At 68.5% G+C, this 83,935-nt stretch carries 80 protein-coding genes and 1 tRNA gene; 41 read left to right on the forward strand and 40 right to left on the reverse strand.

All coding sequences use genetic code 11. From position 1 onward, the window contains the following. Positions 1–161 (reverse strand): helix-turn-helix domain-containing protein (locus F788_RS0100005; protein WP_196802036.1); only part of this gene is annotated, 161 nt, incomplete at its 3' end. 121 nt (positions 162–282) lie between these two features. On the opposite strand from F788_RS0100005, the gene F788_RS0100010 reads away from it, so the two are divergent. Next, positions 283–696: a (deoxy)nucleoside triphosphate pyrophosphohydrolase gene (locus F788_RS0100010; RefSeq protein WP_019591753.1), complete on the forward strand. Its 414-nt coding sequence runs from the start codon at positions 283–285 to the stop codon at positions 694–696. Next, positions 693–3,893, forward strand: coding sequence for a DEAD/DEAH box helicase (locus tag F788_RS0100015; RefSeq protein ID WP_019588853.1), 3,201 nt, complete (start codon positions 693–695; stop codon positions 3,891–3,893). The genes F788_RS0100010 and F788_RS0100015 overlap by 4 nt, the downstream gene beginning before the upstream one ends. 10 nt (positions 3,894–3,903) lie before the next feature. Here the strand turns inward: F788_RS0100015 and purU are convergent, their stop codons facing one another. From purU to F788_RS0100060, 9 genes are all read right to left on the reverse strand, one after another. After that, the gene (gene purU, locus F788_RS0100020; RefSeq protein ID WP_019588854.1) at positions 3,904–4,770 is read right to left on the reverse strand and encodes a formyltetrahydrofolate deformylase; all 867 of its coding nucleotides are present in this window, start codon (positions 4,768–4,770) and stop codon (positions 3,904–3,906) included. 179 nt (positions 4,771–4,949) lie between these two features. Then, a complete protein-coding gene (locus F788_RS0100025) occupies positions 4,950–5,315 on the reverse strand; it encodes a nucleotidyltransferase family protein (protein ID WP_019588855.1) in 366 nt (121 codons plus the stop codon). A gap of 78 nt (positions 5,316–5,393) precedes the next feature. Then, entirely contained in the window at positions 5,394–6,341 is a 948-nt protein-coding gene (ispH, locus tag F788_RS0100030) for a 4-hydroxy-3-methylbut-2-enyl diphosphate reductase (protein ID WP_019588856.1), read from the reverse strand. Between the two features lie 19 nt (positions 6,342–6,360). Further along, a complete protein-coding gene (locus tag F788_RS0100035; RefSeq protein WP_018868985.1) occupies positions 6,361–6,798 on the reverse strand; it encodes a peptidylprolyl isomerase in 438 nt (145 codons plus the stop codon). Positions 6,799–6,832: 34 nt separating this feature from the next. After that, on the reverse strand, positions 6,833–7,330 hold the full coding sequence (gene lspA / locus F788_RS0100040; protein WP_019021517.1) for a signal peptidase II: 498 nt from the start codon (positions 7,328–7,330) through the stop codon (positions 6,833–6,835). Further along, positions 7,327–10,170 carry an isoleucine--tRNA ligase gene (ileS, locus tag F788_RS0100045; protein ID WP_019588858.1) on the reverse strand — a complete coding sequence of 948 codons (2,844 nt, stop codon included), beginning with the start codon at positions 10,168–10,170 and terminating at the stop codon, positions 7,327–7,329. The genes lspA and ileS overlap by 4 nt, the downstream gene beginning before the upstream one ends. Before the next feature lie 69 nt (positions 10,171–10,239). Further along, positions 10,240–11,229: a bifunctional riboflavin kinase/FAD synthetase gene (ribF, locus tag F788_RS0100050; RefSeq protein ID WP_019588859.1), complete on the reverse strand. Its 990-nt coding sequence runs from the start codon at positions 11,227–11,229 to the stop codon at positions 10,240–10,242. 51 nt (positions 11,230–11,280) lie between these two features. After that, on the reverse strand, positions 11,281–12,840 hold the full coding sequence (murJ, locus tag F788_RS0100055; RefSeq protein WP_026332664.1) for a murein biosynthesis integral membrane protein MurJ: 1,560 nt from the start codon (positions 12,838–12,840) through the stop codon (positions 11,281–11,283). Positions 12,841–12,958: 118 nt separating this feature from the next. After that, positions 12,959–13,489 (reverse strand): DsrE family protein, encoded by a 531-nt coding sequence (locus tag F788_RS0100060; RefSeq protein WP_019570900.1) that lies wholly within the window; start codon positions 13,487–13,489, stop codon positions 12,959–12,961. Positions 13,490–13,683: 194 nt separating this feature from the next. On the opposite strand from F788_RS0100060, the gene rpsT reads away from it, so the two are divergent. Next, on the forward strand, positions 13,684–13,950 hold the full coding sequence (rpsT, locus tag F788_RS0100065) for a 30S ribosomal protein S20 (RefSeq protein WP_026279417.1): 267 nt from the start codon (positions 13,684–13,686) through the stop codon (positions 13,948–13,950). 103 nt (positions 13,951–14,053) lie between these two features. Here rpsT and proB read toward each other — a convergent pair whose 3' ends face one another. The 4 genes from proB to rplU all read right to left on the reverse strand — a co-directional run bounded on the left by proB (position 14,054) and on the right by rplU (position 16,906). Beyond that, positions 14,054–15,172, reverse strand: a complete 1,119-nt coding sequence (gene proB, locus F788_RS0100070) for a glutamate 5-kinase (RefSeq protein ID WP_019588862.1) — start codon at positions 15,170–15,172, stop codon at positions 14,054–14,056. Continuing rightward, the gene (gene cgtA / locus F788_RS0100075; protein ID WP_019588863.1) at positions 15,169–16,218 is read right to left on the reverse strand and encodes an Obg family GTPase CgtA; all 1,050 of its coding nucleotides are present in this window, start codon (positions 16,216–16,218) and stop codon (positions 15,169–15,171) included. Before cgtA ends, proB begins: the two co-directional genes overlap by 4 nt. Before the next feature lie 81 nt (positions 16,219–16,299). Next, entirely contained in the window at positions 16,300–16,560 is a 261-nt protein-coding gene (gene rpmA, locus F788_RS0100080) for a 50S ribosomal protein L27 (RefSeq protein ID WP_018868976.1), read from the reverse strand. A gap of 34 nt (positions 16,561–16,594) precedes the next feature. Then, a complete protein-coding gene (gene rplU / locus F788_RS0100085; RefSeq protein ID WP_018936343.1) occupies positions 16,595–16,906 on the reverse strand; it encodes a 50S ribosomal protein L21 in 312 nt (103 codons plus the stop codon). Positions 16,907–17,140: 234 nt separating this feature from the next. Here rplU and ispB point away from each other — a divergent pair, with 234 nt between their 5' ends. The 7 genes from ispB to recG all read left to right on the forward strand — a co-directional run bounded on the left by ispB (position 17,141) and on the right by recG (position 24,009). Further along, on the forward strand, positions 17,141–18,109 hold the full coding sequence (ispB, locus tag F788_RS0100090) for an octaprenyl diphosphate synthase (protein WP_026332665.1): 969 nt from the start codon (positions 17,141–17,143) through the stop codon (positions 18,107–18,109). Positions 18,110–18,172: 63 nt separating this feature from the next. After that, positions 18,173–18,249, forward strand: a tRNA-Pro gene (locus F788_RS0100095). Positions 18,250–18,315: 66 nt separating this feature from the next. Beyond that, positions 18,316–18,966 carry a guanylate kinase gene (gene gmk, locus F788_RS0100100; protein ID WP_026331283.1) on the forward strand — a complete coding sequence of 217 codons (651 nt, stop codon included), beginning with the start codon at positions 18,316–18,318 and terminating at the stop codon, positions 18,964–18,966. A 40-nt stretch (positions 18,967–19,006) separates the two neighbouring features. Continuing rightward, positions 19,007–19,282, forward strand: coding sequence for a DNA-directed RNA polymerase subunit omega (rpoZ, locus tag F788_RS0100105; RefSeq protein WP_019569277.1), 276 nt, complete (start codon positions 19,007–19,009; stop codon positions 19,280–19,282). 9 nt (positions 19,283–19,291) lie between these two features. Further along, positions 19,292–21,478 (forward strand): bifunctional GTP diphosphokinase/guanosine-3',5'-bis pyrophosphate 3'-pyrophosphohydrolase, encoded by a 2,187-nt coding sequence (gene spoT, locus F788_RS0100110; RefSeq protein ID WP_019021512.1) that lies wholly within the window; start codon positions 19,292–19,294, stop codon positions 21,476–21,478. 52 nt (positions 21,479–21,530) lie between these two features. Further along, entirely contained in the window at positions 21,531–21,920 is a 390-nt protein-coding gene (locus F788_RS0100115) for a RidA family protein (RefSeq protein ID WP_019588866.1), read from the forward strand. Positions 21,921–21,945: 25 nt separating this feature from the next. Next, entirely contained in the window at positions 21,946–24,009 is a 2,064-nt protein-coding gene (gene recG, locus F788_RS0100120) for an ATP-dependent DNA helicase RecG (RefSeq protein ID WP_019588867.1), read from the forward strand. 6 nt (positions 24,010–24,015) lie between these two features. Here recG and F788_RS0100125 read toward each other — a convergent pair whose 3' ends face one another. The 4 genes from F788_RS0100125 to F788_RS0100140 form a co-directional block, all read right to left on the reverse strand. Further along, positions 24,016–25,722 carry an alpha/beta-hydrolase family protein gene (locus F788_RS0100125; protein ID WP_019588868.1) on the reverse strand — a complete coding sequence of 569 codons (1,707 nt, stop codon included), beginning with the start codon at positions 25,720–25,722 and terminating at the stop codon, positions 24,016–24,018. A 6-nt stretch (positions 25,723–25,728) separates the two neighbouring features. Next, entirely contained in the window at positions 25,729–26,631 is a 903-nt protein-coding gene (locus F788_RS0100130) for a lysophospholipid acyltransferase family protein (protein ID WP_018868968.1), read from the reverse strand. Beyond that, complete coding sequence (locus tag F788_RS0100135) at positions 26,624–27,436, reverse strand: tRNA 2-thiocytidine(32) synthetase TtcA (protein WP_018868967.1); 813 nt, start codon at positions 27,434–27,436, stop codon at positions 26,624–26,626. The genes F788_RS0100130 and F788_RS0100135 overlap by 8 nt, the downstream gene beginning before the upstream one ends. Before the next feature lie 115 nt (positions 27,437–27,551). Continuing rightward, a complete protein-coding gene (locus F788_RS0100140) occupies positions 27,552–27,815 on the reverse strand; it encodes a HigA family addiction module antitoxin (protein ID WP_018868966.1) in 264 nt (87 codons plus the stop codon). A gap of 351 nt (positions 27,816–28,166) precedes the next feature. On the opposite strand from F788_RS0100140, the gene F788_RS0100145 reads away from it, so the two are divergent. The 3 genes from F788_RS0100145 to dtd are packed head-to-tail and all read left to right on the forward strand — an operon-like array spanning position 28,167 to position 30,008. After that, positions 28,167–28,526, forward strand: coding sequence for a hypothetical protein (locus F788_RS0100145; protein WP_026279414.1), 360 nt, complete (start codon positions 28,167–28,169; stop codon positions 28,524–28,526). 52 nt (positions 28,527–28,578) lie between these two features. Further along, positions 28,579–29,562 carry a prolyl aminopeptidase gene (gene pip, locus F788_RS0100150; RefSeq protein WP_019588869.1) on the forward strand — a complete coding sequence of 328 codons (984 nt, stop codon included), beginning with the start codon at positions 28,579–28,581 and terminating at the stop codon, positions 29,560–29,562. Continuing rightward, positions 29,559–30,008, forward strand: a complete 450-nt coding sequence (dtd, locus tag F788_RS0100155; RefSeq protein ID WP_019588870.1) for a D-aminoacyl-tRNA deacylase — start codon at positions 29,559–29,561, stop codon at positions 30,006–30,008. Before pip ends, dtd begins: the two co-directional genes overlap by 4 nt. A 13-nt stretch (positions 30,009–30,021) precedes the next feature. Here dtd and odhB read toward each other — a convergent pair whose 3' ends face one another. Continuing rightward, complete coding sequence (gene odhB / locus F788_RS0100160) at positions 30,022–31,362, reverse strand: 2-oxoglutarate dehydrogenase complex dihydrolipoyllysine-residue succinyltransferase (protein ID WP_019588871.1); 1,341 nt, start codon at positions 31,360–31,362, stop codon at positions 30,022–30,024. 35 nt (positions 31,363–31,397) lie between these two features. Next, a complete protein-coding gene (locus F788_RS0100165; protein WP_019588872.1) occupies positions 31,398–34,232 on the reverse strand; it encodes a 2-oxoglutarate dehydrogenase E1 component in 2,835 nt (944 codons plus the stop codon). A gap of 75 nt (positions 34,233–34,307) precedes the next feature. Between F788_RS0100165 and uvrD the strand changes: the two genes are divergently transcribed. Further along, positions 34,308–36,503, forward strand: coding sequence for a DNA helicase II (gene uvrD, locus F788_RS0100170; protein ID WP_019588873.1), 2,196 nt, complete (start codon positions 34,308–34,310; stop codon positions 36,501–36,503). Between the two features lie 6 nt (positions 36,504–36,509). Here uvrD and pyrE read toward each other — a convergent pair whose 3' ends face one another. Then, entirely contained in the window at positions 36,510–37,145 is a 636-nt protein-coding gene (gene pyrE, locus F788_RS0100175) for an orotate phosphoribosyltransferase (protein ID WP_019588874.1), read from the reverse strand. Between the two features lie 101 nt (positions 37,146–37,246). Here pyrE and F788_RS0100180 point away from each other — a divergent pair, with 101 nt between their 5' ends. The 3 genes from F788_RS0100180 to F788_RS0100190 all read left to right on the forward strand — a co-directional run bounded on the left by F788_RS0100180 (position 37,247) and on the right by F788_RS0100190 (position 41,592). Next, entirely contained in the window at positions 37,247–38,020 is a 774-nt protein-coding gene (locus F788_RS0100180; protein WP_255349428.1) for an exodeoxyribonuclease III, read from the forward strand. 39 nt (positions 38,021–38,059) lie between these two features. After that, entirely contained in the window at positions 38,060–39,466 is a 1,407-nt protein-coding gene (locus tag F788_RS0100185) for an AmpG family muropeptide MFS transporter (protein ID WP_019588876.1), read from the forward strand. Between the two features lie 155 nt (positions 39,467–39,621). After that, positions 39,622–41,592 (forward strand): M48 family metalloprotease, encoded by a 1,971-nt coding sequence (locus tag F788_RS0100190; protein WP_019588877.1) that lies wholly within the window; start codon positions 39,622–39,624, stop codon positions 41,590–41,592. 113 nt (positions 41,593–41,705) lie between these two features. Here the strand turns inward: F788_RS0100190 and F788_RS0100195 are convergent, their stop codons facing one another. Further along, positions 41,706–42,725: a porin gene (locus F788_RS0100195; protein ID WP_019588878.1), complete on the reverse strand. Its 1,020-nt coding sequence runs from the start codon at positions 42,723–42,725 to the stop codon at positions 41,706–41,708. 370 nt (positions 42,726–43,095) lie between these two features. Here F788_RS0100195 and F788_RS0100205 point away from each other — a divergent pair, with 370 nt between their 5' ends. The 9 genes from F788_RS0100205 to F788_RS0100245 all read left to right on the forward strand — a co-directional run bounded on the left by F788_RS0100205 (position 43,096) and on the right by F788_RS0100245 (position 53,045). After that, the gene (locus tag F788_RS0100205) at positions 43,096–43,611 is read left to right on the forward strand and encodes a MarR family winged helix-turn-helix transcriptional regulator (RefSeq protein WP_019588879.1); all 516 of its coding nucleotides are present in this window, start codon (positions 43,096–43,098) and stop codon (positions 43,609–43,611) included. Between the two features lie 5 nt (positions 43,612–43,616). Further along, positions 43,617–44,045, forward strand: coding sequence for a fibronectin type III domain-containing protein (locus F788_RS0100210; RefSeq protein ID WP_019588880.1), 429 nt, complete (start codon positions 43,617–43,619; stop codon positions 44,043–44,045). A 43-nt stretch (positions 44,046–44,088) separates the two neighbouring features. After that, positions 44,089–45,330, forward strand: coding sequence for a Zn-dependent hydrolase (locus F788_RS0100215; RefSeq protein ID WP_019588881.1), 1,242 nt, complete (start codon positions 44,089–44,091; stop codon positions 45,328–45,330). 31 nt (positions 45,331–45,361) lie between these two features. After that, entirely contained in the window at positions 45,362–46,102 is a 741-nt protein-coding gene (locus F788_RS0100220; RefSeq protein WP_019588882.1) for a cysteine hydrolase family protein, read from the forward strand. After that, entirely contained in the window at positions 46,099–47,583 is a 1,485-nt protein-coding gene (locus tag F788_RS0100225; RefSeq protein ID WP_019588883.1) for a sodium:solute symporter family protein, read from the forward strand. The genes F788_RS0100220 and F788_RS0100225 overlap by 4 nt, the downstream gene beginning before the upstream one ends. Continuing rightward, a complete protein-coding gene (locus tag F788_RS14230; protein ID WP_018868948.1) occupies positions 47,580–47,702 on the forward strand; it encodes a hypothetical protein in 123 nt (40 codons plus the stop codon). The genes F788_RS0100225 and F788_RS14230 overlap by 4 nt, the downstream gene beginning before the upstream one ends. Beyond that, entirely contained in the window at positions 47,690–48,769 is a 1,080-nt protein-coding gene (locus F788_RS0100235) for an aspartate carbamoyltransferase (protein ID WP_019588884.1), read from the forward strand. The genes F788_RS14230 and F788_RS0100235 overlap by 13 nt, the downstream gene beginning before the upstream one ends. Before the next feature lie 91 nt (positions 48,770–48,860). Beyond that, positions 48,861–50,882 carry an asparagine synthase (glutamine-hydrolyzing) gene (gene asnB / locus F788_RS0100240; RefSeq protein WP_019588885.1) on the forward strand — a complete coding sequence of 674 codons (2,022 nt, stop codon included), beginning with the start codon at positions 48,861–48,863 and terminating at the stop codon, positions 50,880–50,882. Positions 50,883–50,918: 36 nt separating this feature from the next. Then, entirely contained in the window at positions 50,919–53,045 is a 2,127-nt protein-coding gene (locus tag F788_RS0100245; RefSeq protein ID WP_019588886.1) for a bifunctional diguanylate cyclase/phosphodiesterase, read from the forward strand. A 78-nt stretch (positions 53,046–53,123) separates the two neighbouring features. On the opposite strand, the gene F788_RS0100250 is transcribed toward F788_RS0100245, so the two are convergent. Continuing rightward, complete coding sequence (locus F788_RS0100250; protein ID WP_019588887.1) at positions 53,124–54,050, reverse strand: AraC family transcriptional regulator; 927 nt, start codon at positions 54,048–54,050, stop codon at positions 53,124–53,126. Between the two features lie 185 nt (positions 54,051–54,235). Here F788_RS0100250 and F788_RS0100255 point away from each other — a divergent pair, with 185 nt between their 5' ends. The 4 genes from F788_RS0100255 (at position 54,236) to F788_RS0100270 (ending at position 56,858) form a co-directional block, all read left to right on the forward strand. Further along, positions 54,236–54,856 carry a DoxX family protein gene (locus F788_RS0100255; protein WP_019569301.1) on the forward strand — a complete coding sequence of 207 codons (621 nt, stop codon included), beginning with the start codon at positions 54,236–54,238 and terminating at the stop codon, positions 54,854–54,856. A 68-nt stretch (positions 54,857–54,924) separates the two neighbouring features. Continuing rightward, positions 54,925–55,224: a hypothetical protein gene (locus F788_RS0100260; protein WP_018868942.1), complete on the forward strand. Its 300-nt coding sequence runs from the start codon at positions 54,925–54,927 to the stop codon at positions 55,222–55,224. Then, positions 55,214–56,101, forward strand: a complete 888-nt coding sequence (locus F788_RS0100265) for a DUF692 domain-containing protein (protein WP_019588888.1) — start codon at positions 55,214–55,216, stop codon at positions 56,099–56,101. Before F788_RS0100260 ends, F788_RS0100265 begins: the two co-directional genes overlap by 11 nt. Continuing rightward, entirely contained in the window at positions 56,094–56,858 is a 765-nt protein-coding gene (locus F788_RS0100270) for a DUF2063 domain-containing protein (protein ID WP_019588889.1), read from the forward strand. Before F788_RS0100265 ends, F788_RS0100270 begins: the two co-directional genes overlap by 8 nt. On the opposite strand, the gene F788_RS0100275 is transcribed toward F788_RS0100270, so the two are convergent. The 8 genes from F788_RS0100275 to F788_RS0100310 form a co-directional block, all read right to left on the reverse strand. Continuing rightward, on the reverse strand, positions 56,855–57,733 hold the full coding sequence (locus F788_RS0100275; protein ID WP_019588890.1) for a PfkB family carbohydrate kinase: 879 nt from the start codon (positions 57,731–57,733) through the stop codon (positions 56,855–56,857). The genes F788_RS0100270 and F788_RS0100275 overlap by 4 nt on opposite strands. 15 nt (positions 57,734–57,748) lie before the next feature. Further along, on the reverse strand, positions 57,749–59,029 hold the full coding sequence (locus tag F788_RS0100280; RefSeq protein ID WP_019588891.1) for a GGDEF domain-containing protein: 1,281 nt from the start codon (positions 59,027–59,029) through the stop codon (positions 57,749–57,751). A gap of 86 nt (positions 59,030–59,115) precedes the next feature. Further along, positions 59,116–59,964: an endonuclease/exonuclease/phosphatase family protein gene (locus tag F788_RS0100285; RefSeq protein WP_019588892.1), complete on the reverse strand. Its 849-nt coding sequence runs from the start codon at positions 59,962–59,964 to the stop codon at positions 59,116–59,118. 42 nt (positions 59,965–60,006) lie between these two features. Further along, on the reverse strand, positions 60,007–61,653 hold the full coding sequence (locus F788_RS0100290; protein WP_019588893.1) for an acetolactate synthase large subunit: 1,647 nt from the start codon (positions 61,651–61,653) through the stop codon (positions 60,007–60,009). Between the two features lie 29 nt (positions 61,654–61,682). Beyond that, on the reverse strand, positions 61,683–62,312 hold the full coding sequence (locus F788_RS0100295; RefSeq protein ID WP_018868935.1) for a thiol:disulfide interchange protein DsbA/DsbL: 630 nt from the start codon (positions 62,310–62,312) through the stop codon (positions 61,683–61,685). After that, on the reverse strand, positions 62,313–63,485 hold the full coding sequence (gene ccsB, locus F788_RS0100300) for a c-type cytochrome biogenesis protein CcsB (RefSeq protein WP_018868934.1): 1,173 nt from the start codon (positions 63,483–63,485) through the stop codon (positions 62,313–62,315). Positions 63,486–63,513: 28 nt separating this feature from the next. Continuing rightward, complete coding sequence (locus F788_RS0100305; RefSeq protein WP_018868933.1) at positions 63,514–65,607, reverse strand: cytochrome c biogenesis protein ResB; 2,094 nt, start codon at positions 65,605–65,607, stop codon at positions 63,514–63,516. A 264-nt stretch (positions 65,608–65,871) separates the two neighbouring features. Continuing rightward, positions 65,872–66,495 carry a cytochrome c gene (locus F788_RS0100310; protein WP_018868932.1) on the reverse strand — a complete coding sequence of 208 codons (624 nt, stop codon included), beginning with the start codon at positions 66,493–66,495 and terminating at the stop codon, positions 65,872–65,874. A gap of 160 nt (positions 66,496–66,655) precedes the next feature. Between F788_RS0100310 and yihA the strand changes: the two genes are divergently transcribed. Continuing rightward, entirely contained in the window at positions 66,656–67,312 is a 657-nt protein-coding gene (gene yihA / locus F788_RS0100315) for a ribosome biogenesis GTP-binding protein YihA/YsxC (protein ID WP_019588894.1), read from the forward strand. 208 nt (positions 67,313–67,520) lie between these two features. On the opposite strand, the gene F788_RS0100320 is transcribed toward yihA, so the two are convergent. The 3 genes from F788_RS0100320 to polA are packed head-to-tail and all read right to left on the reverse strand — an operon-like array spanning position 67,521 to position 71,432. Further along, a complete protein-coding gene (locus F788_RS0100320) occupies positions 67,521–68,156 on the reverse strand; it encodes an SCO family protein (RefSeq protein ID WP_019588895.1) in 636 nt (211 codons plus the stop codon). 30 nt (positions 68,157–68,186) lie between these two features. Beyond that, on the reverse strand, positions 68,187–68,693 hold the full coding sequence (locus F788_RS0100325) for a hypothetical protein (protein ID WP_019588896.1): 507 nt from the start codon (positions 68,691–68,693) through the stop codon (positions 68,187–68,189). Between the two features lie 27 nt (positions 68,694–68,720). Then, entirely contained in the window at positions 68,721–71,432 is a 2,712-nt protein-coding gene (polA, locus tag F788_RS0100330) for a DNA polymerase I (RefSeq protein WP_019588897.1), read from the reverse strand. Positions 71,433–71,570: 138 nt separating this feature from the next. On the opposite strand from polA, the gene F788_RS0100335 reads away from it, so the two are divergent. The 6 genes from F788_RS0100335 (at position 71,571) to ntrC (ending at position 76,548) form a co-directional block, all read left to right on the forward strand. Next, positions 71,571–72,296, forward strand: a complete 726-nt coding sequence (locus tag F788_RS0100335) for a TIGR00730 family Rossman fold protein (protein ID WP_018868927.1) — start codon at positions 71,571–71,573, stop codon at positions 72,294–72,296. Beyond that, a complete protein-coding gene (locus F788_RS0100340) occupies positions 72,296–72,691 on the forward strand; it encodes a DUF2782 domain-containing protein (RefSeq protein WP_018868926.1) in 396 nt (131 codons plus the stop codon). Before F788_RS0100335 ends, F788_RS0100340 begins: the two co-directional genes overlap by 1 nt. Further along, complete coding sequence (locus F788_RS0100345; RefSeq protein WP_019588898.1) at positions 72,685–73,473, forward strand: hypothetical protein; 789 nt, start codon at positions 72,685–72,687, stop codon at positions 73,471–73,473. The genes F788_RS0100340 and F788_RS0100345 overlap by 7 nt, the downstream gene beginning before the upstream one ends. Then, complete coding sequence (locus F788_RS0100350) at positions 73,452–73,829, forward strand: DUF4124 domain-containing protein (protein ID WP_019588899.1); 378 nt, start codon at positions 73,452–73,454, stop codon at positions 73,827–73,829. Before F788_RS0100345 ends, F788_RS0100350 begins: the two co-directional genes overlap by 22 nt. 155 nt (positions 73,830–73,984) lie before the next feature. Further along, complete coding sequence (gene glnL, locus F788_RS0100355) at positions 73,985–75,091, forward strand: nitrogen regulation protein NR(II) (RefSeq protein ID WP_019588900.1); 1,107 nt, start codon at positions 73,985–73,987, stop codon at positions 75,089–75,091. Continuing rightward, positions 75,088–76,548 carry a nitrogen regulation protein NR(I) gene (gene ntrC / locus F788_RS0100360; protein ID WP_019022527.1) on the forward strand — a complete coding sequence of 487 codons (1,461 nt, stop codon included), beginning with the start codon at positions 75,088–75,090 and terminating at the stop codon, positions 76,546–76,548. The genes glnL and ntrC overlap by 4 nt, the downstream gene beginning before the upstream one ends. Positions 76,549–76,575: 27 nt before the next feature. Here ntrC and F788_RS0100365 read toward each other — a convergent pair whose 3' ends face one another. Continuing rightward, positions 76,576–77,544, reverse strand: coding sequence for a dihydroorotate dehydrogenase (locus F788_RS0100365; RefSeq protein ID WP_019022528.1), 969 nt, complete (start codon positions 77,542–77,544; stop codon positions 76,576–76,578). On the opposite strand from F788_RS0100365, the gene F788_RS0100370 reads away from it, so the two are divergent. After that, complete coding sequence (locus F788_RS0100370; protein ID WP_019022529.1) at positions 77,543–78,007, forward strand: tRNA (cytidine(34)-2'-O)-methyltransferase; 465 nt, start codon at positions 77,543–77,545, stop codon at positions 78,005–78,007. The genes F788_RS0100365 and F788_RS0100370 overlap by 2 nt on opposite strands. Positions 78,008–78,016: 9 nt before the next feature. Here the strand turns inward: F788_RS0100370 and F788_RS0100375 are convergent, their stop codons facing one another. From F788_RS0100375 to F788_RS0100395, 5 genes are read right to left on the reverse strand one after another with little or no spacing between them, the layout of a single operon-like run. Further along, positions 78,017–79,009, reverse strand: coding sequence for an NAD(P)H-dependent glycerol-3-phosphate dehydrogenase (locus F788_RS0100375; protein WP_019022530.1), 993 nt, complete (start codon positions 79,007–79,009; stop codon positions 78,017–78,019). Between the two features lie 13 nt (positions 79,010–79,022). Next, positions 79,023–79,559, reverse strand: a complete 537-nt coding sequence (gene secB, locus F788_RS0100380) for a protein-export chaperone SecB (protein ID WP_018868918.1) — start codon at positions 79,557–79,559, stop codon at positions 79,023–79,025. A gap of 17 nt (positions 79,560–79,576) precedes the next feature. Further along, on the reverse strand, positions 79,577–79,867 hold the full coding sequence (grxC, locus tag F788_RS0100385) for a glutaredoxin 3 (RefSeq protein WP_018868917.1): 291 nt from the start codon (positions 79,865–79,867) through the stop codon (positions 79,577–79,579). 1 nt (position 79,868) lies between these two features. After that, positions 79,869–80,297 (reverse strand): rhodanese-like domain-containing protein, encoded by a 429-nt coding sequence (locus tag F788_RS0100390; protein ID WP_019022531.1) that lies wholly within the window; start codon positions 80,295–80,297, stop codon positions 79,869–79,871. A 19-nt stretch (positions 80,298–80,316) separates the two neighbouring features. Beyond that, on the reverse strand, positions 80,317–80,604 hold the full coding sequence (locus F788_RS0100395; protein ID WP_051073636.1) for a helix-turn-helix transcriptional regulator: 288 nt from the start codon (positions 80,602–80,604) through the stop codon (positions 80,317–80,319). 105 nt (positions 80,605–80,709) lie between these two features. On the opposite strand from F788_RS0100395, the gene F788_RS0100400 reads away from it, so the two are divergent. From F788_RS0100400 to F788_RS0100410, 3 genes are read left to right on the forward strand one after another with little or no spacing between them, the layout of a single operon-like run. Continuing rightward, positions 80,710–81,900 (forward strand): murein hydrolase activator EnvC, encoded by a 1,191-nt coding sequence (locus F788_RS0100400; RefSeq protein WP_019592823.1) that lies wholly within the window; start codon positions 80,710–80,712, stop codon positions 81,898–81,900. A gap of 60 nt (positions 81,901–81,960) precedes the next feature. Then, complete coding sequence (locus F788_RS0100405; protein WP_019569318.1) at positions 81,961–83,223, forward strand: S41 family peptidase; 1,263 nt, start codon at positions 81,961–81,963, stop codon at positions 83,221–83,223. Positions 83,224–83,236: 13 nt separating this feature from the next. Next, positions 83,237–83,779: a DJ-1 family glyoxalase III gene (locus F788_RS0100410; protein WP_019022534.1), complete on the forward strand. Its 543-nt coding sequence runs from the start codon at positions 83,237–83,239 to the stop codon at positions 83,777–83,779. Positions 83,780–83,935 lie beyond the last annotated feature (156 nt).

Raw genomic sequence — 83,935 nt, forward strand, 5'->3', positions numbered from 1 at the left:
TCTTCCACCTCGGTGCGCCGGCGGCGCCACTTGCGCACCGTCATGCGACTGATGCCGTAGCGCCGGGCCAGTTCCGGGTCGCTGACGCCGGCCGGCGCCTCCTGCAGTTCCTGCCGGATCCGGGGTGTGGTGCGGGCGTTGGAATGGATCGTACTCGCCATGCGGTCAGCCTCCCGTTCGCTCATCGGGCACAATACTCATCCACTCCCGGGCATGAAACAGGGGTGCCTTCTCTCGCGGTATGCACTCAGACGAGACCTGACAGTTAACGGAGAGCCGGTGTTGGAAACGCTCATAGAAGCGAATCAGGCGGTGGTGGTCTGCGGCATTCTGGAGGATGCACAGGGGCGGATCTTTCTGGCGCGGCGCGGGGCCGATCAGGCGCTGGCGGGGCATTGGGAGTTCCCCGGTGGCAAGGCGGAGCCGGGCGAGAGCCTGGAGGCTGCGTTGTGCCGTGAATTTCGGGAAGAGCTGGCGATGGAGCTCCGGGTGGGGGAGGAGATTGGGCGCACGCCGATTCCGGGTCATGGGGGCCTTGAGCTGGTGGCGCTGCGGGCGTGGACGGACGACGAGAGCCCGGTGCTGACGGTGCACGATCGCTGGTGCTGGGTGTCGCCGGCGGAGGCGCGCGGGCTCGAACTCGCGCCCGCGGACATCCCGTTGCTCGAAGCCTTTGTTGCAGGGCGTTCCGTATGAGCCGGGATAGCGCCGCCAAGTCCCTGCCCGGGGCCGAATGGGTCGGCCTGCATGAACGGCTGGATACGCCGCGGGTACGGCAAGCGCTGGAAGCCCTGGGGCTGGAGGACCATGCCCGCTGGAGCCAGGGGCTGGAAGGCGACGATCTGGCCATGACCCTGGCCGCCGAACTGGCCCAGCGGCTTGCGGGGCGGGCCGGCGAGCTGCGCGAGAAGGGGCATGAGGACTGGACCCGGGCCGTGCAGATCCTGGCGGATGCACTGGCGGCGGCCGGGCATCCGCTATCGGGCATTGAGGAGGACCTTCCGCAGCCGCCGTTTCGGCAGTTGTTGGAGGTGCGCTCTCCGACCGCCGACCAGGTGGGGCAGCAGGAGACACCGCGGCCGGATATACCGCTGGCGCTGTCCAGCCTGCTTACTGGATCCGATCGCACACCCAGCCTGGTCACGCAGATCGAGAAGGAACTGGCGAGTGCGGAGCGGGCGGACTGGCTGGTGTCGTTCATCAAATGGAGCGGGATTCGCGCCCTGCGCGAAACGCTCAAGCGCTTTACCGAGACCCCGACGGCCGATGGCTTGCCCAGGCTGCGAATCGCGACGACCTCGTACCTCGGGGCCACGGATCTCAAAGCGATCGAGTTTCTGCTGAGCCTGCCGAACACCGAGATTCGGGTCTCCTACGACACGCACCGCACGCGCCTGCACGCCAAGGCCTACCTGTTCCATCGGAGCACGGGATTTGGCAGTGCCTACATTGGCTCGGCGAATGTCTCGCGCGTGGCGATGGATGAGGGGCTGGAGTGGACGGCCAAGGTCAGCGAATACGAGCTGCCGCATATGTGGCGCCAGATCGAGGCCTCGTTCGAGGCGCACTGGGCAGACCCGGCGGAGTTTGAACCGCTCACCACGGATGACCTCCCTCGCCTGCAACAGGCGCTGGAATCGGAATCCAACGCAGGGCCAGCCGCGCAGAAAGACGCCACCACGTTCTTCGATCTGCGTCCGTATGCCTTTCAGCAGGAGATCCTGGAGGATATCCAGCGCGAGCGCCGTTCAGGGATCGACCGCCATCTGGTGATCGCCGCCACCGGGACCGGCAAGACCATGATCGCCGCCTTCGACTATCGCCGGTTTGCGCGCGAGCAGGCGGACAAGGGGCGGCCGTCGCTGCTGTTCATCGCCCACCGCGAGGAGATCCTGCGGCAGGCGATGGCCAGCTTCCGTCAGGTGTTGCAGGACAACGAGTTTGGCGACGTGCTGGTGGGCGGGGCGCGCCCGAGTCAGGACCGCCATCTGTTCTGCACAGTGCAAAGCTGGAACGCGCGGGACCTCGATCGCCTCGACCCGGCGCATTTCGATTACGTGGTACTGGATGAGGCGCACCACAGTAGCGCCGGGAGCTACCAGCGCATCCTGGACCATGTGCGACCGAAGTGCCTGCTGGGCCTCACGGCGACGCCGGAACGCACGGATGCCGACGACATCCGCCAGCACTTTGGCCAGCGTTACACCCATGAGATCCGCCTGCCGGATGCGATCGAGCGGCGCCTGCTGGTGCCGTTCCATTACTTCGGCGTGGCCGACCACGAATCCGTGGACCTGAGCCGGGTGAGCTGGCAGCGCGGGGGCTATGACGCCCAGGAACTCGAAGGCGTGTTCACCGGCAACCAGGCGCGGGCCGACTGGGTGTTGCGGCAGGCCCATGAACACGCGACCGACCTGAGCTCGGTTCGGGGCTTGGGGTTTTGCATCAGCTGCGACCATGCGCGGGTTATGGCCGAGCATTTTTCGGCCAGGCAGGTGCCCAGCGCGGTGCTGACCGGCGAGAGCCCAGACCACGAGCGCGAATCGGTACAGCGCGACCTGCGCGAGGGGCGCATCCGCTTCATCTTTACGGTGGACCTCTACAACGAGGGTGTGGATCTGCCGGAGGTGGACACCCTGTTGCTGCTGCGCCCGACCGAGAGCCTGACGGTCTATCTGCAGCAGCTCGGTCGCGGGCTGCGGCTGCATGAAGGCAAGCCGCACCTCACGGTGCTGGATTTCGTGGCGCCGCAGGATCGGCGCTTTCGCTACGCCGCGCGGTTCCGGGCGCTCAGCGCGCGGCCGGAGAAGCGTGTGGATCACCAGATCGAGGAAGGCTTCCCCTGGCTGCCCAGCGGCTGCCTGATCCACCTCGACCGGTTGGCCACCCAGAGGGTCCTCGACAACATCCGCGCGCAGATCAACCGCCAGCGTCCGCAAATCGTGCGCGAGCTGAAGGGCTGTTTCCAGGAGGACATCGACTCCGCCAGCCTGCCCAAAATGCTCGACTGCCTGCATATGGACGAGGCAGAAGACCTGCTGCGCAAGGATCTGCCCTCACGGCTGCGCGCGGACTGCGGAGGGGAATCAACCGAGGCACTGCAGCCGTATGCCAACGGCCTCAAGCGTGGGCTGCAACGCCTGGTCCGCTGTGATGACCAGCAGTTGCTGGAAACCCTGCAAAGCCATCTCGCGGAATCCGCGGCGAACGTGGATGAGCTCAGCGAGCAAGAACGGCTGCGGCTGGCCCTGATCCACAGCACGCTATGGGGCAAGACGCGCCCGGGGGATGGCGACCTCTCGTCGGTGGACCGCTTCGTCCGCGAACAACGCCCGCTTTATCGGGATCTCCAGGAGGTCGTCGCCTGGCGGTACGAGCGCATGGTGCCGGCCAGCGGTATCACCTTCCCGGAGCAGACGGGGCCGCTGGAACTGCACGCGTCCTACACCCGCGAGCAGATCCTGCTGGCGCTGGGACTTGGCAGCCTGGAGAAGCCCATCACCCAGCAGGAGGGTGTGCGGCACGTACCGGAGCGGCGGGTGGATGCGATGTTCGTCACCCTGGAGAAATCCGAGCAGGAGTTCTCGCCCACCACCATGTACGAGGACTACGCCCTCAACGAGCGGCGGTTCCACTGGCAGTCACAGTCCGGCACCTCACCCACCTCGGAGACCGGGCAGCGCTACATCCACCACGAACAACTCGGCTACACCCCAATGCTGTTCATACGCCCCGCCAAGCGCGACGCCACCGGCCTGAGCCAACCGTTCACCTTCTGCGGCCCGGTGCGCTACCAGCGCCATGAAGGCAGCAAGCCGATGAGCATCGTCTGGGAGCTGGATTACGAACTGCCCGCCCGCCTCCTGCACCTCGCCCGCCGCACGGTCCTATAGCGCTCAGCGCTCAGTCAAAGACGACGGTCTTGTTGCCGTGGGTGAGCACGCGGCCTTCGAGGTGGTAGCGCAGGCCGCGGGCGAGGACCCAGCGTTCCACGTCGCGGCCCTTGCGGATCATGTCCTGCACGCTGTCGTCGTGGCGTACGCGGGTGACGTCCTGTTCGATGATGGGGCCGGCGTCCAGTTCTTCGGTCACGTAGTGGCTGGTGGCGCCGATCAGCTTGACCCCGCGGGTGTGCGCCTGGTGGTAGGGGCGCGCGCCGGAGAACGAGGGCAGGAAGCTGTGGTGGATGTTGATGATGCGCTGCGGGTAGCGCTCGCACATCCACGGCGGGAGGATCTGCATGTAGCGGGCGAGGACCACGGTGTCGGGCTGCAGGTCGTCGAGGCGTTCCTGCAGCCGGGCGAAGGCGCTCGCGCGATCGTCGCGCGGGACGGGGATGTGCTCGAACGGGATGCCGTAGCAGCGCGCCAGGGGTTCGTGATCGGTGTGGTTGGAGAGGATGGCGGGGATGTCCATGGGCAGCTCGCCGGCGTGCCAGCGGGCGAGCAGGTCGCTGAGGCAGTGGCCTTCGCGGCTGACCATGAGCACCACGCGCTGGCGGCTGCGCGAGTCGGCCAGCACCCAGTCCATGCGCATGTCTTCGCCCAGCTGCAGCAGGCGATCGCGCAGTTCGCCTTCGCGCGCGGGGTCGAGGGCGAAGACCCAGCGCATGAAGAACCAGCCGGCCTCGGCGTCGGTGTGCTGGGCGGCTTCGGTGATCCAGCCGTCGGTGCCGGCAATGGCCTCGGCCACCCGGGCCACGATGCCGTGCTGGTCGGGGCAGACGATGCTGAGGCGGAAGTCGTGGCGCGCGGGCGTGGTTTCGGTCATGGTCGGGATGTTCCGGGGAGATTGAAGCCGTCAGGGTACACCGGGGCGCCCGGGAGACCGATACCCGGCAGTAATGACTACGGGCTCGACCGGACGCGCTCCCCGGCCCAGCTGGCAAAGGCGGAATACACCTCCAGGGCGTCGGGCACGGCATCGGTATCAGGAGGCATCCGTGCCCTCTACCGTAGTTGCTGGAAGAGTACGGAGTCGGCGTGCAGGAAGAAGGCCCGGTCCTGCTCGGCGTGGAAGCGCCCGGCCTGTGCTTCGTACAGGCAGACGCCATCCCGGAAGACCTCGAACCGGGTCAGCGGGGAAGTGCCCTGGCTCAGAACCAGCAGATCAACCGGGCAAGGCTCCAGGATCTCTTCCAGTTGCCGTTGCCAGCGACCCTGGGTCATCAGGCCCGGCATCTCCGCCGGCTGAACGGCAAGGTCGATGTCCCGGCCGGTGCCGTCCCGCGCCGTGGAGCCGAACAGGACCAGCAGCTCCCAGCCATGCTCTCTGGCGAGGCGCTCGAGCTGCGAAGTTTGTTCGGGAGAAAGCATGGGGCACCGCGGCAGCGAATCCGAAAGGGTCCAGATTAGGACAACTCCAGTTCGCGGCCAAGGCCGCTCCTACCGGGGTCAGGCGGTGTCGCGCAGGCCGGGGGGGATGGAGAAGGTGATGGTCTCTTCCTGCCCGGCGACTTCGCTGACCTCGTTCACGCCGCGCTCCCGCAGGAAGTCGATGACTTCCTGCACCAGCAGTTCGGGGGCGGAGGCGCCGGCGGTCACGGCGATGCGGTCGCGGCCTTCGAGCCACGCCGGGTCGATGTCGGCGGCGCCGTCCACCAGGTACGACGGCACGCCGGAACGCGCGCCGATCTCGGCGAGGCGGTTGGAGTTGGAGCTGTTCTTCGAGCCGACCACCAGCAGCAGGTCGCAGTCGTCGGTGAGGGTCTTCACCGCGTCCTGGCGGTTCTGCGTGGCGTAGCAGATGTCCATCTTGCGCGGCCCCTCGATGTTGGGGAAGCGCGCGGTGAGGGCATCGATGATGTCGGCGGTGTCGTCCATCGACAGCGTGGTCTGGGAGACGAACGCCAGCCGGTCGGGCTCGCTCACCTCCAGGCGTTCCACGTCTTCCACGGTTTCCACCAGCATCATGCGCCCGCCGTTCGAGGTGTCGAACTGGCCCAGGGTGCCCTCCACCTCGGGGTGGCCGGCATGCCCGATGAGGACGACTTCGCGCCCCTCGCGGGCGTGCTTCGACACCTCGAGGTGGACCTTGGTGACCAGCGGGCAGGTGGCGTCGAACACGGTCAGGCCGCGTTGCTCGGCCTCTTCCTGCACGCGGCGCGGCACGCCGTGCGCGGAGAAGATGACCACGTTGCCGTCCGGGACCTCGTCCAGTTCCTCCACGAACACCACGCCGGCGTCTTCCAGCCGCCCGACCACGTGGCGGTTGTGCACCACCTCGTGGCGGACGTACAGCGGGGCGCCGTGGATCTCCAGGGCGCGTTCCACGATCTCGATGGCGCGTTCGACGCCGGCGCAGAAGCCGCGGGGGTTGGCGAGCCGGACCTGCATGTTCATGCCCTGTTCTCCTCGCGGATCACTCGTCCGCCGGGTGCACTTCCAGGATCTCCACCTCGAAGGTGAAGTTCTTGCCTGCCAGCGGGTGGTTGAAGTCCACGGTCACGGTCTCCTCGCTCAATTCGCTGATGCGGCCGGGCACGGCCTCGGCCGACGGGCTGGTGAACTCGTAGATCTGACCCTCTGCCAGCTCCGCCTCGGGCGGGAACTGGTTGCGGGGCACCGACTGGAAGGCCTCTTTCTCGGGCCAAGGGAACATGGTCCCGGCCTCGATCGCAAATTCCCGCTGATCGCCCGGCTGCAGGCCGATCAGCAGGTCTTCCAGCCCGGGCAGGATCTCGCCGGCGCCGACCTCCAGCTCGGTCGGTTCCTCGCCGGTGGAATCCACCACCAGGCCGTTTTCCAGCACCAGCCGGTAGTGCATGCGTACGCGCTTTTCTTTTACTACGGTCGTCATCTTTGCTCCAGTTCGCTTGCAGACGCGGGGCGGGTCAGTCGCGGCGGGTGGCCTCGCCTTCGGTGAAGGCGGCCACGATCAGCAGCACCGCGCCCACGGTGATCGCCATGTCGGCGACGTTGAATGCGGGCCAGTGATGCCCGGCCCAGTGGAAGTCGAGAAAATCCACCACCTTGCCGATGCGCAGGCGGTCCACCAGGTTGCCGATGGCCCCGCCCACGATCAGCCCCAGCGAGGCGATGGTCAGCCAGGCATCGCGCGGCAGGCGAGCCAGCCACACGGTGATCAGCACCCCGGCGGCGATCGCGATCCCGGACAGCAGCCAGCGGCCCCAGTCGCCGGCGTCCGCCAGCAGGCTGAAGGCCGCCCCCGGGTTGTACAGCAGGGTGAAGTTGAAGAACGGGGCCACTTCCACCGAGGCGAACTGGGTGAGCGCGCGCTCGGCCCAGAACTTGGTGATCTGGTCGAGGACCAGCACCACCGCGGCCAGGGCGAGCCCCGGCGCCAGTCCGGAATGCCCCGGCAGCCTCACGCGAACCGCCGGGTCTCGCCCGGCCCCTCCACGTTGGTCACGCAGCGCCCGCACAGCTCGGGATGCGCCGGGTTCTCGCCCACGTCGGGACGCAGGTGCCAGCAGCGCACGCACTTGGCGTGTTCACTGCGGTGCACCACCACGCCGATCGCAGTGCCGTCCTCCAGGGTCGCGGCATGCGCCTCGGCCGGGGCGGGCTCGCTACTCAGGCGCACCTCCGAGGTAATGAACACGAAGCGCAGTTCGTCACCCAGGCGCTCCAGCGGGCCGCGCACCGGAGCATCGGCGGGTACGTGCAGGTCGATCTCGGCGGTCAGCGAGGCACCGATGCGCTGCTCGTTGCGGGCGGTTTCCAGCGCGCGCGCGGCGTGGGTGCGCATCTCCAGGATGCGGTCCCAGTCGGCGTTGCTGAACGTCGCATCCTCCGGCAGCGGGGCCAGGCCCTCGTACCAGGTGGCGAACAGCACCGAGTCGGCGCGTTCGCCCGGCAGCAGCTCCCAGATCTCCTCGGCGGTGAAGGTCAGGATCGGCGCGATCCACCGGGTCAGGGCCTCGGCCACGTGGTACAGCGCGGTCTGCGCGGAACGCCGCGCGTGCGAATCCCCCGGCGTGGTGTACTGGCGGTCCTTGATCACGTCGAGGTAGAAGCTGCCCAGCTCCACCGAGCAGAAGTTGTGCACCCGCTGGTAGATGGGGTGGAACAGGAACTCGTCGTACGAGCGGGTGACCTGCTCCTGCACCTGCAGCGCGCGCGCCACGATCCAGCGGTCCAGCGGCAGCAGTTCGTCCAGCGGCACCGCGTGCTGCTGCGGATCGAAGCCGCTGAGGTTGCCGAGCAGAAAGCGCATGGTGTTGCGGATGCGGCGATAGGCATCGGCGGTGCGGTCGAGGATGTTGTCGGAGATCGCCATCTCGCCGGCGAAGTCGGTCGCGGCCACCCACAGGCGCAGGATGTCCGCCCCCAGGGTGGAGACCACCTCCTGCGGCGCGACCACGTTGCCGCGCGACTTCGACATCTTCTCGCCGTTCTCGTCCACGGTGAAGCCGTGGGTCAGCACCCCGCGATAGGGCGCCTCGCCGCGCATGGCCACGCTGGTCAGCAGGCTGGACTGGAACCAGCCACGGTGCTGGTCGGAACCCTCGAGGAACAGATCCGCCGGCAGGCCGCCGAGCTCGGAGCGCTGCTCCACCACCGTGCTGTGCAGCACGCCGGAGTCGAACCACACGTCCAGAGTATCGGTGAGCTTGACGTAGTCGGCGGCCTCCTCGCCGAGGAATTCTTCGGGGTCCAGGCTGAACCAGGCCTCGATGCCCTGCTCCTCGATGCGCCGGGCGACCCGCTCGGTGAGCTCCGGGGTACGCGGGTGCACGCGCCCGGTTTTGCGGTTGAGGAAGAACGGGATGGGCACGCCCCAGTGGCGCTGACGCGAGATGCACCAGTCGGGCCGGTTGGCCACCATGCCGTGGATGCGCGCCTCGCCCCAGTCGGGCATCCAGCGCGTCGCGCCGATCGCACGCAGGGCATCGGCGCGCAGTTCCGCACGGTCCATGCTGATGAACCACTGCGGCGTGGCGCGGAAGATGATGGGGGTCTTGTGCCGCCAGCAGTGCGGGTAGCTGTGGTGCAGCTTGCGCGCCACGATCAGCGCGGCCTTCTCGTGCAGCACGTCGATCACGTGGCCGTTGGCCTGGTGCACGTTCTGCCCGGCGAAATACGGCGTGCCCTCCACGAACACCCCGTCGGGGCCCACCGGGTTGTCCACCGGCAGGTTGTACTGCAGGCCCACGGCGTAGTCATCCTGACCGTGGCCGGGGGCGGTATGCACGCAGCCGGTACCGGCCTCGGTGGTCACGTGGTCGCCGAGGATCAGCGGCACCTCGCGCTCCAGGAACGGGTGCTGCAGCATCAGGCCTTCCAGCGCGGCACCCTTCACGCGGGCCAGCACACGGCCTTCGCCCAGATCGTAGCGACCCAGGCAGTCCTCCAGCAGCTCTTCCGCCAGCAGCAGGCGCTCGTGTTCCAGCTCCACCAGCGCGTAATCCAGCTCCGGGTGCACGGCCACCGCCTGGTTGGCCGGCAGGGTCCACGGCGTGGTGGTCCAGATCACCACGCTCACCGGGCCGTCGGCATCCGCACCGGAGAAACGCCGCACCAGATCCACGTCGTCCACCACGCGGAAGCGCACGTCGATCGCCTGCGAGATCTTGTCCTCGTACTCCACCTCGGCCTCGGCCAGCGCGGAGCCGCAGTCCACGCACCAGTGCACCGGCTTCTCGCCCATCTGCACGTGGCCGCGCTCGTAGATGCGCGCCAGCGCGCGCACGGTGTCCGCCTCGACCTGGTAGTCCATGGTCAGGTACGGGTGGTCCCAGTCACCCAGCACGCCCAGGCGCTGGAAGTCGGCCGACTGGCCGGCCACCTGTTCCGCGGCGTAGGCACGGCAGGCCTCGCGGAACTGGGCGGCGTCCACCTCGTGGCCGGGCTTGCCGATGTTGTGCTCCACCTGCAGCTCGATCGGCAGGCCGTGGCAGTCCCAGCCGGGCACGTACGGGGCATCGAAACCCGCCAGCGTGCGGCTCTTGACGATGATGTCCTTGAGGATCTTGTTGACCGCGTGCCCCACGTGGATGGAGCCGTTGGCGTACGGCGGGCCGTCGGCCAGCACGAAACGCGGCCGTCCGGCGCAGTGCTCGCGCAGGCGGCGGTAACGATCCTCCGCGCGCCACTGCTCCAGCCATTCCGGCTCGCGCTTTGCCAGGTTCGCCCGCATGGGGAACGCGGTCTGCGGCAGGTTGAGCGTATCCTTGTAGGGATTCGGCGGTGCCTGTTTCTTGGCCATGGCTCTTCCGGATGGGCCCCGCGGGGCCGGTTGCTGTGGAGTTGGAGGATTCGGCAGTCTGGACCGGTGTCAGCAGACGGTACGGGGCACGCGGCCCGGTTCGTCGCCTGTCAGGCATTCACGCGCCGTGTCGGCGTCCCGCGCGATCTGCGCCTTGAGGGCATCCAGCCCGTCGAAGCGCTGTTCGCCGCGAACCAGCGCGCGCGGTTCGAACGCCACGCGCGCGCCGTAGAGTTCGGGGGCGGCGTCCAGCACATGGATCTCCAGGCGCTGTTCGGTGCCCTGCACCGTGGGCCGCCAGCCGATGTTCGCCACTGCGGCCAGCGGCTCGCCGCCCGCGCCGTGCAGCCAGCCGGCATACACCCCGCGCAGCGCCAGCGGCCAGCGCCCGAGGCGCACGTTGGCCGTGGGGAAGCCGATGGTGCGCCCCAGGCGGTCGCCATGCGCCACCCGCCCGTGCAGCCGGTACGGCCGTCCCAGCAGCCGCGCCACCTCGTCGAAGCCGCCCTCGCGCGCGGCGGCGCGCACCCGGGTACTGCTGATGCGCCCGTCGGCATCGCTGACCGTGGGCGTGGACTCCACGCTGAAGCCCAGCCGCTCCCCTTCGGCGCGCATCAGCGCACTGTCGCCCTCGCGCCCGCGGCCGAAGCGGAAGTCGTCGCCCACCAGCACGTGGCGCGCGCCCAGCCGCCGGTACAGGACCTCCTCTAGGAAGTCGCGCGCCGGCAACCCCGCCAGGCGGGCATCGAAGCGCAGCACCCAGGCGGCGTCCAGTCCGCGGCCGTCCAGCGCCACCAGACGGTCGCGCAGGCGCTGCAGCCGGCCGGGCGGCGTGGGCGCTCCGGCGTGCTCGGCGAAATATTCGCGCGGCAGCGGTTCGAAGGTCATCAGCACCGACGGGGCGGCGTGCTCGCGCGCGGCCGCCAGCAGGCGATCCACCACCGCCTGATGCCCGCAGTGCAGACCGTCGAAGTTGCCGATGGTCACCACGGCGCCGCGCACCGCGGCCAGTCCGGAATCCGCACCGTCGGACCTGCCCAGCCCTCGAATCAGCCGCATTGCCCCGTATCCAGGAAAAACGGCAAGTATAACCCGGCGTGCCCCGCGAGATCAGGCCTCGCGCAACAGGAAATGCCGCGGACGCAGCCCGGCCAGCCACAGGGTCACCCCGAGACTGGCCACCCCGGCGACGATCAGCCCGGTCAGCGCCGTCCCGCGCTCGGGGATCGACCAGTCCGTCCACGCGTCCAGCGCCGGCGACAGCACCACCAGGACCGCCACCATCACCGCCAGGGCCACGGGCAGCCCGTAGCGCAGGCGCCGCAGGGCCGGCCCGGGGCGATAGATGCCCTCGCGCACCAGCCCGCGATACAGCAGCCCGGCGTTGATGTAGGCCGAGGCCGAGGTCGCCAGCGCCAGCCCGGCGTGCGCCCCCGGCACCCCGGACAGATACCACGGCAGCACGAACAGGCCGTTGAGCAGCATGTTCCACAGCATGGCGATGATCGCGATGCGCACCGGGGTCTTCGTGTCCTGGCGGGCGAAGAAGCCCGGCGCGAGCACCTTGATCAGGATGAAGCCCGGAAGCCCCAGCGAATAGGCGGCCAGCGCCAGTGCGGTCATGTGGGTGTCGTGCGGGGTGAACTCCTGATACTGGATCAGCGTCGCGAGGATCGGCACCGCCAGCACCACCAGTCCGGCCATCGCCGGCAGGGCCACCAGCATCGCCGTGCGCAGGGCCCAGTCCAGGGTACGGCCGAAGGCCTCGGGCCGCTCCTCGTTGAACTGTTTCGCCAGGCGCGGGAGGATCACCGTGCCGATGGCGATGCCGAACAGCGCCAGCGGCAGCTCGACGAAGCGATCGCCGAAATACAGCCAGGAGATCGACCCGGCCACCAGGAACGACGCGATCAGGGTGTCCACCAGCAGGTTGATCTGCACCACCGAGGTCCCGAGGATCGCGGGCAGCATCAGCTTGACGATCCGGCGCACGCCCTCGTGCGCCCGGCGGAAACGCGGCCGTGGCAGCAGCCCGGCCCGCCACAGAAACGGGATCTGGAAAGCCAGCTGCAGCCCCCCGGCGATGAACACGCCCCAGGCCAGCGCGACCACCGGTTCGGCGAACATCGGCGCCAGCCACAGCGCGGCGCCGATCAGCGCCAGGTTGAGAAACACCGGAGTGAACGCCGGCACCGCGAAGCGCCCGATGCTGTTGAGGATGCCCGCCGCCATCGCGGTCAGCGAGATGAACAGCAGGTACGGGAAGGTGATCCGCAGCATGTCCGCCGCCAGGTCCTGGCGCCCTGCCTCCTGCGCCAGCCCGGGGGCGAAGATCCAGATCAGGGCCGGGGCCGCGAGGATGCCCAGCAGCGTGACGATGGCCACCGCGCCCAGCAGCGCCCCGGCGGTATGGTCCAGCAGATCGCGCAGGGCCTCGCGCCCGCGCTTCTCGCGGAATTCGGCAAACACCGGGACGAAGGCCTGGTTGAAGGCCCCCTCGGCGAACAGCCGGCGCAGAAAATTGGGGATGCGGAAGGCGACGAAGAAGGCGTCGGTGGCCGCGCTGGCCCCGAAGGTCACCGCCAGCACCATGTCGCGCAGATAGCCCATGATCCGCGAGATCATGGTCATGCCGCTGACCACAGCGGTGGATCGGAACAGTCGGTTCATGCGGAAGCCGGCACCACACAGACAATGAGCGGACCGGAGTGTAACCGACTCGCCCGTCGCCAGGCCCGGCGACGGCTGCCCCGGAGAACCGCGGGCAGCCGTCAGGAGGAAGGGAGGATTACTCGATCTTCAGGTAGGCGAAGCCTTCGTCGTTCTGCAGCTCGGTCAGGCGCACCACGCCGGAGGGCACCAGCTCGATATCCACGCCATCCATCAGATCCTCTTCCGGAAGGCCGATGTCACCGCGGGTGATGTCGCACAGCTCCAGCTGCACACCATAGGTATTGGCCAGGGTGCGCAGGCGGCTCTGCAGCCGTTCACGCTCCTCCAGCAATTCCTCGTCGGCCTCGAACGGGGTGCCTTCGAGGTCGTCATCGGCGATGAAACGGATGCCGTGGGACACGAACACGATCCGCACATCCGCCTCGATGAACTCGCGCTCGTAATGGGTGACCATGTTGTTGATGCTGGTGAGCATCGCCGAGAAGCGCCGCGGATCGGCGAAATCGGCGTGGTAGGCGACCTTGGCCTCGGGCTCGAAGGCGCGCGCCTGCTGCGGGACCAGGACCAGGCTGGCGGCGAACAGGGCCAGCAGCACCAGCACGAAGCCGGGGACCAGGGCATTGTTGCGGGCGGCGGGGTATTTCATCTCCATGCTCCTTTCTTGTGTTGTGATGCCTGCAATGTAGACGCACAGGCTCCGGGATTCCATTCCGGGGCGCCCGGGCCCGGTTCGCCTGCAAGCAGACTCCTACGGCGAAGACGAGCTTGACCCTGACCGGAGCCCCGAGTATGCTTTGTCGCCTTTCAGAGAACCCGGCGAATCACGCGAGGGATAGAGTTTTGGCGAATATTGCTTCTGCCCGTAAACGGGCCCGTCAGTCCATGAAGAACCGCGCCCACAACATGGCGCTGCGGTCGCGTTTCCGTACGTACATGAAGGCGGTCCTCAAGCCGCTGCGTCAGGGAGACGTCGAGGCTGCCCGCGAGGCGTATCGCCAGGCGGTCCCGATCATCGACAAGACCGCGAACAAGGGTCTGATCCACAAGAACAAGGCGGCCCGCCACAAGAGCCGCCTGAACCAGCGGATCCGCGCCCTGCAGGCGTAAGACCCTCGGGCCTGCGGGCCCGGCCGGCAGCCTGAAGACCGAACGGGCCCGCCCCTCTGCGAAGGGGCGGGCCCGTTTGCGTGCACATGTCGTGCGCGTGTCGCTACAGCAGGACCATGTTGTCGCGGTGCACCAGCTCCGGCTCGAACTGATAGCCCAGCTCCGCCTCGATCTGATCGGCACGCAGACCGCGGATGCGCTCCACCTCGGCCGCCGAGTAGTTGACCAGTCCACGCGCAACCCCGGAGCCATCCGGGGCCACGCAGGTCACCACCTCGCCGCGGCGGAATTCCCCCTCGACCCGCGCCACGCCCACCGCCAGCAGGCTGCGGCCGGATTCGCGCAGCACCCGCGCGGCACCCTCGTCCAGATGCAGCACACCGCGCGAGTGCAGCTGGTCGGCGATCCAGCGCTTGCGCGCGGCCAGCGGCTCGCGGTCCGGCTGCAGCCAGGTCCCCACGTCTTCGCCGGCCAGGACCCGCGCCATCACGCGCTCCTCACGCCCCGAGGCGATCACGGTATGGGTACCGGAACGCGCGGCACGCTCCGCGGCGTACAGCTTGGTGGCCATGCCGCCGCGTCCCAGCCGCCCGAACTCCGGGGCCACGAACTGCTGCAGCGTCACATCCGAGGCGCGGCCTTCGGCAATCCGCCGGGCCTGCGGGTCACGCCGCGGATCGGCGTCGAACAGGCCCTCCTGATCGGTCAGGATCAGCAACAGATCGGCCACCACCAGGTTGGCGACCAGCGCCGCCAGGGTGTCGTTGTCGCCCAGCCGGATCTCCTCGTAGGCCACGGTGTCGTTCTCGTTGACCACCGGGATGGTGCCGAGGGCCAGCAGGGCCTGCATGGTCGAACGCGCATTCAGGTAGCGCTCGCGGTCGGCCAGGTCGTCATGCGTCAGCAGGACCTGGGCGGCGTGCAGCCCGTGCGCCGCGAATTCCTGCTCGTAGGCCTGCACCAGCCCCATCTGACCGACCGCGGCCGAGGCCTGCAGCTGATGCAGCTGGTGCGGCCGCTCGCTCATGCCCAGGCGATACATGCCTTCGGCCACCGCCCCGCTGGACACCAGGATCACCTCCAGCCCCTGCTCCCGGAGTTCGGCCATCTGCCGGGCCCAGGCCTGCAGGGCCGGGCGGTCGAGGCCGGTGCCATCGGCGGTGATCAGCGCGCTGCCGATCTTCACCACCACGCGCCGCGCCTGCGGCAGGGCGCGGCTCATGCTTCGCCCTCCGGCTCGCCCTCCGCCGGGTCGAGGCGCCGGCGCTCGACTTCGCGCATCACGGCCTGCAGCAGACCGTCCACGCCGTCGCCGATGGCGGCGGAGATGCGGTACTGCGGCACGTCGCCGCCGGGCGCCGCCTGCATGCGCTCGCCCAGCGCGTCCAGCGCCTCCGCGTCCAGCAGCTCGCACTTGTTGAGCACCAGCCAGCGCGGACGCCCCGCCAGTTCCTCGCTGTGCCGCTGCAGCTCGGTGAGCGCGGTCTGCATGTCGGCAACCGGGTCCGCCTCGGGATCCGGCGGAGCCACGTCCACCAGGTGCAGCAGCAGCTCGGTGCGCCCCAGGTGCTTGAGGAAGCGGGTGCCCAGCCCGGCACCCTCGGCCGCGCCCTCGATCAGTCCCGGTATATCGGCCATCACGAAGCTCTGCTCGGGCCCCACGCTGACCACGCCCAGTTGCGGATAAAGCGTGGTGAACGGGTAGTCGGCCACCCGCGGACGCGCGGCCGACGCGCGCGACAGCAGGGTCGACTTGCCGGCATTCGGCAGCCCCAGCAGCCCCACGTCGGCCAGCACCCGCAGCTCCAGCTGCAGGCGCCGCTGCTCGCCCGGCGTGCCCGGCTTGCTCTGGCGCGGGGCCTGGTTGGTGGAGCTCTTGTAGCGGGTGTTGCCGAGGCCGTGATAGCCGCCCTGGGCGACCAGCAGACGCTGGCCGTCGGCAATAATGTCCCCCAGCAGCTCGTCGGTCTCCGCATCACGCACCACGGTGCCCACCGGCACCGCGATCTCGAGATCTTCGCCGGACGCGCCGGTGCGGTTCTGTCCCATGCCGTTTTTCCCGCGCGGGGCGTCGAAACGCTTCTGGTAGCGGAAGTCGGCCAGGGTGTTCAGGCGCTCGGTCCCGACCAGCCACACCGAACCCCCGTCCCCGCCGTCGCCGCCATCCGGCCCGCCGAAGGGGATGTACTTCTCGCGGCGGAAGCTCACGCAGCCATTACCGCCATCGCCGGCCCTGACCACGATGTTCGCCTCGTCGATGAACTGCATCCTTCGCCTCCGGAGGGGATAGAAACAAAAAAAGCCCCGCAGAACGGGGCTTTACGGCGATCCGGACTGCGGACGGCCGGATTACTGCTGCGGCTGGACCGTCACGAAACGGCGGTTGAAACGACCGCCCTTCTTGAACACGACCTCGCCATCCACCTTGGCGAACAGCGTGTAGTCCTTGCCGCAACCCACGTTCTCGCCGGGATGATACTGCGTACCGCGCTGACGGACGAGGATGTTCCCGGCGCTCACGGTCTGGCCGCCAAACCGCTTGACGCCAAGGCGTTTACTCTCGGAATCGCGCCCGTTCTTGGAACTGCCGCCTGCCTTCTTGTGTGCCATGTTCTCGTTCTCCCGAGTACTGTCGTGCCGCAGCTCAGCCGGCGATGCCGGTGATGCGCACGGTGGTGTAGTGCTGCCGGTGGCCCGCCTGCTTCATGCTGTGCTTGCGGCGCCGGAATTTGATGATGCGGACCTTGTCGCCGCGGCCGTGGTCCTCGACTTTGGCGGTGACCTTGCCGCCATCGACCACCGGGGCCCCGACGCGGACATCGTCACCCGCACCCACCATCAGCACCTGGTCGAAATCGACCTCAGAACCGACTTCGGCGTCGAGCTTTTCGATGCGGATCACGTCACCTTCGGCGACGCGGTACTGTTTACCACCTGTTGCGATGATCGCGTACATTTCCCTGGGACTCCGTTGCGATGACCTGTATGGACCAGGTGCTGATGACTGGTCTCGCGAAAGGGCGGCAATGCTAGCAGCACCCCCGCCGGGGGTCAACGTTTCCGCCACCCGTATTGCTTGACACCCCGCCACCCCCTTTCTAGCATGCCGGGCTCTTCATTTGCTGGAGGCGGCGCGCGCGTGCGGGCCTGCCGAAATCGACCCCCCACCCTCACCGGCCTGCCGAACCGCATGTCCATAGACGCCATCCGAGAGCTCGCTGCCGACGACATGCAGGCAGTCGACGCCTGTATCCGCGACCGGCTCAGCTCCCCCGTGGTGCTGATCAACCAGCTCGGACACTACATCATCCACAGTGGCGGCAAGCGACTGCGGCCGTTGCTGGCGACCCTGTCGGCCCGGGCCTGCGGTTACGAGGGCGACAAGCACGTCACCCTGGCGGCGCTGGTGGAGTTCATCCACACCGCGACCCTGCTGCACGACGACGTGGTGGATGCCTCGGAGATGCGCCGCGGCAACGAGACCGCGAACCACATCTTCGGCAACGAGGCCGCCGTGCTGGTGGGCGACTTTCTCTACACCCGCGCCTTCGAGATGATGGTCGAGATCGACTCGATGCGGGTGATGGAGATCCTGTCGCGCGCGACCAACGTCATCGCGGAAGGCGAAGTGATGCAGCTGATGAACTGCCACGACGCGGATGTCGACGAGGCGCGCTACATGGACGTAATCCAGTCGAAGACCGCCAAGCTGTTCGAGGCGGCCTGCCAGATCGGCGGGATCCTGGCGCAACGCGACGCCGCCGACGAGGCCGCGCTGGCGCGCTACGGCATGCACCTGGGCACCGCGTTCCAGCTGATCGACGACGTGCTCGACTATTCGGCCGACCCCGAGGTGACCGGCAAGCAGCTGGGCGACGATCTCGCCGAAGGCAAGCCGACCCTGCCACTGATCCACGTGCTGCGCGAGGGCAACGACGCCGAAAAGGCCGTGGTGCGCCGGGCAATCGAACAGGGCGGGCGCGAGGAAACCGACGCGGTGATCGCGGCGATGCACTCCACCGGCGCTCTGGTTTACGCCCGGGCGCGCGCGGAAGCCGAGACCGACGCGGCCATCGACGCCATCGCCGGGCTGCCGGACAACCCCCACCGCCGCGCGCTGGCGGACATCGCCCGCTTCGCCGTGGGGCGCGATCACTGACACCGCGTTCGCCCGGGGCATGGACAACCCCGGATCAACACGGCACAATACTCAGCTCAGCGTCGGAGTGTAGCTCAGCTTGGTAGAGCACTGCCTTCGGGAGGCAGGGGTCGAAGGTTCGAATCCTTTCACTCCGACCATTTCCCGATTTCTTCGGTCGGGCGGTGCATCCGGCACCGCCCGGTCCTCCTTCGGCGGACGCCAGCATGACCGTTTCTTCCCGGCCCGCACGTGGCACGCTGTACATCGTTTCCGCACCCTCCGGTGCCGGCAAGACCAGCCTGGTCGGCGCACTGCTGGACAGCGTCGAGGACGTCGAGGTCTCGGTCTCGCATACCACGCGTCAGCCGCGCCCGGGCGAGGTCGACGGCATCGACTACCACTTCGTCTCGGCGGAGACCTTCCTCGGCATGATCGAGGACGGCAAGCTGCTGGAGCACGCCAAGGTATTCGACAACTTCTACGGGACCGCGCTGGCCAGCGTGAACGAACGCCTGGACGCCGGTTTCGACGTGATCCTGGAAATCGACTGGCAGGGTGCCCGGCAGGTCCGCGCCGCGGTGCCGGACTGCCGCTCGATCTTCATCCTGCCGCCTTCGCGCACCGAACTGGAACGTCGGCTGCGCGGCCGTGGTCAGGATAGTGAGGAGGTGATCGAACGCCGCCTGCGTGATGCCGAGTCGGACTGCACGCATTACCGCGAATACGACTACACCGTGGTCAACGCGGAGTTCGATCAGGCCCTGCGGGATCTCGCCAGCATCTTCCGCTCCAACCGGCTGCGTACGGTGGAGCAGGAGATCCGCTCGGCGGAGACCCTGCACAACCTGCTGGCCAGTGCCCGTGCGCCGGCCTGAACCGTTCAACCTTTTTGCACGCAACATCCGGAGCTAGCCCATGGCCCGCATAACTGTCGAGGACTGCCTCGAAAAAGTCGACAACCGGTTCGAGCTGGTAATGATGGCCGCCCGTCGCGCCCGGCACATCGCCCACGGCAAGGAACCCCGGGTTCCCGAGAACAACGACAAGCCGACGGTCATCGCCCTGCGCGAGATCGCCGCCGGCGAGGTCGGGGCCGAGGTGTTCGACGAACACGACGAGCGGCCGCAGAACCAGATGCTGGATTTCTCCACGATCCGGCACCTGGAACAGCTCGAAGCCGACGAACGGTAGGTGGAGCCCATGGCCGCTGGGCTGTCCGCGCCCGGGGCCGTCTCCTCGGCTCCTTCGGGCTCCGCACGTTTCCTGATCAGCGACCTGTGCGCTGAGCTCGAGGCGTATCTGGAGCCGGAGCAGGTCGAGGAGGTCTATCGCGCTTACCTGTTCGGCGCCGAGGCCCACGACGGCCAGACCCGCAAGACCGGCGAGCCGTACATCTACCACCCCCTGGCCGTGGCCCGCACCATGGCCGAGATGCGCATGGACCACCGCGCGATCTGCGCGGCCATCCTCCACGACGTGATGGAGGACACCCCCACCAGCAAGGACCGCATCCACGCCGAGTTCGGCGAGGAGGTCGCGGAGCTGGTCGACGGGGTCTCCAAGCTGACCCACCTGCAGTTCCAGTCAAAGGCCGAGGCGCAGGCGGAGAACTTCCGCAAGATGATGCTGGCGATCACCCGCGACATCCGGGTGATCCTGGTCAAGCTGGCCGACCGTCTGCACAACATGCGCACCCTGGGGGTGATGCGCCCGGACAAGAAGCGCCGCATCGCCAACGAGACCCTGGAGATCTACGCCCCCATCGCCCAGCGCCTGGGGATGAACGCGATGCGCCGCGAGCTGGAGCACCTCGGGTTCACCGCCAAGCATCCGTGGCGCGCGGCAGTACTGGAGAAGGCCATGCGCGAAGCCCGCGGCAATCGCCGCGAGCCGATGCGCAACATCGAGCAGGCGATCTGCTCGCGCATGGAGGCCGCGGGCATCGAGGGCCGCATCACCGGGCGCGAGAAATCGCTCTACAGCATCTACCGCAAGATGCGGTCGAAGCGCAACACCTTCGAGGACGTCTTCGACGTCTTCGCGATCCGCATCGTGGTCGACAGCATGGACACCTGCTATCGCTCGCTGGGGGTCGTGCACAACCTGTACAAGCCGGTGCCGGGGCGCTTCAAGGACTACATCGCGATCCCCAAGTCCAACGGCTATCAGTCGCTGCACACCGTGCTGTTCGGTCCGCAGGGCATCCCCATCGAAGTGCAGATCCGCACCACCGAGATGGACCGCGTGGCGGAGAGCGGCATCGCCGCGCACTGGCAGTACAAGGCCGGCGGCGAACTGGCGCAGACCGCGCAGAGCCGCGCGCGCGAATGGCTCAAGGACGTCCTCGAGATCCAGAACAGCGTGGGCAACTCCATCGAGTTCCTGGAGAACGTCAAGGTCGACCTGTTCCCCGACGAGGTCTACACCTTCACCCCGAATGGCGACATCCTGGTACTGCCGCGCAATGCCACGCCCATCGATTTCGCCTACGCGGTGCATTCGGATGTGGGCAACCGCTGCGTAGCGGCCAAGATCGACCGTCAGCTGGCGCCGCTGTCCAGTCGCCTGCAAAGCGGCCAGACGGTGGAGATCGTCACGGCGGAGGGCGCCCGGCCCAACCCGGCCTGGCTGTCCTTCGTGGTCACCGGCAAGGCCCGCAGCGGCATCCGCCACTGCCTGAAGTCGATGCAGACCGACGAGGCCCGCGCCCTTGGGCGGCGACTGCTGGAAAAGGCCCTGTCCGCGCTGGACACTAGCCTGGCGCGGGTTTCCCCGGCGCAGCTGGACCAGCTGCTGGACGCCATGCAGCTGCCGGATCTGGACGCCCTGCTGGCCGAGATCGGCCTCGGCAACCGCATGGCCGGCCTGGTGGCCCGCCAGCTGACGGGCCTGGAGACCGCCGAAACCGCGGAAGTCGAGGGCGAGACCAGCGGCGACGAGACCCCGACCCTGGCCATCCGCGGGACCGAGGGCATGGTCCTGAATTACGGGCGCTGCTGCTATCCCATCCCGGGCGACCCGATCGTGGGCCAGCTGAGTGCCGGACGCGGGCTGGTGATCCATCGCGAGAACTGCCGCAACCTGCACGAAGGCCGCGAGCGCCCCGACCGCACCATCGACCTCCAGTGGTCGCACGAACCGGGCCTGCAGTTCACCGCCGCGATCCGCACCCGCACCGCGAACCGTCGCGGGGCGCTGGCGGAGATGGCCGCGAACATCGCCGATCAGGGCTCGAACATCGAGCACATCTCCTTCAACGAGCAGGACGGGCATTCCACCGCGATGACCTTCCTGCTCACGGTGCGCGACCGCCGGCACCTGGCGCAGATCATGCGCATGCTGCGGCGCCTGCCCGACGTCCTGAAGATCTCCCGCCCGCGAGGCTGATGCGGTAAGGTGCCGGTCGCACAGTTATGGCGCACAGCAATCAGGAGACCTCATGTCCCGCGAAGTGATCCAGACCGAAACCGCCCCGGCCGCCATCGGCCCCTACTCGCAGGCGGTGCGTACCGGCGACACCCTGTACCTGTCGGGCCAGATCCCGCTGGACCCGGCCACCATGGAACTGGTGGACGGAAGCATCGAGGCCCAGATCCGCCGGGTGTTCGACAACCTCGCCGCGGTGCTGGACGCCGCCGGCGCCGGGCTGGGCGACATCGCCAAGCTCAACATCTACCTCACCGACCTGACCCACTTCCCGCTGGTCAACGAGCTGATGACCGAGTACTTCAGCGAGCCCTACCCGGCGCGTGCCGCCATCGGTGTGGCCTCCCTGCCCAAGGGCGCGCAGGTCGAGATGGACGCCATCGCCTGGTGCCCGCGGGGCTGAGGCCCCGCACCCCGGAGCGCTGCAGATGGACCTGCAGGCCCCGCTGACCGCCCTCAACGGGGTGGGCCCGCGCCAGGCCGAGCGCCTGGCGCGGCTGGGCCTGCATGTCTGCGGCGACCTGCTGTTCCACCTGCCGCTGCGCTTCGAGGACCGCACCCGCATCACCCCGCTGGATCGCCTGCGCCCGGGCCGCGCCGCCCTGTTCGAAGGCGTGGTCGAGCGCAGCGAGGTGGTGATCCGCCGCCGGCGCATGCTGGTGGTCACCCTGGGGGACGGTCAGGGCCTCATTACCCTGCGCTTCTTTCATTTCGGCAACGCGCAGCAGAAACGCCTGGCGAGCGGTACCCGGGTCCGCGCCTTCGGTGAACCGCGCGGCGTGCCCGGGGCGCTGGAATGCGTGCACCCGGAGACCGAGATCGTCGATCCGGACGCCCCGCCGGCGCTGGAACAGCGCCTGACCCCGGTCTACCCGGTCACCGACGGCGTGTCGCAGCCGCTGCTGCGCAAGCTGGTGCGCCAGGCCCTGCCCGGCATCCGGCAGCTGCCCGATCTCCTGCCGGAACTGGAGCGTGACGGCCTGCCGCCGCTGCAGCAGGCCGTGCAGGACCTGCACCAGCCGCCCCCCGACACGCAGACCGCGGCGCTCGAGCCCGGCATCGACGGGCGCTCGGCCGCGCAGACCCGGCTCGCGCTGGAGGAACTGGTCGCGCACCAGCTCGCCCGCCTGCAGCATGCCCGGACCGAACCCGACGAACACGCCCCGGCGCTGGCCCCGCCCGGCGACCTGTGGAAGCGCCTGCATGCCGGGCTTCCGTTCCCGCTGACCGGCGCCCAGCAGCGCGTGATCGGCGAGATCCGGGCGGATCTCGCCCGCCAGCAGCCGATGAACCGCCTGCTGCAGGGCGACGTGGGCTCGGGCAAGACCCTCGTCGCGGTGGCCGCGGCGCTGGCCGCGGTGGAGGCCGGCTACCAGGTTGCGTTCATGGCCCCCACCGAGCTGCTGGCCCGCCAGCACGCACGCAACCTGGCCGCCTGGCTGGAGCCCATGGGGATCCCCGTCGCCTGGCTGGGTGGACGCCAGGGGCGCAGCGAACGCGGCCAGCTGCTGAACGAACTGGCCAGCGGGGCGCGGCCGGTGGCCGTGGGCACCCATGCGCTGTTCCAGGAGGACGTGCATTTCCATCGCCTCGGGCTGGCGGTGGTGGACGAGCAGCACCGCTTCGGCGTGCATCAGCGCATGGCGCTGCGCGAGAAGGGCAACGGCCACACCCCGCACCAGTTGATCATGACCGCCACGCCCATCCCGCGCACCCTCGCGATGACGCTGTACGCCGGGCTGGAGACCTCGATCATCGATGAACGCCCGCCGGGGCGCACGCCGGTGCGCACGGCGCTGATCAGCCACGAACGCCGCGACGAGGTGATCGAACGCATCCGCGTGGCCTGCGGCGACGGCACCCAGGCCTACTGGGTGTGTCCGCTGGTGGAAGACTCGGAGCAGCTGGAGGCCGAATCCGCCGAGGCCACCCGCGAGCGCCTGGCCGAGGCCCTGCCGGGGCTGCGCATCGGGCTGGCACACGGACGCATGAAGGGCAGCGAGCGCGACCAGGTGATGGAGGAATTCCGCCGCGGTGCGATCGACCTGCTGGTGGCGACCACGGTGATCGAGGTCGGCGTGGACGTGCCCAACGCCAGCCTGATGATCATCGAGAATGCCGAGCGCATGGGCCTGTCGCAGCTGCACCAGCTGCGCGGGCGCGTGGGGCGCGGCAATGCCGCCAGCGCCTGCGTGCTGCTGTATCGCCCGCCGCTGGGCGACACCGCGCGCGAGCGTCTGGAGGCGATGCGGCGCACCGACGACGGCTTCGAGATCGCCGAGGTCGACCTGCGCCTGCGCGGGCCGGGCGAACTGCTGGGCACCCGCCAGACCGGCGACCGCAGCTTCCGCGTGGCCGACTGGTCGCGTGACCAGGACCTGCTGCCGCGCGCTACCCGCATCGCCGAGGGGCTGCTGCAGGATCCGCCGCGCGGCGGCGCGCTGATCGAGCGCTGGCTGGGGGATGCGACCCGCTACGGCCAGGTCGGCTGACGGCCGCTACCGATCGCCGCGCAGGTGGTCCTTCAGCCGCTGCAGCTCGTCTTCCGACCAGCCTTCGGGATCCGTCACGTGGCGCCAGGCGTAGACATAGTGTTCCGGGGCATACACATGGCCGTAGCCCACCGGGGCATCATCCGCGGCGGCCACGTCGATCGCCAGCTGCAGCATGGTCACCACCGGGTACCATTGCAGCTTGTCGGTCACGTCCGGGCCGCGCGGTTCTTCCATCCATTCCGGCTGGCGGTAGAAGGCCTCGGGCTCGAAGAAGGTGACGGGGTCGCTGGCATACTGCAGGTACACGATGCGCATGGCCCCCCATTCGGCACCGGGGATCTCCAGGTGCGGATCCTGGTTGGTGAAACGCACGATGGAGCTGTCGCGAAAACGCGGCAGCCACGCGGGCGAGTCCGGCTCGCGCTGCGCGGTGATCTCGCGCCAGGCCTCGGACCGGAACGGCGGCCCGCTCCACAGCGCACCGGAGAACGGATCGCCGACGATGTCGTACAGATCCGCGGCGCGCTCGGAATTCAGCGCCCCCAGGCTCAGGCCGTGGAGATACAGCTCGGGACGCTCGTCGGGCGGCAGCTCGCGCCAGTGGCCATAGACTTCCGCAAAGACCGCCTGCGCGGTCTCCAGACCGTAGGACGACTCGGACATCAGCGACAGCCAGCTCGGCAGATAGGAGTACTGCACCGCCACCGAAGCGACATCCCCGCGATGCAGGTACTCCGCCGCCTGCATCGCGTCGCGATCCACCCAGCCGCGCCCGGTGGGCGTGACCAGCACCAGCACCGAGCGGTCGAAGGCATCGGTGCGCTTGAGCTCATCCAGCGCCAGGCGGGCCCGCTCCTCGATGGTCTCCGCCGCGTTCAGCCCGACATAGACCCGCAGCGGTGCCGGGGTCGGCCGGTCGAAGAACTCGCTCATCTCGCCGCTGGTGGGGGTGAAACCGACGTACCGCCGACCGTGCTGGCCGAGGTCCTCCCAGCCGATCAGCGATGCCTCGCTGCCCGACAGCAGCGGGTCGCCCGGGTGCTCCACGTCCGCTTCCATGCGCACGTCGAACTGCTGAAAGGTCCGGTCGGCCGTGCGCAGGCCGTATTCCAGCAGCACGCCGTCGATCACCGCCCAGAACAGCGACAGCGCGACGATGACGCCGGTCACGTTGGCCAGCCGCCGCGGAATGAAACGGCGCAGACGCACGGCCACGAAGCGGAAACTGAGCAGGAACAGCCGCCCCACCGCCAGCGCTGCCGCAAACACCGCCAGGCCGATCATCCCGGTGCGGAACGGATGCGCGCTGTCCACCGGGTCCAGCTCCATCAGCTCGCGGATGGAGTTCTGCCACTGGGCCGCCTGCATCAGGAACGCGACCGCGATGATCGCGCACAGCACGGCGGCGACGCTGACCATGATCCGGTGCACCCGCTCGCCGGCCTCCGGCAGCTCGAGGTAGGCCCACAGCCAGTGCAGGAAGACCCCGAGCAGATAGCCCGCCGACAGGGAGATCCCGGACAGGATGCCCTGCATCTCCCAGGTGCGCGGGATCAGGCTGGGCGACAGCGACGCGGCGAAGAACAGCGTGCCCAGCAACAGCCCGGGCACCGACAGCGAGGCCGCCAGACGCCGCGCCCAGCCCGGCGCCAGCCAGCGGGGCAACGGGATGCGGGCGGCCAGACGGGCCACGGAATCGGGGAACGACATCACGCGTCAGCGGCGGGCGTACACCGACGGCTGTCCCGGCGGTGGTGGGTGGAAGCGCTTGTAGGCCCAGTTGTACTGCTCCGGGCAGCGCCGCACCAGGTCCTCGACGATGCGGTTGATCGCCGCGGCCGCGCGCGCGGGATCCGGGTCCCGCACCCCGGGCCCGGCCTCGATCTCGTGGTAGCGAAAGCCGCGCCCGCGCGGCAGGCGTTCGGCGAACAGGAACACCACGTGGTCGTCGCGCCCGCGCAGCAGGCGCGGCAGCAGGGTCATGGTCAGGGCCTGGCGGCCGAAGAACGGCGCGTGCACGCCCGAGGCCCCCTTCGGGCTCTGGTCGGGCAGCACGCCGATGATCTCGCCGGCATCGCGGGCCTTCTGCAGGATGCGCAGCCCGGAGCGGTCGGCCGGCGCCAGTTTCGCCCCGGTGGCGGCGCGCGCCTCGCGCACCCAGCGGTCGATCTCGGGGGTGGCGAGCGGACTGTAGAGCGAGGCCATCGGCCCGTGCATCGCCGCGTGCAGGCCTGCGAATTCCCAGGACCCCAGATGCGGCGTGGCCAGGAACAGCGCCCGCCCGGGGGCGCGCTGCTGCAATCGTGTATAGCGCGGCGGCGCCTCCGCCAGCGCCGCCAGGCGCTCGGGCGAGGCCCGCCACAGCCAGGGCGATTCGGTCAGCGAACGCGCCATGGCCTGCAGCGAACGCCGCGCGGTGCGCCGGTGCCAGGCCGGGTCCATGTCCGGGAAACACAGCGCCAGATTGATGCGCGTGAGCCGCGCCGAACGCGTGGGCAGCAGCCAGACCAGGGTGCCGAGCAGCCCGCCCAGCGCGTGATTGACCCGCAGCGGCAGGCGCCCCAGCACCCGCAGGACCATGCCGATCAGGCGGTCGCGCAGCTGCCGCCGCTCAGCCATCGGCCGGCTCCCCGCGGGGCACCGGTTCCGCGGACCGCGGCCCGTTTGAAGCGGCGGGGGCCTCGTCCGGCCCCGGAATCCCGCCCTCGGTCATCAGCGGGCGCAGGGTGGTGCGCAGGTTGCGGAACAGTTCGCCGAACTCGCCCTCCTCGCGCGCCAGCAGCGCCTTCATGTGCTCGCGCCGGGTGGGCATGGAGAAGCAGGCCGGGCAGTTGTCGAGGATCACCGGCAATCCGGCCGCCTCGGCAAAGTCGCGGGTCTGGCGCTCGCGCACGTAGACCAGCGGTCGGATCACGCGCAGGTCGCCGGCGTCGATGCGGTAATGGGCCTTCATGGTGCGCAGCTGACCACCGTGGAAGGCACTCATCAGGAAGCTCTCGGCGAGGTCGTCCAGGTGCTGGCCCAGCGCCAGCACGTTGTAGCCGTGCTCGCGCGCGGTGCGATACATCAGGCCGCGTTTCATGCGCGAGCAGAAGGAACAGAACGAGTCGTTATCCATGTGCTCGCCGGCCAGCTCGGCGATCGGCTCGGAGACGAAGTGATACGGGATCCCGTAGCCGCCGAGGTAGTCCTGCAGGCGCTCCGGGTCGAAGCCGTCGATCTCCGGGTCGATGGTCACCGCACCCACCTCGAAATGCACCGGCGCGCGACGCGCCAGCTCGTGCAGCAGCCACAGCAGGGTCAGTGAGTCCTTGCCACCGGACAGACCGACCAGCACGCGGTCGCCGTCACGGATCATGTCGAACTCGCGAATCGCCTGACCGGCCAGACGGCGGATGGAGCGGGGTACGGACGGTGTTTCCATCCCCGCAACATAGGGACGGGGCGCGGCCCGCGCAAGCCCCGGCGCCGACCGCGAGGGGATGCACCGGCGGGGGGCATTCCTTCGATTGGGGTGGTCCCGGTCCGGCCGGCGCTGCCTACGCGGCCATGTGGCGGCGCGCCTCCTCCAGGTCATACGTATTCTGCAGTCGCAGCCAGTAGCCCTCGGTGGTGCCGAAGTAGCACGACAGGCGCAGGTCGGTCTCCGCAGTTATGCCGCGGCGCCCCAGCGTGATGTCACCGATGCGCGTGGCCGGAACGCCGATCGCGTCGGCCAGGGCCCGTTTGGTCAGGCCGGCGGGCACCATGAAGTCCTCCCACAGGATCTCCCCCGGGTGCACATTGGGCAGTTTGTCGGTCATGGTCCCGCCTCCTCGAAGCTCCTGGTTACCGACCAGTGTAACGAATACCGTTTGCCTGCCGGCAGGCTCCCGCGGGCACCGCAGGAGCGGCCTTGGCCGCGAACTCCCACCACCTTGCGGTCAGCATGCCTCTGCGGCCCCGGATGCACGCGTGGGCCCGACATGGACACCGGCGCCGACCGCGAGGGGATGCACCGGGGCGGTGCGGTTGCCCTTGAGCGCGCGGGCTCCTGCACCAGCTCGATTCACCCACGCGATCGGTCACGGACACCCGGGCGCCGTGGACGGGAGGGATCGCCGTGGCACCGGGGTTGCATGGGGACCGGGACGGACACCGCGCGGAACTTCGACATGTACGACCGCAAGACCCTGACCCTCGCCGGCGAGCTCAAGCGTGCCCTGCGCAGCGAGTTCCCGGCGGTGGGTCGCCTCTCGTTCGCCGATCCGGATTTCATGGAGGTGCTGCTGGACTATGCCGGCCGCAGCCGCTCGAGCATGGTGCAGGCGGCGGCGATGACCCTGCGGGGGCATCTGAGCGCCCCGGCGGCATCCCGATCCGAGGCCGATGCGGACGCCGACAACGCGCGGGAAGAAGGTTCGGCCGCGGAGCCGGGGGAGACACCGGACACCCCGGGTACAACCGATGCCGCCGAACCCGCGAAGAAGAAGGGTCGCCGGGTCTATCGCGGGAAGGTGATCGACGACGACTGACAGCCGCGCCGTTTTTGGCCAGACTTGGGACTCGTGTAATTCGAGGCCTGCCATGGACGCGCTCTACCCCCCGACCGAACCCCATACCACCGGCACCCTGGAGGTTGGCGACGGCCACCGCCTGTACTACGAGGAATGCGGCAACCCGGAGGGCATTCCGGCGGTGTTCCTGCACGGCGGCCCCGGCTCCGGCTGCGAACCGTGGCACCGGCGGTTCTTTGATCCGGCGCGCTATCGCATCGTGCTGTTCGACCAGCGCGGCTGCGGCCGCTCCACCCCGCACGCCAGCCTGGAGGCGAACACCACCTGGCACGCGGTGGCCGACATCGAACGGCTGCGGGAGGAACTGGGGATCGAGCGCTGGGTGGTGTTCGGCGGGTCCTGGGGCTCCACCCTGGGGCTGGCCTATGCGCAGACGCACCCCGGCCGGGTGCTGGGCCTGGTGCTGCGCGGGATCTTCCTGTGCCGGCCGCGCGACATCCAGTGGTTCTACCAGGCGGGGGCCGACCGCCTGTTCCCCGAGGCCTGGGCGGCCTATCGCGACCACATCCCTGCGGAGGAACGCGACGACCTGGTGGCGGCCTATCATCGGCGCCTGACCGACCCGGACCCGGCGGTGCGCGAGGCGGCCGCGCAGGCGTGGTCGGCCTGGGAGGGCCATGCCTCCTGCCTGATCCCCAATGACGACGTGATCGACCACTTCGAGGATCCGGAGGTGGCCCTGAGCCTGGCACGCATCGAGTGCCACTACTTCAGCCACGACACCTTCCTGGAACCCGACCAGCTGCTGCGCGATGCCGGGCGCCTGCGCGACATCCCGGGCTTCATCGTGCACGGGCGCTACGACGTGGTGTGCCCGGTGGAGCAGGCGGTGGCGCTCGCGCAGGCGTGGCCCGAGGCGGATCTGCAGATCATCCCGGATGCCGGGCACTCGGCCGCCGAACCGGGGATCGCGCGGGCGCTGGTCGCCGCCACTGATCGCCTGACCCACCTGGCGGGCGGGCTGGAGCCGGGCAGTGGCAGGGCGCGGACATGATCAGCCTGATCCAGCGGGTCAGCCGGGCGCGGGTGGAGGTCGCCGGGGAGATCACCGGCGAGATCGGCACCGGGCTGCTGGCGCTGGTGGGGGTGGAACCGGACGACGACGAATCGGCAGTCGAGCGCATGCTCGACCGACTGCTGGGCTATCGCGTGTTTCCGGACGAGGAGGGGCGCATGAACCGCTCGCTGGGGGAGACCGGCGGCGGGCTGCTGCTGGTGCCGCAGTTCACCCTGGCGGCGGATACCGGCAAGGGCATGCGCCCCAGTTTTACCACGGCCGCCCCGCCGGAACGCGGCGAGGCCCTGTTCCACCACCTGCTGCAGCGGGCGCAGCGGCGCCACACGCCGGTGGCCGCCGGGCGTTTCGGCGCCGACATGCAGGTGAGCCTGACCAACGACGGCCCGGTCACGTTCTGGCTGCAGGCCCGGCCCCGGGGCTGAACCGCGTTCGGACTCAGACGTCCAGCACCAGGCGCGCCGGGTCCTCGATGGCCTCCTTGATGGCCACCAGGAACTGCACGGCGTCGGCCCCGTCGACCAGGCGGTGGTCGTAGGACAGCGCGACGTACATCATCGGCCGGATCACCACCTCGCCGTCCACCGCCACCGGGCGTTCCTTGATCGCGTGCATGCCGAGGATGGCGCTCTGCGGCGGATTGACGATGGGCGTGGAGAACAGCGAACCGAACACCCCGCCGTTGGTGATGGTGAAGGTGCCGCCGCGCAGCTCGTCGATATCCAGCTTGCCGCTGCCGGCACGCTCGGCGAAGTCGCGGATGCGGCGTTCGATGTCGGCAATGGAGGCGTTGCCGGTATCGCGCAGCACCGGAACCACCAGTCCGCGCGGGGACGACACCGCGATGCCGATGTCGGTGTAGTGGTGGTAGACGATCTCCTCCCCGTCCAGCGCGGCGTTGATCACCGGGAAACGCTGCAGGGCTCGGGTGGCCGCAGCCACGAACAGCCCCATGAAGCCGAGCTTGATGCCGTGGGTCTGCTCGAAGGCATCCTTGTAGCGCCCGCGCAGGGCCATGGCCTGCGACATGTCGATCTCGTTGAAGGTGGTCAGCATCGCAGTGGACTGCTTCGCCTCCAGCAGGCGTTCGGCGATGCGCGCCCGCAGGCGGCTCATAGGTACCCGCTCGGTGCCGCGCTCGCCGGCCGCACGCGGCGCCTCGCCCTCCGGCTCCGCTCCGGCCGGCTCGCGCGTGGCAACGCGTCCGGAGCCACTGGCCGCCGGACGCCGGGATTCACCCCCGCCGTCACCCCGGGCCTCGGCCCCGGAGCCGCCCGCCGCCTGGCGTGCGCGCTCGACATCCTCGCGCTGGATACGGCCATCGGGCCCGGTGCCGCGCACCTGATCCTCGCGCAGGCCGGCCTCCTGCAGCAGGCGGCGTACCGCCGGGCTCGGCGGGGGCGGCGAGCTGGCATCCGCGGCCGGTTCGGACTCGGGGCCTTCGTCCGCTTCGTCGGCCTCGGCCGAGGCGGGGTCGGGTTCGGGCTCGACGTGCTCCCCGGCCGCCGGGGCCTCCTCGGCGGCCTGTGCCGGGGCCGGGCCCAGATGGCCGAGCACGTCATCGGCGTGCACGGTGTCGCCTTCGGCCACGGCCAGGTCGACCAGGGTTCCGTCGGCGGGGGCGTTGACCTCCAGCACGACCTTGTCGGTCTCCAGCTCGGCGATCAGTTCGTCGCGGCGTACGGCATCGCCCGGCTTCCGGTGCAGGGCGATCACCGTGGCGTCGGCCACGGATTCGGGGAGTTGCGGAACCTGGATCGGGGTCTGCTCGGCGGACATCGGGCTTCCTTGTTCGGCGGTTTTGCGGGTCGGACTCAGGGTGTCGGGTGCGGCAGGTCACGGCTGCCCAGCGGGCCGAAGGCGCGCTCCAGCAGCTCCTCGTGCTGCGACCGGTGGACCTCGGGATAGCCCACCGCCGGAGCCGCCGCCGGCGGGCGCGCAACCGCGTGCAGGGCATGACCGCGCTCGGCCAGCAGCGGGGCCAGGCGCGGATACACGAAGCCGAGATAGCCCTGGTTTTCCGGCTCGTCCTGAATCCAGACGAATTCCTCGGCCTGCGGATAACGCTCCAGTACCTCGCGCATGCGGTCGCAGGGGAACGGGTAGCACTGCTCCAGGCGCACCACGGCGACATCCTCGCGTTCGTCGGTCTGGCGGGTGGAGACCAGATCGTAGTGGATGCGACCGCTGGTCAGCAGTACCCGACGGACCTGCTGCGGATCGGTCACCTCCGGGTCGTCCAGCACGGTCTCGAACCGTCCTTCGGCGAGGTCCTCCAGCGAGGAAACGGCCTGACGGTGCCGCAGCAGGCTCTTGGGGGTCATGACCACCAGCGGCTTGCGGTAGGGGCGCACCATCTGCCGGCGCAGCAGATGGAAGATCTGCGCCGGCGTGGTCGGCACGCATACCTGCATGTTCTCCTGCGCCGCCAGCTGCAGGAAGCGCTCGGGGCGCGCGGAGGAATGCTCCGGTCCCTGGCCCTCGTAGCCGTGCGGAAGGAACAGGGTCAGGCCACACAGCCGCCCCCATTTCTGCTCACCGGAGGAGATGAACTGGTCGATCACCACCTGGGCGCCGTTGACGAAGTCTCCGAACTGCGCCTCCCAGATCACCAGCGCCTCGGGGGCCGCGGTGGCGTAACCGTATTCGAACGCGAGCACGGCCTCCTCGGACAGCAGCGAATCGATGACCAGGAAGCGCGGATGGTCCGGGTCCAGGCGGCGCAGCGGGACGTAGGTGTCGCCGGTGTTGCGTTCGTGCAGCACGCTGTGACGATGGAAGAAGGTCCCGCGCCCGGAGTCCTGTCCGGACAGGCGCACGCGATAGCCGTCCTGGATCAGGCTGCCGTAGGCCAGGGTCTCCGCAGCACCCCAGTCCAGCGACTGTTCACCGCGCGCCATCTGGCGCCTCGCCTCGAGGATCTTGTGCACCCGCGGGTGGGGCTCGAAGCCCTCCGGCGGGGTCGACAGGTGTTCCAGCGCGGTCGCCAGACGCTCGCGGTCGACGCCGGTATCGACCGGCTGATCCCAGGGCTGATGCAGGTACGGACCCCAGTTGGTGCCGCCGGCGCGGGTCTCGCGGGTGCGATCGCGCAGCAGCGAGTCGGCCACCGCCTCGCCGGCATCCAGCCGGTCGCGGTAGGCGTCGAGGATCTGCTCCTGCTGCTGCGCGTCGGTCAGGCCTTCCTCGATCAGCTGACGGGCATAGCGCTCGCGGGTAGTCGGCAGGTCGCGGATGCGGTGGTACATGCGCGGCTGGGTCGCGGCGGGTTCGTCGGCCTCGTTGTGCCCCTGACGGCGATAGCAGACCAGGTCGATGACCACGTCCTTGCCGAACCGCATGCGGTAATCCAGTGCGATCTGGGTCACGAACACCACCGCCTCGGGGTCGTCGCCGTTCACGTGGAGGATGGGCGCGTTCACCATCTTGGCGACATCGGTCGCGTAATGCGTCGAACGCGCATCCTTCAGCGTGCTGGTGGTGAACCCGATCTGATTGTTCACGACCACGTGCACGGTGCCCTTGGTGGAGAACCCGCGGGTCTGCGACATGTTGAGGGTTTCCATCACCACGCCCTGGCCGGCGAAGGCCGCATCGCCGTGGATCACCACCGGCATCACCCGGTTGCCCTGCCGGTCGCCCAGGCGCACCTGGCGCGCGCGCACCGAACCCTCGACCACCGGGGTCACGATCTCCAGATGCGACGGGTTGAAGGCCAGCGCCAGATGCACCGGACCGCCGGGGGTCTCCACATCGGAGGAGAACCCCATGTGGTACTTGACGTCACCGGTGCCCCGATCGTCGCGCGGACGCCCTTCGAACTCGTCGGCGAGCTCGCCCGGCGATTTGCCCAGCAGGTTCACCAGCACGTTGAGACGGCCACGATGCGCCATGCCCAGCACGAGCTCGGTCAGGCCGCGTGCGCCACCGCGCTGGACCAGGGCATTGAGCAGCGGAATCAGGCTCTCCGCGCCCTCCAGCGAGAAACGCTTCTGGCCCACGTAGCGCTTGTGCAGGTAGCGCTCCAGGCCCTCGGCGGCGGTGAGGCGCTCGAGGATCGCCAGGCGGGTATCGTCGCCGAAACCGAAGCGCCCGTGCGCCGACTCCAGGCGCTCCTGCAGCCAGCGTTTCTCGTCGGTGGCCGTGATGTGCATGTATTCCGCGCCGATGCTGGCGCAGTAGGTCTCGCGCAGGACCTGTTCGATGGTGTCCAGCGGTGCCGGACCGTCAAGGAACAGCGAGCCGGGGTCGAAGGTCATGTCCGGGCTCACGCCTTCCAGCCCGTGGTATTCGCGGCTCAGCTCGCGCGGCGCCACCGGGGCCTCGCGCTCCAGCGGGTCCAGACGCGCGCCGAAATGCCCGAGGTAACGATAGGCGTTGATGAACTGCAGCACGCGGATCTGCAGGCGCTCGTGCTCCAGGTCGGGGCGATCGGTATGCCGGCGGCGCTCCTCGCCCCGCGCCGGCGCACGCGCCTGCGGTGCCGCATCCTCCAGGGCCCGGAAATAGTCGGCCCAGGCCGCCGGGACCGAAGACGGATCCTCGCGGAAACGCTCCAGCAGCGTCTCGGCAAACGCCAGATTGTCCGGGTGGGGGTCCTGTCCGGAAACCGGTTGATCCAGCCGATGGCGGGATGACATGTCGTTCATGGTGGTCCTGTGACGTCGGGAGTGCGCGCGAAGTTCTGCAGACCTCGACTGTACCGCGTTTGCTACCATGCGCGCATGGACGTTTCTCCCCTTCTTGAAGGCCTCAATCCGGCGCAGCGCGAGGCCGTGGCCGCGCCGTCGCAACCCGTTCTGGTGCTGGCCGGTGCCGGCTCCGGCAAGACCCGCGTGCTGGTCCACCGCATCGCGTGGCTGATCGGCGTGGAGAACATCGCCCCGCACGGACTGCTGGCGGTGACCTTCACGAACAAGGCCGCCAGCGAGATGCGCGGGCGCATCGAGGAACTGCTGGACTATCCGGCCAGCGGGCTGTGGGTGGGGACCTTCCACGGTCTGGCCCACCGCCTGCTGCGTCAGCACTGGCAGGAGGCCGGACTGCCGCAGAGCTTCCAGATCCTGGATTCCGACGACCAGCTGCGCATGGTCAAGCGCGTGCTGCGCGGGCTGGAGCTGGAGGAGTCCCACTGGCCGCCGAAGCAGGCGCAGGGCTACATCAACGCGCGCAAGGACGAGGGCTCGCGCCCGGAACACCTGCCGGACACCGGCGACCCGATCGCGCGGCAGTGGGTGCGTATCTACACCGCGTACCAGCAGGCCTGCGAGCGCGCCGGGGTGGTGGACTTCGCCGAGCTGCTGCTGCGCTCGCTGGAACTGCTGCGCGACAACCCCGGGCTGCTGGAGCATTACCGCACGCGCTTTCGCCACGTGCTGGTGGACGAGTTCCAGGACACCAACGACATCCAGTACGCCTGGCTGCGGCTGATCGCCGGCGGCAGCCCGGTGTTCGCGGTGGGCGACGACGACCAGTCGATCTACGGCTGGCGCGGGGCGAAGATCGAGAACATCCAGCACTTCCAGAAAGACTACCCCGGCACCCGGGTCGTGCGGCTGGAACAGAACTACCGCTCCACCGCCAGCATCCTCAACGCCGCCAACGCGCTGATCCGCCACAACAGCGGCCGTCTGGGCAAGGAGCTGTGGACCGAGGACCTCGAGGGCGCGCCGGTGCGGCTGTACACCGCGCTGAACGAGCAGGAGGAGGCGCGCTTCATCGCCGAGACCATCGCCCGGCACATCGAGGACGGCGGCCAGCACCGCGAATGTGCGGTCCTGTACCGCTCCAACGCGCAGTCGCGCGTGCTGGAAGAGACCTTCATCGCACGGCGCCTGCCGTACCGGGTGTACGGCGGGCTGCGCTTCTTCGAGCGCCAGGAGATCCGCGACGCGCTGGCCTACCTGCGCCTGGCCGGCAACAGCGACGATGACCCGGCCTTCCTGCGCGCGGTCAACCAGCCGCCGCGCGGGATCGGCGAAAAGACCCTCGACGACCTGCGCGCGGTGGCCGCGGAACAGGACATCTCGTTGCTGCGCGCGGCGCAGCGGGCGGTGCAGGCGAACGCGCTGTCCGGACGCGCGCGCAACGCGGTGGCGGGATTCCTGCAGCTGATCGAACAGATCCGCGACGCCCTGTCCGGGCGCCCGCTGGGGGAACAGGTGGAACAGGCCATCGCCCTGTCCGGGCTGCGCGAGCACTACGCGAAGGAGAAGGGCGAACGCGGCGAGGCACGCCTGGAGAACCTCGACGAGCTGGTGGGTGCGGCAAGGGCCTTCGACATGGAGGAGATCCGCGAGGAGGAAACCACCGGTGACCGCCTGACCGACTTCCTGTCACACGCCGCGCTGGAGTCGGGCGAGGGGTCGGCGGACCCCGACGAGGACGCGATCCAGATGATGACCCTGCACTCGGCCAAGGGCCTGGAGTTCCCGCTGGTGTTCCTGACCGGGCTGGAGGACGGGCTGTTCCCCAACGCCCGCTCGGTGGACGAACCCGGGCGCCTGGAGGAAGAGCGCCGTCTGGCCTACGTGGGCATGACCCGGGCGGAGCGCCAGCTGTACCTGACCCACGCCGAGACCCGCCGGCTGTACGGCCGCGAGGCCTCCAACCCGGCCTCGCGCTTTCTCAACGAGATCCCGGAAGACATGCTCGAGGTGCTGCGCCCGCAGTCCTCGCCCTACGCCTCCGGGCGCTTCGCCGCCGCGCGCCGGCGCACGGCCGGCATGGACGCGCAGGCGGAATCGGCCCGCGAGGAGGGCCTGGCGATCGGCACCCGGGTGCACCACGCGCGCTTCGGCGAGGGGCTGGTCACGGCCTTCGAGGGCTCGGGATCCTCGGCCCGGGTACAGGTCAACTTCGCCGACGCCGGCGCCAAGTGGCTGGTGGTCGGCTTCGCCAAGCTGGACGTGCTGGCCTGACCCGGCTCAGACGCCGTATTCGGCGCGGTAGGCGCGCAGGGCGTCCAGGTGTTCCGGCGCGCGGCCGGTCTGCTCCAGCAGGGTGACCAGGTCGGTCAGCCGCGCCACGCGCACCACCTGCATGCCCAGGTCAATCTCCACTTCCTGGATGGCCGAGCGCTCGCCCGCACCGCGCTCCTCGCGGTCCAGGGCGATGGCCACGCCCACCGGCGCGGCGCCGGCGGCGCGGATGATGTCCACCGATTCGCGGATGGCGGTACCGGCGGTGATCACGTCGTCCACGATCAGCACGCGGCCCTCCAGCGGGGCGCCCACGATGTTGCCGCCTTCGCCGTGGTCCTTGGCCTCCTTGCGGTTGAAGGCCCAGGGGCGATCCATGTCGTGGTCGCGGTAAAGCGCTTCGGCCACGGCCGCCGCCAGCGGGATGCCCTTGTAGGCCGGGCCGAAGATCAGATCGAAGTCGATCCCGGAATCCACGATCGCCTGCGCATAGAACTCGCCCAGGCGGGCCAGGTCGGAACCGCGGTTGAACAGCCCGGCGTTGAAGAAATAGGGGCTGGTGCGGCCCGATTTCAGCGTGAACTCGCCGAACCGCAGGACGTCGCGCTGCAGGGCGTATTCGAGGAAGGCGTGGGCGGTCATGACGGCTCCATGGTCGTTTGCGAGGGGAAACGGCCCCTATTCTGACACAGCGTCCGGGCGGGTCTTTTCGCCGGCCGCGCGCGCGGGTATCGTTGCGCGCCATGCGCATAATGTCCATGAACGCCAACGGCATCCGTGCCGCCGCCCGCAAGGGCTTCTTCGACTGGCTGCCCGCCACCGAAGCCGACGTGGTCTGCATCCAGGAGACCAAGGCCCAGATCCACCAGATCCAGGGCGAGCCCTTCCATCCGCCCGGTTATCACAGCGCCTACGTGGACGCGGTGAAACCCGGCTACAGCGGTGTAGCCATGTACAGCCGGATGCAGCCGGACGAGGTCATCACCCGGCTGGGCTTCGAGGAGGCGGACAACGAGGGGCGCTACGTGGAGATGCGCTTCGGCAACCTGTCGGTGGTGTCGCTGTACCTGCCGTCGGGCTCATCGGGCGACCACCGTCAGGATTCGAAATGGCGCTTCCTCGATTTCTTCCGCCCGTGGCTGGCGGAGCGCATGCAGGACGGACGCGAATGGGTGATCTGCGGCGACTGGAACATCGCACACAAGGAGATCGACCTGACCAACTACCGCTCCAACCGCAAGAACTCCGGCTTTCTGCCCGAGGAACGGGCGTGGCTGGACCACCTGTTCGACGAGATCGGCATGGTGGATGTGTTCCGCCGGCTGGACGACCGCCCCGGGCAGTACACCTGGTGGTCCAACCGCGGTCAGGCCTGGGCGAAGAACGTGGGCTGGCGCATCGACTACCAGATCGCCACTCCGGGCATCGCCGCCACCGCGCGCGACCCGTTCATCTATACCGAGCAGCGCTTCTCCGATCACGCGCCGTTCTGGATCGACTATGACTACGCGCCCTGACAGCCGCACCGGGCTCGCCGCCCGGCACATGCCCCGTCGATGAGCGCCGCCGACGACGCGCAGGCCGCACCGCGCCGTGACTGGCGCGCGGCGCTGGCGGTGTACCGCCATCCGCGTGTCATCGGCATGCTGTTCCTCGGCTTTGCCGCCGGGCTGCCGCTGCTGCTCACCGGCGGCACGTTCACCGCCTGGCTGCGCGACCTCGGGGTGGAGCTGTCGTCGATCGGCTTCCTCAGCTGGGTGGGCATGGCCTACAGCATCAAGGTGCTGTGGGCGCCGATCGTGGACCGCCTTGCGCTGCCGGTGCTGACCCGGCTGTTCGGCCGGCGCCGGGCGTGGATGCTGCTGGCGCAGAGCCTGATCATCATCTCGCTCACCGGCATCGCGCTCACCGACCCCACCGAGCAGCTGTGGCTGGTCGCGGTGTGGGCGGTGATCACGGCGTTCGCGGCGGCAACCCAGGACATCGCCATCGATGCCTACCGCATCGAGGCGGTGAGCAAGGAACGCCAGGGGGCGATGGCCGCGGCCTACGTGACCGGCTACCGCGTGGCCCTGCTGACCGCCGGGGCCGGGGCACTGCACATCGCCGCGGTGGGGACCTGGGGCCTGGCCTACGGCACCATGGCCGCGCTCATGCTGGTGGGCGTGATCTGCACCCTGATCGTGCGCGAGCCCGAGGTGGCCGAGCGCGACCGCAGGACCGCGCAGATCGAGCAGCGCGTGCTCGACTACATCAACAACACCTCGGACACCGGCTACTGGCGCGCCTTCAAGGCCTGGTTCATCGGCGCCTTCGTCTGCCCGTTCGTGGAGTTCTGGAAGCGCTTCGGCAAGATCGCCCTGCTGCTCATCGCGTTCATCGCGATCTTCCGCATCAGCGACATCTTCATGGGCGTGATGGCCAACCCGTTCTACCTGGACATCGGCTTCACCAAGGATCAGATCGCCAATATCGCCGCGGCCTTCGGCCTGGCGATGACCCTGGGCGGGGCCGCCGTGGGCGGGCTGCTGGTCGCACGCTTCGGCATCATGCGCATGCTGATCGCCACCGCGCTGCTGGCGCCGATCACCAACCTGACCTTCTCCTGGCTGGCCCTGCTGGGTCCGGAGCTCTACGGGCTGGTATTCGCCATCATGGCCGACAACATTACCGGGGGCATGGCGATCTCGGTGTTCATCGCCTACCTCTCCAGCCTCACCAACAGCGCCTACACCGCCACCCAGTACGCGCTGTTCAGTTCGCTGATGACGCTGCCGGGGCAGTTCCTCGCGGGCTTCACCGGGGTGATGGCGGAGTTCATGGGCTGGTTCTGGTTCTTCGTCAGTTCGGCTGCGATCGGCATCCCCGCGGTCCTGCTGGCACTGTGGATCGCGCGCGTCGCCAACCCCGACCGCTTACCCCAGCCCGGGCGCGAAGAGGCCCCCGCCGAACGGACCGACTGACCGTGGGAGCCTGCTTGCAGGCTCCCGCTGTCCTGTGCGCATCCTCCCATCCATGGAAGCGTGCTGGCACCCGTTGCGGACAGCGGCCTTGCCCCCGCGCACCAAACCCGGTTGTATACGGGGGAGCGGGGAACACAACCGGGGACGGCGAAGGAATGCGCTTCTTTGAATACCAGGACCGGGCACGCCGGCGGCTGACGCTGCTGCTGGGCCTGTTCGTGCTGGTGGTGCTACTGATGGTGGCGCTGCTCAATATCCTGCTGCTGTACACCCTGGTCGAACCCTGGCACGAGCTCCGTCGGCTCATGCCCACCGCCGAGATGCTCGCGGAGCACCGTGGCTTTCTGCTGTGGACCACCGGCCTGGCGATCGCGGTCATCGCCGGGGCCAGCCTGTGGCGCCTGTACCAGCTGCGGCGTGCCGGCGGCGGGCGCGGCATCGCCCGCGAGATGGGCGGCGATCCGGTGGACGCCGAGCCCGAGTACCCGAAGAACCGGCGGCTGCGCAACATCGTCGAGGAGATGGCGATCGCCTCCGGGCTGCCGGTGCCGGCGATCTTCGTGCTGGAACGCGAGCTGGGCATCAACGCCTTCGCCGCCGGCTTCACACCGCATGACGCGGCCATCGCGGTGACGCGCGGGGCGATCGAGAGCCTCAACCGCCAGGAACTGAAGGCGGTGGTCGCCCACGAGTTCGGCCATATCCGTGCCGGCGACATGCGCCTGAACACGCAGCTGGTCGGCATCCTGTTCGGCATCGAGATGATCGCGCTGCTGGGCCTGGGCATGCTGCCCGGACGGCGCGCGCGCAGCGACCCGGGAGAGATGCGGGGGCCGGTGTGGTTCAACTTCGCGCTGGTGGCCGCCGGTGGGATCGGCCTGCTCGGCGGGCGCCTGATCCGCGCAGCCATCGCGCGCGAACAGGAGTACCGCGCGGATGCCCACGCGGTGCAGTTCACCCGCAATGGGGACGGCATGGCCGGCGCCCTGCGCAAGGTAGCCGCGCGCTACGCCGGGCTCAACGCCAGTCCGGCAATGGTCGGACACATGCTGTTCGCCAACGGCGCCATTGACCAGCTGCTCGATACCCATCCGCCGCTGGAGAAACGCCTGGAGCGGCTGGGCCAGCCACTGGACGAGGAAGGCCTGGAACGCCTGGGCCGCGAGGCCACCGACCGGGTGCGCCGTGCGGTGACCGAACGCGAACGCCGGCGCCGCGAGCAGGAGGCTGCCGCCGAGCAGCAGCGGGAAGAGGAGGAGAACGGGCCGCTGGGCGAGGCCTTCGGGGCCGTGCCCGGCTCGCTGGCCGCCGCCCTGCTGGCCGCACTGCCGGGCGAACTGGCCCGCTCCGCCCGCAATCCGCACTGGGTCGCGGATCTGGTGCTCTACCTGATCCTGCATCCGGATCCGGAGATCCGCGAACAGCAGCTCCACATGATCCTGGAGACCCGCGGCCCGGACAGCGAAGAACGCGTGCGCCAGCTCCGTGCGATGGTCCCCGAACCCGCGGCCGAACACCGCCTTCCGCTGACCGAGATGGCTTTCCCTGCGCTGGCTCGGCTGAGCCGCGACGAACAACGGACCCTGGCCGGACTCGTGGAACGCCTGATCCATGCCGATGGCCGTCTGTCGGCCACCGAATACGCCCTCGGCCGCATGTTGATCGAACACCTCGACCGGCGTCACGGGCACGGGGGCAAAACGACGCACGAGCGCAAGGATCCCGCCGGGAAGAACGCCCGGCACCGCGAAAACGCGGCGCGCTACCTGCTGGCGACCCTCGCGCTGCATGGCCACCCGGATGACCCCGAGGCGGCGGAGGCCGCACTGATCGCCGGCCTGGGCCGCTTCACCGGCAGCCTGCCGTTCAGCGCCCCCATTCCCGAGGAACTGCGTCAGGCCAGCCAGTCCGCAGCCTGGGCGCGCATCCTCGACCGCGCGCTGGAGCGCCTCGCCCGCATGCCGCGCAATGACCGCGAGCGGCTGCTGCAGGCCATGGACGATACCGTTCAGCAGCGCGGCGCCCCCACCGCGGAACAGCGCGAACTCGTGCGGATGATGGCCGCCTCGCTGCACCTCAACGTACCGCTGCCGGATGCCGGGGAACTGTTCGACGCCGGTCACTGACAAGTTTCGCGGCCCACAGCGCCGAGGACACCCATCCCAACGAAAGAAGGCCCGCATCTCGCGATGCGGGCCTTCCCGTTACAGCCGCTCGCTGAAACTCGCGCGGTGCGCGATCAGAAGCTGTAGTGCATGCCGGCCATAAACACATCACCAGTATCGCCGATGAAGTCCTCGTCTTCATCCATGTCCATGTCCCGCGCACGCATCTGGCCGATCGCTCCGGAAGCGATGTCGTCGCTTTCGCTCTCGCGATAGTACTCGGCGAAGAAGGTCAGGGCATCGTTGACGTGGTAGTCATAGCCCAGGTGCACGACATCGCCACCCCAGGTATCCATGGTCGCCAGCATGCCCTTGAAGGTGTGCTGATCCCAGTCGTAGGACGCAAAGACGTTGAAGGAATTGTCACCATCCACGTCATCGTCTGCGCTGTCCACGGTTTCGGCCTTAGCACCGATGTAGAGATCTCCCATAGTGTGCATCACGGAGAAGCCCCAGTTACGGTGGCGGTCATCCGTATTCGCGTCCTGCAGACCCACGGAGAAGGTGGTATCACCCAGCGAATAGGTGCCGGTCAGCTGATAGGGGTTGTCGTCGTCGGCCCCGTCGGTCACGTAGGCACCGCCGAAGGAGAACCCGTTGAAGTCGGGCGAGTAGTAGAAAAGAGTATCGCTCTCACGGAACGCCGCGTAGGTGATGAAGCCCGACTGGAACGAGTTGAACATGTCCACCGGGAACGCAATGGCGTTGTAGTATGGCAGCCAGTCGCGCCCATAGGCGAAGGTGCCCGCCACGTCGGATTCAATACCGATCTTGCCGATGCGGACATCCTCGTCCTGACCATTGAACGGATCCTGGACCCGCCCGTTCGCCAGATCCAGCGGCAGCTCCAGCTGGGCAAAGGCGCTCAGTCCTTCGTTGAATTCCATGGAGCCCATGAAACCCACCCGCGTATAGGCATCGCGGAAGCCATCATAGCTGCTGTTGTTGTCCGGATCGGCGGCTTCGTACTGGAGCCGCAGGGAGCCGTAGAAATCCCAGTCGATCGGACCGGCGCCTTCTTCCTGCGCCATGGCCATGCCGGGGGCGGCCAGGGTCGCGGCCACGGCCGCGGCAAGCATCTTCCTGTTCATCATCTTCCTGTCCTCGCGCTCAATTGAATTTTTTCGGGATGTCCGGAACCGGCTCCGCCGTCCGGTCGGTGTGCGGCTTTTGCAACAGCTGCGCGCGGAACATCGCGGACGATCCATTCCACTGCACACCAGTACGGGTATATAAACGAAGTCTAATTCGTTGTAAAGGGCCGACACGCATGTATCCGGTGTGTCTGTTGTACGCCACAGGCGGAAAGACTGCCTGCGGGTCCCGAAGTTCCGCCGAACGCACGGCGGCATGGTGCGGTCGCACGGGGTGAAGGCCACCGGGCCGTGTTTTCGTGACACGGTTTGCGCCGGAGGTATTTTTGCGCAAAAATAATATTCGTTGACCATCACTGCCGAGAACCGCATGTCATCCGCCAGCGCCGCCACGCAAACGTCCGCAGCCCCGTCCGGGGGCGAGGACCCCGCACGCTCGGTCATCCGCCAGCTGCGGGTGATCATCCGGGCGCTGCAGGGGCATTCGCGCGCGGTGGAGCGGGCCTGCGGGATCAGCGCCTCGCAGCTGTGGGCGCTGTGGGAGCTCCAGCGCACGCCGGGCCTTAACGTGAGCGACCTGTCGCGGCGGCTGTCGGTGCATGCCTCCACCACCTCCAACCTGCTGGACAAGCTCGAGCAGCAGGGCCTGGTCGAACGTCGCCGCCCGGAGCGCGACCAGCGCATCGTTCGCCTGTATGTGACCGAGACCGGACAGGAACTGCTGGAACGCGCCCCGGCCGCCCCCCAAGGCGAACTGAACCGGGCGCTGGAATCCATGCCGCCGGACGAACTGGCCGATCTGGACCAGAACCTGGCTCAGCTGGTGGAAACCATGCAGTCCACCGAGCAGCGCGCCGGGCTCAAGCCGTTCGAGGGCGGAGCCTGAGCGGCATGCTCCGCCTCGCCGCCAGCTTCGGCCACCTCCCGGTGCTGGCGCTGGCGCTCGTCCTGCTGGCCGGCCCGGCCCTGGCCGAACCCCGCTTCGACGATCCCCCCGAGCACTCCGCCGACGGCGGGTTCACCCTGCACTGGGAAGCCCCCGGGGCGGTGGTGCTGGAACGCGCCAGCGGCCCGGATTTCGACGATGCCCGCGTGATCTACGAAGGCGGCGACACCAGCCGCGTGATCAGCGGCCTGCCCGACGGTGAATACCGTTTCCGGCTGCGCGCGGCCGACGCCGGGGAGGACGCCTGGAGCGACCGCATCACGGTCGAGGTCGAGCATCACGGCCTGGCGCGCGCCTTTGGTTTCTTCGCCGTCGGCGGCGTGGTGTTCCTGGTGCTGATCGTCGTGCTGCTGCGGGGCCGCCCGCGCGGCTGACCCCCATGCCCCGGGCCGTTGGCCCGGCCAACCGGAGACCTTCATGCCCGATTTCGCCATCAACATGCAGCGCCTGCAGCAGGACATCAACGACCTCGCGCAGATCGGTCGCGATGCCGACCGCGGCCTGCACCGCCGCGCATTCTCCGACGGCGACCGCGCCGGGCGCGAGTGGTTCCGCCACCGCCTGGAGGCGGCCGGTCTGGATGTCTGGCAGGACGGGGCCGCCAATCTGCACGGTCGCCTGCAGTACGACGGCCGGCGGCCGGTGGTGGCGATGGGCTCGCATCTCGACACGGTGCCCGGCGGCGGTCCGCTGGACGGCGCGCTGGGCGTGCTGATCGGGCTCGAGGTGCTGCGCACCACGCAGGAGCAGGGGATCGAGCTGCAGTACCCGCTGGAGGTGATCGACTTCACCGACGAGGAGGGCCGCTTCGGCGGGATGTTCGGCTCCCAGGCGATGGCCGGCAAACTGACCCCGGAGAGCATCAGCCATGCGCGCGACCTGGAGGGCGTGACGCTGGTGGACGCGATGGCGGCCTGGGGCCTGAACGCCGACGACGCGCTGGCCGCGCGGCGCGACCCGAACACCCTGCACGCCTTTATCGAGACCCACATCGAACAGGGGCCGGTGCTGGACCGGCGCGGCCTGAGCGTGGGGGTGGTGGAGGCCATCACCGGGCTGTTCAAGTGGGAGGTGCGCCTGAAGGGCCAGCCCAACCACGCGGGCACCACGCCCATGGACATGCGCGCGGATGCCTTCCAGGGACTGGCCGAGTTCGGCGGCGAGATCGATCGCCTGCTGGAGGAACACGGCAGCCCCAACTCGCGCGCGACCATCGGCCGCGTGGAGCTGTCGCCGGGGGCGCCGAACACCGTGCCCGGAACGGCGACCTTTTCGTTCGAGGTGCGCGACACCGACGAGAAGGTGCTGACCGCACTGGCGCACGCGGCGCGGCGCACGCTTTCCAGCCTGGCCCGGCGGCGCGACCTGATGTTCGAGTTCGACGTGCTCTCGGAGATCGACCCGGTGCGCTGCGACACCGGGATCGTGCAGACCATCGAGGGCCAGGCCGAACGCATGGGACTGGAGTACATCACCATGCCCAGCGGCGCGGCGCACGACACCCAGAGCATGAGTGCGATCACCCGCACCGGGATGATCTTCGTGCCCAGCCTGCAGGGGCGTTCCCATTCGGCCGCGGAATGGACAAACTGGGAGGACATCGAGACCGGCGCCAACCTGGCCCTGCACAGTGCGCTGGCACTGGCGGCCCCGCAGTAGCGCCGCCCCAACCGACCAAGGAGCCCGCGGCATGGCCGACGACAACGTTTCCCGCCTGACCGACTACGACTCCCTGGATCCGCTGCGCGAGCAGTACCAGGAGAGCCTGATCAGCAAGCCGGTACTGCGGCGCGAGCTGCGCGAGCACCATGTCGCCCTGCTGTGCATCGACCTGCAGTACCTGGACGCCGCGCGCGGCCACGGGGTGTTCGCGGATTCGGCCGAATCCGGCATCCCGCTGGAGGCCCAGGAATACTACTTCCACCGCCTGGAGGAGACCGTCCTGCCCAACGTGCGCCGGCTGCAGGATGCCTTCCGCGCCGAGGAGATGGAGGTCATCCACACCCGCATCCGTTCGCTGACCCGCGACGGACGCGACCGCAGCCCGGGCCACAAGCGTCTCGGGCTGCACGCGGCCCCCGGCAGCAAGGATGCCGAATTCGTCGACCAGGTCGCGCCGCAGGGCGACGAGATCGTCCTCGACAAGACCGCGAGCGGCGTGTTCAACTCGACCAATCTGCACTACATCCTGCGGAACCTGGAGATCTCCTCCCTGTTCATCGTTGGCGTGTACAGCAACGAATGCGTCTCCACCGCGGTGCGCGACGCCTGTGACCTGGGCTTCTACGTGACGCTCATCGAGGACTGCTGTGCGACGGTGACCCCCGAGATGCAACGCGCCACCATCACCACCATCAAGGACCGCTACGCCCGCGTGATGACCACGGACGAGGCGATCCGCGAGATCACGAGGGTGCAGGAGGCGTCGTGACCGCCCTCGAGGAGCCCATCCTCCCGACTTCCGTCGCCTGGGGGCTGCTGGCGGCCTTCAGCGTCCTGTGGGTCGCGCTGGGCGCGTGGCTGGGCCGGCGCAACTACACGGCGGCCGATCACATGCTGGCCGGGCGCAACGTGGGGCTGGCGCTGGCCAGCGCCACCGCGATGGCCACCTGGGTCACCGCCAACACCACCATGACCGCCCCGCAGCTCGCACTGGAGCTGGGCGTGTGGGGCATGCTGGGCTACTCGCTGGGCGCGCTGGGGCTGATCCTGTTCGCCCCGCTGGCCCGGCGCATCCGCGAACTGATGCCGCACGGCTTTACCTCCGGGGACTTCATCCGGCTGCGCTACGGGACCTTCACCTGGCGGGTGTTCCTCGGGGTCTCCCTGATCTACGCCTTCGGCTGGCTGATCTCCATGGCGATGGCCGGCGGGGTGCTGATCAACGCCCTGGCCGGGATCGACTACCGCGTGGGCATGACCGTGATCCTGACGGTGTGCGTGATCTACACCCTGCTGGGCGGGCTGCGCGCGGTGATCGGCACCGACTTCATCCAGACCGTGATCATCATCGGCGGCGCCGCCTTCCTCGCCTGGATGACCATCGACCGGGTGGGTTTCGAGGCGATCCATTTCGACCTGATGGAAGAACGCCCGGAACTGCTGAGCCTGCTGTTCCCGGCGGCGATCATGTTCCTGTTCAACAACCTGCTGTTCGGCGTGGGCGAGATCTTCCATTCCAACGTGTGGTGGTCGCGCGCCTTCGCCTTCGGCCGCAACGTGGGCTTCCGTGCCTACCTGCTGGGCGGGCTGCTGTGGCTGCCGATCCCGATTGTGGCCGGCTTCGTGGCGCTGGCCACCCCGGCGCTGGGCATCAACGTGCCGGCGGCGGACATGGTCGGCCCGCTGGTGGCCGCCGAGGTGCTCGGCCTGACCGGGGCGATCGTGGTGTTCATCGTGGTGTTCGCCGCGCTGGCCTCCAGCCTCGACTCGCTGCTGGCCGCCACCTCGGACCTGGTCACCCGCGACATCTACCGCGGGCATATCCATCCGCAGGCCTCGCAGCAGGCGCAGCTGCGGGCGACGAAGGTGATCGTGGTGCTGCTGGGGCTGCTGACCTGGCTGGCCGCCAGCTATCGCGGGGAGGTGCCGGTGGTCGGTTCGCTCGCGGCGCTGCTGTATTTCACCGGCGCCTTCGTGGCCAGCGCGATCTGGCCCATCGTGGCCGGGCTGTACTGGCGCCGCGCCAACCCGCAGGCGGCTGCCTGGGCGATGCTGCTGGGCTCCGGGCTGGGTCTGGCCAGCTACTTCATGATCGGCTGGTACGTGGCCGCCCTGGTAGGCGCGGCGGTCTCGCTGGTGGTAATGGTCGCCGGCACCTGGCTGTTCCCGCGGCCGTTCGACTGGGACCGGCTGGCGCGCGATGACCACGACGCGCCCGCCGGCCGCGACACCCCGGAGGTGGCGACATGACGATCCCGGTAACCGCACTGGCGACCATCGTGATCATCGCGACCACGGTCGCGACCCTGACCCCGATCCTGCTGATCGCCCTGTTCATCCGTGACTGGAAGAGAGGATGCCTCTGGTGAATCCCGATGACCCGCTGAACACCCTCAAGCCGCGGGACGGTGCCGCCGGCACCGATCGCCCGCGCGCCCTGCTGGAGGCGGTGGAGGAAAACCCCGACCCGCTGCTCAAGCTGGCCGCTTCGCACGTGGTCTCCAGCCGGCAGTTCACGCGCGAGGAGCTGCTGCAGCTGTTCCGTCTGGCCGCGCAGTACGAGACCACGCCGGCGCTGGTCCATCTGCCGCTGGCCGGCAAGATCCTGATCAGCGCGTTCTACGAGCCGTCCACCCGCACGCGGCTGTCGTTCGAGAGCGCCTGGCACCGGCTCGGAGGATCGGTGATGTCGATCACCGACCCGAAGAGCACCGGCATCGCCAAGGGCGAATCGCTGGCCGACATCGCGGAGATGTTCAACAACTACGGCGACGTGCTGGTGCTGCGCTCCTCGGACGGCGAGGCCGTGCACAACATGCTCGAGAACCTGCGCATCCCGCTGGTCAACGCCGGCAACGGGATCGACGAGCACCCGACCCAGGCGCTGGCGGACGTGTACACCCTGGCCAAGTGGCGCCCGGAAGTGTTCCTGCCCGACTGCCCGCCGGAAAAGCACATCAAGGTGGGGATCGTGGGCGTACCCTCGCGCATGCGCACGGTACGCAGCCTGCTGAGCATGCTGAGCCTGTTCCCCGAGGCGATCGACGAGATCGTGGTGATCTCGCGCGAGGATGAGAACTTCGACCCCGAGCAGCGCGAGCTGCTCGAGGGCGCGGGCCTGAAGCTGCGCGTGGTGAACGACCTGGACCCGGTGCTCCCGGAACTGGACGTCGTCTACATCAACGCCATCGCCTGGGTCGGCGACACCTTCGAGTCCATGGGCGAAGGCCTGAACCTGAACCGCGAGTCGCCGCTGAAGGAAGGTGCCATCATCATGCATCCGCTGGCGCGCGGCGCGGAGCTGTCGACCGATCTCGACGACACCCCGCACAACTGGTACTTCGCCCAGGCGCGCGGGGCGGTGTTCGTGCGCATGGCCCTGCTGACCACGGTGGTGCGCCGGATCAGCGCGGTGATGGACACCCCGGAGGGCTGACCCCCCGGTTATATGATTGCCTGACTGACCGCGAGCGGCGCGGCGACCCGGCCCCGCTCGTCCCCGATGGATAACTCAAGGAGACAACCCCATGTGCGGCATTGGCGGCATCTTTCACGCCGACCCGGAACGTCCGGTCGATGCACAGACCCTGGTCAACATGGCCGCGATCCAGTACCACCGCGGCCCCGACGGCTTTGGCTACAAGACCCAGGATGATCGCGGTGTGGGCTTCAGCCACGCGCGGCTGTCGATCATCGACCTCGACGAGCACCGCGGGCGCCAGCCGTTCACCATGAGCAACGGCGAGATCATGACCGCGGTCAACGGCGAGCTGTACGACTACAAGCGCATCCGTACCGATCTGACCTCGCGCGGGGTGAAGTTCCGCACCAAGAGCGACTCCGAGATGGTGATGCACCTGTACCAGCGCGAGGGGCTGGAGGATGCGCTGAAATACTTCCGCGGGGAGTTCGCGATCTCGCTGTATGACCGCAAGCACGACCGCCTGGTGCTGGCACGCGACCGCTTCGGCATCAAGCCGCTGTACTTCACCGAGACCGCCAACGGCAGCTTCGTGTTCGGCTCCGAGCTGAAGGTGCTGTTCGCCAACCCCGACGTGCAGCGCCGCTTCTCCGACGACGGCCTGTACCACCAGCTGATGCAGACCATGGTGCCGGGCACCACCGCCTTCGAGGGCATCCACCAGGTCAAGCCCGGCCACGTGGTCATCGTCGAGCGCGCCCACGGCAAGCTGAAGATCCGTCAGGAGAAGTACTGGGACATGGACTTCCCGCTGGCCTCCGAGCGCCCGCCGGAGAGCGAGACCGACGAGGAGTACTGGATCGAGGGGGTGCGCGACAAGCTGATGGAGGCCACCCAGCTGCGCCTGGAGGCCGACGTGCCGGTCGCCTGCTACCTCTCCGGGGGGATCGACTCCTGCATCACCCTGGGCCTGGCCTCGGCCAGCCAGCAGGCGCCGGTGAAGGCCTTCACCATCGGCTTCGACAACGACGACTACGACGAGACCGCCATCGCCCGCGAGATGGCCGAGAGCGTGGGCGCCGACCAGGACATCATGTCGCTGGATGCCGACCACCTGTACGACAACTTCGAGGAGGCGCTCTGGCACGCCGAGCGCACCATCTACAACACCCTGGCGGTGGCCAAGCTGCTGATGAGCCGGCACGTGAACCACGCCGGGTACAAGGTGGTGGTGACCGGCGAGGGCTCGGACGAGCTGTTCGGCGGCTACCCGGCGTTTCGCCGCGACATGTTCCTGCACGGGCTGGACACCCTGCCGGAGGCCGACCGTGCCGCCTGGCAGCAGATGCTCAACGAATCCAACGAGCTGGTCTCCGGGGCGATGCTGGCCGAGGACGAGGTCTCCGACCCCGACTTCAACCGCATGATGGGCTTCACCCCGTCCTGCCTGCAGCCCTGGCTGGCGGCGGCCGAGCACGTGCCCGGCCTGCTGCATCCGAAGCGGCGCAAGCGCATGAAGGACTACAAGCCGGGCAAGGCCATCGCCGACGCCCTGGACGACGACATGCTGGAAGGCCGCCATCCGCTGGACAAGGCCCAGTATGTGTGGATCAAGACCATGCTGGAGGGCCAGATCCTGACCTGGGGCGGCGACCGCATGGACATGGCCAACTCCATGGAGGCGCGCCCGCCGTTCCTCGACCACCACCTGGCCGAGTTCGCCGCGCAGCTGCCGCCGACCATGCGCATCAAGGGCCGCAACGAGAAATACGTGCTGCGCGAGTCGATGAAGGGCCTGCTGCCCAAGGTGCTGTACGAGCGCGAGAAATTCCCGTTCATGGCACCGCCGGCCCACACCGACCCGACCAAATGGGCGGCGATGAAGGCGCTGGCGGATCGCTACCTGTCGGAGGACAAGGTCGCCGAGGCCGGGCTGCTGGACCCCGAAGGCGTGCGCCAGGTGTTCGAGATCCACGAGTCGGAGGAGACCCCGGCGGCGACCCAGGTGCAGCTGGACGCGGTGATCAACCACATGATCGGCATGCAGGTGCTGCACGAGCAGTTCGTGGCCACCGACATCCCGGCGCTGGCGGCGCAGAAGGCCCGCGAATTCGGCTGGAGCGCCTGAACCCACCAGGGGCCGGGAAGGCCCCGAAGGAACACCGTGGCCGAAGACACCGGGGATACCTATGCCCTGCGCCTGCAGGCGATCGCGGACACCACTCAGGAGGTGTTCGTCCTGCTCGACAGCGACGGGCGGATCGAGTACGTCAACGCCGCGCTGAAGCGTGTACTGGGTTATGAGCCCCGGGCCCTGCTGGGGCGGCCGCTGCACGAAACGCTCGCACCGGCGGAACACATGGACGCGATCCGCGCGGGTTACGAAGGGTTCCGCCGCACCGGCACCGGCCCCGTGGTGGGACGGGTGCACGAACTGGAGGCGGTGCACGCGGACGGCCATCGGGTACCCGTGGAGCTGTCGGTCTCGGCCCTGTGGCTGGACGGGGAGTGGCATGCGGTCGGCGTCATGCGCGACATTTCGGCGCGGCGGCGCGTGGAACAGGCCCTGCGTACCGAGCGCGAACGCAACGATGCCCGCGCGCGTCTGGAAGCCACCGTCTTCAATGCCACCAGCGACGGCGTCCTCATCACCGACGGGGACGAGCACATCGAGGCCGTCAACCGGGCGTTCACCCAGATCACCGGATATCCGGAGGATGAAGTCCTCGGCCGGACCCCGAGCTTCCTGAAATCCGGCCGGCAGGATGCAGCCTTCTACCGCGAAATGCGGGAGGAGCTGGAAACGGTCGGCGAGTGGAACGGGGAACTCGTCAACCGCCGCCGCGACGGCAGCGTCTACCCCCAGTGGACCCGCATCAACGTCGTTCGGGACCCGCAGGGCCGGGTCCGCCACTATGTCGCGGTCTTCTCCGACCTCACCGATCTGCGCGCCTCGCAGGAACGCATCGAACGCCTGGTCCACCGCGACCCGGTCACTGACCTGCCCAACCGCCTGCTGTTTCGCACCCGCCTGGAACAGGTGCTGGCGGCTCAGGGCCGACGAGGCGACGGAGCGGCCGTACTGCACATCGGGCTGGATGGCTTCAAGCACGTCAACGAGAGCCTCGGTCACCGGTTCGGCGACCGGCTGCTGCGGGCCATGGGCGAACGTCTGTACTCCCTGATCCGCCCCACGGAGACCCTGGCGCGACTGGGCGGGGACGAATTCGCGATCATGGTAGATGGAGAGGAACGCGCGATGCTGCTGGCCGAGGCCCTGCTGCGCCAGGTCGCGCAGACCCTTGAGCTGGACGGCGAAACCCTGTTCCTGACCACCAGCGTGGGCATCGCCTGCAGCCCGCGGGATGGCCACGATGTCGAATCGCTGATGCGCAATGCCGCCGCGGCCGTGCACGAGGCCAAGGCGGCCGGCGGCAACGCCTGGCGGGGCTATTCCCGCGAACAGACCACTCTCGCAACCGACCGCGTGCGGCTGACCGGGCGGCTGCGCGAGGCGCTCGACGCCGATGAGCTGGTCCTCCACTACCAGCCACAGGTCAGCCTTGCTGACGGCCGGATCATCGGAGTGGAAGCGCTGGTCCGCTGGCAGCATCCGGAATCCGGCCTGATCCCGCCGGATCGCTTCATTCCGGTGGCCGAACAGGGCGGGCTGATCGCCGCGCTTGGCGAACAGGTCCTGCAGAAGGCCTGTCGTCAGGCACGGGAGTGGCGGGACAATGGCGTGGACTTCGGCCACGTGGCGGTCAACATCTCCCCCGCACAGATCCGCCGCAGCACCGTCGCCGCCCAGGTGTCCGGGGCACTGGAAAAAAGCGGCCTGCCCCCGCACTGCCTGCAGGCGGAGATCACCGAGAGCATCGCCATGGACCGACGCGGCGAGGCCCCGGCGTTCCTCCAGGCCATGCAGGAGCTGGGGGTGCGCCTGGCGATGGACGATTTCGGCACCGGTTATTCCTCTCTCGGCTACCTGCGCGACCTGCCGTTCGACACCCTCAAGGTGGATCGCGTGTTCGTGAAATCGCTGCCCGATTCGGCATCGGACGCCGCGATCGCCGAGGCGATCTGCACCCTGGGGTGCCGCCTGGGCCTGGAGGTCCTGGCCGAGGGCGTGGAAACCCCGGCGCAGGCCGACACCCTGCGCGGCTTCGGCTGCACCTCGGCCCAGGGCTTCCTGTTCTCCCGGCCGGTCCCGGCCGAACAGCTGCCCGCCACCCTCCGCCAGCTGTCGGGCCCCGCGCCACAGGAGTCGCGGGGCACCCACGACGACTAGAAGTCGTAGCGGCACCCCCCGACCAGCAGGTGCTGCGCGCCGCTCTCGTCACGCGAGCCCCCCGTGCACGCAGACCCGTCAGTATCTCCCGAAACGGCGCATCCACTGGCGCAGGCGACCGGGGCCGAAGCCGTGGACCCGCTTGAACGCCTTGCGAAACGCAGGCTCGGAGGCATACCCCACCTGCTCCATGACCCCGGCGACGGATTCCCGACCATCCCGCAGCAGGCGTTCGGCGAGCACCATCCGCCACTGGGTCAGGTACTCGATGGGGGACTGGCCCACCAGCACGTGAAAGCGCTCGGCAAAACTGCTGCGTGACATCGCGGCCTCGCCGGCCAGACCCTCCAGCGTCCAGGCCGCCTCGGGGCGGGCGTGCAGCGCATCCAGCGCACGCCGGATCCGCTCGTCGGCCAGGGCCGCCATCAGGGACCCGGCCGGGGGCTCCCCGGCCCGACAGACGTGGTGCCGAACCGCCATCACGAACAGGGTGTCTGCGAGTCGGTCCAGCACGGGGCGATAGCCGGGCGGGCGCTCCATCAGTTCGATGAACATCAGCCGCGCCAGGTGCCCGAGGCGTTCCCCCGCCTCGGCGTGGCGGATAATGATGCAGCCCGGCAACCCGGACAGCACCGGGTTGCGACGCCCGGAATCGAATTCGAAATGGCCGCACAACAGCTGCGTGACCGCGGCATGCTCCGGGTCCTCGCCGGTCACCAGGTTCAGGTGGCTGGCGGGGTCCTCCCAGGAATCGCGGCTGGAGAGCAGGTGCCAGTCATCGTGGGGCAGCAACAGCAGATCCCCGGCCTCCAGACGCCGCACCGGTGCATCCAACATGTGCAGGTAACACCCGCCTTCGCCCACCAGATGAAAGCTTGCGTTCCCCGTCCCCGAGGTGCCCAGCTGCCACTCGCCGCACAGGCGGGGGTTGGTGTCGATCCGCGCCCGCAGGTTATAGGCGGCCAGCACGGTGGAAAGCACGTCGTCGACGGGCATCGGGTCCATGGCGGGTTGCTCCGGAGTCGCGGCACACGGATCCAGCCTAACCCGCCGGTCGCACAGAAACCGTCAGGGGAACCACGGATACCGGTTCCGGACGATCGAGCATAAACCCCGGCTCCGTGGATCTCCCGGTTTCCACTGCAGCGATCCAGACTGCAGGCAACGGATCAACGCAGGGAGAGAACCACATGGAAACGATACGGACCCTGGCCATCGGTGCCCAGCGGGCACTGGACACCACCCGCGGGGCCGATTTCCTGGCCCCGTTGCTTCTGCGGCTCTATCTGGCGCCCGTCTTCTGGATGGCCGGGACCAACAAGCTGGACGGCCTGCTGCCCTCGGAACAGGTGGTGATGTGGTTCGGCAACCCGGACTGGGGGCTGGGGATGCCGTTCCCGTACCTGATGGTCCTGCTGTCCGCCTACGCCGAGATCCTCGGGGCGATCGCCCTGCTGCTGGGCCTGGCCACCCGCTGGGCCACCATCCCGCTGATGATCACGATGGTGGTGGCGGCCGTCACCGCCCATCTGGAGCACGGCTGGCAGCGCATCTCCGACCCGATGATGTGCCTGTTCAACTGCGACGGGATCGCCGAGGCACAGCAGCGCCTGGACCGCGCGAAGTCGATCCTGCAGGAACACGGCAACTACGACTGGCTCACCGAGGCCGGCAACTTCGCGATCGTCAACAACGGCATCGAGATGGCCGCGACGTATTTCGTAATGCTGCTGGCGCTGTTTTTCATCGGAGCCGGCCGCTATCTGAGTCTTGATCACTACATCCGCCGGCGGTTCATGCACCGCGGATGAGAGCGAAAGCCGCCGCAAGCGGCTATAACCATCGAGGGTCCCTGACCCGCCATCGAGAGGAAACCACCATGAAAGACGAACTGTTCTCCATGAAATCCCTGGCCGGCGCGGCCGGTGCCGCCGCAGTCGGTCTGGCCATGTCCACCACGCCCGCGTTCGCCTCGGCCGATCTGGATCACGGCTATCAGCAGGCCGGCGGGTACACCCAGCTCGCCGAGGGGGCCTGCGGGGAAGGCACCTGCGGGGCCAGCGACGACGGCGACAAGGACAGCGAAGGCGCCTGCGGCGAAGGGACCTGCGGCGGTTCGGGCGAACCCGACGACAAGGATTCGGAAGGCGCCTGCGGGGAGGGGACCTGTGGCGGCTGAACGGATCGCCCCGGTCTGCCCGGCCCGCGTCAGCGGCGCCGGGCTCGGCCTGCGGCGGGGCCTCCTGGCCCCGCTGGCCGAAGCGCCGGAGGCGAGCGACTCCCCGGGATTCTTCGAGGCCGCGCCGGAAAACTGGATGCACCTGCGCGGGCGTCTGGGCCGGGTCTTCCGCGAATATACCGAAGCACACCCGTTCGCCTGTCACGGCCTGTCCCTGGACATTGGCGGACCGCGCCCCCTCGACCGGGAATTCCTGGCAGCACTGCGGCGCTTCCTCGACACCCATGGCATCGACGACTACAGCGAACACCTGTCGGCCTGCGGCGACGGCTCGGGCCATCTCTACGACCTGATGCCGCTGCCGTTCACCGAAGAGGCCGTGCACCACGTGGCGGACCGCGTGCGGACGGTTCAGGATGTGCTCGGTCGGCGTGTGGCCCTGGAGAACGTGTCCTACTACACACCCCTGTGGACCGACCTCGACGAAGCGACGTTCATCCGCGCCGTGCTGGAGGAGGCGGACTGCGATCTCCTGCTGGATGTGAACAACATCGTGGTCAACAGCGTGAACCACGGCTATGACGCCGCGACCTTCCTCGATTCGCTCCCGCTGGAGCGGGTGCGCTACATCCACATCGCCGGGCACGACGACGAAGCCCCGGACCTCAAGGTCGACACCCACGGCCAGCCGGTGGGAGACGAGGCCTGGGCCCTGCTGGCACGCGCGTTCGAGCACCTGGGAGCGGTGCCGACCCTGCTGGAGCGGGATTTCAACCTGCCGCCGCTGGAGGAACTGCTGGCGGAGGTCGAGGCCATCCGGCGGTTGCAACAAGCGGTGCCGCGGCAGGACCGACTTGCCGGGGTGGAACATGCCTGACACGGACGCCCGGGCGCTCCAGGAGGCCTTCGCCCGCCACCTGCGCGATCCGGACCGATACCCGCCGCCGGAGGGGCTGGAGGACCGCCGACTGGCGATCTACCGGCGACTGTTCATCAACAATGTCTCGGGCCTGCTGGGGCGCGGCTTTCCGGTGCTGCGCAGGACGCTGACGGAAGACCCGTGGCTGGCGCTGGTGCGCGATTTCTATCGCGACCACGGGTGCCGCACGCCGTATTTTCCGCAACTGGGCAACGAATTCGTGAGCTATCTGACCGACGGACGCCCGGCCGCCGCCGGCGACCCGCCGTTTCTCGCGGAGCTGGCGCACTACGAGCGCGTGGAGACCGAGCTGTTCTACGCCGACGAGGAGCCGGACGAAGCCTGCGACCCCGAAGGCGACGTGCTGGCCGGCATCCCGGTTTTCTCGCCCGCGGCCCGCCTGCTGGCGTACCGCTTCCCGGTCCATCGCATCGGGCCGGAGTTTCGCCCGCAGGCGCCGGGCGATTCACCCACCCTGCTGCTCGCCCGTCGCGCGCCGGATGATCGCATCCGCTTCGCCGAGCTGAACCCGCTGGGCGCGCGTCTGCTGTGGCGCATCATCGAAGAGCCGGCGGCGGGCCACGAGCAGATCCGGCGCGTGGCCGGCGACTTCGGACTCGAGCCCACCCCCGAGCTGACGGCCAGCGGTCGCGAGCTGCTGACGCATTATCGCGACCTCGGGGCCATCCCCGGCACGCGGGCAGCCATGGACTAAGTCCAGGCCGCCACCGCGCTGCGGTAGAACCCGGGGTCGCTGGTGGTGGCGCCCTGCAGGGTGCACACGCGAGCGGCGAATTCGAGGGCACGGTGCAGGGTGCCTTCCCAGCCCCAGCCGCGGCGCAGCCCCAGGATGGCGACGCTGGCGAAGGCGTCGCCGGCGCCTACCGCGTCCTGCATGGCTTCCACCACCGGGGCACGGGCGCGCACGGGCTGGCCGGCGCGCGGATGGATCTCGGCGCCGTCGGCGCCCAGGGTGACGATCAGCGCGGACTGGATGTCGCAGGCCTGCAGGCAGTGATCGGCGCGCTCCGCCCCCGGGGTGTCCGGGAACAGCGTGGCCAGCTCGTCGGCGTTCAGCTTGACCACATCGGCACCCCGGAGCAGGTCGCGCACGTCCTGCGGGTCGTACCAGGGCTCGCGCAGGTTGGCGTCGACGAAGCGGCGTTCGCAGCGCCGGCGCAGGGCCGCCAGCAGCTCGCGGTTGCCGCTGCGCAGGGCCAGCGTGCCGTGATAGAGCAGCGGGATGCGGGCTGGCACCGCGGGATCGACCGTCGCGGGCAGGTCGTCATAGGCCTGGTCGGGCAGGATGTGATAGGCGGGCTCGCCGTCCTCCACCGTCACCTGCACCGCGCCGGTGGGGGCCTGTGGGTGCGTATACAGTGCGTCTTCCGCCAGGCCGACCTCGCGCATGGCCTCGCGCACGCGTCCCCCGGCGGCGTCGTTTCCCACACCACCGACGAACAGCACGGGTTCCCCCAGCTGGTGCAGGTTCCAGGCGACGTTGAACGGGGCTCCGCCCAGGACTTCACGGCCGTCCGGAAAACGGTCGAACAGGACTTCACCAACGATCACGTCGGATACTTCCGGCATTCTCGAACCCTCCGGTCAGTCCGGCGCAACGGCGACGATACGGTCACGGCCCTGGCGTTTCGCGGCCAGCAGCGCCTTGTCGGCCAGCTCGAAGGCGGTGCCCTCGGGCGCGTCGGCACGCAGCTCCGTAAGGCCCCCGGAGATGGTGACCTTGAGGCGCTTGCTGCCGGCCCTGACCACGATGGCGGCCACTTCGCGACGCAGCTGGTCGGCCTGTTCGCGGGCGGCCTCCAGCGGCTGATGCATCACCATCACGAACTCCTCGCCGCCGTAACGGGCGACGAAGTCGGGCTCACTGACGCGTTCGGCCAGCACCTCGGCGACGGCCTTGAGGATGCGGTCGCCCGAGGTATGACCGTATTCGTCGTTGATACGCTTGAAATGATCGATGTCCCAGACGATCAGGGAGGCCGGGCCGGCATCGGCCGGGAAGGCGGCCATCCGCTGGTCTAAGGCGTGCCGGTTGAGGAGCCCCGTCAGCTTGTCGCGGGTGGCCTCGTCCCGCGCCCGGGACAGACGTTCATGCAGCCCGGCAACCTGGTTCTCCAGCTCCTGGCTGCGCGCACGCAGGGCCCGGTTGCGCTCCAGGGCTGCCAGCAGTTCGGCCTCGCGGGTATCGCGGAAATCGCGGACCCGGTCGGCGACCCGGTCGAGGCCCTCAACGACCTCGCGGCGCATGGTGTCGATGTCGGTGATGTCGACCACGCGGCCCTTGATGCTGCTGACATCCCCGGAGATGTTCTCGTGCAGCTCGCGGATGGACGTCCGCGTGCGTTCCGAGTGGTCGTGGTCGGCCGACAGGGCCGAATCCACGTCATTCAGGCGCGAACGGATCTCGCCCATCACCTCCGAGAGCTGCTCGCGCTCGGCCAGCGCCTGGCCGCAGTTCTCCTGCAACGCGGAGAACACCCGCGCGAGACTTCGCCGCGTCAGGTCCGCGTCTCCGCGTTCCGCGGCCTGATGGACCTTTGCGAGGTCTTCGGCCAGAAACGTGAAGCCCTGCAACCCGCTCTCCAGCGCGGCCAGCAAACCGGCTTCCAGGTCCTCGCGCTGGTCCTGCTGGCGGATGGTGTCCGCCAGCCGGGCACTCATGCGATCAAGGGCCCGGGTATCCTCGGGGTTGTCTTCGATGGTGCGCGTCAGGTCATGCACCGCGCCCTCGAGATCGGGCTCGCGGGCCGACAGTACGGCCAGGGCGCGCAGGGCCACGCGTCGGAGCGAACGCATGCGTTCGCGCTCGGCATTGAGCGCCGACTCCAGTTCGATGACGTTCTTGCGCAGGTCGTTGTCGGCCATGGCTCTCCCCTGTACGGGCGCCCATTACAGCTGATGGGCGACCTGAATGCCACCGCCGAATCCCGGAAATGCGGCGCGCGGACCGGTCAGGCGGGAGCGGTCCCGGCGGCCAGACGTTCGCTCGCGGGGAGCTGGATCTCCACACCCACGGGCAGATGATCGGACAGCGCAACGTTGTAGACCCGCATGTCGGACACGTGCAGGTCCGGGGTCAGCAGGATGTGATCGAACACCCGCTGCGGGTCCCAGGCGGGATAGGTGGCGGGGCAGGCCATGGGTTCCATCAGCCCGGTACGCGCGACGAGGCGGCGGATCTCGGGGCTGTCCTGCTGGCAGTTGAGATCGCCCATCACCACCGCGTGCGGCTGATCCTCGATGCGTTCGGCCACATAGTCCAGCTGCTGGCGACGTGCGCGCCGACTCAGCGCGAGGTGCAGCAGGAACAGCACCAGCTCCTCGCCATTCCCCATTGCATACCGCGCCTCCACCGCCCCGCGTCCGGGCAGCGGCCCGGGCAGGCTGTGCATCTGCACATGCACCGGCTCGATCCGTGAGAACAGCGCCAGTGAATGCTTGGCGATCTGGCCCAGATCACGGTTGATGCGGGTATACGTGTGGGGGAAGTCGGCACGCTCGGACAGCCAGCTGGACAGATCGACGAAGCGCGAGCGCAGACTGCCGCCGTCCAGCTCCTGCACGCCGACGATGTCGAAGTCACGGATGAAGCGGGCGACACGCTCCAGGTTGGTCATGCGCCCGCCGTAGGGCAGCACGTGCTTCCAGCTGTTGGTGACGTAATGATGCAGACGCGAGGAGTGGATGCCCACCTGGGCATTGAAACTCAGCAGACGCAGTCGGTGGCCCGCAGCCTCCGGCTGCCACACCAGACCACGGGCGGGTTCGTCGGTCTCCGCGGACACGCCGTTTTCCGTCATGGTGTCATCCTTCCTGCCCGTCATCCCTCACGGGACTCCTGTTCAGAAGGGACAGACGAGATCCCCCAGGCGTTCCGTGAGCTTGAGATTTTCAGAATAGTCGACCGGACAGTCGATGACGGTGACTCCGGGGCGCGCCAGGGCGGAACGCAGGGCCTGTTCCAGACTGTCGCCGGGCTCGATGCGCATCCCTTCGGCCCCGAACGAGCGGGCGAGGGCAACGAAGTCGGGGTTGCCGAAGTCCACCGAGGCCTTGCGGCCATATTCGCGTACCTGCTTCCATTCGATCAGGCCGTAGGCGCTGTCATTCCACACCAGCACCACGAAATTCTGGCCCAGGCGTACGGCGGTCTCCAGTTCCTGCACGTTCATCAGGAAGCCGGCGTCTCCGGTGACCGCCACGACCTGGCGGCCGGGGTCCAGCGCGGCCGCGGCCACCGCCCCCGGCACCGCGATGCCCATGCTGGCGAACCCGTTGGAGATCAGACAGGTATTGGGCAGCTCGCAGCGGAACATGCGCGCCATCCACAGCTTGTGGGCACCTACGTCGGTGATCACGACGGCGTCCAGCGCGGCGGCGGTGCGCAGATCCCAGATGATCTTCTGCGGCTTCATCGGGACACCGGTGTCCTCCCGATGCTCGTTCATGTCGTCGATCAGCAACTGGCGCAGGGGCCGCAGCACGGTCTCCTCGCGCGGGCTGACCCGCTCCGCAAGATCCCGCAGACAAGTATCCAGATCGCCGATTACCTCGGCCTGGATGTCGTAGTGGCCGTCGATCTCCGCCGGGGAGGCATCCACGTGGATCAGGGTGCAGTCACCCTCCGGGTGCCACAGTGACGGCGGGTATTCGACCAGGTCGTAGCCGATACACAGGACCACGTCCGCCTTGTCGAAGCCGAAGTGCACGTAGTCGCGGCTCTGCAGGCCCACGCTTCCCAGCGCCAGCGGGTGGCGGAACGGCAACACGCCCTTGGCCATGAAGGTGTTGGCCACCGGGATATTGAGGGTCCCGGCGAAATGCGCCAGGGCCTCGCTGGCGCCCGAGCGGATCACACCGTTACCGGCCAGGATCAGGGGATGCCGGGCTTGCTCCAGCAACCGTGCAGCGGCCGCCAGGGACGCCTCCGCGGGCACCGCCGGCGCCCCCGAGTGGACCGGCAGCGGCGCCACCGGGCAGGGCTGGGATGCCACGTTTTCCGGCAGCTCGATGAAACTGGCCCCCGGCTTGCCGCCCTCGGCCCACTTGAACGCCTTGCGCAGGACCTCGGGCAGGATCTCGGGCTCCACCACACTGGAGGCGTATTTGGTGACCGGACCGAACAGCCCCTTGAGGTCCAGGACCTGGTGGGATTCCTTGTGCAGCCGATGGGTGCTGGCCTGGCCGGCGATGGCCACCAGCGGCGCGTGGTCCATGTTGGCATCCGCCACACCGGTGATCAGGTTGGTCGCACCGGGCCCCAGGGTCGCCATGCAGACCCCGGCCCGGCCGGACAGGCGGCCGTGGACATCGGCCATGAAGGCCGCGCCCTGCTCGTGGCGGGTGGTGACGAACTCGATCGGCGAGTCCTCGAGGGCATCGAGGACCGCCATGTTCTCCTCGCCGGGCAGGCCGAAGACCCGTTCGACCCCTTCCTGCTCCAGACACTGTACCAGGCGCCGTGCGGTGGTCGGCGACGGATCGGACATGCGTTCCCTCGAGGGTCGGGCCGGGGCGCTCAGCCCCGGGCCTCGGCGATCAGATGATCGGCGATCTCCAGCATCTGCTCGTGACTGGTGGTCATGCTGGCCGAAACCACGGATTCGCCGTTGACCACCATCGACGGGACGCCTTCCAGACGATACTCGCGCACACGCTCGGCGGAGCGGCCGACCTGGCGCGCCACGTCTTCCGAACGCATCGCCTCGCGGAAGGCGTCGGCATCCTGATCCATCTGGTTGACGAATCGCAGGATCGCGCTCTCCGAGCGCATCTCGCGCCCCTGCTCGTGAATGGCGTCGTAGAAGGGCTGATGGATGGCATCCACGATGCCCAGTTGCTCCGCCGCGTAGTAGACCCGCGCGTGCAGGGCCCAGACATCGTTCAGCGGGGCCGGCATGTACTCGAATTCGATGTCATCGGACAGTTCGGCTTTCCACTCCTGTACCAGCGGCTCGAACGAGTAGCAGTGCGGGCAGCCGTACCAGAAGGCCTCGACGACCTTGATCCGTCCTTCGTCCAGACCGTAATCGACGGGCGAGTCCAGGCGCATGAAGTTGCGCCCCTCGGCGAAGTCGGCCAGCAGGCGGCCGGACGCCAGCAGGGCGCCCGTACCGGCCAGAGTTCCAAGAAACTGACGACGCTTCATTTACAGTTCTCCGTAGGAATGCAGACCGGACAGGAACATATTCACGCCCAGGAAGGTAAAGGTGGTCACGAACAGACCGATGACCGCCCACCAGGCCATGCCCGGACCGCGCCAGCCCTTGGTGAAGCGCATGTGCAGCCAGGCCGCGTAGGTCAGCCACAGGATCAGGCTCCACGTTTCCTTCGGGTCCCAGGTCCAGTAGCCGCCCCAGGCCTCGGCCGCCCACATGGCGCCCAGCACGGTGGCGATGGTGAAGAACGCGAAGCCGATGGCGATGGCCTTGTACATCACCCCGTCCAGCGCATCCTTGCTCGGGATGCGGGCCAGCACACGGGAGTCGGGACGGGTGCGTTCCATGCGGTGGCGCACCAGATAGGCCACGCCCAGCATCGCCGCGATCGCGAATCCGCCGTAGCCGACGAAGTTGGTGGGCACGTGGATCTTCATCCACCAGCTGTTGAGCGCCGGCACCAGCGGTTCGACCATGTGGGCGTCACGATCGAACATGTACCACAGCAGGAAGGTGGTGGAGGCCGCAACCACCAGCATCACGAAGGCACCCATGCCCCGCTGGCCGGTACGCTGTTCGTAGTACAGGTACATCAGCGCGATCATGGCCACCATCAGCACGAACACCTCGTAAAGGTTGGCGACCGGGATGTAGCCCCAGCTCGGATCGTGCAGATAGATCTCGCGCCAGCGCACCATCAGGGCCATCAGGCCCGCGCCCGCCGCGATCCAGGCGAAGGCCCCGCCAACGCGATAGGGGAAGTCGGAACGCGAGAACAGGCCCACGGCATAGGCAACCGTGGAGAGGTAGACCATCACGCTCATCCACATCACCCCGGCCTGGCCGGAACCGATGTAGTTGAGCCAGAACACGCTCTCGCCGCGCGCCAGATCATCCCCGTACAGCCAGACCCCGAACAGCGAAAGCGCCGCCACGATGACGGAGAACAGCTGCCAGGGCCGCCAGAACCAGCCCAGCCAGGCGCTCATGCCGGCCGCGAGGATCAGGCCGCCGGTGTCGTAGCGGTCCATCATGTGGCCGTACATGGCATAGGCCGTGACCGCCACCGCCAGGACCAGGGCCATGTAGGCCCAGTCCCGCAGAAGCAGCTGCCGGAAGAATCCGGGCCGTTCGAAATCCAGGGCCTCGTGGGGTACAGACATGGGGCGCTCTCCTCCGACTGCGTGCGACTTAGTCGTTCTTGTTGGTTGCAGAATCCGGCGATTCATCGTCGCCAACGTTCTTCTGCTCGATGATCCACCGTTTAAGATGCGCGAAGCGCTTCTCGAATTCCACCCGGTGACGGTTGCTCGTGCCCGCCATCACCACGTGGGTGCCGCTGCCGTCCTCGTTCGGACGTGCCACGATCCACAGACGCTGGTAGGACACGTAGAACATCAGGAAGATCCCGATGATCAGCATCAGGCTGCCGGTGTACACCGTGCTTTCGCCCGGTGCCTTCGCGATCTGCAGGCCCGAGGCCTCGCGATGGTCGAAGTCGTCCAGGCGGAAGAAATACGGCGAGCCGTAGAAGTTGAGGGCATTGATGGCCGAAACGGCATCTTCCAGCCAGCGCTGTTCCGCCTCGGTGATCGCCACCACGCCTTCTTCCTCCAGGACTTCCATGTACAGGCCCTGGAGCCCGGAGTTCAGGACCTGGAACAGCAGGCCGCCGAGCTGCTCGCGCTGGCCTTCGGGGATGCGCTGCTCGATCTCGGCGTCCACCGCAGGGTAACCGCCTTCGGCGAAGGTCTGCATGAGCATGCTGACGGTGCGCGCGATCGCCTGGCGCCCTTCTTCTCCGCCCATCATGTCCTCCGAACCCCGCGCGGCCTGCTGCGCGACGGCCATGCGGACCTCGTCATCGTGAAGCATGGTCAGATAGGTGCGGAAGCGATCCAGGGAGTCATCCGCGTCCGCCGGGATGAACAGGTAGGAAAATTCCTCGGCCGGACTCTCGCGGACACCGCTGAGGAAATATTTCGCGCCTTCCTGCGGGATCGGATTCTGGTAGTTGCGGTAATAGAGTCCCGCGCCGGTGCGGTCCACCAGGCGGAAATCCACGCGCGGGCCGAGGAACACGTTTTCTTCCTCGCCCTCCTCGTTGAGCAGGGCCTGGGTGTTCACCACGGAAAAGTCGATGAACTCGATCGTCAACTCCTCGCCGCCGGGGGCCGGGATATCCATCTCGTCAAAGATCCGGCCCGGAAAGTCCACGCCGCGCAGGGCGCCTGCGCCGAGCGGGATGGCCTCCATTTCGAGACGCGTACCGCCGTCGGCGAAGCTGGACTGGTAGATCGCATAGCCATTGTAGATCAGCGGGTCGTTTACGCTGATGGTGGCGCGCAAGGGTTCGTCGCGCTCCGGATCATGGATGACCAGGTCGCTCTCGTAGGACTGTTCCGCGCCGGTGGAGAAGCGTTCGATCCGGAATTCCTCCAGCTCGACCCGGAACGGCAGATCCTGCACCAGATACCCCTCGCGTACCGGCAGGAAGACCACGTTGGCCGAGGCCCCCTCGGGGATTTCCACACTGCCGCGGAACGACGGGTTGCTGACCGGGACGCGCGAGATCTCGGGCACCTGCGATTCGGGGATGGAGCGGGTCTCGATCTCGACGTTGCCCATCCACTCGTTGACCTTGAGCAGGAACTGGCCGTCGAGCAGCGCGCCCACGCAGATCACCACGATCCCCACGTGCGTCAGCAGGTAGCCGAGGCGGTTCCAGCGCCCCTTCATCGCGGCGACGACCGTCTCGCCGTCTCGCGTCTTTTCCCGCGCCCGGAAACCCTGGGCCTTCAGAACCCGGCGGGCATGGGCGAGGAAATCCTCCTGCGACTGCCCCAGATCGCCGGTAGAGCTGGCCGGGAAGGAACGCAGGGACTTTTCCTTCACCTGCAGGTTGTAGCGGCGCAGGTCCTTGAGGATGCCCGGCGTCTGGCGGTAGACACAGAAGGCGGTGGAAACCACCAGGAAGGTCACCACCAGCAGGAACCAGGTCGCCGAATACACCTGGTAGAGCCCCATCCCGGCGAAGATCTCGTGCCAGAAGGGCCCGAACTGGATCAGGTACTCGGTGTACGGCTCGTTCTGCACCAGCACGGTGCCGATCACCGAGGCGATGGCCAGGGCCACCAGCAGGGTGATCGCGAGGTTCATCGACCCCAGGAATTCGACGATGATCCGGCTGCGGCGCGGGGTCCGGGCCTGACGGCCGGACGAGGACTCGGAGCCCGTCCGGTTGCTGCGTTCGGAGGCCCCTGCGGGCTGATGGGATTCTGCCATGTTCAAACCTGCGTTAATCGCCCCGAATGTGTCGGGACGCGGTCGGAAATTCAATTTCCACGACATTCCGCACGGACGCTGGGTTCCGGCGCTGCGTGGAGGGCGCGGGAACAGACGCCCCGCCTTCCGACTTCATTCCGGTATCCGGGTTCCCGCCCGTGCATTTTCCGGAACCCGAAACAACGAGGGGGCGGCCACGGCCGCCCCCTCGTAAACCGGACGAACCCGGAGCACGCCTGCGCACCCGGGCCGTACGTACCGTGCTCAGTTCGGCTGCAGGCCGGCCATGTACTGGGCCACGGCCTCCATGTCTTCGTCCGACATGTTGCCAACGATGCCGCGCATCATCTGGCCGTTGTCGTTGCGACGTTCGCCGTCACGGAACTGCTGCAGCTGGTCCAGGCTGTAGGTCGCGTGCTGACCGGCGACCTTGGGGAACATGGCCTCCGGATTGCCCTGGCCCTGGGCGCCGTGGCAGGCGATGCAGGCGGCCACGCCTTCCGACGGGATGCCACCACGATAGATCTGCTCGCCGCGCGCGACCACGTCCTCGTCTGCGGTCTCGGTCGTGATGCTCTGCTCGGCGTAATAGGCCGCCAGGTCCTTCATGTCCTGCTCGCTGAGGTCGGCGACCTCTCCGGCCATCAGGTTATCGTGGCGGAGCTCGCCATCCTGGAAGTCGCGCAGCTGCTTGGCCGTGTACTTCGGGTGCTGCCCGGCCAGCTTGGGCCACTCGGGATTGGTGCTGTTGCCGTCGGCCTGGTGGCAGGCGGCGCAGGACTGCGAGAGTTCCTGACCGCGCTGGGGATCGCCCGCCTGGGCCGCCGAGAGCGGGAGCATCAGGGAGACGGACAGGGCAGCAAAGAGAGCGGAAAGCTTGTGGTTCATGGTGGAGAATCTCCTGCTTGTATATGCGTGCCGGGCCTCGACCCGTTCCTTGTGCCCCGTGTAGAAGGGCGATCAAAATCTGGGGCGCAGTTTATAGCACAACGCCAGGGAACCCACAAAAGTTTCCCACTGTCCCGCTCAGCTCAGGATGATTTCGATCATGCAACCTCGTTTTCGTGAAACCGCCTTTTCCCGGGGTGTCTCCCGCCTCGACCAGCTCCCCGCGGACCAGGGGGTCGAGATCGCTTTCGCCGGGCGTTCCAACGCCGGCAAGTCCAGCGCCCTCAACGGCCTGTGCGGGCGCAAGGCCCTGGCCCGGGTCGGGCGCACGCCGGGCCGCACTCAGGAGATCAACGTCTTCACCCTTCCGCCGGCGGAGGACTGGCGCCTGATCGACCTGCCCGGCTACGGCTACGCGAAGGTCTCCGCGAAACAGCGCGAACACTGGGACCGGCTGCTGGGCGGGTATCTGCGCCGACGCCAGTGCCTGGCGGGGCTGGTCCTGATCATGGACATCCGCCGCCCGCTGACCGACCTGGACTGGCAGATGCTCGAATGGACCGGCGCGAACCGGCGGCTGCACTGCGTACTGACCAAGGCCGACAAGATCTCGCGACAGGAAGCCGAGCGCCAGCTGCACGCCACCCACGCGCGTCTGGAAGAGGCCGGAATCGAGGCTTCGCTGCAGACCTTCTCCGCGCTGAAGAACCAGGGCGTCGACGACCTGCGCGGGCTCCTTGCGGAATGGCTGGAGGAAGAAACCGCCGCGGAGGACAGGGACGGGGACGAGGACGGCGGGGCCGAACAGGGCCCATAAAAAAGTGCCCCGATCCCGGGGAGGAGGATCGGGGCAACAGCGACCTCGACAGGGGGATGCGAGGTCTTCCCGCTCAGGGAGAGAAGCGGGGAGCGCCGGGCCATGGCGCTCACTCCTTATGACGCTTCACCGACCGTGAAGTTCCCGGTCCTTCTACTGTCGGACGGCAATGCGTCACAACCCGGGAAAGCGCGCGAAACCGCGGCCCTCACTCGCGTTCCGCATGGGCCTGCAGGGTCGCCACCAGTTCATCCGCCGAAGTGCCGTGCGGATGGATTTCCAGCAGATCGCCCTCCGGCCCCACCAGGTAGGTGGACGAGCTGTGATCGATCACGTAGCCCATCGCGGACTGGCTGTCGGTCTTCTCGTAGAACACCCCGTACTGCTCCACCACCGGCTCCAGCGCATCGTGCGGGCCGGTGGCCGCCTGGATCCGGGGATGGAAATGGTCGGTGTATTCCGCCAGGTGCTCGCGGTCGTCACGCTCGGGATCCACGCTGACGAACACCGCACTGACGCGGTCCTCCAGCGACTCGGGGAGCTGCTCCAGCGCCATCCGGATCCATCCGAGACTGACCGGGCAGGCATCCGGACAGGAGGTATAACCAAAGTAGAGCCACACATACTGCCCCTCCAGATCACGCAGATCGAAGGCCTCCCCCTCGGTGGAGACCGGCAGCTGGAACGGGCCGCCGGTCACCCGGTCGGCCACCGGGATGTCTTCGTGAGTGGCGGCCTCGCCCGCGGGGGGCTGCCCGGGCACCAGCCATACATACAGCAGCAGCGCGGCCGCGGCGACGGCGGCCAGGGCCCACAGGAGGGTGGTCAGGGGAAGTCGGGACATCGTGCGCAATCCTCGGTGCAAGCCCGTACGTCAGTGGTCGCGGGCGGTGACGAAACGATACTGTACCCGCGCGGCGTCGCCGTCGCCTTCCGGCAGCACGGTCGCCGCCCATGTCATCGCCTCGGTGGTACAGACCGGCAGGGTGGTGGTGCCGGCGTATTCACCCGGGCCCACGCGTTCCAGGCGCGGGCGCTGGAAGCCCATGTACATCTCCACCCCGGCAAAATCCAGCTCGATCCATTCGGGGTCGCGCCCGTCGTGCCCGACATGCCGCAGATGCAGCTCCAGCTCCCGCAGCATGGGGACCGGCCGCGGGGTAATCTCGAGGGTCATCTCGCCTCCCTCGGGGTGCTGAGCGGTACAGGCCCCTTCATTGAGATCGCAGATCTCCGGGGTCACCACCACGACATCGTCGCCGCCGCCCCCGCCGGCCAGGTAGCGGTCCGCCGCCACCCAGCCGGCCGCCAGCAGCAGGCCCGCGACCAGCCACGGGGCCACGCGGTTGAACCCGCGGGCCAGTGATTCGAGATCCGCCATGCTCAGCCTCCGGCTCCGACAGGAGCCTCAGTGGGCATCATCCCAGTTATCTCCGACGCCGATGTCCACCAGCAGCTCGACATCCAGCTCGGCCGCCCCGCCCATCGCGGCGCGGGCCCGTTCGCCCAGGGCCTCCACTGCATCGTCGGCAACCTCGAACACCAGTTCGTCATGCACCTGCATGATCATGCGGGCATCGAGCCCGTTGCCGTCCAGGTCCCGCGCCATGCGCACCATCGCACGCTTGATGATGTCGGCCGCGGTGCCCTGCATCGGGGCATTGATCGCCACCCGTTCGGCCTGCTGCCGGCGGGCCCCGTTGCGGCTGTTGATCTCGGGCAGGTACAGCCGGCGCCCGAACAGGGTTTCCACGTAGCCCTGCTCGCGCCCGCGTTCGCGCGCCCGCTCCATGTAGTCGTGCACGCCGGGGTAGCGGTGGAAATAGCGGTCGATGTACTCCCGCGCCTCGGCCTGCTCGATCCCCAGGTTGCGCGCCAGCCCCCAGGCCGACATGCCGTAGATCAGGCCGAAGTTGATCGCCTTGGCCGCGCGCCGCTGCTCGCTGCTGACTGCCTCCGGATCAGCGCCAAAGACCTCGGCCGCGGTAGCGCGATGGATGTCCAGCCCGTCGGCGAAGGCCTGCAGCAACCCGGCGTCCTGCGACAGGTGGGCCATGATCCGCAGCTCGATCTGCGAATAGTCGGCCGCCAGCAGACGATAGCCGGGTGCGGCAATGAACGCCCGGCGGATGCGCCGGCCGGCCTCGGTGCGCACCGGGATGTTCTGCAGGTTGGGCTCGGAAGACGACAGGCGCCCAGTGGCCGCGCCGGCCTGGTGATACGAGGTATGCACCCGCCCGGTCTCCGGGTGGATACGCCGCGGCAGGGTCTCGGTATAGGTACTGCGCAGCTTGGACAGGCCACGGTGCTCCAGGATCAGCCGGGGCAGGGCGTAGTCGTCCGCCATCTGCTCCAGCACGTCCTCGGCGGTGGAGGGCTGGCCCTTGGGCGTGCGCCGCAGGACCGGCAGGCCCAGACGCTCGAACAGGATCTCCTGGATCTGCTTGGGCGAGCCGAGATTGAACTCGGTACCGGCCTCGTCGAAGGCCTGTTTTTCGATGCGCTCCATCTCGTCGGCCAGCTCCTGGCTCTGCTCGCCCAGCAGGTCCGGATCGACCTTCACGCCGGCGCGTTCGATGTCCGCGAGCACCGGCACCAGCGGCATCTCGATCTCGCGGTAGACGAAGGCCGGGCCCTCGGCCTCGTTCAGGCGCGGCCGGAACAGGGCGTCCAGACGCAGGCAGATGTCCGCGTCCTCGCCGGCATAATCGGTGGCGATGCCGACATCCACTTCGGCGAACGGGATCTGTTTCGCCCCCTTGCCGGCCACGTCCTCGTATTTCGTGGTGCGGTGATCCAGATGGCGTTCGGCCAGCGAATCCAGGTCGTGCCGGTTGGCGCCGGCGTCGAGACAGAACGACTGCAGCAGGGTGTCATCGACGATCCCGTGCAGCACGATGCCATGGTTGCCCAGCACGTTGCGGTCGTACTTGAGGTTATGGCCGAGCTTGCCGTGTTCGGCCGATTCCAGCCACGGCCGCAGGCGCTCCAGGGTCGCCTCGCGCGGGAGCTGCGGATCGGCGTCCGGACCGCTGTGGGCCAGCGGCAGGTAGTACGCGGTACCTGCCTCGAACGCGAAGGACATGCCGATCAGCTCGGCCCGCATCGCCTCCAGGCTGCTGGTCTCGGTGTCGAACGCGACCCGCGCGGCGCCCTGCAGGCGTTCCAGCAGCTCCGTGAATGCCGCCTCGTCCCGCACGGTGTGATATTCGGCCGCCTGCCCAGGATCGGCATTACCGTCGTTACCGGAGGCAGCGTCGCCGGCGTCGCCGCCTTCCAGCTCCGCGCGCCAGCGGGAGAACCCGTGGTGGCGCACCCGTTCCAGCAGCTGCTGCGAATCGGGCTCGCGCAGCTCGAGGTCATCGGGGCCCAGCGGCAGATCGACATCCCGGCGCACGGTGATCAGCTCGCGCGAGGTCGGCAGGCGATCGGCCGCAGCGCGCAGATTCTCGCCGATCTTGCCGCCGATCTCGTCGGCCCGCTCGAGGATGGTGTCGAGGTCACCGTACTTCGCGATCCATTTGGCCGCGGTCTTGGGCCCCACCTTCTCGACCCCCGGGATGTTGTCCACGCTGTCGCCCATCAGCGCGAGGTAGTCGACGATCTGCTCCGGCTCCACGCCGAACTTTTCGCGCACGCCGGCGGGATCCAGCACCGTCCCGCTCATGGTGTTGACCAGGGTCACGTGGCCGTCCACCAGCTGCGCCAGGTCCTTGTCGCCGGTGGAGATCACCACATCCTGCCCGGCAGCCGCGGCGCGGTCGGCCAGGGTGGCGATCACGTCATCCGCCTCCACCCCTTCCACGCACAGCAGCGGGAAGCCCATCAGCTGCACCAGCTCGTGCAGCGGCTCGATCTGCGCCGCCAGCTCCTCCGGCATCGGCGGCCGGGTGGCCTTGTATTCGGGGTAGATCTCGTCGCGGAAGGTGGGCCCCTTCGCGTCGAACACCACCCCCATGCGCTCGGGGGCATAGTCCGCGCGCAGCTTGCGCAGCATGTTGGCCACGCCGTAGAGCGCCCCGGTGGGGTGGCCGTCGGGGGCGGTCAGCGGGGGCAGGGCGTGGTAGGCCCGGAACAAGTAGGAAGAACCGTCGACCAGGACGAGCGGGGCTTGCGACATCATGCGGATCCGGCTGGGCTTGCGAGGGAAGCATTCTAGCAGGCTGCGGGCCCCGGCCCGAGCAGCGCCGGCGCGATTTGTGCGGCCGTCGGGCCACGGTTAGTCTAGGCGCCCCAGAGTGCAAAGAACGCGCCCCCCATGAACGATCACGATCGAGCCGAACACCCCGGGCTGCGGCCCATCGACGACTCCTCGCTGACCCGCGAGAGCTGGAAGATCTTCCAGATCATGGCGGAGTTCGTGGAGGGCTTCGAACGCCTCGCGCACATCAAGCCCTCGGTCAGCGTGTTCGGGTCGGCACGCATCCCGTCCGACCACCCGGACTACCTGCTCGCGGAACAGATCTCGCGCCAGCTGTCGGACGCGGGCTTCGCGGTGGTCAGCGGCGGCGGGCCGGGCATCATGGAGGCCGCCAACAAGGGCGCGTTCGCCGGCCATTCCCCCAGCATCGGGCTCAACATCCAGCTGCCGCACGAACAGCACGCCAACCCCTACCAGGACATTGGCCTGGGGTTCCGGCACTTCTTCTCGCGCAAGGTGATGTTCGTCAAGTACGCCTCCGCCTACGTGGTACTGCCGGGCGGCTTCGGCACCCTGGACGAGCTGGCCGAGATCCTGACCCTGGTGCAAACCGGCAAGACCCGCCGCATCCCGGTCGTGCTGGTGGGCAGCAAGTTCTGGGAAGGCCTGCTGCAGTGGTTCGAGGACGCGCTGGTCACCCATGGGACCATCGATGCCGAGGACCTCAATCTATACTCGGTGGTGGACACCCCCGAGGAGGTCGTGGACGTGATCTTCGAGTACTACGAGGCCCGCAGCTTCGAGCCCTCGGCGGAAGAGAAACAACGACTGATGGAGCTCTGATGATGACGAGCACCCGCGCCACGGCGCTGGCCGCTGCCCTGCTGGGCCTTGTTCTCGCCGCCGGGCCGCTGGCGGCGCAGGACTTCGAAGACGCCCCGCCACCGCCCGACATGCCCGACGAGGCCGCCGGCGACGAGCCCGCACCGCCGCCGGTGCTGGACGAGCGCGCCCGCCAGCTGCAGGAACTGGAAGAGGCGGACGTCATCATCATGGAGCGCGATGGCGAGCGGCGACGCGAATATCGCGTGGACGGTGAGCTGGTGATCGTCGAGGTCACCCCGGCCGCCGGTCCGACCTATTATCTGGTGGACGTCACCGGGGAAGGCGATCTTGAACGCCGCGACGACCTGGCCCCCGGTTTCACCCCGCCCCGCTGGAGGATCCTGGAATGGTAAGCACGCAGTCGACCGTGGAACTGCCGGTCGCGGGTGCCGCGGCGCTGGAAGCAGCCTTTGCCGCTGCCCGGGCGGCCGGCGCTCCGCTGGGGCTGCCGGCCGATGGCGATGCCCCGCAGCTTGACGGGGATCGCGCGCACTGGACCCTGGAGCGCGGCAACGCCGCGGAGCCCGGGGCGATCGCCAGCGGTCCCGGCACGCCGGAGGCGCTGGGGCGCCTCGCGGCCCGCTGGCAGGCCTGGCATCCGGCGGAGGCCCTGCCGCAGGACGGCGTCTGGCGCCGCGGGGTACTGCAGCAGCAGCTGCGCGAACGTACCGAAGACCTGAGCGCCACCCTGGACGAACAGGCGCGCGAACAACTGAACCGCGAGCTGCATCATCAGGGGCTGTACCGGTTCGAGGACCTGCCGGTGGCCGGCAGCTTCTGGCGCTCGGTCCGGCGGCACGGCGAACACACCGGACTGGCGGATCTGACGCTCCCGCCGGCCCCCGTGCCGGCGTTCTGGCAACTGGCGCGCATCGCGCTGGCGGTGGCCGTCAGCGAGACGGGCGAGCTCGATCGCGAACGCTACCGCGCCCTGCTGGATGGCTATCACCGCGAGCGCCCGCTGAGCGCGATCGAACGCGGCGCCGCCCCGACGCTCCTGCGCATGGCCGCGCTGGACGACTGGCTGGAATGCATCGAGGCCGGCCACGCGCCCGCGGGCCCCGATCCGCGCCTGGCCGGCCTGCAGGACGCCGGCACCCGGGTGCAGTCGGTATGGATAAGGCCCGCCGCCTGATGACCCCGCGAGCCTCCCTCGCGGGGCTTGTGGCCCTGGCCATCGCCGGGGCGCCGGGCGTCGGCGTTCTGGCCTCCACCGAGGTCCACCGCTGGGTGGATGAAGACGGTGTGGTGCATTTCTCCGACGAGGCACCCGGCGACGGGCGCAGCGAACGCATCGAAGTTCAGGAGCCGATGGGCGCCGTCCCCCTGGAGAATGCCCGCGAGATCCTCGAACGCCCGATACGGCGGCCGGGAGAAGACCCGACGGACGACGCCCCGGAGGAAGACGCGGCCGCGGACGAAGAGACCGACGCTGAAGACGAAACTTCGATCGAGGACGTCCCGGTGCCCGTGGAACTGGTGGATTTCTGAGCCAGCCACGGGCATCGCACCACTTTGATGCACAGAATGCCCTACAATGGGGCAATGACTGCACCTCATCAGAGCGCCACCGCACAACGCCCCCGGACGAAGCGCTGCGACGCCCTCGTGGCCATTCTGGCGCACTTCATGCTTGAAACCGGGTGATGAGCCCGCATACGCCCCCTTCGCCCGCCTCGCTGCCCACCCCCCCGTGGTGGGACGACCTGTCCACGGCCGTGATGGTCACCGACGGGGATCTGCGGCTGCAGGCGATGAACGGCGCGGCCGAGGTCCTGCTGGGCCTCAGCCGCGAGCGCATCCTCGGTCACCCGCTCGGCCAGTGGCTGCATCTGGACCGCAACCTGTCCACCCGTCTGCGCAACGCCCTGACCCGGGACCAGCCGATCACCCTGCGTGCGCGGCGCCTGGAACCGCTGCGCGCGGAAAGCTTCCTGGCCGACGTGGTGATCACGCCGCTGCACGGCGAGGGTGACGAACCCGGACGGCTGCTGTTCGAACTCAGCGCGATCGACCGGCACGAGCGCATCTCGCGCGAGGAACAGCTGCAGAAGCAGCAGGCCATCTCGCGCGCAGTCACGCGCGGGCTGGCGCACGAGATCAAAAACCCGCTCGGCGGGCTGCGCGGCGCCGCGCAGCTGCTGGCCGGAGAACTGGACGATCCCGACCTGCGCGAATACACGCGCATCATCATCCATGAGGCCGACCGCCTGCGCTCGCTGGTGGACCGCATGCTCGGCCCCAACAACATGCCGCAGCGCGCCCCCCTTAACCTGCACGAGGTCCTCGAGCATGTGCGCGGCCTGATCAGCGTCCAGCTGCCGCTGGGCGTGAAGATCCGCGGCGACTACGACCCTTCGATCCCGGAGATCGAAGCGGATCGCGACATGCTGGTGCAGGCGCTCCTCAACCTGGTGCAGAACGCCCTGCAGGCGCTGGGCGACGAGGGCGAGATCGTGCTCAGCTCGCGCATCCTGCGCCAGTACACCGTTTCCGGCAAACGCCACCGGCTGGTCGCGCGCCTGAGCGTGCGCGACAACGGGCCGGGAATCCCCGAGGAGGTCCGCGAGCGGATCTTCTTCCCCATGGTCACCGGCCGCGACAGCGGCACCGGCCTCGGCCTGCCGATCGCGCAGAGCCTGGTCCAGCTGCATGACGGCCTGATCGAATGCCATTCACGGCCCGGCTCCACGCGCTTCGACATCCTCCTGCCCGTGGCCGGACCGCCCGCCAGCGAGAGCCCCGACGCATGAATCCGACGGTCTGGATCATCGACGACGACGATTCCATCCGCTGGGTGCTGGAACGCGCCCTGAGCCGATCCGATATCGCGGTGCGCGGGTTCGAGTCCGCCGACGCGGCATGGGCGGCCCTGGAGACGGAAGACACCCCGGATACCATCGTCGCCGACATTCGCATGCCGGGGCTCAACGGGCTCGATTTCCTGGCGCGCATGCAGAGCCGCGGTGACGCGCCGCCGGTCATCATCATGACCGCATTCTCCGATCTGGAGAGCGCGGTGGGCGCCTACCAGACCGGGGCGTTCGAATACCTGCCCAAGCCGTTCGACGTGGACGAGGCGGTGGCCCTGGTGCAGCGTGCCCTGGAGGCCCGCCGTGACAGCCTGGCGGCCGCAACGCCCGACGAGGGCAGCGCCGAGGAAACCCCCATCATCGGCGAGGCGCCGGCGATGCAGGAGATGTTCCGCGCCATCGGCCGCCTGTCACGCTCCAATATCACGGTTCTGATCAACGGCGAATCGGGGACCGGCAAGGAGCTGGTCGCACGCGCGCTGCATCAGCACAGTCCGCGGGCGGGGCAGCCGCTGATCGCCCTGAACACGGCGGCCATCCCCAAGGACCTGCTGGAAAGCGAGCTGTTCGGCCACGAGCGGGGGGCCTTTACCGGCGCCAGCCAGACCCGCAAGGGCCGCTTCGAGCAGGCCGACGGCGGAACCCTGTTCCTCGACGAGATCGGCGACATGCCGTTCGACCTGCAGACCCGCCTGCTGCGAGTGCTGGCCGACGGCACCTTCTACCGGGTGGGCGGGCATACCCCCATCCATACCGACGTGCGCATCATCGCCGCGACCCACCAGGACCTGGAAGAGCGGGTGCGCGCGGGGCAGTTCCGCGAGGACCTGTTCCACCGCCTCAACGTGATCCGCATCCATGTGCCGTCGCTGCGCGAGCGGCCGGAAGATATCCCGCTGCTGGTCAATCATTTCATGAGCGAGGTGGCCACCGAGCTGGGCGTGGAGCCCAAGGTGATGCGCCCCGAGGTGGTCGCGGAGATGCAGCGCCTGCCATGGCCGGGCAATGTGCGCCAGCTGGAAAACACCTGTCGCTGGCTGACGGTGATGGCCTCCGGACGCGAGGTGCACCTGGACGACCTGCCGGCGGAACTGCGCCGCGATGACGCGCCCCGGTCCACGGGCACGCCGCAACCGGGACCGGGACCGGCACAGGCCGTGCCGATCGAACCCCGGGAGTGGACCGATGAACTGGCGCGCGTGGCCCGCGAGCACTGGGAACGCGGTGACCGGGACGTGCTGGGAAGCCTGCAGCCGGCGATGGAACGCACGCTGATCCGCGAGGCGCTGCGAGCCTCGGGCGGACACCGCCAGCAGGCCGCGGCCCTGCTGGGCTGGGGCCGCAACACGCTGACGCGCAAGATCCAGGAGCTGGGTATGAACGAGGAGCGACCGTAACCGGCGGGCCCGGGCGCTGCCGGCGCGTCAGGCGCCGCAGCCGGAGAACCCCTCGTTCAGCTGCAGCCGCCCGGTCAGCTCGCTCACGTGGCCGATCCCGTGGCGGTCCATGTAGTCGTTGATGCCCGCGAGGATCTTCGGCAGGCACAGCGGATCGTAGAACAGACCGGTACCCACGCCCACGGTAGCAGCCCCCGCCAGCAGGAATTCCAGGGCATCCTCGGCGCGGGTGACCCCGCCCTGGCCGATGATCGGGATGCCGTGGGCCTTCGCTACCTGGTGGACCTGGTGGACCTTCAGCAGCGCCACCGGCTTGATCGCCGGGCCCGACAGTCCGCCCTGGTTGTTGCCGATCACCGCGCGGCCGCTCTCGGCATCCACCGCCATGCCCATCAGGGTGTTGATCACGGCAAAGCCGTCGGTACCCGCCTCGATGCAGCGCCGGGCGTTCTCGGCGATGTCGGTCTGGTTGGGCGAGAGCTTGGTGATCAGGGGCTTCTGCGTGACCGAGCGACAGGCCTCGACCACCCGCGCGGACATGTCGGGGTCGTTGCCGAAGGCGACCCCGCCTTCCTTCACATTGGGGCAGGAGATGTTGATCTCGATCGCGTCCACCGGGGAATCGTCGAAGGCCCGGGTGACTGCGATGTATTCCTCGATGGTGGAGCCGGAGACGTTGGCGATGAAGCGCGTCTCGTCGTAATCCAGCCCCGGCAGGATCCCGCCGACCACCTGTTCGACCCCGGGGTTCTGCAGGCCGATGGCGTTGAGCATGCCCTCCGGGGTCTCGTACACCCGGTGCGGGGGGTTGCCGGGCCGTGCGGCCCCGGTGGTGCCCTTGAGGCACACCGCGCCGGCATCGCGGTTGGAAAAGCCGGCCACCCGGGTATATTCCTCGCCGAAGCCGACACAGCCGGACAGCAGCACCAGAGGCGTGTTGAAATGCAGCCCGCAGAATTCCAGGGAGAGCCGCGAATCGTCGCGCGCTTCGCTCATGTTTCACATCGTCCTGTATCAGCCCGAGATCCCGCCGAACACCGGGAACGTCATTCGTCTGGCCGCCAACAGCGGGGCGGCCCTGCATCTGATCCACCCGCTGGGCTTCAGCCTCGACGAGAGCCGGCTGCGCCGCGCGGGGCTGGATTACCGGGAATGGGCCCGGGTCCGCGAGTATGACAGCCTGGCCGCCTGGCGGGAATCCGTGGCCCCGCGGCGGGTGTTCGCGATCACCACGCGCGGCACCTGCCGCTTTGATACCCCGGCGTTCGCCGCCGGCGATGCCTTCCTGTTCGGCCCCGAGAGCCGCGGCCTGCCGCAGCAGGAACTGGACGCGATCCCGGAGGAGCGACACCTGCGGCTGCCGATGCAGCCCGGCAGCCGCAGCCTCAATCTCGGCAATTCGGTCGCGGCGGTGATCTACGAGGCCTGGCGCCAGCTGGACTTCGCCGGCGGCGAATGAGCCGATGGGTCAGATATTCTCGGCGACCGGGTCGCGCTCCAGCAGGCGCCGCACCGCGTCGTGCACCCGCCGGCCACGGTAGAGCACCGCGTGCACCTCCTCGCAGATCGGCATCTCCACGCCGGCGGCATGCGCGCGTTCCACTGCCACGCGCGCGGTCTCGACCCCTTCCACCGACTGGCCCACCCGCTCGCGCGCGGTCGCCAGGTCGTAACCCTGGCCCAGCAAAAGACCGACGCGGCGGTTGCGCGACTGGTCGTCGGTGCAGGTGAGCAGCAGATCGCCGAGGCCGGACAGCCCGGTCAGGGTCTGCGGCCGCGCCCCCAGGGCCTCGCCCAGGCGCTGTAACTCGGCCAGCCCGCGGGTCAGCAGCGCGGCGCGGGCGTTGGCGCCGAACCCGGCCCCGTCGGCGATACCGGAGGCCACCGCGAGGACGTTCTTGAACGCCCCGCCCAGCTCCACGCCGATCACGTCGGGGTTGCCGTAGATGCGCATGGAACCGCCGTGGAAGGCATCCGCCAGACGTCGCCGGCGCTCCGGGTCGGCCGAGGCGGCGGTGAGGGCAGTGGGCTGACCGCGCGCGACCTCGGCGGCGAACGAAGGCCCGGAGATCAGGGCCGCCGGCTGTCCGGGGCCGAGTTCCGCCTCGGCCACCTCGTGCAGCCAGGCACCGGTCCCGGTTTCCAGCCCCTTGGTGGCCCAGGCCACGACCTGCCCCGGTTCCAGCCGGGGCCGCAGCCAGCGCAGGGTCTCGCGGAAGGCGCCCGAAGGCACGACCACCAGCACCAGGTCGACGCCGTCGACGACCTCCGACGCGGCGGTCACCCGCAGGTTGCGCGGGAAGGTCAGGCCCGGGAGATAGCGGGGATTCTCGCGTTCGCGCTGGAGGCGCTCGGCGGTCTCGGCCGAACGCCCCCACAGCCGCACGTCGTCGTGCAGGCGTGCGGCATGCACCGCCAGGGCGGTCCCCCAGGAACCGGCCCCCAGTACCGCGATGCGCATGCGCCGGGCCGGCTCAGGGGTTTTCGCTGGCCGTGACGGCGGCGCCGTTGCCTCCCTGGCCCTGACCCGAACCTTCCTGCTGTTCCTTCAGGTGCTTGGCATACAGCGCGTCGAAGTTGACCGGCTGCAGCAGCAGCTGCGGGAATCCGCCCTTCAGGACCAGGTCGGCAACCGTCTCGCGGGCGAAGGGGAACAGCGCATTGGGGCAGTAGGCGCCCAGCAGCTGATTGCGCTGTTCCTCGGAAAAACCGCGCACGATGAACACCCCGGCCTGCTTGATCTCGACCAGGTAGCCGGTCTCGCCGTTGGATTCGGTGGTGACCGTCAGGCCCAGCTCGACCTCGTAGACCCCTTCCTGCTCGCCCACCGGGCGCGCCTGGGTGTTGAGCTGGATGCCGGTCTCGCCCTTCCATTCCTTGAGGAAGATCTCCGGGGCGCCGGGGGCCTCGAAGGACAGGTCCTTGATGAAGACCTTCTGCATGGAGAATTCGGGGCCGTCGGAGCCCTGGCCGCCCTGTGCGGCCGCGTCGGTCTGGTTTTCTTCAGCCATGGTGCGTTCGGATCCTTTCAGGTGTTCGTGGAATCGCCGGCGTCCACGCCCCCGCAGGCCTCGATCAGGCGGTCCAGCTCGCCGGACCGTTCCATGGCCTGGAGTTCATCGTAGCCGCCGATATGGGTGTCCCCCAGGAAGATCTGCGGGACGCTGGTGCGTCCGTCCGCCCGCTGTTCCATCTCGTGGCGCAGCCCGGAGTCCCGATCGATGCGGTATTCGTCGAAGCCGAGGTCGCGCTGGTTCAGCAGGCGGCGGGCGAGGATGCAGAAAGGGCAGTGCCCGGTAGAGTAGACCTCGAAGCGCATGTCACTTCTTCTTCAGCGGCATGCCCGCATTTTCCCATGCCTGGATGCCACCGGAGAGATTGACCACGTCCTCGAAGCCGGCCGCCGTCAGCTGGTTCGCGGCCATGGAGGACCGGTTGCCGCTGCGGCAATAGACCACGACGGGGCTGGATTTCCACGCCTCGATGTCCTGCATGCGCTTTTTCAGTTCGCCGATGGGGATATGCTTCGCGCCACCGATGCGGCCGCCGGAGACCTCGTTGTGCTCGCGCACGTCCAGCACGAGGGCATCATCCTGGTTCATCACGCGCACCGCTTCGGTGGGCGCCAGCTCGCGGTACTTGCGTGTCAGGCGCCGGAACTCGGCGTAGATGATCAGGGCAAGCACCGCGACCAGGGCGCCCGTCAGAATCGGGTTGTTGGCGAGGAATTCGGGCAGTCGTTCAAGCATGCGGGAGACCGGTCGGGATTCAGGAACGGCAGAAGACGTCCTGCATCATACCGATCAGGCGCAGGGTGCGGGAGTCCCCCACGCGGTAATAGACCCGATTGGCGTCCTTGCGCGTGGCCAGGATGCCCTTGTCACGCAGGATTCCGAGGTGCTGGGAAATATTGCTCTGCGAGGTCCCGACCTGATCCACGATTTCCTGTACGCTGACCTCCCGGTCGCCCAGAATGCACAGGATCTTGAGCCGCAGCGGATGGGACATGGCCTTCAGCGAGCGCGAGGCCCTCTCGATATCCTCGTCCTGCGACATCAGTTCGTCTTCGATGCACGGTTCGTCGCTCACGGCAGCCTCTCGTTCGGAGGGGCAAGACCCCTGCCACTGGGTGAGAATATTAGAACGCAAACGTACCCCGATATGCGGATTCACGCAATCTTGTCCCTGTCGCTTTCATGGGTTGGCCTGCTGCTGGCGGGCCTGCTGGTTGCCGTGCCGGCCACGGCGCTGGAACCCGAGGCGGAGCTGGAAAAGACCCTGGAGGCCATCCGGGACGTCGAACGTTCGCTGGAGGAACGACGCGCGGCAGTCGCCGATCTGGAAGACCGGATCGCCGCGTCCGCCCGGGGCGCGGGCGAACAACGCGAACGACTGGATGAGCTGGAACGCCGCCGCGAGGCCCAGGAGGAGGTGATTGCCGAGCACGAGGCGCGCGTGGCCCGACGCGAGGAACGGCTGCACGAGCAGCGACGCGACGCGGCGCGACTGGTGCATGACCAGTGGCTGCAGGCGCGCCACGGGCAGCGTGACCGACCGACGGAAGACGGACAGCGGCACCACCCCGTTTACGCGTCCGCCATTCAGCAGGCGCGGGAACGGGCCCTGGCAGACCTGCACGCACGGATCGAGGAGCTGCGGGCGGCGCGTGCCGATCTGACCGAGGAGCGCGAACGGCTGGCACGTCGCGAAACCGAAACCCGCGAAGCGATGGCCGAGCTGGAGCGCCAGGAAGCGGCCCGCCGGGCGGCACTGAAGGAGCTCGAGGCGGCCATGGAAGACGAGGCACTCGAGCTGGAGCGCCTCGAACGCAACGCCGAGACCCTGGATCGCGTGATCACGGAGATCGAAGAAGAACGCCATGCCACCACCGCCGAAGAAGAAACGGGCGAGGAGGCGACCCCTCGGTCCCGCGCGGTCAATCCGGATGTCCCGTTCGCGGATCTGGAGGGGGAGTTGCCGCGACCGGTGGATGCGCGGGTCATCCGCGATTTCGGCAGCGAACGCCGGGGCAGCCTGCGCAGCCAGTGGAACGGGGTGGTGCTGGAGGCGCCCTCCGGCGCGCCGGTGCGGGCAGTGCATCAGGGTCGTGTGGTCTATGGGGACTGGATGCAGGGCTACGGGTTCCTGGTGATCCTGGATCACGGGGACGGTTACCTGACGCTGTACGGCAACCTCGAAGACATCCTGGCCGGGCCGGGGGAATCGGCCGATGCAGGCGAGCCGGTGGGTCGCGCCGGGGAAGGCAGTCCCGCCATCGCGCCGGGACTGTACTTCGAAGTACGGCGGGAGGGGCAGACATTGAACCCGCAGGCATGGTGGCCGTCACAGTAAGGGCGGAATGCTAGAATTGGGCGCATATCCGCAGAAAGACCTCGGACAAGGGATACTCTGATGAACAAGCTTTTCCATTCCGGCTACGGCCTGCTCACCGGCCTCGTTCTGGGCATCATGCTGAGCGTGTCCGTGGGCGTGTACGCCGGGCGCGACGATGCCGCCGGTCTGTCGGCACTGCCGGTCGAGGACCTGCAGCGCTTCACCGACGTCTACATGCGCATCAAGCGCAATTACGTCGAGGAAGTCGACGACAGCGAGCTGCTGGACAACGCCATTCAGGGCATGCTGACGGGGCTCGACGAGCACTCTTCCTACCTCGACGAGGACGACTTCCGTGACATGGAAGCGGGAACCTCGGGCGAGTTCGGCGGCCTCGGAATCGAGGTCGGGATGGAAGACGGCTTCGTGAAGGTCATCGCTCCGATCGACGACACGCCGGCGGATCGTGCGGGCATCCAGGCGGGTGACCTCATCGTGCGTCTGGACGGTGACTCGGTGCGCGGCATGACCCTGTCGGATGCCGTCAGCCGGATGCGCGGCGAACAGGGTTCCGACATCACCCTGACGGTGGTGCGCGACGGCGAGGATCAGCCGCTGGAGATCACCATCACGCGCGACATCATCCAGGTGGAATCGGTCCGCTCCGAGATGCTGGAAGACGGCTACGGCTACGTACGCGTCAGCAACTTCCAGACACGCACGGCGCGGGATCTGGTCAGCGCGATCGAGGAGCTCAAGGAGGCCAACGGACTGAAGGGCCTGGTCCTGGACCTGCGCAACAACCCGGGCGGGATCCTCAACGGCGCCGTGGGCGTGTCCGACGCCTTCCTGGACGGAGGACGGATCGTCTACACCGAGGGCCGTCTGGACGAGGCGCAGATCGAATATGACGCTTCGCCGGGGGACGTCCTCGATGGCGTGCCGATGGTGGTACTGGTCAACCGCGGCTCGGCGTCGGCTTCGGAGATCGTCGCGGGTGCTCTGCAGGACCACGGTCGCGCGATCATCATGGGGCAGAACAGCTTCGGCAAGGGGTCGGTGCAGACCATCCTGCCGCTGTCGGAGCAGACCGGGATCAAGCTGACCACCGCACGCTACTTCACCCCGGACGGCCGGTCCATCCAGGACGAAGGGATCACCCCGGACATCGCGCTGGACGAGACCCTGCGGGTATCGCGCTCGGAAGACGACTCGCCCGCGCGGCCCGACCTGCCGGACGATGTCGATGACGAGGAAGAAGAAAGCCTGGCCGAGCGCGACTTTGGCCTGAACGAGGCCCTCAATCTCCTCAAGGGCCTGAACTTCTACAACGGACGCTAGCGGGAGGGGCTCGATGACGCGAGTGCTCGTACCTCTGGCCTCCGGCTCGGAAGAGCTGGAGGCCGTGACCATGATCGACCTGTTCCGGCGGGCCGGCTTCGAGGTCACGGTGGCCGGTCAGGAGGCCGGGCCGGTCACCTGCTCGCGCGCTACGGTGATCCAGCCGGACAGCGACCTCGAAACGACCGTCGGCGAGGATTTCGATCTGATTGCCATTCCCGGGGGACTGCCGGGCGCGAATCACCTGCGCGATGACCCGCGGCTGATCGCGCGGCTGCAGAAACAGGCAGAAGCGGGCCGGCATCTGGCGGCCATCTGTGCGGCACCCAAGGTCCTGGCGCAGGCGGGGCTGCTGCAGGGCCGCCGAGCGACCTGCTTTACCGGCGCGCTCGATGGCACCGGGGTGGAGTCGAGCGGTGCGGCCGTGGAGATCGACGGGAACGTCATTACCGGGCGCGGGCCCGGCGTGGCGATGGATTTCACCCTGGCGGTGATCGAGGAACTGGCGGGCCGCGAGGCCCGTGAGGCGGTTGAGGGTCCGCTCCTGCGGGCCTGAGGCGGGCCGCCGGAACGGACGGGATATCGGATCGGCGAGAGGGCCGAATCGGTGGCCGAATCGGCGAGGGGGCTCGCCTCCTACAGGGAGGAGGTCGAACCCTGGCCCCGGTAGGAGGCCGGCCCTCCGGCCGATTTTGCGTTCGGCCAATGCCTG

The sequence above is a fragment of the Thioalkalivibrio sp. ALE10 genome, from assembly GCF_000381385.1.
Taxonomy (GTDB): domain Bacteria; phylum Pseudomonadota; class Gammaproteobacteria; order Ectothiorhodospirales; family Ectothiorhodospiraceae; genus Thioalkalivibrio.

Coding starts and splice junctions, on each gene's coding strand:
- F788_RS0100015 (WP_019588853.1), top strand. CDS start 693: ATGAGCCGGGATAGCGCCGCCAAGTCCCTGCCCGGGGCCGAATGGGTC.
- purU (WP_019588854.1), bottom strand. CDS start 4,770: ATGACCGAAACCACGCCCGCGCGCCACGACTTCCGCCTCAGCATCGTC.
- F788_RS0100025 (WP_019588855.1), bottom strand. CDS start 5,315: ATGCTTTCTCCCGAACAAACTTCGCAGCTCGAGCGCCTCGCCAGAGAG.
- ispH (WP_019588856.1), bottom strand. CDS start 6,341: ATGAACATGCAGGTCCGGCTCGCCAACCCCCGCGGCTTCTGCGCCGGC.
- F788_RS0100035 (WP_018868985.1), bottom strand. CDS start 6,798: ATGACGACCGTAGTAAAAGAAAAGCGCGTACGCATGCACTACCGGCTG.
- ileS (WP_019588858.1), bottom strand. CDS start 10,170: ATGGCCAAGAAACAGGCACCGCCGAATCCCTACAAGGATACGCTCAAC.
- ribF (WP_019588859.1), bottom strand. CDS start 11,229: ATGCGGCTGATTCGAGGGCTGGGCAGGTCCGACGGTGCGGATTCCGGA.
- murJ (WP_026332664.1), bottom strand. CDS start 12,840: ATGAACCGACTGTTCCGATCCACCGCTGTGGTCAGCGGCATGACCATG.
- F788_RS0100060 (WP_019570900.1), bottom strand. CDS start 13,489: ATGAAATACCCCGCCGCCCGCAACAATGCCCTGGTCCCCGGCTTCGTG.
- proB (WP_019588862.1), bottom strand. CDS start 15,172: ATGAGCCGCGCCCTGCCGCAGGCGCGGCGCGTGGTGGTGAAGATCGGC.
- cgtA (WP_019588863.1), bottom strand. CDS start 16,218: ATGCAGTTCATCGACGAGGCGAACATCGTGGTCAGGGCCGGCGATGGC.
- rpmA (WP_018868976.1), bottom strand. CDS start 16,560: ATGGCACACAAGAAGGCAGGCGGCAGTTCCAAGAACGGGCGCGATTCC.
- rplU (WP_018936343.1), bottom strand. CDS start 16,906: ATGTACGCGATCATCGCAACAGGTGGTAAACAGTACCGCGTCGCCGAA.
- ispB (WP_026332665.1), top strand. CDS start 17,141: ATGTCCATAGACGCCATCCGAGAGCTCGCTGCCGACGACATGCAGGCA.
- gmk (WP_026331283.1), top strand. CDS start 18,316: ATGACCGTTTCTTCCCGGCCCGCACGTGGCACGCTGTACATCGTTTCC.
- rpoZ (WP_019569277.1), top strand. CDS start 19,007: ATGGCCCGCATAACTGTCGAGGACTGCCTCGAAAAAGTCGACAACCGG.
- spoT (WP_019021512.1), top strand. CDS start 19,292: ATGGCCGCTGGGCTGTCCGCGCCCGGGGCCGTCTCCTCGGCTCCTTCG.
- F788_RS0100115 (WP_019588866.1), top strand. CDS start 21,531: ATGTCCCGCGAAGTGATCCAGACCGAAACCGCCCCGGCCGCCATCGGC.
- recG (WP_019588867.1), top strand. CDS start 21,946: ATGGACCTGCAGGCCCCGCTGACCGCCCTCAACGGGGTGGGCCCGCGC.
- F788_RS0100125 (WP_019588868.1), bottom strand. CDS start 25,722: ATGTCGTTCCCCGATTCCGTGGCCCGTCTGGCCGCCCGCATCCCGTTG.
- F788_RS0100130 (WP_018868968.1), bottom strand. CDS start 26,631: ATGGCTGAGCGGCGGCAGCTGCGCGACCGCCTGATCGGCATGGTCCTG.
- F788_RS0100135 (WP_018868967.1), bottom strand. CDS start 27,436: ATGGAAACACCGTCCGTACCCCGCTCCATCCGCCGTCTGGCCGGTCAG.
- F788_RS0100140 (WP_018868966.1), bottom strand. CDS start 27,815: ATGACCGACAAACTGCCCAATGTGCACCCGGGGGAGATCCTGTGGGAG.
- F788_RS0100145 (WP_026279414.1), top strand. CDS start 28,167: ATGTACGACCGCAAGACCCTGACCCTCGCCGGCGAGCTCAAGCGTGCC.
- pip (WP_019588869.1), top strand. CDS start 28,579: ATGGACGCGCTCTACCCCCCGACCGAACCCCATACCACCGGCACCCTG.
- dtd (WP_019588870.1), top strand. CDS start 29,559: ATGATCAGCCTGATCCAGCGGGTCAGCCGGGCGCGGGTGGAGGTCGCC.
- odhB (WP_019588871.1), bottom strand. CDS start 31,362: ATGTCCGCCGAGCAGACCCCGATCCAGGTTCCGCAACTCCCCGAATCC.
- F788_RS0100165 (WP_019588872.1), bottom strand. CDS start 34,232: ATGAACGACATGTCATCCCGCCATCGGCTGGATCAACCGGTTTCCGGA.
- uvrD (WP_019588873.1), top strand. CDS start 34,308: ATGGACGTTTCTCCCCTTCTTGAAGGCCTCAATCCGGCGCAGCGCGAG.
- pyrE (WP_019588874.1), bottom strand. CDS start 37,145: ATGACCGCCCACGCCTTCCTCGAATACGCCCTGCAGCGCGACGTCCTG.
- F788_RS0100180 (WP_255349428.1), top strand. CDS start 37,247: ATGCGCATAATGTCCATGAACGCCAACGGCATCCGTGCCGCCGCCCGC.
- F788_RS0100185 (WP_019588876.1), top strand. CDS start 38,060: ATGAGCGCCGCCGACGACGCGCAGGCCGCACCGCGCCGTGACTGGCGC.
- F788_RS0100190 (WP_019588877.1), top strand. CDS start 39,622: ATGCGCTTCTTTGAATACCAGGACCGGGCACGCCGGCGGCTGACGCTG.
- F788_RS0100195 (WP_019588878.1), bottom strand. CDS start 42,725: ATGATGAACAGGAAGATGCTTGCCGCGGCCGTGGCCGCGACCCTGGCC.
- F788_RS0100205 (WP_019588879.1), top strand. CDS start 43,096: ATGTCATCCGCCAGCGCCGCCACGCAAACGTCCGCAGCCCCGTCCGGG.
- F788_RS0100210 (WP_019588880.1), top strand. CDS start 43,617: ATGCTCCGCCTCGCCGCCAGCTTCGGCCACCTCCCGGTGCTGGCGCTG.
- F788_RS0100215 (WP_019588881.1), top strand. CDS start 44,089: ATGCCCGATTTCGCCATCAACATGCAGCGCCTGCAGCAGGACATCAAC.
- F788_RS0100220 (WP_019588882.1), top strand. CDS start 45,362: ATGGCCGACGACAACGTTTCCCGCCTGACCGACTACGACTCCCTGGAT.
- F788_RS14230 (WP_018868948.1), top strand. CDS start 47,580: ATGACGATCCCGGTAACCGCACTGGCGACCATCGTGATCATCGCGACC.
- F788_RS0100235 (WP_019588884.1), top strand. CDS start 47,690: ATGCCTCTGGTGAATCCCGATGACCCGCTGAACACCCTCAAGCCGCGG.
- asnB (WP_019588885.1), top strand. CDS start 48,861: ATGTGCGGCATTGGCGGCATCTTTCACGCCGACCCGGAACGTCCGGTC.
- F788_RS0100250 (WP_019588887.1), bottom strand. CDS start 54,050: ATGGACCCGATGCCCGTCGACGACGTGCTTTCCACCGTGCTGGCCGCC.
- F788_RS0100255 (WP_019569301.1), top strand. CDS start 54,236: ATGGAAACGATACGGACCCTGGCCATCGGTGCCCAGCGGGCACTGGAC.
- F788_RS0100260 (WP_018868942.1), top strand. CDS start 54,925: ATGAAAGACGAACTGTTCTCCATGAAATCCCTGGCCGGCGCGGCCGGT.
- F788_RS0100270 (WP_019588889.1), top strand. CDS start 56,094: ATGCCTGACACGGACGCCCGGGCGCTCCAGGAGGCCTTCGCCCGCCAC.
- F788_RS0100275 (WP_019588890.1), bottom strand. CDS start 57,733: ATGCCGGAAGTATCCGACGTGATCGTTGGTGAAGTCCTGTTCGACCGT.
- F788_RS0100280 (WP_019588891.1), bottom strand. CDS start 59,029: ATGGCCGACAACGACCTGCGCAAGAACGTCATCGAACTGGAGTCGGCG.
- F788_RS0100285 (WP_019588892.1), bottom strand. CDS start 59,964: ATGACGGAAAACGGCGTGTCCGCGGAGACCGACGAACCCGCCCGTGGT.
- F788_RS0100290 (WP_019588893.1), bottom strand. CDS start 61,653: ATGTCCGATCCGTCGCCGACCACCGCACGGCGCCTGGTACAGTGTCTG.
- F788_RS0100295 (WP_018868935.1), bottom strand. CDS start 62,312: ATGAAGCGTCGTCAGTTTCTTGGAACTCTGGCCGGTACGGGCGCCCTG.
- ccsB (WP_018868934.1), bottom strand. CDS start 63,485: ATGTCTGTACCCCACGAGGCCCTGGATTTCGAACGGCCCGGATTCTTC.
- F788_RS0100305 (WP_018868933.1), bottom strand. CDS start 65,607: ATGGCAGAATCCCATCAGCCCGCAGGGGCCTCCGAACGCAGCAACCGG.
- F788_RS0100310 (WP_018868932.1), bottom strand. CDS start 66,495: ATGAACCACAAGCTTTCCGCTCTCTTTGCTGCCCTGTCCGTCTCCCTG.
- yihA (WP_019588894.1), top strand. CDS start 66,656: ATGCAACCTCGTTTTCGTGAAACCGCCTTTTCCCGGGGTGTCTCCCGC.
- F788_RS0100320 (WP_019588895.1), bottom strand. CDS start 68,156: ATGTCCCGACTTCCCCTGACCACCCTCCTGTGGGCCCTGGCCGCCGTC.
- F788_RS0100325 (WP_019588896.1), bottom strand. CDS start 68,693: ATGGCGGATCTCGAATCACTGGCCCGCGGGTTCAACCGCGTGGCCCCG.
- polA (WP_019588897.1), bottom strand. CDS start 71,432: ATGTCGCAAGCCCCGCTCGTCCTGGTCGACGGTTCTTCCTACTTGTTC.
- F788_RS0100335 (WP_018868927.1), top strand. CDS start 71,571: ATGAACGATCACGATCGAGCCGAACACCCCGGGCTGCGGCCCATCGAC.
- F788_RS0100340 (WP_018868926.1), top strand. CDS start 72,296: ATGATGACGAGCACCCGCGCCACGGCGCTGGCCGCTGCCCTGCTGGGC.
- F788_RS0100345 (WP_019588898.1), top strand. CDS start 72,685: ATGGTAAGCACGCAGTCGACCGTGGAACTGCCGGTCGCGGGTGCCGCG.
- F788_RS0100350 (WP_019588899.1), top strand. CDS start 73,452: ATGGATAAGGCCCGCCGCCTGATGACCCCGCGAGCCTCCCTCGCGGGG.
- glnL (WP_019588900.1), top strand. CDS start 73,985: ATGAGCCCGCATACGCCCCCTTCGCCCGCCTCGCTGCCCACCCCCCCG.
- ntrC (WP_019022527.1), top strand. CDS start 75,088: ATGAATCCGACGGTCTGGATCATCGACGACGACGATTCCATCCGCTGG.
- F788_RS0100370 (WP_019022529.1), top strand. CDS start 77,543: ATGTTTCACATCGTCCTGTATCAGCCCGAGATCCCGCCGAACACCGGG.
- F788_RS0100365 (WP_019022528.1), bottom strand. CDS start 77,544: ATGAGCGAAGCGCGCGACGATTCGCGGCTCTCCCTGGAATTCTGCGGG.
- F788_RS0100375 (WP_019022530.1), bottom strand. CDS start 79,009: ATGCGCATCGCGGTACTGGGGGCCGGTTCCTGGGGGACCGCCCTGGCG.
- secB (WP_018868918.1), bottom strand. CDS start 79,559: ATGGCTGAAGAAAACCAGACCGACGCGGCCGCACAGGGCGGCCAGGGC.
- grxC (WP_018868917.1), bottom strand. CDS start 79,867: ATGCGCTTCGAGGTCTACTCTACCGGGCACTGCCCTTTCTGCATCCTC.
- F788_RS0100390 (WP_019022531.1), bottom strand. CDS start 80,297: ATGCTTGAACGACTGCCCGAATTCCTCGCCAACAACCCGATTCTGACG.
- F788_RS0100395 (WP_051073636.1), bottom strand. CDS start 80,604: ATGTCGCAGGACGAGGATATCGAGAGGGCCTCGCGCTCGCTGAAGGCC.
- F788_RS0100400 (WP_019592823.1), top strand. CDS start 80,710: ATGCGGATTCACGCAATCTTGTCCCTGTCGCTTTCATGGGTTGGCCTG.
- F788_RS0100405 (WP_019569318.1), top strand. CDS start 81,961: ATGAACAAGCTTTTCCATTCCGGCTACGGCCTGCTCACCGGCCTCGTT.
- F788_RS0100410 (WP_019022534.1), top strand. CDS start 83,237: ATGACGCGAGTGCTCGTACCTCTGGCCTCCGGCTCGGAAGAGCTGGAG.